The sequence below is a fragment of the Stenotrophomonas sp. 1L-E-5-B-C3 genome, from assembly GCF_057292075.1.
Window position 1 is genome coordinate 219678 of the sequence record NZ_JBXAWS010000002.1, and the last position, 111316, is coordinate 330993.

The window sequence follows — 111316 nt, forward strand, 5'->3', positions numbered from 1 at the left end:
AGTGCCGACCTGGGGTCGGCACCCGCCATCAATCAGTTACGCAGCGGCTTGCCGGTCTTCAGCATGTGCGCGATGCGGGCCTGGGTCTTTTCCTGCTGGGCCAGTTCGACGAAGTGCTTGCGCTCCAGGGTCAGCAGCCACTCTTCGTCCACCAGGGTGCCGCGGTCGACCTTGCCGCCGCACAGCACGGTGGCGATGCGCTCGGCGATCTCGTAGTCGTACGGGCTGATGAAGCGGCCTTCCAGCATGTTGACCAGCATCATCTTGAAGGTGGCGATACCCACGTCACCGGCGACCTGGATGCGGCGTGCCGGCAGCGGCGGACGGTAGCCCGCTTCGGCCAGGGCGCGCGCTTCGGCCTTGGCGATGTACAGCGCCTCGTAGCTGTTGAACACCACCTTGTCGGTGCTGCGCAGCAGGCCCAGCTCCTTGGCGTTGACCGCCGAGTTGGAGACCTTGGCCATTGCCACGGTCTCGAAGGTCTTCTTCAGTTCGGCGAACACGTCACCACCCGGGCCGGCCGCCTGCGAGGCGCGCACGGCCAGTTCCTTCAGGCCGCCACCGGCCGGCAGCAGGCCGACGCCGGCTTCGACCAGGCCGATGTAGCTTTCCAGGAAGGCTACGGTCTTGGCGCTGTGCATCTGGAACTCGCAGCCACCACCCAGTGCCAGGCCACGCACGGCAGCCACCACCGGCACCAGCGAGTACTTGATGCGCTGGCTGGTGCGCTGGAAGTTGTGCACCATTTCTTCGAACTGGTCGACCTTGCCGGCCTGCAACAGGCCGAGCGCACCGGCCAGGTCGGCGCCGGCGGAGAAGGGTTCCTTCTGCTGCCAGATCACCAGGCCCTGGAAGTTCTTTTCGGCAAGCGACACGCATTCCTGCAGGCCGTCGAGCACGTGGTCGGAGACGGTGTTCATCTTGGTCTTGAAGCTGACCACGGCAATGCCGTCGCCGTCGTGCCACATGCGCACGCCGTCGTTCTCGAACACGGTTTCGCCCGGGGCGAACTTCTCGCCCAGCAGCGGATCCGGGAAGCGCTGGCGCTGGTACACCGGCAGCGACGAGCGCGGCAGCTTGGCGTTGCGCGACGGGCTGTAGCTGCCCTCGGCGGCGTGCACGCCATCGCGGCCATCGAACACCCAATCCGGCAGCGGGGCGTTGCTCATGCTCTTGCCGGCCACGATGTCATCGGCGATCCACTGCGCAACCTGCTTCCAGCCGGCGGCCTGCCAGGTTTCGAACGGGCCCAGCGACCAGCCGTAGCCCCAGCGGATGGCCAGGTCGACGTCGCGCGCGGTTTCGGCGATGTCGGCCAGGTGGTAGGCGCTGTAGTGGAACAGGTCGCGGAAGGTCGCCCACAGGAACTGCGCCTGCGGGTGCTGGCTCTCGCGCAGCTTGGCGAACTTCTCGGCCGGGTTCTTGATCTTCAGGATCTCGACCACTTCCGGTGCGGCGGTGCGATCAGCGGCGCGGTAGTCCTGCTTTTCCAGGTCCAGCACCACGATGTCCTTGCCGACCTTGCGGAAGATGCCGGCGCCGGTCTTCTGGCCCAGCGCGCCCTTGGCAATCAGCGCGTCCAGCCACTTCGGCGACTTGAAGAACTCATGCCACGGGTCGTTCGGCAGGGTGTCGCCCATGGTCTTGATGACGTGGGCCATCGTGTCCAGGCCGACCACGTCGGAGGTGCGGTAGGTGGCCGACTTCGGGCGACCGACCAGCGGGCCGGTCAGGCCGTCCACTTCATCGAAGCCCAGGCCGAACTGCTGGGTGTGGTGGATGGTGGACAGGATCGAGAACACGCCGATGCGGTTGCCGATGAAATTCGGGGTGTCCTTGGCGTACACCACGCCCTTGCCCAGGGTCGTGACCAGGAATTCTTCCAGGCCTTCCAGCACGGCGGCGTCGGTGGTGGTGGCCGGGATCAGCTCGGCCAGGTGCATGTAGCGCGGCGGGTTGAAGAAGTGCACGCCGCAGAAGCGGTGGCGCAGCTGTTCGGGCAGCACGTCGGCCAGCTTGTTGATGCCCAGGCCCGAGGTGTTGGAGGCCAGCACCGCGTGGTCGGCCACGAACGGGGCGATCTTCTTGTACAGGTCCTGCTTCCAGTCCATACGCTCGGCGATGGCCTCGATGATCAGGTCGCAGTCCTTCAGCTGCTCCAGGCCGGACTCGTAGTTGGCCGGGGTGATGGCTTCGGCCAGCGACTTGCTGGCCAGCGGCGCCGGGCTCAGCTTGCCCAGGTTGGCGATCGCCTTCAGCACGATGCCGTCGGCCGGACCTTCCTTGGCGGGCAGGTCGAACAGCACGGTGTCGACGCCAGCGTTGGTGAGGTGGGCGGCGATCTGGGCACCCATGACGCCGGCACCCAGCACGGCGGCGCGGCGGACTAGCAGGGAATTGGACATGGTGTAGGGCCTTTGTTGGTCAGCAGTTACTGGGTGGAATCAATGGAGGCGGGCAGGGCGCTGCCGCTGCGTGCGGCGGCGCGGAACCCGGCCTCGGCGAAATGGATCAGTTCATGGGCGGCATGGGCACGATGCGCCGCTTCGGTGACACCGGCGGGACGCTTGATCAGCCCGAAGTCGGCCATGGCATAGGTGAGCGAGCCGGCCAGGAAATCCAGGCGCCAGTACAGCTCTTCCTTGCTCAGGCCGGGCACGCATTCGGCGATGGCCTTGCCGAACGCGCGCAGCACATGGCCGTAATGGTCGGACAGGAACTTGCGCAGGTTGTCGTTCTTCTCGGCGTAGGCGCGGGCGATCACGCGCACGAAGGCGCCGCCGCTCTGGCGGTCCTGGGCCATCGCCAGCGCAGGCTCGACGAAGGCGGCCAGCACCGGGCGCAGCTGGCCGGGGTGCTCGGTGCGGGCGCGCTCGAGCTGCGACAGGCGGGCGCCGGTCATCTCGTCCATGCGGCGGCGGAACACCTCGTTGACCAGGTTTTCCTTGGAACCGAAGTGGTAGTTCACCGCAGCGATGTTGACGTCGGCCTGGCTGGTGACCTGGCGCAGCGAGGTGCCGGCGAAGCCGTGCTGGGCGAACAGCTCCTCGGCGGCGCCGAGGATCCGGTCCTTGGTCGAGAAGTGGGCGGGCTTGGCCATCGGGCAGGCGGACCTTAATCAAACGATTGTTTGATACTAGAACCAGACGGTAGCGTATGGCATTTTGCAGTGCAGCAAAAATGGACCGGGTGGTCAGAATCCGCTCAGGTGGGTGAATGGGGTGGGGCGGGGTCGGATCCCCGAACGGGGCTCCGACCCCGACCTTGGGCCAGGAACGGGGTCAGAGCCCCTGCGGGGATCCGACCCTGGCCCCTCACGGGGTTGCCGGCCAGCGGCCGGCACTACCACCACGCCGCGATATCTTTTACAATCCGCGCACGTTTATCAGGCTAAGCCCGCGTTTCGACGCGGCTTTTTTTTTGTTACCCTTCGGGCCATCAGCGGCCCGATTCCATTGGAGACATCCCATGGCGCTGGAGCGCACCCTTTCGATCATCAAGCCGGACGCCGTTGCCAAGAACGTCATCGGCGAAATCTACGCCCGCTTTGAAAAGGCTGGCCTGAAGGTCGTGGCCGCCAAGTACAAGCAGCTGTCGCGCCGTGAAGCCGAAGGCTTCTACGCCGTGCACCGCGAGCGTCCGTTCTTCAACGCGCTGGTCGAGTTCATGATCTCCGGCCCGGTGATGATCCAGGCCCTGGAAGGCGAGAACGCCGTCCTGGCCCACCGCGACCTGCTGGGCGCCACCAACCCGAAGGAAGCCGCGCCGGGCACCATCCGCGCCGACTTCGCCGAATCCATCGATGCCAACGCCGCCCACGGCTCGGACTCGGTCGAGAATGCAGCGATTGAAATCGCCTACTTCTTCGCCGCCACCGAAGTCGTTTCGCGCTGAGAGTAATGCCGTGAACGAGGTCGTACAGACACCCGCCATCCAGCCGCTGCCGAAGTCGGCACCCACGGCTGGCAAGCAGAACCTGCTCGACCTCGATCGCGCGGGCCTGGAGAAGTTTTTCGTCGAGGTTCTTGGCGAGAAGAAGTTCCGTGCCCATCAGGTGATGAAGTGGATCCACCATCGCTACGTCACCGAGTTCGATGAGATGACCGACCTCGGCAAGGTCCTGCGCGCCAAGCTGCAGGAGCATGCCGAGGTCCTCGTCCCGAACATCGTGTTCGACAAGCCCTCCGCCGACGGCACCCACAAGTGGCTGCTGGCGATGGGCGTGGATGGCAAGAACGCCATCGAGACCGTGTACATCCCCGACAAGACCCGTGGCACGCTGTGCGTGTCCTCGCAGGTCGGTTGCGGCCTGAACTGCACGTTCTGTTCCACTGCCACCCAGGGCTTCAACCGCAACCTGACCACCGCCGAGATCATCGGCCAGGTGTGGATTGCCGCACGCCACCTGGGCAACGTGCCGCACCAGATGCGCCGTCTTACCAACGTGGTGATGATGGGCATGGGCGAGCCGTTGATGAATTTCGACAACGTCGTGCGCGCCATGAGCGTGATGCGCGACGACCTGGGCTACGGCCTGGCCAACAAGCGCGTGACCCTGTCGACCTCCGGCCTGGTGCCGCAGATCGACCGCCTGTCCACCGAAAGCGACGTGTCGCTGGCGGTGTCGCTGCATGCGCCCAACGATGCGCTGCGCGAGACGCTGGTGCCGCTCAACAAGAAGTACCCGATTGCCGAGCTGATGGCTTCGTGCGCACGCTACCTGCGCGCCAACAAGCGCCGCGAATCGGTGACCTTCGAGTACACCCTGATGAAGGGCATCAACGACAAGCCCGAGCATGCCCGCGAGTTGGCGCGCCTGATGCGCCAGTTCGACAACGCGGTGCAGGCCAAGGACTCGGGCAAGGTCAACCTGATCCCGTTCAACCCGTTCCCGGGCACCCGCTACGAGCGTTCGGAAGAAGCGCATATCCGCGCCTTCCAGAAGATCCTGCTCGACAGCAACGTGCTGACCATGGTCCGCCGCACCCGTGGCGACGACATCGACGCCGCCTGTGGCCAGCTCAAGGGCCAGGTGATGGACCGCACACGCCGCCAGGCCGAGTTCAACAAGACGCTTCAGGCGGGGAAGGGGAGCGATGCCGCGGCCTGACCGCCTCTGGCTGGTCCTGATCGCAGGCGTGCTGGCCATTTCGGTCGGCGGCTGCAAATCCCACTCCAAGGCCAAGCTGGGCCCCAGCATGGCGCCGGTGTACTCCGTGCGTGACCCGGACAACGTCCGGCGCCAGGTGCGCTGGCAGGATCTGCTGTCCCTGGCGGCCCGCGACCTGCAGGTCGGCAACCTTGATGCTGCCGAGCGCAAGGTCCGCGAGGCGCAGAAGCTGGCCCCGGATGCGCCGGACGGTCTGGTGCTGCTGGCCGGCATCGACGAGCGCCGCGGCCGTACCCAGCAGGCTGGCGAGAACTTCCGCCGGGCTGCTGAGTTGGCGCCGCAGCGCGGCGACGTACTCAACAATTACGGTGCCTGGCTGTGCCAGCAGGGGCGGCCGGCCGAGTCGCTGGTCTGGTTCGATCGCGCATTGCAGGCCCCCGGCTATGCTGCAGCGGCCGAAGCACAGGCCAATGCGGGCGGTTGTGCGCTGGATGCCGGCCAGCTCGAGCGTGCCGAGCGCGACCTGCGCGCGGCACTCGCAGTGCTGCCCGGCAACCCGGTTGCGCTGGAGGCGATGGCTCAGTTGAGCTTCCGCCAGGGCCGCTTCATGGAGGCCCGGGCCTTCGCCGAACGTAGGATTGCAGCTGCACCCGCAACGCGTTCCGTGTTACAACTTGCGTCTCAAATCGAAGCGCGGCTGGGTGATCGGGCGGCATCTGATCGCTATCTTCAGCGGATTCGACAGGAATTTCCGCAGGAAGCGGGCTCCTAACTCCAGGGTTGATGCATTGTGATTGATGACCAGACTGTGAGCGCTCTCGAGACTGCGGCCGGCTGCGGCACCCGCCTGCGCCAGGCCCGTGAGGCGGCCGGACTGACCCTCGAAGATGTCGGCTCGCGCCTGCGCATGCCGATCCAGGTGGTCAGGTCGCTGGAAGAAGAACAATGGCAGAAGCTCGGCGCGCCGGTGTTCGTGCGCGGCCAGCTGCGCAGCTATGCGCGCCTGCTCGACGTGGACGTGGGCCAGCTGCTGGAGCAGGCCCAGGTCGGGCCGGTGGTCCCGCCCACCCTGGTCAGCCATACCCATACCCCGCGTGCGCGCCGTATCGCCGAGAACCTCGGTCGGCGCGTGCTCTATGTCGGTATCACCGCGGTGCTGGCCGTGCCGGTGTGGTTCGCCACCCGTGGCCACTTCGATGGCAGTGCCCCCCCGGCGCCGAATACCGCGTCGCTGGATGCGCTGCCGGCCGCCGTGCCGGTGACCCCGTCGGCGGCAGGCATCGAGCCGTCCGCGCCGGTCGAAGTGGCGGCTGCTCCGGCCAGCAAGCCGGCGGCAACCCCGTACGTGGCCTCGCTGGCTCCGGTGCCGCGTTCGGCCCCGGCCGCCGCTGCGGCCAATACGCTGGACATGCAGTTCAACGGCGACAGCTGGGTCGATATCGGTGGCCCGGACGGCACCAGCGTCGAGAAGGCGCTGATCAAGTCCGGCGAGAGCCGCAGCTTCACCCCGGGCCAGGTTGCCCGGGTCACGCTGGGCAATGCCTCGGCGGTCCAGGTTCAGCAGAATGGCGCTATCGTCGATCTGACCCCCTACCAGCGAGCCAACGTGGCACGCTTTCAGGTATCCTCTGAAGGCTCCGTAGTCCCGGTTTCGCACTGAGGCGCGGTTTCACCACCTTCGATTAATCCCAATGGTCCCTCCCGACGGGCGGGGCGAGAGTACGCATGGCGATCGACGACCTGCTCGACGAGCACGAACAAAGTGAACGCGTCCGCAGCTGGCTGCGGAAGAATGGCGCCAGCATCCTCGGTGGCGTAGTCATCGCCATCGGTGCCATTGCCGGCTGGCAGTGGTACCAGAAGGATCAGGGCGGCAAGCTGGCCTCGGCCAATGTCGAGTACCAGAAGGCCCTGGTCGGCCTTCAGCAGAACAAGCTTGACGACGCCTCCAAGGCGGTCAAGGCGCTCGAAGCTGGTCCGTCCAGCATCTACGGCGACCTCGCGGCGCTGCAGCTGGCCAAGGCCCAGGTCGACGCCGGCAAGAACGAAGAAGCGCTGGCCACCCTGCGCGCAGTGAAGGTCGAAGGCGACCTGCAGCGCGTGGTCGACCAGCGCGTGGCCCGCCTGCTGGTGGCTACCGGCAAGAGCGACGAGGCCATCAAGCTGCTCGGCAGCGCCACTGACAGCAGCAGCCTGGAGATCCATGGCGACGCGCTGATGGCGCAGGGCAAGCGCGATGACGCCCGTGCACAGTACGAGAAGGCGCTGAAGACGCTGGACGTGGCAGCGCCGCAGCGGCGCCTGCTGGAAACCAAGGTTATGGATGCTGGCGGCACGGTCGCCGCCCCTGCGGAGTCGGTTTGATGAGTCAGAAGGTCATGATCACCCGCGTCGCCACCGTGCTCCTGATGGGCATGGCGTTGACTGGCTGCAGCACCGTGAAGGGCTGGTTCGCCGGCAAGGACGCGGCAGCGAAGAAGGCCCAGGAGCCGGCTGAACTGGTCAAGTTCGAGCCCTCCGTGAAGGTCAACAAGGCCTGGTCGGTCAACCTCGGCAAGGGCGAGCGCCGCATCGGCGTGCGCCAGGGCCCGGCAGTGGCCAATGGTCACGTGTTCGCTGCGGCGATCACCGGTGGCGTCCACGCCATCGACCTGCAGACCGGCAAGAAGGTCTGGACCTGGGAGCCGAAGAAGGAAAAGAAGAAGGCCAAGCTGCGCCTGTCCGGTGGCCCGGGCGTCGGTGAGAACCTGGTCGTGATCGGCACGCTCGATGGCCAGGTCATCGCCCTGGACATCAACGATGGCAGCGAGAAGTGGCGCGCCCGTGTTCCGGGTGAAGTCATCGCCGCACCGGCTGTTGCACAGGGCATGGTCTTCGTGCGCAGCAATGATGGCCGTGTGACTGCTTTCGATGTCGGCAACGGCACCCAGAAGTGGTTCAACCCGAGCGAGCTGCCGGCGCTGACCGTGCGTGGCAACGCGCCGGTGGTAACCGGTCCGGGCGTGCTGTTCATCGGCAAGGACGAAGGTGCGGTTGCCGCACTCGGCATGCAGGATGGCCGCACCCTGTGGGAACAGAACCTCGGCAACGGCGAAGGCCGTACCGAGCTGGAGCGCATGGCCGACGTCGATGGCGCCCCGGTGCTGGAGGGCAACACCCTCTATGTGAGCAGCTTCAAGAACCAGACCATGGCCATCGAAGGCCCGACCGGTCGCCCGCTGTGGGCGCGCGACCATGGCGGCGCGGGTGGCGTGGCGGTTTCGTCTGGCAATGTTTTCGTTACCGACAACAAGGGCGGCGTGTTCGGCCTGGACAAGGCGACCGGCGCAGCAATGTGGTCGCAGACCGAGCTGGCGCGTCGTTCGCTGACCGGCCCGGCGCTGCACGGCGACTACGTGGTGGTCGGTGACTACAAGGGATACGTGCACTGGTTGAAGACCGCCGATGGGGCGATGGCTGCACGGGCAAAGAGCGGCGGTGACGCCCTGCTTGCCCAGCCAATCGTCGTAGACGGGGTGCTGCTGGTGCAGAACGTGGATGGCAAGCTGACCGCCTTCCGGTTGGCAAATTAAAAATGGAGTAATCGCGATGCTGCCTTTGGTCGCCCTGGTTGGACGGCCGAATGTCGGCAAGTCGACTATTTTCAATGCGCTTACGCGCACCCGTGACGCCCTGGTCCACGACCAGCCCGGCGTCACCCGCGACCGCAACTACGGCGTCTGCCGTCTCGACGAGGACAATCATTTCCTCGTCGTCGACACCGGCGGCATCGCGGAAGAGGAAGAAGGCCTGGCTGGCGCTACCACGCGCCAGGCCCGTGCCGCCGCTGCGGAAGCCGATCTGATCCTGTTCGTGGTCGATGCCCGTGACGGCAGCTCGGCCATGGACGATGAGATCCTGGCCTGGCTGCGCAAGCTGTCGCGCCCGACGCTGCTGCTGATCAACAAGATCGACGGCACCGACGAGGACAGCGTGCGTTCGGAGTTCGCCCGCTACGGCTTCAGCGAAATGCTGACCGTCTCGGCCGCGCATCGCCAGGGCCTGGATGACCTGCTCGAAGAAGTGGTGCAGCGCCTGCCGGAAGAAGGCAGCGGCGAAGAGCTGGACAACGATCCGAACCGCATCCGCATTGCCTTTGTCGGCCGCCCGAACGTGGGCAAGTCGACCCTGGTCAACCGCATCCTCGGCGAGGAGCGCATGATCGCCTCCGACGTGCCGGGTACCACCCGCGACTCGATCGCCGTGGACCTGGAGCGTGATGGCCGTGAGTACCGCCTGATCGACACCGCCGGCCTGCGCCGCCGCTCGCGCGTGGACGAAGTTGTCGAGAAGTTCTCGGTGGTCAAGACCATGCAGTCGATCGAGCAGTGCCAGGTGGCGGTGCTGATGCTGGACGCCACCGAAGGTGTGACCGACCAGGACGCCACCGTACTCGGTGCCGTGCTCGATGCCGGCCGCGCGCTGGTGATCGCCATCAACAAGTGGGATGGCCTGACCGAGTACCAGCGCGAGCAGGCCGAAACCATGCTGTCGCTTCGCCTGGGCTTCGTGCCGTGGGCTGAGTCGGTGCGCATCTCGGCCAAGCATGGTTCGGGCCTGCGTGAGCTGTTCCGTGCGGTGCACCGCGCGCACGAATCGGCGAACAAGACCTTCACCACCAGCGAAGTGAACAAGGCGCTGGAAGTGGCTTACGAGACCAACCCGCCGCCGACCATCCGCGGCCATGTCTCCAAGCTGCGTTACGTGCACCCGGCCGGCGCCAACCCGCCGACCTTCATCGTGCACGGCACCCGCCTGAAGGAGCTGCAGGAGTCGTACAAGCGCTACCTGGAGAACTTCTTCCGCAAGCGCTTCAAGCTGATCGGCACGCCGGTGAGCTTCATCTTCCGCGAGGGTACCAACCCGTACGAGGGCAAGAAGAACGTCCTCACCGAGCGGCAGGTCAAGGCCAAGCGGCGCTTGATGAAACACGTCAAGGGCAAGTGATGCAGAAGAGGGCGGCCGCAGGGCCGCCTTTTTCGTTGCAGATGCCGGTAGCGCCGGGCCATGCCCGGCGGCATCGGGCGCCCGCTCTCAGGCGCTGCCCCACGGCAACAGCACGCCACGGAACCTCATCCTTCCTGACGACAGGCGGTCATACGCCTCGGTCGCCCGGTCCAGATCAAAGGTCTCGACCATCGGCTTCACCTTGCCGGCGGCGGCAAGCTGCAGCACTTCACTGAGGTAGTGCTGGCCACCATGGGTGGCACCGATCACGCGCTGGCGCATCATGTGGAACGGCACGCCTTCGGACGAGATCGAGAAGGGCTGGCTGAAGTCCAGGCCGCACAGCACAACGCGCCCGTCGACACGCAGACCGGTCATTGCCTCCTCGGCCGAGCTGAATTCATTGGTGGTCACCAGCAGCACGTCGGCGCCACCGATGGCCTTCAACTCCTTGCCGTTGGCAACGACCTGGTCGGCGCCCAGCTGCAGGGCGAGCGCGTGCTTGTCTGCAGAATGGGTGATGGCGATGGTCTCGAAGCCACAGGCCTTGGACAGCTGCAGGGCGACGTGGCCCAGCCCGCCGATGCCAAGTACCGCGATCTTCTCCCGTGGCTGGGGCGCCGCATCGCGCAGCCCGCTCCAGGTGGTGTAGCCGGCACACATCATCGGCGCTGCGTCCACGTAGGAGAGGCTGTCAGGCAGCAGTACCGTGCCTTCGGCAGAGATGGCGATGTACTGTGCGTGTCCGCCCTGCGCGGCGAAGCCGGTGGTGCGGGGTGCATCGCAGTTCATAGCGGTCTGCCCGGACAAAGGGCGACTCTCGCGGCAGTAGGGGCATCGCCCGCACGCGGATTGGACCCATGAGGTGCCCACGCGATCGCCCACCCGGCGCGTATGCACACCCGCGCCTACTTCCACGACCTCGCCGACCACTTCATGCCCCGGCGTCTGCGGGTAAATGTCGCCGCCATAGCCCTGGGTTGCCCACACGTCCGTGTAGCACATGCCCGATGCGTGGACCTTGACCAGTACCTGACCCGGTTCGATCACGGGCATCGGCACGTCCTGCACTTGCCACGGCGCATTCGGCCCGGTCATCACAACCGCTTTCATCGTTTTCATCGTCTTGATCCTGTCCCGGTGGGTGAGCGCCGAGGGCGTGTGCCCGCGGACAACCCGGAGCGTAGAATCGGTTGACTATCAAGACAATCGCTCCAATATTTCACGATATGGTGAATCGTATTCAACAATCAAGCGGAGGTGATCTGGCCGCCTTCACGGCGTTCCTGGCGGTTGCAGCGCATAGGAGCTTCCGCAGCGCGGCGGCCGAGTTGAACATCACGCCGTCGGCGATCAGTCATGCGATCAAGGCGCTCGAGCAGCGGCTGGGTGCGCGCCTGTTCAATCGCACCACGCGCAGCGTCTCGCTGACCGACGCCGGGGAGCGACTGGCGGAAAAACTGCGTCCGGCCATGGCCTCGATCGAAGAGGCCCTGCAGTCGGTGGATACTGAGGCCGGCACGCCGCGTGGCACGGTCCGCATCAACGCCAGTGAAGGCGCCATACGGCTCGTGCTGAAGCCGGTGCTCGCAAGGTTCCTGCGCCAATACCCGCAGGTCCATCTGGATATCGTCAGTGACGGCAGGTTGGGCGATATCGTTTCGGATGGGTTCGATGCAGGTATCCGCCTTACCGAAGCGGTGCCTCAGGACATGGTCGCGATAGCGGTGACCGCGCCCATGCGCTTCGCGGCGGTTGCTTCGCCCGCGTACCTGCGGGCGCGTGGCCGACCGCTGCGGCCGCTGGATCTCCATCAGCATGACTGCATTCGTTTCCGCTTCGAAAGTGGGGCGATCTACCGCTGGGAGTTCGAGCATCAAGGCACCACCGAGCGGGTGAACGTCTCCGGGCCGATCACGCTGACGGACCAGCCGTTGATGGTCGACGCCGCCGTTGACGGCATCGGTATTGCGTTCGTTCCCGAGCACCTGGCACTGGAGCCATTGGCCGATGGCCGCCTGCTGCGGTTGCTTGAGGACTGGTGTCCCGAGTTTCCTGGCCTTTCGCTGTACTACCCGGGCCATCGGCATGTGCCGCCCGGGTTGAAAGCGCTGATCGGTCTTCTTCAGGAACAGCACGGCGGGCGCGGGTAGGCCGGGTAGCGCCTGGCTACGCTCGCGGTGGACCTGTAGAGCCGAGCCCATGCTCGGCTGCTTTTCGCACATTGCCGCGCGCGCTGCGCGCGCCAGCCGAGCATGGGCTCGGCTCTACAGATTCTGGTCAAGGCGGGCCGGCGCCACGTGCGCGATAATGCGGGCATGAGCATCCAAGAGCTTTCCCCCGCGCAGGCGCGTGAGCGCCTGGCCCATGGCGCCGTGCTGATCGATGTGCGCGAGGCACACGAACGGGCCGGGGGCATGGCCGAGGGCGCGCGCGGCGTGGCGAAGGGCGAGCTGCAGGCCGACCCGGCGGCGCACCTGCCAAAGCAGGGCCAGGAAATTCTGCTGATCTGCCAGAGCGGCAAGCGCTCGGCCGATGCCGCGCAGTTCCTGCTGAAGGCCGGCTACACCCACGTCGCGTCCGTGACCGGCGGCACCGTGGCCTGGCGAGAGCAGTCGCTGCCGTTGGTGCAGCCGCTGACCAGTGCGGCCGACCGCGATTTCTACGACCGCTATTCGCGCCATCTGCTGCTGCCGCAGGTGGGCGAGGCCGGCCAGCGCCGGCTGCAGCAGTCGCGCGTGCTGGTACTGGGCGCGGGCGGGCTGGGCTCGCCGGCCGGCTTCTATCTGGCTGCGGCCGGGGTAGGGCACCTGCGCTTCGCCGACCACGACCGCGTGGAGCGCAGCAACCTGCATCGGCAGATCGTGCATACCGAAGCCAGCGTCGGCCAGCTCAAGGTCGATTCGGCGCGCGAGCGATTGCTGGCGCTGAACCCGTCGATCGAAGTCGAGGCGGTGCCCGAGCGGGTCACGTCCGAGAACGTGGATCGGCTGCTGGAGGGCGTGGATGTGGTGCTGGACGGCTCGGACAACTTCCCGCTGCGCTACCTGCTCAACGACGCCTGCATCAAGCACGCCAAGCCGCTGGTGTATGCCGCCATCGAGCGCTTCGACGGCCAGGTGAGCGTGTTTGACGCCGGCCGCCAGCGCGGTGTGGCGCCGTGCTACCGCTGCCTGTTCCCGGAGCCGCCGCCGCCGGAGTTCGCGCCGAACTGCTCCGAGGCCGGTGTGCTGGGTGTGCTGCCCGGCCTGGCTGGGGTGCTGCAGGCCACCGAGGTGCTGAAGCTGCTGCTGGGCATCGGCGAACCGCTGGTTGGCCGCCTGCTGCGCTTCGATGCGCTGGGCATGCGCTTCCGCGAGACCGGCATCCGGCCGGACCCGCATTGCCCGGTGTGTGCGCCGGGCGTGCCGTTCCCGGGGTATATCGATTACGCCGCGTTCTGTCGGGGTGGGTGAACCCGGCCGGGGAGTGGATTGGTAGATGCCGACCTTGGTCGGCGCTCTTGTGCCAACCAAGGTTGGCACCTACCGAAGCGGGTGCATGGTTGGCGCCCGCCGATGCGCATGCATGGTTTCGGAATCCGGCATCCGGCCGGACCCGCATTGCCCGGTGTGCGCGCTGGGCGTGCCGTTCCCGGGGTATATCGATTACGCGGCGTTTTGCCGGGGTGGGTGAACCCGGTAGCGCCGGGCCATGCCCGGCGAGCGCAGCGGCGCGCGCAGGTACATCCGCCGGGCATGGCCCGGCGCTACCGTTTATGGTTTCGGGATGATGCTGGGGGTCGCTCCCGGCATCGTTCCACCTCCAAGACAATCCGGCGCAACATGCGTGCTATTGCCGTCATCGGCATTGCTCTATTGTTGAACCCGATTCTGGATCTTGGGGAAAACACCGCATGGCGGTAGAAGCAGCGACCAGCGAGCTGGTCAAGGTCGTGGCCCTGTTGGGCGCGGCGGTGGTGATGGTGCCTTTGTTCCGCCGGGCCGGCCTGGGCTCGGTACTGGGCTACTTCGCCGCCGGCCTGGCGATCGGACCGTTCGGGCTGGGCTGGTTCTCCGACCCGCAGTCGATCCTGCATACCGCCGAGCTCGGCGTGGTGATGTTCCTGTTCGTGATCGGCCTGGAAATGCGGCCGTCGCACCTGTGGAGCCTGCGCAAGGAGATCTTCGGGCTGGGCACGCTGCAGATCGTCACCTGTGCGCTGGTGCTGACCAGCATCGCCAAGCTGTTCGGCCTGCCATGGCAGGTCGCCTTCATCGGCGCCACCGGCTTCGTGCTGACCTCCACTGCGGTGGTGATGCAGCTGCTGGCCGAGCGCGGTGATATCGCACTGCCGTCGGGGCAGAAGATCGTTTCCATCCTGCTGTTCGAAGACCTGCTGATCGTGCCGTTGCTGGCGCTGGTGGCCTGGATGGGCCCGAGCGCAGGCAGTGCCGACGGCGAGGGTTCGCGCTGGTTGTCGGTGGCGATCGGCGTCGGTGCCATCGTCGGCCTGGTGCTGGTCGGCCGCTTCCTGCTCAACCCGCTGTTCCGCGTGCTGGCCGAATCGAAGGCGCGCGAGGTGATGACCGCCGCCGCGCTGCTGGTGGTGCTGGGCGCGGCGCTGCTGATGCAGCTGTCCGGACTGTCGATGGCGATGGGCGCGTTCCTCGCCGGCGTGCTGCTGAGTGAGTCGACCTTCCGTCACCAGATCGAGGCGGACATCGAGCCGTTCCGCGGCATCCTGCTGGGCCTGTTCTTCCTCAGCGTCGGCATGGCGCTGGACCTGAGCGTGGTGGCCGCGCACTGGCAGCTGATCCTCGGTCTGGTGCTGGCGTTGATGGCGGCCAAGGCGCTGTGCATCTACGTGGTCGCGCGCATCATGGGCAGCGACCATGCGCAGGCGCTGGACCGCGGCGTGCTGATGGCGCAGGGCGGCGAGTTCGCCTTCGTGCTGTTCTCCGCCGCTGCATCGGCCGGCGTGATCGACCTGGAGATCAATGCCAACTTCACCGCCGTGGTGGTGCTGTCGATGGCACTGACCCCGCTGGTGGTGCTGGTCTACAAGCGCATCGCGCCGAAGCCGACGGTGAACATGGACGGCGTGGACGAGGCCGATGGCCTGTCCGGCAGCGTGCTGCTGATCGGCTTCGGCCGCTTCGGCCAGGTCGCCAGCCAGTCGCTGCTGGCGCGCGACGTGGACGTGACCATCATCGACAACGATGTGGAGATGATCCAGAGCGCGGCGCGCTTCGGTTTCAAGATCTACTACGGCGACGGCACGCGTCTGGATGTGCTGCATGCTTCGGGCGCCGCCAATGCACGTGCGATTGCGGTGTGCGTGGACAAGGCCGAGGCGGCCGACCGCATCGTTGAACTGGTGGCGCATGAGTTCCCGCAGGCCAAGCTGATGGTGCGCTCGTTCGACCGCGAGCATTCGCTGCGGCTGATCCATGCCGGTGTCGATTTCCAGATTCGCGAGACGTTTGAATCGGCGGTGCTGTTCGGCCAGGCCGCGCTGGTGGAACTGGGGGCGGACGAGGACGACGCGATCGAAATTGCCGAGCAGATCCGCCGCCGCGATGCCGAGCGTTTCGAGCTGGAAATTGCCGGCGGTGGTCTGAATGCCGGCGCGCGGATGATCTACGGCAACAGCCCGCAGGGCGTACCGACGCCGACGCCGTTCACCGCGCCGAAGCGGGAGAGCAAGACGCTGAACCCGCAGGATGTGCCGGAAGAGGAAGAATGAGGTGCCGCGCATCGCGCTCGCCGGGCGTGGCCCGGCGCTACCGTGGTGCGCACCGGTGGGGTAGCGCCGGGCCATGCCCGGCGAGCGCAGCGGCCGCCCGGATTGGCGGTGGGCGAGGGGGCCTGAATCGGGGACAATAGCGTCCCCGCCGCCCCACGCCTGCTCCCGATGACCGATTCCGCCTCCCAGCTTCCTGCCCGCATCCTTGATGGCCGCCGCATCGCCGAGGACCTGCTCGACAGCCTGAAGGTGCGCGTCGACGCCCGCGTGGCTGCCGGTGGCAGCCGTCCGGGCCTGGCCGTGGTGCTGGTGGGCGGCGACCCGGCCTCGACCGTGTACGTGCGCAACAAGCGCCGTGCCGCCGAGAAGGTCGGCATCGAAGCACATGACTACGACCTGCCGGCCGGTACCACCGAAGCCGAGCTGCTCGACCTGATCGACCAGCTCAACGCCGATCCGAAGATCAACGGCATCCTGATCCAGCTGCCGCTGCCGGGCATCCCCGACGCACGCCGGCTGATCCAGCGCATCGACCCGCGCAAGGACGTGGACGGTTTCCACCCGGAAAACGTCGGCCACCTGGCCCTGCGCGAGTTCGGCCTGCGCCCGTGCACCCCGCGCGGTATCACCACGCTGCTGGGCCACACCGACCAGCCGGTGCGCGGCCGCAACGCCACCATCGTGGGCGTGAGCAACCACGTCGGCCGGCCGATGGGCCTGGAGCTGCTGATTGCCGGCTGCACGGTGACCAGCTGCCACAAGTTCACCCCCAAGGACGTGCTGGAACAGGCCGTGCGCAACGCCGACATCCTGGTGGTGGCGGTGGGTCGTCCGGACATCGTGCCGGGCGAGTGGGTGAAGCCGGGCGCGGTGGTGATCGATGTGGGTATCAACCGGTTGGATGACGGCCGGTTGGTGGGTGATGTCGGGTTTGAAGCGGCTGCGCAGCGGGCGAGCTGGATCACCCCGGTGCCGGGTGGCGTGGGCCCGATGACCGTGGCCACGTTGATGCAGAACACCCTGGAAGCGGCGGAAGCGCTGAGCTGACGACCGGCTCCTGGCGGGTGCCGACCGTTGGTCGGCACAATGCCGGGGCAGGCCGATGACCCGCTCCTGGTAGGTGCCAACCTTGGTTGGCACGATCCGTCCGGCGCCTGTGCCCCAGATGGGGTGAAGGCAGCTCCCTGATTGTGCCAACCAAGGTTGGCACCTACCAAAGGCGGTTCCGTGGCGATTCCATGTCCATGGCGGTTCCATGGGTGCCAACCTTGGTTGGCACGATCCGTCCGGCGCCTGTGCCCCAGATGGGGTGATGGCCTCTCCCTGTTTGTGCCAACCAAGGTTGGCACCTACCAAAGGCGGTTCCGTTGCGGTTCCATGTCCATGGCGGTTCCGTGGGTGCCAGCCAAGGTTGGCACCCACCCAAGCCCCCCTGAACCAATCGCCGCCCGCGCGACACTGCGTCGCATCTACCCCCTGCCACACGGCGCGAAAACAGGGTAAAATGTCGCGCTTCCCCACATCTCGGGTATGCCGATGCTGCGCATCCAGGCTGAAGCACTCACTTACGACGACGTCTCGCTCGTCCCCGCCCACTCGACCATCCTGCCCAAGGACGTCAACCTCGAAACGCGGTTGACTCGCGACCTGAAGCTCAAGCTTCCGATCCTGTCCGCAGCCATGGATACCGTCACCGAAGCCCGCCTGGCCATCGCCATGGCACAGCTCGGCGGCATGGGCATCATCCACAAGAATCTCAGCCTGGAACAGCAGGCCGCGGAAGTGGCCAAGGTCAAGAAGTTCGAGGCCGGTGTCATCCGCGACCCGATCACCGTCGGCCCGGAAACCACCATCCGCGACGTGCTGGCCCTGACCCAGGCGCACAACATCTCCGGCGTGCCGGTGGTGGGCAGCGACGGCCTGCTGGCCGGCATCGTGACCCATCGCGACATGCGCTTCGAGACCGAGCTGGACGATCCGGTCCGCCACATCATGACCAAGAAGGATCGCCTGATCACGGTCAAGGAAGGCGCCGCCTCTGACGAAGTGCTGCAGCTGCTGCACCGCAACCGCATCGAAAAGGTGCTGGTGGTCAACGATTCGTTCGAACTGCGTGGCCTGATCACCGTCAAGGACATCCAGAAGAACACCGACTTCCCGAACGCTGCCAAGGATCTGTCGACCCGCCTGCTGGTCGGCGCTGCCGTCGGCGTCGGTGGCGATACCGATCGCCGCGTGGAAGCGCTGGTCGCCGCCGGCGTGGACGTGATCGTGGTTGATACCGCGCACGGCCACTCGCAGGGCGTGCTGGACCGCGTCAGCTGGGTCAAGAAGAACTTCCCGCAGGTGCAGGTCATCGGTGGCAACATCTGCACCGGCGAAGCCGCACTGGCGCTGCTGGACAGCGGCGCGGACGCAGTGAAGGTGGGCATCGGCCCGGGCTCGATCTGCACCACCCGCGTCGTCGCCGGTGTCGGCGTGCCGCAGGTCACCGCCATTGACCTGGTGGCCGAAGCGCTGCAGGACCGCATCCCGCTGATCGCCGACGGTGGCGTCCGCTACTCGGGCGACATCGGCAAGGCGCTGGCCGCCGGTGCCTCGACCATCATGGTCGGTGGCCTGCTGGCCGGTACCGAAGAATCGCCGGGCGAGACCGAGCTGTACCAGGGTCGTTCGTACAAGAGCTACCGCGGCATGGGTTCGCTGGCTGCCATGGAGAAGGGGTCGAAGGACCGCTACTTCCAGGACGCCGCCACCGCCGACAAGCTGGTGCCGGAAGGCATCGAAGGCCGCGTGCCCTACCGCGGCCCGGTGGGCGGCATCATCCACCAGCTGATGGGCGGCCTGCGCGCCACCATGGGCTACGTGGGCTGCGCCACCATCGAAGACATGCGCAGCAAGCCCAAGTTCGTGAAGATCAGCGGCGCCGGCCAGCGTGAGAGCCACGTCCACGACGTGACGATCACCAAAGAGCCGCCGAACTACCGCGCCTGATGCGCTTGCGAACTGCTCTTGCGATTACGGGCAGCCTGCTGATGGCAGGCTGTTCGTTGTCCGAACCGCCGCCGCGCTCCGGGTCTCCGGGCGCGGCGGTTTCGCAATTGCAGGACGTGCAGGCGTGCCAGAACGCGTTTTCGCTGCCAAAGGGTTGGCAGGTGCAGGCCGCTGGCGAGCAGCGCTGGCTGCTGAAAGGCACCGGCGAGCGCCCGCTGCAGGTCACGCTGCAATGCATTACCGAGCTGCTGCACGGGCCGGATGATCCGGTGCTGACGCCGGTACTGGGCGCGCTGGAGCCCGCACGGATGAGCGTGCGCTGGGCGTCCTGGGGCGCTGCGGATTCGGGCGTCTCGATGGCGGCGCTGCAACGGCGCATCGTGCCCGGCACCGACGTGCAGGAAATCGCCGAGCTGCCGCGCGCTGACCGCTCCAACCCCAACGCACCGCACGGCCTGCTGATGCTGCGCTGGGACGAGGAAGACCCCTCACATATTCAACAACGCGAGGCGTTCATCGCCACGCTGACGCAGAGCCTTGAAGCGCCGGGCGCTGCGAAAAACACCACTGGAACGGCACCATGACCAACATCCATAACGACAAGATCCTCATCCTCGATTTCGGCGCGCAGTACACGCAGCTGATCGCCCGCCGCATCCGCGAGCTCGGCGTCTACTGCGAAATCTGGGCGTGGGACCACAACCCGGCCGAGATTGCCGGCTTCGGCGCCAAGGGCATCATCCTGTCCGGTGGTCCGGAATCGACCACGCTGCCGGGCGCCCCGGCTGCACCGCAGGAAGTGTTCGACAGCGGCCTGCCGATCTTCGGCATCTGCTACGGCATGCAGACCCTGGCCGCACAGCTGGGTGGTGCCACCGAAGCCGCTGACCAGCGCGAATTCGGCCATGCCGAAGTGAACGTGATCAACCCGGATGCACTGTTCAAGGGCCTGAGCGACCACGGCGGCGAGCCGAAGCTGAATGTCTGGATGAGCCACGGCGACCACGTCTCCGTTGCACCGCCGGGCTTTACCATCACCGCCACCACCGACCGCATTCCGGTGGCTGCCATGGCCAACGAAGAGAAGCGCTGGTACGGCGTGCAGTTCCACCCGGAAGTGACCCACACCCTGCAGGGCCAGGCGCTGCTGCGCCGCTTCGTGGTGGATGTGTGCGGCTGCCAGACCCTGTGGACCGCCGCCAACATCATCGACGACCAGATCGCCCGCGTGCGCGAACAGGTGGGCGATGACGAAGTGATCCTGGGCCTGTCGGGCGGCGTCGATTCGTCCGTGGTGGCTGCGCTGCTGCACAAGGCCATCGGCGAGAAGCTGACCTGCGTGTTCGTGGATACCGGCCTGCTGCGCTGGCAGGAAGGCGACCAGGTGATGGCGATGTTCGCCGAGCACATGGGCGTGAAGGTCGTTCGCGTGAATGCCGCTGACCGTTACTTCGCCGCGCTGGAAGGCGTGAGCGACCCGGAAGCCAAGCGCAAGATCATCGGCAACCTGTTCGTTGAGATCTTCGACGAAGAGTCGAACAAGCTGAAGAACGCCAAGTGGCTGGCGCAGGGCACCATCTACCCGGACGTGATCGAGTCGGCCGGCAGCAAGACCGGCAAGGCGCATGTGATCAAGAGCCACCACAACGTGGGCGGCCTGCCGGAGCACATGAAGCTGGGCCTGGTGGAGCCGCTGCGCGAGCTGTTCAAGGACGAAGTGCGCCGCCTGGGCGTGGAGCTGGGCCTGCCGCGCACCATGGTCTACCGCCATCCGTTCCCGGGCCCGGGCCTGGGCGTGCGTATTCTGGGCGAAGTGAAGCGCGAATACGCCGAGCTGCTGGCCAAGGCCGATGCCATCTTCATTGATGAGCTGCGCAAGGCGGATCTGTACGACAAGACCAGCCAGGCGTTTGCCGTGTTCCTGCCGGTGAAGTCGGTGGGCGTGGTGGGCGACGCGCGTGCTTATGAGTGGGTGATTGCGCTGCGGGCCGTGGAGACGATCGACTTCATGACGGCGCATTGGGCGCATCTGCCGTATGAGTTCCTGGGGACGGTGAGCAACCGGATCATCAATGAGTTGCGGGGGGTGTCGCGGGTGGTTTATGACATCTCGGGGAAGCCGCCGGCTACTATTGAGTGGGAGTGAGTTGAAAGAACGAGGGCGCCGAGAGGCGCCCTTTTTTGTTTTGTTGTCGATGTATGTCGCACTTTACAGCCCGGCTGAAGTATGTTCGTTGTTCGAACATGATGGTTCAAAATTTTTGAGGCGTGGCTGGAGTTGATTGGAACTTAGTGCGAGTTGGCAAGATGCCAAAGGTCATTCGCCTGAGGCGTTACTTTTCCAGACTTGGCTGATGTTTAATCACGAAGAATGGAAGTAAGTTATTGAGTGGCTGGCTTTGACGCAGCCTCATTGGAAAGGAGTCTGCAGAATGCAGTTTATTAGCGATGGCCCCGATATCCCCGACGCCCTGCTGCGGGCTCATGAGGAGGGGCGTGTGGTGTTCTTCTGTGGTGCCGGGGTTTCCTATCCTGCGGGCCTTCCTGGCTTCAAGGGCCTTGTAGAAAAGGTCTACAAAAACACTGGTGCAGAGTTCAGCGATATTGAGCGAGATGCGTTCAATAGGGGGCAATACGACGCAACTTTGGATCTGCTTGAGCGCCGCTTGCCTGGACAGCGCGTTACAGTTCGTCGCGCTATGGTGAAAGCGCTAAGGCCAAAGTTGAAGGTCAAAGGAGCCTTGGACACCCACGCTGCGCTTCTGCGTCTATCACGTAGCCGTCAAGGTGCACTTCGACTTGTTACCACGAATTTCGATCGAGTCTTTCATGTCGCCGCAAAACGGACGGGGCAGGTTTTTGATGCATATTCTGCGCCAATGCTTCCGATTCCGAAGAATAGTCGGTGGAACGGACTCGTCTACCTTCATGGCCTGCTTTCTGGAGCGTCCGAAGACACCTCTCTGCATCGACTGGTAGTAACTAGCGGGGATTTTGGATTGGCCTATTTGACCGAAAGGTGGGCCGCCAGGTTTGTCAGTGAGATGTTTCGTAACTACGTAATTTGTTTCGTTGGCTATAGTATTAATGATCCTGTTCTTCGCTACATGATGGATGCATTGGCGGCAGATAGAATGCAGGGTGAAGTTACACAGCAGGCGTGGGCTTTAGGTGACTGTGAAGTTGGTCAGGAGCGCCAAAAGACAGTTGAGTGGGAGGCAAAGGGAGTAACGCCGATTCTCTATTCGGTGCCGCCCGGTGGTGCCGACCATTCCGCACTTCATAAGACGTTACATGTTTGGGCGGAAACCTATAGGGATGGAGTCCAGGGTAAAGAGGCTATAGTTGTAAAGCACGCACTAACTCGCCCTCAAAGCAGTACGGTTCAGGACAACTTCGTTGGTCGGGTACTGTGGGCGCTTTCGGATAAATCGGGGCTTCCCGCGAAGAGGTTTGCCGAATTTAACCCGGCGCCATCGCTTGATTGGTTGCTTGAGTCATTCTCAGTTGATAGCTTCGGGTATGGTGACCTTCGTCGGTTTAATGTGCCTCCGCATGAAGCGGTGGACGAGGGGCTTGAGTTTAGCTTGGTGCGGCGGCCAGCTCCTTACGATTTTTCGCCTTTAATGACGCTCGTATCTGGTGGTGTCGCTGACGGGCGATGGGACGAGGTCATGCTTCATTTGGCGAAATGGCTGGTACGCCATCTGGATGATCCTAGGTTGGTTCTTTGGGTTGCCGAGAGAGGCGGGAAACTGCATGCAACTTGGCACAGGCTAGTTGAACAGGAGCTCCAGCGATTTTCTTCGCTGGAGATTGCAGGCAGGGTGGACGAGCTGGATGAAATTCGGGAGAAGGCGCCACGTGCTATCCCTCGCCCGCAGATGTTGACGCTGTGGCAAATACTGCTTGCAGGGAGAGTAAAGATTAATTGGAATGCGCTAGATTTCTTTAGATGGCGTTCCAGGTTGAAGATGCATGGTTTGACGCCGATCGCGCGGTTGGAGTTTCGTGAATTGCTGGCGCCAAAGATTTCAATAAGAAAGCCTTTTGCTCTGGATGATGATTATCCGGAAGGCGCGAGGGTTGTGACTAAGGTCAAGCACCTAGTCGATTTCGATTTGGAGCTTGCTGCCAATCACGTTCGCTCAGCGTTGCAAGATTCTCAGGACGACACGCTAAAAAATATCCTTCCCAAGCTAATCGATGATGTCCAGCTGTTGTTGCGAGATGCATTGGATCTCCTTCGGGCTCTTGGAGAGGCTGACGAATTCAGGGATCGCTCGAACTGGGACATTCCTTCTGTCGAGCCGCACTGGCAGAATCGGGGTTTTCACGACTGGGTAGTACTTATCGAACTCTTGAGAGACGCATGGTTGGAAGTCCTTGCCGAGAGTGGTGTTCGAGCTGCTCATATCGCACAGCAATGGTTTGATGTCCCGTATCCCACGTTCAAACGCCTATCCCTGTTCGCTGCATCCCGGTGCGAAAATATTCTTCCCTCTGTGTGGGTGGATTGGTTGCTCTCTGATGGCAGTTGGTGGTTGTGGAGCCCGGAGATGGGCCGCGAGGTCTTCCGGCTAATAGTGCTGCGGGGCAAGGCGTTAGATCAAAATGAATCCAGTAGATTGGAGTCAGCAATTCTGGCTGGTCCGCAGCGCTCAATGCATCGCTTGGATATGGAGGCTGAGGCTTGGCAGAAGATGGTCTCGCGCTCGACGTGGCTACGGCTTGCGAAGTTGGAACAGTCGGGTGTTGCGCTAGGCGCAGCTGCCTCCAAACTCCTCGGGGAGCTCTCAATTGCGAACAGTCACTGGGTGTTGGCCGATAACAATCGGGAGGAGTTTTCACATTGGATGAGTGGCACCGGAGACCCGGACTTCGAAGATGAGCGGCATGTAGATATTGCGCCACGCACAAGAGTTGAGCTTGTGGGCTGGCTGGAGCAGCCAGTCCCCGACAGCGATCCATTCTACGAGGATACGTGGAGGGATGTGTGTCGAACGCGGTTCTACCACTCGTTCGCGGCACTGTGTGATCTGAGTAGGAATGGGGTATGGCCCGTCAGTCGATGGAGAGATGCTCTGAATGTATGGGCCGACGATGCTTTGGTGGCCCGCTCTTGGCGTTACTCTGCGCATCTAGTCAAAGAAATGCCTTCGCAATTCGTTGCTGAACTCTCTCATTCATTTGCCCGATGGCTTGAGGCAGCTTCCAAATCCATAGTAAATCATCCAGATGTGATGCTTGAGCTGGCATATCATGTTCTAGAGGCGCCTCATCCACTGGGCTCAGAATCTTCGACGTTTGATGACGAGGTTGAAATAAATAGGCCGGTTAGCTCGGCAATTAATCATCCATTTGGTATGGTTGCACAGGCGTTGTTGAATTTATGGTTTGCACGGGCGCCTAGTGACAACGACGGACTTCCATCTGAGCTTAGGCGAGTTTTTACGGATTTAAGCGATGGTCGAGCGACTGGTTTTAAACATGCGCGAGTTATTCTAGGGTCGCAGTTGATCGCATTTTTCCGTGTTGATCGGGCCTGGACTGAGCAACATTTGTTGCCATTGTTCGACTGGAACGGTTCCGACGAGGCCAAGAGGGTTTGGCAGGGCTTCCTTTGGTCGCCGCGCATCTATCCACCGTTGATGATTTCCTTGAAGTCTCAGTTCCTGAATTGCGCCAAGCACTATGACGAGCTTGGCGAATTTCAGCAGCAGTATTCAGTTCTGCTAACTTATGCCGCGCTCGGTCCGGCTGAAGGCTACGAGGTTGCTGAGTTCCGACATGCTTTGGCTGCGCTTCCTCGGAAGGGACTGGAAGAGGCTGCTCAGGCGCTATCTCAAGCTGTTGAAGGAGCTGCGTCGAAGAGCGAAGATTATTGGCGAAATCGAGCTCAGCCTTTTCTGCAGCAGGTGTGGCCGAAATCACGCGATCTTGCAAGCGTGCGTATATCGGATTCTTTTGCAAAAATGACAATTGCTGTTGGTAGGGATTTTCCAAAGGCACTCGCTACGGTCGTAAACTGGCTATTGCCGATTGAGCATCCTGGATCAGTTGTCCGTAGCCTGAGTAAATCCGGATTGTGCAATCGCTATCCGTCGGAAGCACTTGAGCTTCTTGATGCCGTCATCGATAAGCCATTTTGGGTGCCGGATGAGTTGGTCAGTTGCATGCAGGACATTGCTGCCGCCGCACCTTACCTGGTTCAAGATGCTCGCTTTCAGCGGATAGACGAGTTAGTGAGAAGATCTGCGGGCTGAGACGGCATTCTCTATATTTGGTGGGGCGTGGGGTTTTATTTGGTCGCGCTGGAAGATGCGGGAGCACTTGGTGCCTTTAGCTATTCGGGCCGAACCTGCTGACAGGCCCACTCAGCCAACCCCCGGCAGGCAAGGAACAACCCATCAACAGTCCCTTCATCCAGATGCCGCTCCGGGTCTGCTGCCACCCGGCAGCGATCCGCTGCATGCAGCAGCTCCAGTACCGTCAGCGCCCCGACCATTGCGCGCTCGCTCCGCGCCAGGCTCACGCGGCGGCCGGGTGACACATCGGTTTCTGGCCAAGGATGCCCATCTGCGCCCTCGCAGCCGCGCATGCGCTTGAGGATGCCGAGCAGGGAGTTCAGGTCCGGCAGGGGAGTGTCGTCGTTGATGGGTTCAACAACGGTGTACGAGGAGAAGGTGTCGGATTCGTTCATGGGGTCGGCTTCCGTGGCTGTGCTTAACAGCGCCACCGCGAAGAGGTGGCGGACGATGCATGGCTGCAAACCGGGATGAAGTAGCGTCATAGAACCGGTGGATCCGAAGATCCCCACGCACCGCCCGCCAGAAAGGCCGACGGATTGCCCGCCGGCACCGGTTAAGGACGGTGCCGACGGGCAAGCGCAAACTACAGACGCGTACATCAATGCGGGTTTGCAGACCCGGCCACCCCTTGTCGGTGGCGCGCCATGGTGTTTACGCCGCCGCTCCGAATGCCAATAGAAATTCGCGAAGGAATCGCGAAATCCGAGAGCGAAGAACTATTGTTGCACGCACCATTCGTGCAGCACGCGACGCCAGCAGACGCATTCGCGCAGCTGTTCTGCTGATGGCGAATCAAAGCGGCGCAATCGCCCATGCCACAAGCGAATAGCGCGACAGCCTTTTTTGCAACAGTTCTTAGTCCACCTCGCCAAGCAACGGCGAGCGATCAGCCGCACGCCCCGAAAATCGGTTCAAACCCGACATCCCCAGCGAACTTCGCGGCCTCAACCGACGCCATCCTCAGCCACATTCCCCACCAACAACTCAATCATCGCCCGCGCCGCCGCCGACTGCCGCCGATGCGGCGCATAGATCACCGAGAACGGCCGCGATCTCCCGCGCAGCTGCGGCAGCACCTCCACCAGCTGCCCGCGCTGCAATCGCTCCCGCACGATGAACGCATAGCTCTGGCAGATGCCGATGCCCTGTTCGGCCAGCGACACCACGCCCAGCACATCGTCGGAAGTCTCGATGGACGAACGCGGCAGCCAGTCCACGTCGCGCCCGCCGTCGCGGAAGATCCATGGCGCGAGCCGCCCGGTGCGCGGCATCACGAACGGCAGGCACAGGTGCTGCTGCAGCTCGTCCAGCGTCTGCGGCGTACCCCGGCGCTGCAGGTAGTCCGGTGCGGCCACCAGCAGCAGCGGGGCGTCTTCCAGTTTGCGCGCCACCAGCCCGCTGTCCGGCAGCTGGCCCAGGCGGATGGCCAGATCGAAGCCTTCGGCCACCAGGTCCACGTTGCGGTTGGTGATGTTCAGTTCCACCTGCACCTGTGGGTACTGCTGCGCAAAGCGCGCCAGCACGGGCGGCAGCCGGTAGTGGCCATAGGTGGTGGGCACGCTCAGGCGCACGCGGCCGGCCAGCGCACCGTCCTGGGCCAGTACGTCGCGCTCGGCGTCGTCCAGCAGGCCAAAGGCGGTGCGTACCTGTTCCAGGTAGAGCCGCCCGGCGTCGGTCAGGCCCACGCGGCGGGTGGTCCGCTGCAGCAGCTGCCGGCCCAGCCGCGCTTCCAGGCGGGTGACCGCGCGGCTCAGCACCGAGGGCGTGGTGGACAGCGCCACCGCGCCGGCGGTGAACGGGCCGTGCTCGACCACCGCCAGGAACACTTCCACATCGCCCAGGTAGTCGAATTTGCGGCTCATTTGGCTCTCCGGGGAACAGATGTTTTGCGATGGGGCCAATTTATCGCCGCTGGGGCGATGAATAAAGTGGCGGCCATTCCCCGATAGGAGCTCCCCATGAACCTGATGACCCGGCTGGCCGCAGCGCTGGCCCTGACCCTGGCCGCAAACGGCGCGCAGGCCGCCAACGTGCTGGTGGTGCTGTCCGACGAAAGCCACCTGGACCTGAAGGACGGCAAGGTGCTGTCCACCGGCTTCTATCTCAACGAGCTGATGCAGCCGGTCAAGCTGCTGCTGGACGCGGGCCACGAGGTGACCTTCGCCACGCCGCAGGGGCGGGCGCCGACGGTGGATGCGTCCTCGGTGACGCCGGCCTACTTCGGCAACGATGCCGAACAACTGACGCTGCACAAGGACCTGCTGGAGAAACTGGCGCTGACCTCACCGACCGCCTCGCCGGTGGTCAGCCTGGCGCGCGTCGAGCAGCAGGGCTATGCGCGTTTCGATGCGGTCTACATTCCCGGTGGCCACGCGCCGATGCAGGACCTGCTGAAGAGCCCGGCGCTGGGCCGGTTGCTGGCCGACTTCCATCAGCGCAACAAGAATACCGGGCTGGTCTGCCACGGGCCGATCGCGCTGCTGTCCACGCTGCCGGATGCCGCTGGGTTCGTGGCGAAGCTGGAGGCGGGTGCGATGCCGGCCACGCCGGAGTGGATCTACAGCGGCTACCAGATGACGGTGATCAGCAACCAGGAAGAAGAGCAGGCCAAGCCGCTGCTGGGCGGCGGTGAGATGAAGTTCTACCCGCAGACCGCGCTGCAGCAGGCGGGGGCGAAGTTCAGCAGCAACGCCACGCCGTGGACGGGGCATGTGGTGGTGGATCGTGAGCTGATTACCGGGCAGAACCCGGCTTCGGCGCTGGAGGTGGGGCAGCGGTTGGTGGAGCGGTTGAAGTAGGGCGGGTTCTGCATCGCATGCGGTGCCGTGGCACCATGGTGGGCTGGCCTCGTCCTTCCGGGCGGGGCCGTTTTCCCAGGGAAGCCCTCGAACACGACATGCGAACGTCTTTTTTCATTCTCTTCGCCCTGTGCCTTGGCCTGCTGTCTGGCTGTGCCAGTGGCCCGGAGGAGCACGCCTCTAGCCGCGAGATCACCAGTGCGTTCGTGGCCGACGACGGCCAGCTGTACCTGCTACCGCGCTATGACGAGCCGATGCGTTTCAATGCCGCGCCGTTCCGCGAGTACCGCGCGCTGATGGACAGCCCGCTGCGCGAGGCGGTGGCCTGCGCGCAGATGTACTTCCATGAGGACTGGCGCGACCCGGCCAACAAGGCCAAGGTGCACGGCAGCTATGCGCTGCTGCTGCGACCGGAACAGGTGACGCCGGAACAGGCCGCGCAGTTCAAGCTGGAGCGGATTGAGGTGCTCCCGCGCGAGGCGAAGTATGTGGATGAGCGTGCGCGCTACTACCTGCCGCAGGATCGGAGCCGTTACGCGCTGGCGTTTGATCGGGCCTGTAATCTTTCAAAGAAGGGCGGCAGCTATTACAGCGCGCTGTTCGAGGGCGACGGCGAGCGGGTGAAGTTGCCGGATGCTACGGCGCTGGCGGAGAAGGGGAAGCTGGCACAGCCGATCAGTGCGCGGGCGCAGCGGATCCTGCCGGAGAGGGAGGACAAGCCGGGTGTGGGTTCGGCGGCTGGCAAGGTGCTCGGCGCGGCGTTGATCCCTGTGGCGGTGCCGGTGTTTGTGTTGAGCCTGCCGTTCCTGGGGCCGGATCATTGGAAGTGATGGGGCGTTGAAGCCAGAGCATCCACGCGTGGCGTGGATCTAGTCGGGCCTTGCAAGTGCCTGCACGTTCATCCTGGAGATCTGTGTGCCCAGCACGCTGGAAACTGCTTTGAAGACCGTAGGTTTCATTGTCCTTGCGGCGCTTCCGTTGGTGATCCTCTGGTTTACCCTTCGGCGAATGTCGGCAACTGCTCGCTCGTCCGTGAAATCGGGGCTGCGTTTGGATCCTCCTCGCCGGATCTCCGGAACATCCATGACCTTGGTGATGGTGGATGGCAAAGAGGATCGCGAGCACTATTTCTTTGATGCGGCGTCCTTTTACCTGCGGCGTGGGCCGGTGCCCACGGCGGTTCCGCTTTCGCAGATCACCTCAGTCACACGAACGTCCGACAAGATCTACGGGCGCTATGTCTGGCAGGTGTGCTTCAGCAAAGCATCGGGCAGAAAGTGCGTGACGTTTACCAACAACCTGACGCTGTTCAACCGCGACTTCCTGCTGTTCCTGGAGGCGGTGCGGAAGGCTAATCCGCTCGCGACCGTTGATCGAGCGAGCGTCCTCTTCTAGAGCGTTTTTGAAGTTCGGTATGAACAGTGTCACTGCAATGGCATCACAGCGCGCAGCTCCTGTTCGGCCAATGTGATCGATGAGAAATGGGCGTTTGTTGCGCGCTATCTGATACTGAAGCATTCTCATGCGTGGCAGTGCAAGTATGATCTGCGATGAACACGCAAAGCCCGCAACATAGAACGAGGCCCGCTCGTTTCTGCGCGCGATGCGAAGCGTGGGCCTTGTCACCTGTGACGAAGACGCATTTGAGGCAATTGTCGAGACGATTTACGTTTAAGGCATGCGGTCAATCTCTGCGGAGTAGTTCCTGATGATGTGCCGATCGACGCTGGACGTATCCCTGATTCACGCCTACGCGCTTCCTCTCGGCATAGATGCTTCAAGGATCACGCTGCCTCACCGGCAACTTGGAACGAGCACCGGTGGCGTTGAGCTTGGCAAGTTCCGCATGCACAGCGGTCGCAACGTCTTCGTGCTGCGCAGGGACCGTAGCTCTGTTCTCGTCACAGCCAGAGGGGATACTGACTTGATTCTGGACCGACGTCTTCACGAACAGCTCAAAGCATGCTTGGATCAGGTACGTGAGACCGGCGGCCATCGAGGAAGATTGCAATGATCAGCAGGAAGTACTGGTTTACCAGGAAAAAGTACGGATGGGGTTGGGGGATGCCGTGCGCGTGGCAGGGCTGGCTTGTGTACGCAGTCGCATTCGGCCTGCTGCTGGCAGGTCCGTTTCTGTTCTCTCCATTTCGCGAGCCCATCGCGTTTCAGCTCTACACGTGGGCCGTAGTGTTGGTCCTTGTCCTTATCTGCTGGATGAAAGGCGCTCCGCCCGGTTGGAGGTGGGGGGAGTAGAACGGCCGCAGAAGCTATTTTCGGACGTGTTCGATCCGCCGGGCAAAGCATGGATGCATTGCCCTTGTGGGAGTCGGACAGTATCGCCAGCAAGCCACGGCTGCGCCCCCTCTGAGGTGTACCGTCCGTTTTGAATGAACGCTGGACACTTCCCTCGGCGGGTACCGAACGCGTTCTAACCGTTGATTGACCAAGGTAGCGTCGCTTAAAGGGGGCGCCGGTGAAGCTACACTGACCACCTACGCCCGATGGAAGCTCGCCCATGTTCTCTGGAAAGGTTGCGGTGGTCACCGGCTCCACCGGCGGTATCGGTCTTGGCATCGCCACCGCGTTGGCGCGGCAAGGTGCCGATATCGTGCTGAACGGCTTTGGCGATGCGGCGGAGATCGAACGCATCCGTACCGAACTGGAAACCGAGTTCGGCGTACGGGTGGTGCACGATGGGGCCGATCTTTCCCGTGGCGAGGCAGTGCGCGGCATGATCGATCGCGCCGTTGCGACGATGGGACGCATCGACATCCTGGTGAACAACGCGGGCATCCAGCACACCGCGTCGATCGAGGAATTCCCCGTCGAGAAGTGGGATGCGATCCTCGCGCTGAATCTCTCGGCCGTATTCCATGCCACGGCGGCGGCCTTGCCGCACATGAAGCAGCAGGGTGCCGGCCGCATCATCAACATCGCCTCGGTGCATGGGCTGGTGGGTTCGGTGAACAAGTCGGCCTATGTGGCGGCCAAGCATGGCGTGGTCGGGTTCACCAAGGTGACCGCGCTGGAGAATGCGGGCACCGGCATCACCGCCAATGCCATCTGCCCGGGCTGGGTGCGAACGGCGCTGGTCGAGCAGCAGATCACCGCGTTGGCCGAGCGCGAGGGCACAGATCAGGAGACCGCCGCCCGCGCGCTGCTGACCGAGAAGCAGCCTTCGTTGCAGTTCGTGACGCCCGAGCAGCTGGGGGAGATGGTGGTGTTCCTGGCTTCGGACGCTGCGGCGCAGATCACTGGCACGGCGCTGCCGGTGGATGGGGGCTGGACGGCGCGCTAGCGGGCTGAGATTTCAACTGCGGCAACTGCGTGTTTCCTGAGTGAGTGTCCACCAAACTCTGACGTGCCCAGGTGACGTGCCGGTGCGCTTGCCCCGTGCTTGCAGGCATGAGGTCAGTGCGGGTCTGCTACAAGCTAGTAGCTTTTTCCCCATGTCGTATGCCATATCAATAATCCCTCTTGGTAATCATGTGTCTGCAAAAAAGAACAAGGACAACGATAGGTGCGTGGATCATCTTCGCGCCAAATGGCGGGAGATCCTGACCAGAAGGTTTGACTACTTCTTCCAGAAGTCCCCGGAAAGTGGTCAACGTATGGAGTTGGTCATTGACTGCATGATTCAAGGTCTGGAATCCCTCTTCTTGAGCTTTTCGGGGTTGAAGGATACTCAGTTCAATTCGCAAGTAATGAGCGATGATGTGGGGAAATACTCCCAGAGGATGGCCGAAATGCTGTTCTACTATCAGCTTCTCGGAATGGGTTTCGAGGAGATCAGGAGCAAGGATGCAGGGCCTGACTTTATTGCAAGGAAGAATGGAGAGACGTTCTGTTTCGAAGTGGTCACCCCAACGCCACAGTCCGACACCAGAAATCTCATTGAGCAGAGAAGCTTGGGGCCGGAAGATCGTGATGCGGTTTTCCGTGAGCGATTGCTGTCGGTCACATCGGCTATCAGCGGCAAGCTGGACCAATTTGAGCGTCACAAGGTAGACGGGCACGTGCCAGACGGTGCGCATTACATAATCGTCATCAATGATTCGCTGCTGCTGCCCTTTTGCCAGCCCTGGTATGGTGCGTTGGGTGAACTCTGTTTTGGCGACAGTACTTTGCCCATTTCAGTAGACGCAACACTGGGCTCCTGGGAGCTCGACTTTTCTGATCTCCTCGGCGAAGCATCCTCTGGGGACGGTGGCATCCAGTACCAAAGTATCTCCATGAGGAGTAGTTACGGGGTTTCCATCAATGGCGGCGAGATGATTACTCCAGAGGACTCCTTGATGCGTGTGAGAATGAGGAAAAAAATCCCCACTAGAAGAAATACCGATACCGTTGATGTTGATATAATTGAATCCGTGGGTGTGGATGCCATTTATCAGATAACCTTGCGGGAGGATCTGATGTTCTTTCATTCCTTCAAGAGTCATCATCAAGTAAAGCCCGCTTCCGCTCTGATTAGCTCAGTGAAGACCAGAGATGTGGTGAGGAAGTCTCTGTGTGCTGCTTCGATGTATGCCAAGGAAGAGGCGCTGGTGCAGCCGCATATATCATCTGCACGTCTGTTTGGCTTTGAGCCGGACGAATACAACAACCTGGCCGTTTACAAAGATTTTTTCAGGCCCTATTTGAAGGGTGGGAAGTTCTATCAAGCGCCACAGGGTGAAGGCTAGATGGCTTGCTCGCATCGAGGTTGAACTCTGCCAAAGACAGATCCATCTTCGCGACTCTGTCGAGTGTGCTTGGCCAACAGCTGAGCAGACGCAAGCGCTTCAGCAGCAGCGATCTGCTGTTGAAGCTGTTCTCCGCCACGCCCTGTATTGCGTCGGTCGCAGCGCCGCTGATGCCGGTAGACATGGTCTTCTGCGGGATGGAATGTCGAAATGGGCAAGGCGGAGAGGGGGGCGGCGGTGGCAGCGTGGCGCTCTAGGCGCGTGGGTGGCCACGCGCCAGCACCGTGTTAGCTCGGCTTCGCAAACACATCCAATCCCTTGCCGGTCTCCAACAACGACTTCAGGCTCGACAGCACGATCGGCCAGCCCTGACGGATGCCGGTATCCATGCCGCTGCCCGGTTCCAGTTCGTCGTGGGTGACGGTCAGCCGCACCATGTCCTGGTAGGGCACGATATCGAAGGTGACGCGGCTGTAGGCGTCCGGGTTCTCTGCCTGCGAGGCGGCGGCCCAGGTGATGACCAGTCGCGAGGGCGGGGTGCTTTCCACCACTTCGCCGACCAGCTCGACCGAGCGCGTTTCGTTGGCGCGCACATGCTGCCAGCGCGAGCCGGGTTTCCAGTCCGAAACGTTTTCGTGGCCCCAGTAGCGACTGGCGATCTCGGGGCGGGTGATGGCCTCGAACACCTTCTGCGGCGTGGAGGCGATGTAGATCACGTGGATGAAGCGGGTGGACTCTGCGGACATCGTCATTCTCCTTCCAGTTCTCGTTTCAGGTCATGCAGCAGGCTCAGGCGCTGCTGCTCGAACTTGCGTACCCAGCGCTCGTAGACTTCGTGCAGGGGCACCGGGTTGATGAAGTGCAGCTTCTCGCGGCCACGGCGCACGGTGCTGATCAGGTTGGCGTCTTCCAGCAGGCCCAGGTGCTGGGTGACCGATTGCCGGGCCATGTCCAAGTGCTCGCACAGCTGGCCGAGCGTCTGCCCGTTGTCTTCGCAGAGCAGATCCAGCAGCGTTCTGCGCGTAGGGTCGGCCAGTGCCTTGAACACCTTGTCTGCATTCATGCGGGGCGTCTTCAATTCCAGTTGTCGATCCTGATGTCGTGTGGGTTGGGCTGGCCCTTGCCGGATTCCACCAGCGCTTTGAGGCTGAGCAGGAAAACCGCCCACTTGGTACTGCAGTGGGAGGTGAACTCGACGCGCTCCTTCCAGCCTTCATGGGTGAACAGGACGATGCAGTAGTCACCTTCCTGTTTCAGCACGAAGCGCGCGTGGGTGCCGATCCATTCAGCAGGGCCGGCGAGGAACCGCCAAAGCACGAGCTCGCCTGGAACAAGCTGCTCAAGTTTCATTTCCATGGCGCCGATTTCCTGGCCGTTGTTCGTGAAGCGAACCTTGACCGAGCCGCCGGCCACGCGGTCGCCATGGGTGTCTTCGGCCCACCAGGCGGCGACGCCTTCGGGGGTGGCCAGAGCCTGGTACACCTGACTTGCAGGGGCCTTGATGCCGACCCTGTGTGCGATATCGACCATTGCAGGTTCCTCGCGTGGGCGGACAGGCGCCGTCCTTGGATGGACTATAGGCAGGCAAATACCTGCATGTCAAATCCGAGCCATGGACCTCCGGCCCTGGTAGTGCGGGCCGCTGGCCGGCATCCTCGTGGCAATTGATTGAAGCGTTGAAAGGAGTGCGCACATGACTGAAGTTGGAAAGGACACCTTGAACATCCGCCGCGCCAGCGAGGCCGATGCCCCTGCGGTGCTGGCGCTCTTCGACGAAGTCATCGAATGGTTCGTATCGATCGGCAATGTGCAGCAATGGGGCAGTGAGCCGTGGTCCACGGTGGCGCGCCGGATCACCCTGGTGACCGATGCGTGCGCGCTGCCCGGTGCGTGGGTGGCGCAGAACGAGCATGGTCAAGTACGCGCGTTCCTGGCGCTGGGCGAGTCGATGCCCTATGTACCTGCGCCAACCGGCCCGGAACTGTATGTGCGGGTACTGGTGGCATCGCGTGATGCGCGCGTGCGTGGCATCGGCCGCCGCCTGATGGCCTTTGCCGATGAGCAGGCGCGCGCTGCCGGGCTCGACCATCTGCGCGTGGACTGCTACAGCGGTGGCAGCCGTGATCTGGTGCGCTTCTATGAATCCTGCGGCTACACGCGCATCGCGCCGTTCAATGTGGATGGCTGGCCGGGGATGTTGCTGGGGCGAGAGCTCTGACGTGGCTGCGTCATTCGGTCGCAGCGTGCGTGCAGGAATTGGTACATCGGTTCGACGTTAGAGTAGGGGCATGACCTGCATGGAATGGCTGTGTCATTCCACTGCGGGTTCCTGATGACCCCCTCCAGGAAGGAGCAACGCATGTACTACAGCAGTGGCAACTACGAAGCCTTTGCGCGCCCGCGCAAGCCCGCCGGCGTCGACGACAAGCGCGCATGGTTCGTCGGTTCGGGCCTGGCCTCGCTGGCCGGCGCCGCGTTCTTGGTGCGCGACGGCCGCATGGCCGGTGAGCGCATCACCATTCTCGAGCAGCAGCAGATTGCCGGTGGCGCGCTGGATGGCCTGAAGGTGCCTGAAAAGGGTTTCGTGATCCGCGGCGGCCGCGAGATGGAAGACCATTTCGAGTGCCTGTGGGACCTGTTCCGCTCGATTCCGTCGCTGGAGATCGAGGATGCCAGTGTGCTGGACGAGTTCTACTGGTTGAACAAGGATGATCCGAACTATTCGCTGCAGCGTGCCACGATCAATCGCGGCGAAGATGCACACACCGACGGCCTGTTCACCCTGACCGAACAGGCACAGAAGGACATCATCGCGCTGTTCCTGGCCACCCGGCAGGAGATGGAGAACAAGCGCATCGACGAGGTGCTGGGCCGTGATTTCCTGGACAGCAACTTCTGGCTGTACTGGCGCACCATGTTCGCGTTCGAGGAGTGGCATTCGGCGCTGGAGATGAAGCTGTACCTGCACCGCTTCATCCACCATATCGGCGGCCTGCCGGATTTCTCGGCGCTGAAGTTCACCAAGTACAACCAGTACGAATCGCTGGTGCTGCCGCTGGTGAAGTGGCTGCAGGACCACGGCGTGGTGTTCCAGTACGGGACCGAGGTGACCGATGTTGACTTTGATCTGGCGGCCGGCCGCAAGCAGGCCACGCGCATCCACTGGACGCGCGAGGGCGTGGCGGGTGGCGTGGATCTGAGCGCAGATGATCTTGTTTTCATGACAATCGGTTCGTTGACCGAGAATTCGGACAACGGTGATCACCAGACCGCTGCGCGTTTGAACGAGGGGCCGGCACCGGCCTGGGATCTGTGGCGACGCATTGCCGCCAGGGATCCCGCGTTCGGCCGCCCGGACGTGTTCGGCGCGCACATTCCGCAGACCAAGTGGGAATCGGCGACGGTGACCACGCTGGATGCGCGCATTCCGGCCTACATCCAGAAGATCGCCAAGCGTGACCCGTTCAGTGGCAAGGTGGTGACCGGCGGTATCGTCAGCGTGCGCGATTCGCGCTGGTTGATGAGCTGGACGGTGAACCGCCAGCCGCATTTCAAGAACCAGCCCAAGGATCAGATCGTGGTCTGGGTGTATTCGCTGTTCGTGGATACGCCCGGCGACTACGTGAAGAAGCCGATGCAGGACTGCACCGGCGAGGAGATCACCCGCGAATGGCTGTACCACCTGGGCGTGCCGGTGGAAGAAATCGACGAACTGGCCGCCACCGGCGCAAAGACGGTGCCGGTGATGATGCCGTACATCACGGCGTTCTTCATGCCTCGCCAGGCCGGTGATCGCCCGGACGTGGTGCCGGACGGTGCGGTGAACTTCGCCTTCATCGGCCAGTTTGCCGAATCGAAGCAGCGCGACTGCATCTTTACCACCGAGTATTCGGTGCGCACACCGATGGAGGCGGTGTACACGCTGCTGGGGATCGAGCGCGGCGTGCCCGAGGTGTTCAATTCCACCTATGACGTGCGCTCGTTGCTGGCGGCGACCGGTCGCCTGCGCGATGGCAAGGAACTGGATATTCCCGGCCCGGCGTTCCTGCGCAATCTGCTGATGAGCAAGCTGGACAAGACCCAGATTGGTGGCCTGCTGCGCGAGTTCAAGCTGGTGCAGGAAGACTGAGCGGGGCGGCGGTAACGCCGGGCATGGCCCGGCGCTACCGCAACGTTGCGCTGTCGGTCGAGCGGCTCAGCTGTTCCCACGCGTCGATGCTGTCGCCCATTGATTCCAGCTTCGCCCGCACCAGTTGCAGTGCATCGCTGCCCAGCAGCAGATGGCTGGGTGGTGCGTCGCTGTCGATGACCTGCAGCATGGCCTGCGCAGCCTTCAGCGGATCACCCAGCTGGTGGCCACTCTTTGCCTCACGCGCGCTGCGGATGGGATCGAACAATGCGTCGTAGTCGTCAATGCTGCGCGGCGCCCGCGCCATCGAGCGGCCTGCCCAGTCGGTGCGGAAGGAACCCGGCGCGACGGCCGTGACGTGGATACCAAACGGCGCGACTTCCTTTCCAAGCACTTCACTGATGCCCTCCAGCGCGAACTTGCTGCCGCAGTACCAGGCGATTCCGGGCATCGTGATGAAGCCGCCCATGGAGGTGATGTTGAGGATGTGGCCACGGCGGCGCGCGCGCATGTGCGGCAGCACGGCTTTCATCAGCGCGGCCGGAGCGAACACGTTCACCTCGAACTGCTGCCGCAGCTCGGCGAGCGTGGATTCCTCGAGGATGCCTTCGTGACCGTAGCCGGCGTTGTTGACCAGCACGTCGATGGCGCCGACGTTTGTTTCGATATCGGCGACGAGCGCATCGATGGTGGCGGTATCGGTTACGTCCAGCAGACGGCCAAACGCGCGGCCGGGCGCCAGCGTTTCGAACGCCTGGCGGGCGGGTTCGTTGCGCACGGTGCCGACCACGCGATGGCCGGCCAGCAGCGCCTGCTGGGCAAGGGCACGGCCAAAGCCGCTGCTGACGCCGGTGATGAGGAGAAGGCGGGAAGGGGGCATGGGGAGGCGCTCGTGGTGGACGGGGCTTGCACGTTAGTGATTGCACCCTTCCCGCCCCAGGTCTAGGATTCGCTCATTCTTGCCTATTCCTCTGGAGCGTCCGTGCCGGTGGTCGATTCCCTGCAAGAGCAGGTGCAGGCACGCATGGTCGGCCTGCTGCAGACCTTGGCGCTGGAGGAGGGCTATACGCTCACGCCGCTGCCCGGGGTGCGGCTGCTGCGCTCTGACCGGCCTTTGGCACGCACGCCGGTGCTGTATGACCCCGGCATCGTGATCGTCTGCCAGGGCGTGAAGCGCGGCTACCTGGGCGGGCAGGTCTACCAGTACGACGCGCAGCACTACCTAGCGGTGTCGGTGCCGGTGCCGTTCACGATGGAAACCGAGGCCTCTGCAGAGGCGCCGCTGCTGGCGATCTACCTGCATCTGGATCTGCAGTTGGCGGCAGACCTGCTGATCGAACTGGGCGAACAGGTGGGCACATCGGAGGCCCTGGCACAGAGCATGATGTCCAGCCCGATGCAGGCGCCGATGCAGGCCACGGTACTGCGGTTGCTAGAGGCGCTGGCCGACCCGCTCGAAGCGGTCGTGCTGGGCCCGGCACTGGTGCGCGAACTTTACTTCCGCGTGTTGACCGGCGCGCAGGGCGGCGCAATGCGCGAGGCGCTGGCCATGCGCGGCCGCTTCGGCAGCATCGGCCGGGTGCTGCGCACGATCCATGCCGGATATGCCACCGCCCTGGACGTGGCGCAGCTGGCGGCCGAGGCGGGCATGAGCGTGGCGACCTTCCACGACCACTTCCGCGCGATTACTGGTACGTCGCCGATGCAGTACGTGAAGTCGACCCGCCTGCACCAGGCACGGCTGCTGATGCTGCGGCAGGGGATGACTGCCGAAGCGGCATCGCTGGCGGTGGGATATGCCAGCCCGTCGCAGTTCAACCGCGAATTCAAGCGCCTGTTCGCTTTGCCGCCGGCAGCCGAGGTCGCGCGGATGCGGCGCAGTTTCGCGCTGCCACCGCCGCCAGCCGATGCGCTGTACGTGTCTTCGCATTGAGGAGCTCGCCGTAGCACTCGCCCGGCATGGCCCGGCGCTACCTGAAACGGGCCCGGTAGCGCCGGGCCATGCCCGGCGAGCGCAGCGGAGGGATTGACAGTGAATCTACCTACTAGTAGGTTAAAGGCCATGAAAGAGTCGCTCTCCCCCAAGGCGCAGGAAATCCTGGCCCACGCCCGTTCGCTGCTGGAAGCCGGTGGCTACAACGGTTTCAGCTACGCGGATGTGTCGGCGCGGGTGAACATCAGCAAGGCCAGCATCCATCACCATTTCCCCAGCAAGGCGGATCTGGTGCGCACGGTGGTTGAGCTGTATCGGGCTGAGGCACGCGAGGGCCTGGCACTGCTGGACCGGCAGCTGGATGACCCGCTGCAGGAGCTCAACGCCTATGTGGACTATTGGTCCAGCTGCATTGCGGGTGGCACGTCGTCGTTCTGCATCTGCGCGATGCTGGCGGCAGAGGCGCCGATGATCCCTGCGGAGATTGCCGATGAAGTACGCGGGCATTTCGAGGATCTGAGCGGGTGGCTGACCGTCACACTGGAAAAGGGTGCCGCTCAGGGCCAGTTGCGACTGCAGGGTCCGGCTGCGGACGAGGCAAGGGCGTTCATGTCGTCGGTGCATGGCGCGATGCTGGCAGCCCGTGGTTTTGGTGATGCGGCGACGTTCGCGACGCTCGCGCGGTTGGCAATCGCGCGGGTGAGTGCGGCCACCTGACGTGATGTGTAGTGGCCTGCGGCAGCGCGGGCCTTCTTTTTGTCCCGACAGTCTACCTACTAGTAGGTTTATTTAATCAATGGAGAATCTCATGGCCCATCCCCTTTCCCTTCTCGGAGCGATCCATACCGCCATCAGCCTGGTGCCGATCCTGGCCGGCCTGTACGGCTTCATCCGCCACCGGGCAATCGACCCCGGCACGCGCTCGGGCAAGGTTTATCTGATTGGCCTGGTGCTGTCGGTGGCGACCTCGTTCACCGTCTCCAGCACAGGCGGGCTCAATCCAGGCCATGCCTTCGGCGTGATCGTGCTGCTGGTGGCGTTCGGCGGTGTTCTGGCGGCACGCCTGAGCTGGCTGGGACGCTCGGGGCGTTACCTGTCGACGTTCGCGCTGTCCTTCAGTTTCCTGCTGTCATTGGTGCCGGGTGTAAATGAAACGCTGACGCGCTTGCCGGTTGCGCATCCGCTGGCAGCCGCGCCGATGGCGCCGGTGGTGTTGCAGACCTTGCTCGGGTGCCTGGTGATCTTTGTGATCGGGTTCGTGGCGCAATGCTGGTGGATCCATCGACGCGCCATGCGGTCGTGAACCCTGCCGGCCAGCGGCCGGCACTGCCTGGAATCAGCAACCCACCAACCGGTCTGCACCGATGCCGCTGCGATGATGGCTGCGGTACTCGGTGGGGCTGGCATCCACCTGCAAACGGAAGTGGCGGCGGAACGATTCCTGCGAACCAAAACCGGCCTGCTCGGCGATCCATTGCAATGGCCGGTCGGTGGTTTCAAGCAGCTCCCGGGCGAAGGCCACGCGCTCGCGGATCAACCAGTCGATGGGCGACAGGCCGGTGGCTTCCAGGAACTGGCGTTGCAGGGTGCGCTGGCTGAGTGAGGCCTGCTCGGCGAGGCTGCCGAGTGAGTGTGGCTCGCGCAGGTTGCGGCGCATCCATTCCATCAGCTTTGCCAACCGCGTAGGCTCGCCATTGGGAATGGCGCGGCTGACGCGCTGGCTGCGCCCGGCGTCACGCCATGGCGCCAGCACCAATCGCTCGGCTACCAGGTTGGCCACGCGGGCACCGTAATCCTTGCGCACCATGTGCAGCATCATGTCCATGCCGGTGGCCGAACCGGCCGAAGTGATGATGCTGCCGGTGTCCACGTACAGCACATCCTCGCGCACATCGATGCGCGGAAACTCACGTGCCAGCGCTTCGGTGAGGCGCCAATGGGTGGTGGCCTGGCGGCCATCGAGCAGCCCGGCCCAGGCCAGCACGAACGCGCCGGAGCAGATCGAAGCGATGCGCGCGCCGCGTGCGTGAGCGCGGATCAGTGCATCGAGCAGTGCCTGCGGCGGACGCTCGCTGGGTTCGCGCCAACCGGGGATGACGATGATGTCGGCGTCATCGACGCTGCCGAGATCGTAAGGCAGTTGCACCTGGGTGCTGCCGAGCATGCGCAGCGCGCCGGGTTCGCCCGCGCACAGCTGGGTGCGATACCAGGCCACGCCCAGCTCTGGCCGTATCGGTGCGAACAGGCCGACCGCACAGCCGAACTCGAACAGCCCCTGGCCGTGGCAGGCGACGATGGCGACGAGTGGTGCGGTGGGATCGGCGGGCAGGCTGGGCATGGCTTGATGCTACGGGTGGAGGTGCGCGGCGCTGCGTGGCGCGCGGGCATGAGGTGATGCCGGGCGGGCATATGGAGGCCGGGGTCGGATCCCTTCCGCAGGAAGGGCTCTGACCCCGTGGAGGGATGCGTGCCTGGGGTCAGAGCCCTTTCCTTTGGAAAGGGATCCGACCCCGTGTGCGCAGGCCTGCCTAACGTCATTACCAGCGGTCATGTGGGTGGCCGGATATGACGGTTGGGTGACGCGATCCCGCCTGTCGCCGTGGGTGAACAGGCCCTTGAATGGAAGCGTGTTTCCGGCCCACCCCCACGAGCCCCCATGCCTGCCGCCTACGCCCCAGCCTTGAACACTCTTGCCGTCCCGATCGCGGCCGTCCTCGCTGCATCGCCCAGCCACGCAGCGGAAGCCGATGCAGACCCTGCCACCACTGCAGCCACCGCCAATGTGGCGGCCTCCACGCTGGATGCGGTGGTGGTCACCGGTTCACGCACCAGCACGCGCACGGTGAAGAACAGCTCCACACCGATCGATGTGATTTCCGCCGAGGACCTCGCCGCCACCGGTCAGGGCAATCTGCTCGAAGCCCTGCAGCGCAGCCTGCCGTCGCTGAGCCAGATCGGCGGTTACCAGAGCGATCAGGAGAGCCTGATCCGCGGCTATCAGCTGCGCAATCTGTCGCCGGGTTACACGCTGGTGCTGGTCAACGGCAAGCGACGCAACGCCAGCGCCTATGTGAGTGGGGCGAACGGCGGTGGCTATCCGGGCCATGCCTGGGCCGATCTGGCGCTGATTCCGGTCTCGGCCATCGACCACGTGGAAGTGCTGCGTGACGGCGCGTCGGCCATCTACGGTTCGGACGCGATCACCGGCGTGGTCAACGTGATCCTGAAGTCGCAGGCGCACGGCGGTGAGGTGTCAGTGGAAAGCGGGCAGAGCATCGATGGCGATGGTTCGCGTACCAGCGTGCGCGCCAACGTCGGCCTGCCGTGGGGCGAAGATGGCTTCGTCAACCTGTCCGGCGAGACCACCCGCCAGCATCATGCGATTCGTACCCGCCGTTACATCGACGGCTACCTGAGTTATCCGGCAGTGGATGGCAGCGGCAATCTGGTGGCGCTGCGGCCGAACAATCGTTTGCCAGCAGGTGCCACGCCGAACCCGGCGGAAGCCAACCGCGATGCCGAGGCCAACACCATCCTCAGCTCGCCGTCGTATGCGCTGAAGGCCTTCGCGGTGAACGTGGGTCATGGCCTGGGCGAGAGCGCGCAGTTCTACGCCAACGCCACGGCCAGTGACCGCACCGCGCAGGCAATCCAGAACTTCCGCCTGCCGGCGACCATCTTCACTACCTACAAGGCACCCGGCGTGCTGAGCGTGTTTCCGGATGGTTTCCTGCCGGTGCTGGAAACCAAGGAGAAGCAGTACACCGGTACCGCAGGTGTAAAAGGCCAGCTTGCGGGCTGGGACTACGACGCCAGCCTCACCGGCAACCGCAGCACCGTGCGCACCTATACGCGCAACTCGGTGAACTACTCGCTGCCGTATCCCGGTTCGCCCACCGACTTCTATGACGGCAAGCTGGACTACCAGCAGGGCATCGCCAACCTGGACCTGCGTCGCGGCTTCGAAGTGGCGGCATTCGCTTCGCCGCTGGAGGTCAGCGCCGGCGCCGAGTACCAGCATGAACAGTACGAGCGCGGGGCAGGGCAGTGGGAGTCGTATACCGGCTTCGGTGCGGCGGCCTTCGTCGGCTATTCCACTGCGGACGCGGTGAAGGCGACCCGCAACAGCAAAGCGGTGTACGTGGGTGCGGCCACCAACATCACCTCACGCTGGTACCTGGATGCGGCCGCGCGCTGGGAGGACCATTCTGATTTCGGCAGTGTCTCCACCGGGCGCCTGACCACCCGCTTCGATTTCACCGACGCGCTGGGCGTGCGCGCCACGGTCAGCAATGGCTTCCATGCGCCCAGCCTGGGCGCGCAGTACTACCAGGCCACCGGCAGCTGCCCGTGCGGCACCACGCTGGTGGCGCAGGTGTCTTCGCCGGCGGCGATCGCGTTGGGCGCAACACCGCTGAAGCCGGAGAAGGCCACCAACTACAGCCTGGGCGTGACCTGGGACCCGAGCCCGGCGTTCCATCTGGCGGTGGATGCCTATCAGATCGACATCCGCGGCCAGCTCGGTCAGTCCAGCCAGATCGGCTACAACGCGCAGGATCCGGCGCGCATTACCGACAACAGCGGGACGGTGCTGAGTGCGGCGCAGAAGAACACCATCGATGCGCTGCTGGGTTCGGCCGGCATCAGCATCCTGCCGGGTGATGCGTTCTACGCCAGCTACTTCACCAATGTGGGCAACACCCGCACGCGCGGTGTGGAGCTGACCCTGGAAGCGAACCAGGAGACGGCGTGGGGCAAGCTGCGCTGGAGCTACGCGGCCAACGTCGGCCGCACCACCATCCAGAAGGTCAGCGACATTCCGGCTGCGCTGCAGGGGCTGCCGAACATCAACCTGCTGACCAAATCCAGCGAGTACGCGCTGCGCTTCCGCACGCCCAGCTATACGCAGGTGGCAGGGCTTGGCTGGCAGAACGGGCGCTGGCGCTCGAACGTGGACTTCACCTACTACGGCCCCATCAAGCGCCTGAACAACGGCGTGGAGTACAAGCAGCCGCCGGTGCTGGTGACCAATCTTTCCGGTGCTGTGGAGCTGGGCGCGGGCTGGAGTGCAGCGCTGGGCATCAACAACGTGTTCGACAAGCGTACCCGCAAGGTGCCGGAGTACGCGCGCAGTGCCACCGATGTGGCCAGCATCCAGACCACCTGGGACAGCGGTGATGTGCTGGGCAATGTGGGTGCGTATTGGTTTGGCCGGGTCAGTTATCGGTTTTGAGGTTCAGGCGAAGCGTCGCCGGGCATGGCCCGGCGCTACCGAGGAGAGGGTCATGTCTTCTGCATTGAAGGTGGTTGCATTGGTGGGATCGCCGACAAGTTCGGCGACGTCGCGCACGTTGCTGCTGGCGCGGCATCTGCTGGACTCGCTGCAGCAGCGGGTGCACGCCAGCGTTGAACTGGTGGAGCTGGCGCCGATCGCGCGTTCGCTGGGCCAGTCGCTGTCGCGTGGCGAGGCGGAGCCGACGGTGGAACGGGCACTGCAGACCATCGAAGCGGCGGAGCTGCTGGTGGTGGCCGCGCCGGTGTATCGCGGCTCCTATCCCGGGTTGTTCAAGCACCTGGTCGACTTCATCGAGCTGGAGGCGCTGGTGGATACGCCGGTGCTGCTGGCAGCCACCGGCGGTAGCGAGCGACATGCGCTGGTGATCGACCACCAGCTGCGGCCGTTGTTCAGTTTCCTGCAGGCGCACACGCTGCCGATCGGGGTGTATGCCACACCGGCCGACTTCGAGGGCGAGCACATCAGCAGTGCGGCCTTGCAGGCACGCATCGAACTGGCGACCGAGCGTGCAGCGGGGCATCTGGCCACGCAGGCACTGGCGGTAGCGGCGCCGCTGCGACGTATTGCCTGACGCCATAACCGGCGGCGCTTTGCTTATGGCTACACCGCATCTGCGTGGCCGGATCTGACCGCCGATTGTCGCCAGCCGTCGCTGCTGCGGCTGCCGGCATCTCTAGCATCGATATCGAAGCGGCATCGCATTGCCGGCCCTGATGAGGACACTCCCGTGGCGTTGGACGAAGCAAGCAAACCCATCCTGTTCCTGCTCGACCGTGAGTTCGAGGACGGCCAGATTCCTGGCCAACGCTTTTTCTGCCGGCACAGCCTGTTGCTGGAGGGCGCGCTGTCGAGCATCGACGGCCTGGACGCGCAGCTGGACGTGCGTCGCATCGGCTTCGCGCGGCCGCGCCGCGAGGTGATTGCCGAGATCGGCGAGCAGGACCAGTCGCTGCCGAAGCTGGTGCTGCCGCAGGGCGTGCGCAGCGAGCTTGCCAGTGGCGCGCACCAGGACCGCCAGTACATCTCCGGTGCCGAGCCGATCCTGGCTGCGCTGAACGGGTTGCTCGGCATTCCCGTGGTCCACCCCTGAGCGAGGACACGACCATGAGCTATCAGATCAGCGTCCTGGACAAGAGCCCGGTGGCCGAAGGGGCGTCGCCGGAGCAGGCGCTGCGCAACAGCTTGCAGCTGGCGCAGCGCGCCGAACAGCTGGGCTATCACCGCTACTGGTTTGCCGAACACCACGCCGCGCCGACCCTGGCCAGCCCCGCACCGGAAGTGCTGGCTGCGTGGGTGCTGGCGCAGACCCGGCGCATCCGCATCGGCAGTGGTGGGGTGATGCTGCGCCACTACGCGCCGTACAAGGTGGCGGAGAACTTCAACCTGCTGTCGGCGCTGGCACCCGGGCGTGTGGATCTGGGTGTGGGCAAGGCCCCCGGTGGCCTGCCGGCTTCGACCGCCGCGCTGGCGGCCGGCCGGCCGCCGTTTACCGACTTCGACCAGCAGCTGCGCGACCTGGAAGGTTTCCTGTCCGGCACGCTGAGTGAAGATCACGCGCATGCCAACGCACAGGCCCGACCGGTGCCGCAGCAGGCGCCGGAGCGCTTCCTGCTCGGGGCCAGCCCGCAGAGCGCGCAGCAGGCGGCCGAACTGGGCTGGCGCTTTGTCTATGCCGCGCACTTCGATGGCGACCCGAAGCACATCGAAGCTGCGTTCGACGCCTACCGCAGCGTCTCCTCGCAGCCACCGTTGCTGGCCACGGTGGCCTTCGCCGCCCCGACCGCCGAAGCCGCAGCCCGCCATATCGGTGCACTGCGCGTCTACAAGCTCCACCTCGGTCCCGGGCAGACGGTGAATCTGCCCAGCCCCGAAGCAGCTGCCGAGTACGCGCGCCAGGTGGGCGTTGCCGACTTCCGCATCGAAGAAACGCGCCCCAGCGTGCTGTCCGGTGATGCGCAGCACGTGCGTGACGAGCTCGATGCGCTGCACCGGCGCTTCGGCGTGGGCGAATTCATCCTCGATGCACCGGTGGCCGACCTCGACGCACGCCTGACTTCCCTTGAACTGCTGTCGCCCGCGCCGCGCGCGGCGGTGGCCTGACCTGCAGGAGCGATTCCCATGAGCACGACCCCGCGCCACATTCCGTTCGGCATCATGCTGCAGGGCCCCGGCAGCCACATGCATGCCTGGAAGCATCCGTCCAATCCTGCCGATGCCAGCGTCAACCTGCAGTTCTACATCGACATCGCGCGTACCGCCGAGGACAACGGCATCGCCTTCGGCTTCGTGGCCGACGGCCTGTACATCAACGAGAAGTCGATTCCGCATTTCCTCAACCGCTTCGAGCCGATCTCGCTGCTGTCGGCGTTGGCCACGGCAACGAAGAAGATCGGCTTGGCCGGCACGCTGTCGACCTCCTACAGCGACCCGTTCACCGTGGCCCGCCAGTTCGCTTCGCTGGATCTGCTCAGCGGCGGCCGCGCCGGCTGGAATGTGGTGACCTCGCCACTGGAGGGCTCAGGCCGCAACTACGGCCGGCCGCATCCGGAGCACGCGCTGCGCTACCAGATCGCCGACGAGTACCTGGACGTGGTGCAAGGGCTGTGGGATTCCTGGGATGACGATGCCTTCGTGCGCGAGCGCGATAGCGGCACGTTCTTCGCGCCGGAAAAGTTCCGCCGCCTCGACCACAACGGACGCTTCTTCCAGGTGGAAGGGCCGCTCAACATCCAGCGTTCGCCGCAGGGCCAGCCGGTGATCTTCCAGGCGGGTTCGTCCGACGATGGCATCGCGCTGGCCGGCAAGTATGCCGATGCGGTGTTTACCCATTCGCCGTCGCTGGAAGAAACCCGCGCGTTCACCCAGAAGGTGAAGAATTCTGCGATCGCGCACGGCCGCAGCGGCAATGACGTGAAGATCTTCCCGGGCATCGGCCCCATCGTTGGCCGCACCGCCGAGGAGGCTGAGGCCAAGTACCAGGCAATCGCCACGCTGGCCACGTTGGAGGACGCGCTGGCCTATCTCGGCCGCTTCTTCGACCACCACGATTTCAGCCAGTACGATCCGGACGCGCCGTTCCCGGAGCTGGGTGACATCGGCAGCAACTCGTTCCGCTCCACCACCGACCGCATCAAGCAGGACGCGCGCGCGAAGGGCCTGAGCCTCCGCCAGGTAGCACTGGAAGCGGTCAGCCCCCGGCCGAATTTCATCGGCACGCCGGAGCATGTGGCCGATGAGCTGATCCGCTGGTTCGATGCCGGCGCCAGCGATGGCTTCATCCTTGGTTTCGCGGCACAGCGCGAAGGCCTGGACGATTTCGTGACCCAGGTGCTGCCGATCCTGCAGGCGCGCGGCTACCACCAGCGCGAGCTGGAAGGACAGACCCTGCGCGAGCATCTGGGCCTGCCGTACAAGGCCAGCCGCCATGCAAGCGACGCCGAGCCGGCGCGGAAGGCAGGGTAAGGCGATGAGCGGAGACACATCGGTAGCGCCGGGCCACGCCCGGCGGAACTCGCCGGCAGCAGGCGTATTGCCCGAGATCGCCGCACGCGCCGAGGCGGCCATCGCGATTCGCCATGACCTGCACCGCCACCCGGAGCTGGCCTTCGAGGAACACCGCACCAGCGCTCGCGTGGCCGAGCTGTTGCAGCAGTGGGGCTATGAGGTGACCACCGGCCTCGGCGGCACCGGCGTGGTCGGTACGCTGCAGCGCGGGCAGGGCAGCCGTCGCCTTGGGCTGCGTGCCGACATCGATGCACTGCCGATCCACGAGGAGTCCGGGTTGGCCTACGCCAGCCAGACCGAGGGGCTGATGCACGCCTGCGGCCACGACGGGCATACCGCCATCCTGCTGTCTGCCGCGCACTACCTGGCCCACCACGGCCGTATCGACGGCACCCTGCAGCTGGTGTTCCAGCCGGCCGAGGAAACCGGTTCGGGCGCTTCGAAGATGATCGCCGATGGCCTGTTCGAACGCTTCCCGGTGGATGCGATCTATGGCCTGCACAACTGGCCGGGCGTGCCGGTGGGGCACTTCGGCTTTGTCGATGGCCCGGCAATGGCGTCGGTGGACTGGGCGCGGTTGAAGGTGATCGGCAAGGGCGGCCACGGCGCCGAGCCACAGGGAAGCGTCGACCCGATTCTGGTGGCAGCGCACATCGTCACCGCGCTGCAGAGCGTGGTGTCGCGCAATGTCGATCCGCGGCAGATGGGCGTGGTCACCGTCGGTTCGATTCACGGCGGGCAGGCCGCCAATGTGATTCCAGACGTGGTCGAGCTGAAGCTGACCGTGCGCGCCTATCTGCCGGATGTGCGCGACACGCTGCGGCGTCGGGTCACCGAGATTGCCGAACAGACCGCCGCCGCGTTCGGCGCGCGAGCCGAGATCGAGTTCCCGCGCGGCTTCCCCAGTGTGATCAACCACCCTCAGCAGACCGCCTACATCCGTGAGGTGGCCGTGCAGGGCTTCGGCAGCGAACACGTGGTGCCCGAATTCGCGCCGCGCACTGCCAGTGAGGATTTCGCGTTCCTGCTGCAGGCGCGGCCCGGCAGCTTCGTGTTCGTCGGCAACGGCGACAGCGCACCGCTGCACAGCCCGCGCTATGTATTCAACGACGCCGCCATCGCACCCGCCGCCAGCCTGTGGGCGCGGCTGGCCGAAGACTATCTGGTGAAGGACGTGGCATGAGCAGCAACGAACGCTTCCTCTACACCTCGGTGGACGATCCACTGGCCCGTCCACTGTTCGATGGACTGGAACAGGAGTACGACAGCCGCTACGCCGATGTGCGCCGACGCATCGGCGGCAGCGCCCGCGAGGAGCTGCAGCGCTACCCGGCGCAGGCCTTTGCGGCGCCGGTTGGGGCGTTCGTGCTGCTGCTGCGCGACGGTGTAGCGATCTCCGGCGGTGCCTTCATGCCGCACCGCGATCCGGACACCGCCGAGTTCAAGCGTATCTGGACGCTGCCGGGGCTGCGTCGCCAGGGCATCGCGCGGCGCGTGCTGCAGGAGCTGGAAGACCAGGCGGCGCGCCAAGGCTACCGGCGGGTGTTCCTGACCACCGGCTTCCGCCAGCCTGAAGCCGTCGGCCTGTACCTCAGCCACGGCTACACCGCGCTGTTCGACCTGCAGGCCGATCCGGAAACCATCGCGCATCTGCCGTTCGAGAAGCACCTGAGCGTATCGACGCCGGTTGTTGTGCCATCACAGACCGTGCTGCACGGAGCCCACGCATGAGCACGCCTTCGACCGCGCTGGATGGCATTGCCGCACGCCCGGCGCCAGCGCCGGCGTTGAAGATCGTGCCGGCGCGGCATCCGCTGCAGGTGATCGGTACGGTGCTGGCCCTGGCCTTGATCCTGATCGGGCTGCAGTCAGTGCTGGGCAATCCGCGCTGGGGCTGGGGCACCTTCGCCGAATGGTTCTTCGCGCGTCCGGTGCTGGAAGGCCTGGGCCGCACGCTGCTGCTGACCGCGCTCGGCACCGGCCTCGGCTTCGCGCTGGGCACGCTGCTTGCGCTGGCCCGCGTCTCTGGTTCACCGCTGCTGTCGGCAGTGTCGTGGGGCTATGTGTGGTTGTTCCGCTCGATCCCGCTGCTGGTGCTGTTGCTGCTGTTGAACAACCTGGGCTACCTGTACAGCACCATCGAGCTGGGCGTGCCGTTCACCGGCATCAACCTGTTCTCGTACCCGACCACGCAGCTGATCGGTGTGTTCACCGCCGCGGTGCTGGGCCTGACCCTGAACCAGGCGGCGTTCTCGGCCGAGGTGATCCGTGGCGGCATTCTGTCGGTCGACCACGGCCAGTACGAGGCCGCGGCCGCGCTGGGCCTGCCACGTGGCCGCCAGGTGCGCCGTATCATCCTGCCGCAGGCGATGCGCTCGATCCTGCCGGCAGCGTTCAACGATGTGATCGGCCTGGCCAAGAGCACCTCGGTGGTCTACGTGCTGGCGCTGCCGGAGCTGTTTTACACGGTACAGGTGATCTACCGACGCAACCTGGAAGTGGTGCCGTTGCTGATGGTGGCCACGGTCTGGTACCTGGTGATCCTGACCGTGCTGTCGCTGCTGCAGCGGCGGGTGGAGCAGCGGTTCGCGCGCGGCCAGCTGCAGCGCGAGCGCAGCGTTTCGCGGGTATCGTCGCCGACGCGCACAGCCAGCGATGCCGCACCGCGCGTGGCCAATCGTCCGCGCATCGCCACCCAGGTGGAAGCGGGCGAGGGTGCGGCGGTGTCGCTGCATGGCGTAGGCAAGGTGTTCGGCGACCAGCCGGTGCTGGAAGACGTGAACCTGGACCTGCGCGCTGGCAGCGTGACGGTGCTGATCGGCCCGTCCGGCGCTGGCAAGTCCACGTTGCTGCGGCTGATCAACCACCTGGAACGTGCCGACAGCGGTTACGTGACCGTCGGCGGGCAGCTGATCGGTTACCGCCGCGACGGCGACACCCTGTACGAGCTGCCCGAGCGTGAGATCCGCCGCCGTCGTGCGGAGGTGGGCATGGTGTTCCAGGGGTTCAACCTGTTCCCGCACCTGACCGCGCTGGAGAACATCATCGAAGCACCAATCGCGGTGCGTGGCGTGTCACGCGCGCAGGCCGAGCAGCAGGCGCGCACGCTGCTGGAACGGGTTGGTCTGGCCGACAAGGCCGATGCCTTCCCGCGTCAGCTGTCCGGTGGCCAGCAGCAGCGCATTGCGATTGCCCGCGCACTGGCGCTGCAGCCGAAGGTGCTGCTGTTCGACGAACCGACTTCGGCACTTGATCCGGAACTGGTGGCCGAGGTGCTCAGCGTGATCGAGGAGCTGGCAAGCTCCGGCACCACGCTGGTGATTGTCACCCACGAACTGAGCTTCGCCCGCCGCGTGGCCGACCACGTGGTGATGATGGACCAGGGGCGGGTGATCGAGCAGGGCACGCCCGAAGCCCTGTTCGAGCGTCCGCGCCAGCAACGTACGGCCGATTTCCTCGCCAAAACACTGTAACCCCGAAAGGAACGCCATGAGCCCTGCCGCACCGCGTCGCCCCTCGCGCAGCACCCTGTTGATCGTGGGCGTGCTGGTCATTGGCATTGCCGGCATCGTCTACTCGCGCGTGCGCCAGGCACCGGACGCGAGCGTCGTGGCCGCGACCAGCCTTGCCGGTGCGAATACGGCGCTGCTGAAAGGAACGCTCGATCCCAAGGCGCAGGCATTGATCCCGGCCGGCTACCGCTTCGTCACGCCCGGTGCGTTCACCATCGCCACCCATCCTGGTCAGCTGCCCTTGGCCGACTATGGCGCCGACAGCAAGGACGTGGTGGGCGTCGAGCCGGATATCGCTCGTCTGATCGCCGATGGGCTGGGGTTGAAACTGGTGGTGGTGCCGGTGGCCTGGGCCGACTGGCCGCTGGGGCTGGAGTCGGGCAAGTACGATGCGGTGCTGTCCAATGTGACCGTCACTGAAGAGCGAAAGAAGAAGTTCGACTTCTCCAGCTATCGCTACGACCTGCTCGGCATCTATACGCGCACTGATGGCCCGATCCAGAAGATCGAAAAGCCGGCCGACGTGGCCGGGCTGAAGGTGGTGGTCGGTGCTAGTACCAACCAGGACCAGATTCTGCGGCAATGGGACCAGCAGAACATCGCCGCTGGATTGAAGCCGGTGGAATACCAGTATTTCGATGACGCGGTGGTCGGCCGGTTGGCGGTGATCACCGGCCGTGCCGATGTCTCGTTCGAGCCCAATGCCACTGGCGCCTATTCCGCACGCGATGGCAAGGTGCGGCGTGTGGGCCTGTTCCCCGGTGGCTGGCCGAACGCCGCGGCGATCTCGGTGACCACGCGCAAGGGCAGCGGCCTGGCCGATGCGGTGACCCAGGCGTTGAACACCCAGATCAGCAGCGGCACCTATGCCAAGGCGCTGGCGCGCTGGAACGTAGCCGAGGAGGCCGTGCCGCAGTCGCAGACCAATCCGCCGGGGTTGCCGGCGTTGTAGATGACGCCGGGCATGGCCCGGCGCTACCGCTGCTTTTGTAGAGCCGAGCCATGCTCGGCTGCTCTACCAACGCGCCTCCAGCGTTTTGAACGGCTTTGCCAGCCGCATACCTTCAGCATCGAAGTCGGAAACGCTACGTCCATCCACGCGCACAGACTTCGGCGCGGTCCGGCTCGGCCACCACATGCGCACGGCGGTGTCCTTGCGCAGCCCTTCGCCAAGCGCCACCGTCAGTACCCCGTCGCGCTGCCGCGCCTGCATCTGCAACGTGCCATACGCGGTCGGCAGGCGCTCCACCGCCAAGCCATCCCCCGCCACCCACGAGGGCGGTGTGCCCGGCAGCAGCGACAGCGCGTCATCGTCCTCGCGCATCAGCATGCCGAACAGCGTGCGGCCGTACTCGGCACCGATCCAGGTGTGCGGCATGTCGCCCAGGTAGCGCGGGAAGCGCAGCCGTGAATGCACTACTTCGGCCAGCACCTGCCATTCAAGCGGGCGTCGATCATGCAGCAGGCCCTGCAGCAGTTCATCGGCGGCTTCGGGCTGACCCAGGTGCACATAGCTCAGCACGTTGCGGATTTCGTAGGGCGTATAGGCGTACAGCGCGCCTGGCTGGTTGCGCTTCCGCACATCGTCCAGATAGCGGGCGAAGGTGGTTCGCAGCGCCTCGGCCGGCAGCACGCTCTGCGCGCCGGTGGGATCCAGCGCGATCGATACGCCGGTGGGATCACCATCCCCAAGATCCGCGGAGGAAGGAATGAAGTCGATGCCTTTCCACGCCATCGTTGCGCGGATCGACGCATGCAGGGCGTCGTACAGCGCCTTGTACTGCTCACGCGCCCAGCGTGCGGTCTCGTGGTCGCCCAGTGATTCGGCCAGCCATGCACCGTCGTGCCAGCCCTTCAGGCCCCAGTAGTCATCCCAGTAGCTGTGGGTAGGCGACGGATAGCCTTCATGGCTGATCGACGGCGCGAGGATGCCGGCGAAGCGCTGCGGTGACGGCTGATCGGCCTTGTAACCGGGCACCAGTGTGCGCTCGCGCAGTTCCTGCAGGAAGCGCAGTGCGGCCTTCACTTTCGGCAGGTACGCGCGCACCGACTCCGGACCACCATCGAGGCGGGCGACGTCAGCGACCAGCGCCACATACTGGCCCTGGCTGTCGTACTCGATATCCGAACCGAAGCCGGTGTTGACGCTGCCATCGTTGTTGAGGATGGGCGAGACCAGGCCGTTGCCGTGCACGCCATGTTCGCTGTACCAGGCAAGGTAGTCGCGTGCGACCTTGGCCTCGCCCATGCGCAGCAGCACGGCCGAGGTGGCCATGCCATCGCGGATGAAGGAGCGGTTGTAGTTGCGCGGGCCGGGCTGCATGGCCGGGCCGGTCTGGTTGATCAGCATGTAGGCGGCCTGCGCGCGCAGCATGTCCACCAGCGATGGATCCGGCAGGCGCAGCCCGACCTGGCCCAGGCGTGCCTGCCAATCGGCCGAGGCCTGGTTGGCCAGGGTGTCGAAGGCATCGTTGCCGTCGCGAGGCAGCGAGGAAAGGTCGAGCGCGGGGGCCTCCGGCAGCCCGCCGTTGGCATCGGCAGCGGCGGTACCGAGTGGGAACGCCACCACCACCGCATCGCTGGCACCGGGGGCGAGGCGGATCCGGTAGCTCAATGCGGCCGCGGCCAGTCCTTGCTCATCGCGTGCCTGCTGGGTGGCAGGCAGACGCCCGGCTGCGATGCCGGCGGTGATTTCCGTTGCACCTTCGTTGCCGAACGGCGCGGCGCCGGCAGCATCCACCGGCGTGAGCGAGCGCAGCAGCGTGCGGCCGTTGACGCGCACCGTGTTGGCTTCGACGGCGACCTCGCGGATCGGAGACAGCCCGCCGTTCTGCCACGGCGGGTTCATCTGCATCGGTCGTACCGCCAGGGTCAGCGTGCCGTCGATCGCGGTGGTGCCGGTGTTGTGCAGGCGGTGGCGGACCAGGGTGACCGGCTGCCCGTCGCGTTCGATGGCGAAGGCCTCGCTGCGTAGTTCCAGTCCCGGCTGCGGTGCCCACGTCGCAGACGGCATCGGCTTCCAGCCGTCGCGCAGCGCGTGCTGCACCTTCTGCCCGGCGGCCCCGGCTGTGCTGCCATCGGCATTGCGCCAGATCGGCTGCACCAGCGGTGCGCCCTTGAAGGCCTCGATGTTGCCGTACTCGTCGAATATCGACTTCTGCCGGCCCGCGTGCACGCCGACCGCGGTCCAGTAGGTCTGCTGCATCTGCAGCGAGGCGGGGAACAACGCGCGCTGTGCACCGCTGGCGGCGATCTGGTAACGCTTCATCGGCGTCATCACCGCCTTCGGGCCCAGCAGGCGGATGCGGGCGATCTGCGCAGCGCCGCCGTGTACCGTCAGCTGCAGCGCCTGGATGTCGAGCGGCGCGCTGGCGGCGAGCCAGCTCTGCTGCCGGGTCGCGGCCTGCGCATCCATCGCCAGCGGATGCCAGCGGCCTTTTGCATCCTGGGCCTGCAGGTCTGCGGCACCATGCACGTTGGCCCAGTCCACCGCCAGCCCTGTGCTCGGTTGCGAGCGTGGCAGCGTGATCTGCAGCGTCTGGACGCCGCCCTTGCCCGCAGGAATCGACACTGCACTGCCGCCTTGCCACAGCGCCGCGGACTGCGTGGCATCAAGTCCCAGCACGCGCGCACCGAGCGACGTATCGAGCGGTTCCATTTCGAAGATTGATACGCCCCAGTCGGAGGTGCGCTGTGGGCTGGCCAGGCGCAGGTAGCGGGCCTGGCGCGGTGCGAAGTACAGCGTTTCGATGCCGCCGAGCGAATCAGCCATGGTGTAGGCGGTCTGCCACTGCGTGCCGTTCAGCGAGGTCTGCAGCGAATAGCCTTCCGGGTTGGAGACGTCCCAGGTGAGGCGTGCGCCGGCCAGCATTGCTGGCGCGCCGAGGTCGATCTGGAACCAGTGGCCCGGACTGAAGGCACCGCCGGTCACCGTTTTCGGATCGTTGTCGATCAGGTGGCTGATGGCCATCGCCGGAACCTGTTGCGACGACGCACTGGCCTGCCACTGGCCGCGGGCTGGCAGGTTCTGGGCATGCGAGGACATGGCCAGCGCGACAAACAGCAGGACCGCGGGGGGGCGGAAAGAGGAGGGCAGCTTGAGGACCGTGGAGCGTTCAACGCGAAATGCCATTACAGACAGCCTCGCAGGTTCGGCCGGGATCGGGCGAGCGCCACGCTAGCAAGAGATGTAACCGTTTACATGACGCGCTGCGGTAAGGGATGCAGCGGGCGTTGACGGATGTGGCTCTGGACGCATGGCCAGGATCGCCTAGGGTCATTGCCCAAGGTCGAATTGCCAGGGTTGTCATTTGACAACCCGGGTATGTCATGTGCAGACTAGGGAGAACAAGGAATGTCTCGTGCTCGTCATCCCGACAAGGACATCGAATGGGTACTGCGGTTCGCGGAAGCTCGAGGTTGGACCCTCCGTGTAGGTGGGAGCCATGCGTGGGGCCGCATGTATTGCCCTTACAACGACACCTACTGCCGATGTGGAGAGTTCTGCGTCGTGAGCATCTGGAGCACGCCGCGCAGTCCTGGCAATCACGCGCGCGCCTTGCGCCGTGTGGTCGAGAACTGCAGTCGTGAGCAATGAAATCAGGCGTTGATGGAAGTGAGGTGGCAGATGATGGAATTCAATTTCACCCTGAAGTACCGCTTGCCGGACATCTGCGATGACGTGGGTGTGCTCGAGCGGCGGCTGGTAGAGGCGGGGTGTGACGATGCCCTTCTGGGCAGCGGCCTGCCCGGAAGGATGGCGCTGGCCTTCTGCCGTGACGCCGACAGCGCGGTGGCTGCGTTGTGCTCGGCCGTCGATGACGTGCAACGGGCCGTGCCGAGTGCCGAACTGGTGGAAGTGAGCCCCGATCTGGTGGGGCTCACGGACGTGGCCGATCTGCTCGGGGTGTCACGCCAGAACATGCGCAAGCTCATGCTGGCCAACCCGCAGTCGTTTCCATCCCCGGTGCACGACGGCTCAACCTCCATCTGGCATCTCGCCGACATTCTGGGGTGGATGCGCGCGCGCGGCAGCGAGAAAGTCACCACGGAAATGTCCGATCTCGCCGCCGCCGCACTGCAGCTGAATCTGGCACGCGAAGGGCGCAGGCTGCAGCCTAAGGTGTAGTGCAGGGCGACCGCATCAGCGCCGTCATCACCGCTGGCGTCCTGCAGGGCGCTCGAAGGCGCCTTGCAGGTGCGCTGCCACTCCCGCTTCAGCCTCGTGGCGAGAGCAGGTCTGCGAGACCGATGGCGGTGTACATCTCGCGTCGCATGCGATCGGCAACGGCATTGACCACTTCGGCGCCGTCCTGTGAGGGGTCTACATGTACCCGGAACGGCCGATGTCCGTGTGGCAGGCCCACGACCCGCACGATCTGCCGCGCGACCTCCTCCGGATCGGCATCCGCAGGCTCCAGCCCAGCCAGGCCCTTCATCACCTGGTCGGCGACACCGGCGTAGGGGCCGTTCTCATAGTCGGCCGTGATGGCGGTATCGACCGGCGTACCCGAATGGAGGAAGTGGTTGGTGCCTTTGGTGAATGCACCCGGCACCATGATCGTGGTCTCGATGCCCCACCGCGACAGCTCGGTTGAATAGGACACGGCCACTGCATCCATGGCCGCCTTGGCGGCGAAGTAGGGCGCAAGGAACGGTGGAGTGCCACCGCGTGTGGAGGATGAGCCGATCCAGACGAGCAGGCCGCTGCCGCGGTGGCGCATGTGCGGAAGCGCGGCGCGGTTCACGCGCTGTGTGCCCAGTACGTTGACGTCGTACTGCTGCATCAGCTGTTCCGGGGTGAACGCTTCGGCCGGGCCGAACACCATGTGCCCCGCGTTGTGCACGATGACGTCGAGCGCGCCTGCTTCGGCCAGCACGTGTTCGACCGCGGCCTGGCTGGAAGCATCCGACTGTACGTCGAGTTCGACGGTACGAAGGTCGGCGCGATGTGCGTCTGCCCACTGCGCGATGTCGGCCACGCGCGTTGCATTGCGCCCGCGTGTTTCGCGCATGGAGGCGTAGACGACATGGCCGGCGAGAGCCAGTGCTTTTGCGGTCATCAGGCCGAAGCCGGAGGATGCGCCGGTGATCAGGACGGTGTGTGACATGGGAACTCCAGAAGAAGAGCGGGTCATGGCCGGGCGCGGGCCAATAGGCGCTGCGGCACGGTGTGTGCGGTCCAGGCGGCCAGTGAACCGAGGGCGCTGGCCGCGGCCAGCTCGGAGAGATGGGCCAGCGAGGGCTCAAGATGGGCCGCGAACCAGCTGACCAGTCCGAGGAAGTACCCCAGCAGGTTGTTCAACACCGGCAGGCCACGCAGGGCAACCACACACAGCGCTACGACCAGTACAACGACGGGCACGGCCAACGAGGGACCCAATGAGGGAGAGAGCAGGCCCACTGAGAGTGTTGCCAATGCGCCGATGCCCAGCCCGAACCAGACGCAGGCCAGGTTTTCGATCGTGGAGCGCGTGCCCTGCAGCCGGGTGAAAAAGGCAATCCAACCGATGAACATCGTCCACACTGGCCAGCCGGCATGCAGCGCTCCGGCTGCGGCGAAGGCAGCGGTGACCGCTGCGGTCACGGTGACGAGGGCGTAAGCGCTGCGGGAAACGGGGATCGGATTCATGGCGTCTCTCCGTGGTTCAGACCGCGCCGCCGTTGGCACGCAGAACCTGACCGTTGATCCACCCGCCGTCGGTACCGGCCAGGAAGGCCACAGCAGCGGCGATGTCATCCGGCGTACCCAGGCGTTCAAGCGGGCTCATCTTTGCCAACCGGTCGATCAGTTCGGTTGATTTGCCCTCCAGGAACAGACTCGTGGCGGTCGGGCCCGGTGCCACGGCATTGACGGTGATGCCGCGCCCGCGCAGTTCCTTGCTGAGGATGGCGCTCATGGTTTCCACCGCCGCCTTGCTTGCCGCATAGACGCCATAACGCTCGAGCTTGAATCCGACCACGCTGGTGGACAGGGTGACGATGCGGCCGCCATCACGAACCCGTCGTGCGCTCTCGCGCAGCACATTGAACGCACCCTTCAGGTTGATGGCGATGAGGCGGTCGAACAGCGCGTCTTCGCTTTCGGCCAGTGCAGCGAGTTCCAGTACCCCGGCACTGTTCACGACCACATCGATACCGCCGAAGTGGGCCTCAATGGCATTGAACAGGGATTGCACCGCCTGAGGATTGGCAACATCGGCTTGAAGTGCGATGGCCTGGCCGCCCTTGGCCATCAGTTCGGCGGTCAGTGCTTCTGCTTCTTCGTGACGGCCGGCATAGTTGATGGCAACCGAGAAGCCATCGGCGGCGAGGCGGCGGGAGATGGCGGCACCGATACCGCGCGAGCCGCCGGTGACAAGGGCAACGGGGGCTGAGGAAGCGATGTTCATGTTCAGATCCAGGAAGGTGCACCCACATGGCGCACGATCATCCTGAGCGTAATTTCCTGACGGATAATCCCCCTTGATCCGCCAATATTATCCGGATGGTCGAACAATCAGGCGGCCGACCCGCTGCAGGTCCCCGTCCGGGCCCCCAGAGGCGGCTGCGCCTGCTGCAACACCCGCGCGAGGCGGGTGCGGCAGAGGGTTCCAGGCAAGGGCGGTTGCTGGTTACAGCTGCACCTGCTCCCACCAGCGCGTGCCGGCGCTAGGCGCCTGCATGTCCAGCGCTTCGCCCATCATCGGCGTGGCCACCGGAACACTCTTTGCGGCGGCCAAGGCGGTGATGCGTTCGAAGGGCTGCTGCCATGCGTGCAGGGCCAGGTCGAAGGTGCCGTTGTGGATCGGCAGCAGCCACTTGCCGCGCAGGTCCAGGTGCGCCTGCTGGGTCTGTTCGGGCTGCATGTGCACGAACGCCCAGCGCGGGTCGTAGGCGCCGGTTTCGATCATGGTCAGGTCGAACGGGCCGTACTTCTCACCGATGGCCTTGAAGCCGTCGAAGTAGCCGGTGTCGCCGCTGAAGAAGATGCGGAAGTCGCCGTCCTGGATTACCCATGACGCCCACAGGCTGCGATCGCTGTCGCCCAGACCGCGGCCGGAGAAATGCTGGCCCGGGGTGGCGGTCAGGCGCAGGCCGCTGGCTTCGGTCGACTGCCACCAGTCCAGCTGTTCCACCTTGCTGGCGTCCACGCCCCACGCAATCAACTGGTCGCCCACGCCAAGCGGGGCGATGAAGCGCGCGGTCTTGCCGGCCAGCTGCATCACCGCGGCATGGTCGAGGTGGTCGTAGTGGTTGTGCGAGAGGATCACGCCGGCGATCGGCGGCAGTTGGTCGATGCTGATCGGCGGCGCGTGGAAGCGGGCCGGGCCCATCCATTGCACCGGCGAAGCGCGCTCGGAGAACACCGGATCGGTCAGCCAGTACTGGCCGCGCAGCTTCAGCAGGATCGTGGAATGCCCAAGCCGGAACAGGCTGCGATCAGGCGCGGCGTCCAGGGTGGCGCGGTCCAGCGGCAGCACCGGAATGGGGTGGGCGGGCACGGTGCCCTTGGGCTTGTTGAACAGGAACGTCCACCAGATCTCCGCGCCATCGCGCAGGCCCATCGCCGGACGCGGCAGGGCATTACGGAACTTGCCGTCGCGGTACTGCGGCGATTCGGGGAAGTCGGGGAGGGACCAGGACTTGCAGAAGGTGTAGGCGGTCACGGCGAGGATTCCAAGCAAAAGGACAAGGAGCAGGCGCTTCATGGGCGACGTCCGCTGGGTACACTGCACAGTGTAGTTTCGTGTTTTTCAAAAGTACACTGAGCGGTGTAAAATGTGCGCATCCGTTCAGTTATCTGGTTTCCGCCATGCCCCGTGCCCCACAACGCCTGACCGACCGCAAACGCGACGCCATCGTGCGCGCAGCGGTGGAGGAGTTCCGTGCGGCGGGGTACGAGGCGACCAGCATGGACCGCATCGCCGAAGTGGCCGGGGTCTCCAAGCGCACCGTCTACAACCACTTCCCGAGCAAGGAAGCGTTGTTCTCGATGATCCTGGAGGAGCTGTGGGAGCGCAGCGTCGCCAGTGATGCGCTGCCGTATCGCGCCGATCAGCCGCTGCAGGTGCAGCTGCTGCAGTTGCTGGGGCAGAAGCTGGAACTGCTCAGCGATGCCAATTTCATCGACCTGGCACGGGTGGCGATGGCCGAGATCATCCATTCGCCGGAACGTGCGCAGGCCATCGTCTGCCGCATGGGCGAGAAGGAAAGTGGCGAGAGTGCCTGGATCCGCGCGGCGATCGCCGACGGGCGGCTGCGCAAGGTTGATCCGGAGTTCGCCGGTCACCAGCTGCACGGCCTGGTGAAGAGCTTTGCGTTCTGGCCGCAGGTGACGATGGGTCAGGCCCCGTTGAACGAACAGGAGCGTACACGCGTGGCCGAATCGGCGGTGGCGATGTTCCTGGGTTTCTACGCGATCTAGCTGGTAGCGAAGCGGCGGAACTCATCCGCCGGTAGCGCTGCCGAGTACAGATAACCCTGGCCGACATCCACGCCCAGGGCGCGCAGCTGCTGCTCCTGGGCCAGGGTTTCAGTGCCTTCGGCGACCACGATCGCACCGCAGCGGTGCGCGACTTCGACGATGAAGCGAACGATCGACTGTGACTTCGCATCGGACAGCGTGGCGATCAGCGCCTGCTCGATCTTGACCTCGGCAATGGCCAGCTGCGAGAGCAGGATCAGGGTTGAGTAGCCCGCGCCGAAATCGTCCAGTGACAGTGTTACTTCGGCCGCCAGCAGCTGTGCGATGTTGGCATCGACCACGTCGCGCTCGACGATCTCGGTCCACTCGACGATTTCCAGGCGCAGCATCAACCCCGGCACGTCGTGCAGCTGCAGCAGCTCCTGCAGGCGCAGGCCGAAGTCGGGCAGGCGCAGGGACTCGGCGGAAACATTGACCGCGATCGTCAGCTTGCTGCCTTCCTGATGGCAGCGCTGCAGGAACTGGATGGCTGACTGCAGCGTGGCCCATTCCAGATCGGCCAGCCGGCCGTGCCGGCGCAGCAACGAGATCACCCGCATCGGCGCGATCAAGCGGTTCTCGCCGTCACGCATGCGCAGCAATGCTTCGGCGCCGACCAGCTGGCGGTCCTGCAGGCGATGCTTGGGCTGGTAGCACAGCGGCGCGTCGCCATGCTGCAGCCAGTGCTCGAGTGCGCGCTCGATCAATGCGTCGATCTCGCTGTCGCGCTGGACCGGATCATCGAAAAACACCACGCCCGACTCGATCGCGCTCAGCGCCAGGGTGATCGCGCGGAACGGGAGATGGCCATCGTCGGCCGTGGCCGGTGGCTTCAGCTCGACTACCGCACAGCGGAACAGTGGCCGGAAACCCGGCCAGTCGCGGCCGACCAGATCAGCCAGGTTGCGGGCCAGATCGGTGATCTGCGACTGCGTGCGCAGCTCGGGCAGCGAGGTGTCACGTACCAGGATCGCCAGCGCAGCGTCGCCGAACTGGTAGATCTCCAGTTGGTGCGCCGGTAGCGAGGGCAGCAGCTGATGCACTTCGTCGGTGCTGTCGTGCCGCCACAGGCCGTTGTCCTGCAGCGGCCCATAGCGCAGGCGGAGGTCGCGCAGGTTGCCCATCTCGGCCACCACCAGGCAGGCCTTGCCGACGCCATCATTGTCACGCCAGTAGTGCTTCAGCCGCTCGCCGAGCGCGCGCATGTTGGGCAGGCCACTGATCGGGTCGATTCGCAGCCAGGCCTGCTCACGCTGTCGCTGCGTATCGATCTGTGCATCGTTGTAGACCAGCGCGAACACTGCGCCGAGCACCAGCAGCGACACCGGCAGCGCCAGTACGCGCTGGATCGCCAGCTCGGCAACCGGCAGCTGCTCGGCACCGATGATCGCCACGCCCAGCGCCAGCCCCAGCGCTGTCACTGCGATGCGCACGCCCCATGCCTGCAGGATCATGCGCGCTGACAGCTCGCTGAGCATGCGGGGGTGCAGGCGCGTGCGCAGCCAGATGCCGGCCATCACCTGCAACGTGGCTTCGATGCTGGCGGGAAGGAAGTACTGGGTGCCTGAGAACTGGTAACGGGCCAGCAGGCTGGCGGCCAGGCAGGCCAGACCGCCGCGCCAGCCACCGAGCAGGCCACTGATCAGCAGGACGTCGAAGCCGAGATTGAGCTTGACCACGCCCTGGGTGTAGCCGGCGACGAACCAGGCGTTGAACAGGTAGATCAGGCCGAGTGCCACGCCTACATACAGGCGGCGGCCTTCAATGGCGTGGCCGGAGCGGCGGGTGGCGATCAGCAGTACGCCGATCATGCCGATCACCGCCGTGGCCTGCAGCAGGTACAACGGCAGGCTGGGCAGGGCGCTGTCCAGGACCTGGGCCGAAACCCGTGAAAGCGCATCCATAGCAGGTTCCCGCCTGTGACCGACGGCCAATGACGAGCAGGGTAGTCGCAGCAGCGCGCAGGTTCAATTGTGACCGCTGCCCTCAGGGAGAAGGTGGCCGGCCATGAAATCGACGAACACACGCACGCGCGGTTGCAGATGACGATGGCTTGGCCAGAGTGCCCAGAAGGTGCTTTGTTCGGTGGTCCATTCGTCCAGGATGCTGACCAGCGTGCCGTTGCCAAGCGCGTCCCGTGTGGCGAAGTCGGGCAGGCACGCGATGCCATGGCCATCAATGGCCATGTGCAGGATTGTCTCAAGATGATTGGCGGTCATTGCAGGCATCAGCCGCACGTCCTGGCCTGCAGCGTTTGCCTGAAGCGGCCATCGCTCGATCAGGCCGGTGCCGGGAAAACGATGGAGAAGGCATGCGTGGCCGCCCAGCTCGTCCGGGTGCCGTGGCGTGCCTCGGTCCGCGAAGTACGCAGGGGCACCCACGCAGAGCAGCCGGGTGCTGCCCAGGTTGCGGCCGTGCAGCCGGGAGTCGGCGGGACTGCCTGTCCGAACGACGACGTCGAAGCCTTCCTCGATGACATCGACAAGACGATCACTGAAGTGCAGGTCCAGTTCTATGGCCGGAAAGCGGTGCGCGAATGCGGAAAGCAGCGGCAGCATCAGGCCGCTTACAAGAGGAAGACTTGCTTTCAGGCGACCGCTGGGCGCGGCGTGGGCATCGGTCAGCTCACGCTCGGCGGCAGCGACTTCGACCATGATGCGGCGGCAGCGTTCAAGGAACTGCTCGCCTTCGGCAGTCAGGCTGACACTGCGGGTATTGCGATTCAGCAGGCGGGCTCCCAGGCGCTCCTCCAGGCGGGCAATGGTCTTGCTTGCCGCCGAAGGGGTGATGCCACGCTGGCGAGCTGCGGCGGCGAAGCTGCGCGCCTCGGCGACCAGAACGAAGAGACTGAGACCGGCAAGGCTGTCCATGATCGGTGATTGATGACGTTGGTGTCATGAAAGTATGGACCTGATGTGGGATTTTTCCAGAATCATGTCGTCGATAGCATCAATCCCATGGCGCTTGGCCATGCTGAAGCTTCATCCACATGTCTGTTCCCTATTCGCGGGCTGCCGAATCGTCCGCTCGGGGGCTGGTCCTTGCCGGCTGCCTGACCGCCCTCATCATTCCACTGAGCATCGCCAGCCCCGCGGTGGCCATGCCTGCGATACGTGCTGCATTGGGCGGGTCTCCCGCAGAGCTGTCCTGGATGATCAACGCCTATCTGCTGACCTACGGCAGTACGACGCTGGTGGCCGGTGGATTGGCCGATCTGTACGGCAGGCGCAGGATCTGGATCCTGGGTGCCCTGTTGTTCGCGATCGTCACCGGCCTGATTCCCTTGATGCCCGATGTGGCCTGGATGAATACCATGAGGCTGCTGCAGGGAATGGCCGCAGCGGCAGCGTTTGCCGGCGCGATGGCGTCGTTGGCACAGGTATTCGACGGCCAGGCGCGGGCCAGGGTGTTCAGCCTGATCGGGACCACCTTCGGAGCAGGGGCTGCAGGCGGACCCTTGCTGGCCGGCGGACTGATCGATGGCCTGGGCTGGGAGTGGGTGTTCTTTCTGCCCGCGCTGCTGGCCGCGCTGACCGTACCGTTGATCGCCGTTACTTCCGTCGAATCGAAGAGCCCAGGGTCGCCCCGGTTGGATTGGCTGGGGGCGGCCACCTTCACCCTTGCGCTGGGTTCACTCACCTACGCGATGATCGTGCTTCCAGAGTTCGGTGGACTGCATCCGCAGACGCTGGTTCCGCTGCTGCTCTCGGTCGTTCTGCTTGCAGCATTCATCGCGGTGGAGCGTTCCCATCGCACACCGTTGCTGGACCTCGAGCTGCTCCGCAACCGGCGCTTTGTCGGCGTGCAGATTCTGGCCGTGGCACCCGCGTTCTGCTACGTGGTGCTGCTGGTCATGCTGCCGGCGGGCTTCATTGGTGTGGAAGGCCTGCGGCCAACCGAAGCCGGGCTGGCGATGGCGGCATTGTCGGGTCCATTGCTTGTCGTTCCGCTGGCGTCCGGTTATCTGCTGCGATGGATTCCCGCGCGGGCGTTGTGCTGTGCCGGTCTGTTGATCGCTGCGGCTGGTCTCGCGTGGCTGGCACAGGTGTTCGAGTCCCCGCCGCAACGGTGGATGCCGATGTTGGTCATCGGTATCGGTATCGGACTTCCGTGGGGAATCATGGATGGTCTTGCGGTCAGCGTGGTCGGCAAGGAGCAGGCTGGCATGGCGGCTGGCATCTTCAACGCGATGCGATTGGCCGGTGATGCAATCGCGCTCGCCGTGGTCGGCATCATGCTCTCGGCCGGTATCAGTCGGAGCATGATGCTGGAGGTCGGTCACGTGGCCCGTGCCACATCGCACAAGCTGTCCATGGGCGACCTTGCCGGTGTTGCGCAGGAGCTGCCCGGCGTATCGAGAACGGTTCTGGCCCAGGCGTACCTGGGCGCGGTCCACAGCCAGCTGTTGATCCTGGCCGCTGCCACGGTGATTTCCGCCCTCGTGCTGTGGTACCTGCTGCGCGACGAGGTTGAGCCCACGCCGGGCCGATGCAGTCAGTAGCGCGGGTCGGCGATGGCCGGCAGTACCAGTTCGCGCACGAAGCCGGACGGTGACAGCTGCAGCAGCGCCCGCACCATCGTCACCACGTCATGCACCGGCACCAGCTCGCCTTCACCGCGTGCGGCGGCTTCGGATACCGGCACCGAAAGCGCATCGTCGGTATTGAGATACCCCAGCTGCAAGCTGGTCACCGCCAGCCGACGGTCGCGGAAGCCCTCGCGCAGCGCATCGGCAATACCGTTGAGAGCGAACTTGGAGGCGCCGAACGCCACTTCCGGGCGGCCACTGCGCGGCAGCGCCGAGGTCGAGCCGGTCAGCACCAGCTGCGGGCGCGGCGAGGTCAGCACGCGGGGCAACAGGCGTTGCAGCAGCACCAGGGTCGCACTGATGTTGACGTCGACCAGCTGCGTGAGCGCGGCATCGCTTTCATCGAGGAAGTCGTACGCGTCGCTGAAGGCCTTGTCTTCCCAGATGCCCAGATTGTGGATCAGCACATCGATATCGGCCGGCGCCTGCGCTGCGATGTGGTCGGCAGCCACGGTCGGCTGGGACAGGTCTGCTTCGATCCATTGCAGGGTGACGCCTTCGGGGCAGGCGATGTCGCGTGGGCGGGTACGCGAGACACCGATGACGGTGTCACCTGGGCCGCACAGGCCTTCCACGAACGCGCGCCCCAGGCCCCGGCTGGCGCCGATGATCATCAACTTCATGTTGCTTCCTTGTTGTGCTGCGGCGGCCTCACGCGGCCGCCAGAATGATGTCCCAGTCACCGAACGCGCGCAGGCCGGCGCGTTCGGCGGTGATGAGCGATGCCATGTTGTCGAGCTGGCAGCGGTACTGCGGCTGCAGCCCGGACACCTGCGCGGACAGGGCCATGGCCTGCACCAGATGGCGTGCATGACCGCAGCCACGGGCCTCCGGCAGGGTCAGCACGCCCATGTCGGCAAGCGTCGGATCCAGGCTCCACGGATACACGCTGCCGGCAGCGGCCAGCCGCTCGCCGTCGAAGGCGCCGAATACCTGCCAGTGTTCGAGTTCGACCCAGGCGGCATCGAGATCCTCCTCACTGGCGCTGGCCTGGAACACGTCGAACGCAGCAGCGTCGGCTGGGCCGAGACGGCGGATGTGGGGCGGGGCAGGGTGTTCGGCCAGTGCCGCCAGGGATGCGGCAGGGAAATAGAAAATGCGGTCTGCGCCATGCGTGCGCTGGCCGATGTCGATCAGGCGCTGTTGCAGATGTTCCAGGGTCCAGTGCGCGCGTGCCTGCAGTTGCAGGCGTTCAGCCAGGACAGGGCGCAGCAGTGCGCGCGCGGGGCCGGAAACCGGCTGCAGCAGCATGCCGTTCTCGCCCTCATCGAGGTCGTCGCTGCAGGCAATGTGCAGCGTCGGGTCATCCTGCAGGACGCGTTCGCCCGCGAACAGGCGCCGCCAGCAGTTGTCGATCAACGGGGAGAACACATCATCCATGACACGCAACTCACTCAGTGCTGGGGCAGATCGACCTGCAGGCCCGCGGCTTTCCATTCGGGGTAGCCGGCGGCGAGCCGCTGCGCGGTCAGTCCGGCCTCGCGCAGCATCGCCACCGCATCGTTGGAAAGCACGCAGTAGGGCCCGCGGCAATAGGCCACAATGTGGACGGCACGCGGCAGTTCGTCCATCCGTGCGCGCAACTCCGTAACGGGAATGTTCAGCGCGCCGGGCAGATGTCCGAGCGCGAACTCTTCCTGCGGCCGCACATCCAGCAACACCACATTGTCTCGTTGCTGCAGCAGCTGTTCCACCGTCAGCCCATCCAATGCATCGCGGCGCAGCACGCTGTCGGCAATCACATCGTGCATTTCGCTGCGCTGGTGGTCGGCGTAGTCGCGCAGCGCGGCCATCAGGTTGCCCAGCGGGCCATCACCACTGCGGTAGAGGATGCGCTTGCCGTCGCGACGGGTCTGCACCAGGCCAGCGCGGCGCAGCTGCTGCAGATGCTGGGAGGTATTGGCCACCGACAGCCCTGTCAGTTCGGCCAGCCGTTCCACCGCACGCTCGCCCTGGGCGATGTGCTCCAGCAGGGCCAGGCGGTGGGCATGGCCGAGGGTGCGGGCGATCTCGGCCAGTGCTTCCAGTGGCGAGGGTGGCGGCTCGGTTGCGGCGTTCATGCGGCGCACGCTAGCATCGCTCTATCATTCAAGCAAATAATTGAAGGTATGCGATATGAGCGGGCTGGCGACATGGGTAGTGGATGCGGTGCTGATCGGTGTGGGCGCGACCGCGGTGATGGATCTGTGGGCGCTGCTGCAACGGCGCTTGCTTGGCATTCCTTCGTTGGATTTCGCGATGGTGGGTCGCTGGCTGGGCCACCTGCCGCGCGGGCGCTTCCGCCACGATGGCATCGGCCGCTCGGCGGTGGTCGGCGGCGAACGCGCGCTGGGCTGGACCGCGCATTACCTGATCGGGGTGATCTTCGCCGGGCTGCTGCTGGCGGTGGCCGGCGTTGACTGGGTGCGTGCACCGACCCTGCTGCCGGCGCTGGCCTTCGGCATTCTCAGTGTGGCCGCGCCCTTTTTCATCCTGCAGCCTGGCATGGGCGCGGGCATTGCGGCATCGAAAACGCCAGCGCCGGGCAAGGCGCGCATGCGCAGCCTGGTCGCGCACAGTGTGTTCGGTCTCGGCCTGTATCTTGCGGCCGCGCTGTTGGCGGCGGTTGGCGCGGAATGAGCGAGAATCCATGGGGTCACCGGCAACTGGAGCACCCCGGCATGCAGGCAACACCCGCAAGCAGCGACGGCATGCCGTTGCCATCGGCGTGGCGCGAAGCGTTGGCAGGCGCGCGTATCGAGCGGCAGTCGATCGGGGTTTCGCGTGCGGACGTCGCCCGCGTGCATCGACCGGGGCAGGCCGATGCCTTCCTGAAATCGGAAGTGATCGATGCCTTCAGTGAGCTGGGTCATGAGATCGCCCGCCTGCGTTGGCTGCAGGCGCAGGGCCAGCCGGCGCCGACGGTGATCGCCACCGCCGAGGACGCTGGCCGGCGCTGGTTGCTGATGAGCGCGCTGCCCGGCCGTGACCTGGCGTCCTCGCCGGAACTCGTCCCGCAGCGGCTGGTGGAGGTGCTGGCCGATGCGTTGCGCGGGCTGCATGCGTTGCCGGTGGCAGCATGTCCGTTCGATCAGCGCCTGGCCTCGCGCGTGCAGGCCGCGGTGGCGCGCGCCGAAGCAGGCCTGGTCGATGCCGATGATTTCGATGATGAGCGCCTGGGGCAGAGCGCGCAGCAGGTGCTTGCCGAGCTGCTCGCCAGCCAGCCCGCACATGAAGATCTGGTGGTCAGCCACGGTGATGCCTGCCTGCCCAACCTGATGGTTGCCGAGGGCCGCTTCAGTGGTTTCATCGATTGTGGCCGGCTGGGTGTGGCCGACCGCTATCAGGACCTTGCGCTGGCCGCGCGCAGCCTGGTCCACAACTTCGGCGACACGCGTTGGGTCGCGCCGTTGTTCCAACGCTACGGCGCGGTGGCCGACGAGCGCCGGCTGGCGTTCTACCGGTTGCTCGACGAGTTCTTCTGAGCCCGCGCATGGCTGGCGATGGCCGCGCAGATCAGGCCACCGACCACGCTCAGGTGTTCCAGCGCGAAGAACAGGGCCAGCTGCTGTTCGGCGCCGTGCTTGTTCCAGAAGGTATGCACGATGACGATGGTCAGCAGCATGAACACCGCCAGCGCGCCGCTGCCCAGCCAGAGCAGGCGATCGAACAGCAGGCAAAGCGCGCCGCTTAGCAGCACCACCGCACTGGCAATGTTGAACAGCGCAGGGGGTTGCAGCCCCGCTGCCTGCATCTCGGCCACGCTGTTGTTCCATGCCAGCAGCTTGGCCAGCCCCGAGGACAGGAACACCACGGCCAACAGCAGTCGGGCGAGGAACCACAGCACGCGGCTGTCGAGCAGGGTGGTGATCATCCGTGGCATGCAGGAACTCCGGGTTGAGCGTGGGACAGGCCGCGCAGCATCGGGCCTCAACCGCAGTTGAGGTCAAGGCTGGCTGAACGGAGCCCGACCTCGGCCGGATCGTCAGCTTCTAATTGGACGAACGTTCGTTCATTATTTTCGCCATGAACCGAGCCGACCGCAACGAGCAACGCATCGCGCAGATCCTGCAGGCCGCCCTGCAGTGCTTCCTCGTGAAGGGATTCCACCAGACCAGCATGCGTGACATCGCGCAAGGGGCCGGCGTCAGCCTGGGCAATCTCTACAACCACTTCCCGGGCAAGGAGGCGATCATCCTTGCGGTTGCGGTGGCCGAGAGCGAAGAACTGGCACCGTTGCTGCAGCGACTGGCCGCGTCCGATGGCGAACGCACACAGGTGATGGCCTTCCTGCAGGACTTCCATGCGCTGTGCCGGCAGCCGGAATGGGCAACGCTTGCGGTCGAAGTGCTGGCCGAGAGTGCGCGCAACCCTGCCGTGGCCAAGGCCTTTGCGGCCAACCGCAGGCAGCTGCAGCAGGTGCTGGGCGATGCCCTGCAGCGTGTTGCACAGCGCGAGCGGCGGCGACCCGCGCTGGCCCCGGCGCTGCAGGCGCAGGTGCTGTTGGATGCGATCGAAAGCGATGCGCTGCGTCGAGGGCTGGGCGAAGCCGATGGCACCGACGATGCATCGCTGGATCTTGGCCTGCTCGTGCTGCTGCTTGGCGCACGCGCATGAATGCTGCTGACCGGCGGTTGCACGGGCTGGACCTGGCGCGTTACCTCGCACTGGCCGGCATGGTGCTGGTCAACTTCCGTCTGGCGATGGCCGTGCCTGCAGAGGGTACGAGCTGGTTGGCAGGCTTCTTCCATCTGCTGGAAGGCAAGGCCTCGGCGACGTTCGTCACCCTGGCCGGGCTGGGCCTGGTGCTGGCAACGCAGCGGCAGCCCTGGTGGCAGGCCAGCGTGCAGACCTGGCGGCGCGCCGTGTTCCTGCTGGTGCTGGGCCTGCTCAACCTGACCCTGTTCCCGGCCGATATCCTGCACTACTACGCGGTGTACTTCGCGCTGGCGGTGCTGTGGCTGCGAGCATCGCCGCGCATCCTGCTGGCCAGCATCGTGGCGTTGGCATTGGTTTCGTTCTGGGCGCTGCTGCACTGGAACTACAGCGAAGGCTGGAACTGGCAGACGCTGGAGTACGCCGGCCTGTGGCAGTGGCCGGGTGCGGCGCGAAACCTGTTGTTCAACGGTTTCCACCCGTTGATGCCATGGCTGTGCTTCTTCCTGCTGGGCATGCTGCTGGCGCGCATGCCACTGGCGCAGCCGCGGGTGCAACGCGGGTTGCTGGTGCTGGGCCTGCTGCTGATCGGCGCCGGCCATGGTGTGCAGCATCTGGCGCAGGGAACGCCGTGGCAGGCATGGCTGGGAACGCAGCCGATGCCGCCAGGTCCTGCCTATGTACTGACCGGGGCGGGCGCGGCCTGCAGTGTGATTGCCGCCTGCCTGTGGCTCACGCGGGTACACCCGGGTGACTGGCTGGAACCCTTCACGGCGGCGGGACGCATGACCTTGACCCTGTATGTCGGCCACATCCTGCTGGGCATGGGCACGCTGGAAAGCCTGGACCTCCTGGACGGCAGCGCGTCATTGGCCTCGGTACTGCTATGGGCACTGCTGTTCCTGATGCTCGCGACCGCTGCGGCGTGGCTGTGGTCATGGCAGTTTGCGCGCGGTCCGCTGGAGGCAGTGATGCGGCGCATCGCAGGCTAGTTCTTTGGTTGCACCGCACGATGTTGTGACGGACATGTCTGTGTCGCAGCGAAGTCATCTGCGATAGTGGCGGCAGGTAATACTTTCCGTTTGCATCCATGTCATTCGCTTCGGCGCAGCATCTCGGCGAAGTCCTTCAGCAATCCTATGGCATCACCGCCACTGCGGTGGTGCCGCGCCCGGTGGGCGCCGACGCCAATGCCAGCGTGTATCGCATTGATGCACGGCACGGGCAATGGTGGCTGAAATGCCGGAACTACCAGGTTGATCCCTCGGTATGGGACAGCCTGCATTGGCTGCGCGGCACCCTCGGCATAGACGAAATCGTCGCGCCATGGCCGGCGCTGACCGGGGGCGCGTCGGTGCAGCGCTGGGGCCTGCAGTTCACCCTGTTTCCCTATATCGAAGGCCAGTCCGGCTTCGAGGCGGCGCTGAGCCGCACGCAGTGGCGGCGGCTGGGGGAGGTGTTGCGACGCCTGCACGGCGCGCGGCTGCCTCCGGAGTTGCAGCAGGCATTGCCGATCGTACGGCTGGAAACCGCGGCGCTGGAGACGGTGGGGCAATGGTTGGCCGGTGAAGGACTGGCGGTGGCGCAGGACGGGCTGGGGCGCGCATTCGCTTCGGTCTGGGATCAACAGCATGCGCGCATCGCGGCGCTGCATGCGCATGCGCTGGAGCTGCACGCTGCATTGATGGAGGCGCCGGTCGGCCTGCATCTGTGCCACACCGATCTGCATGCCGGCAATCTGCTGATGGGCAACGACGGCGGCCTGCATCTGATCGACTGGGATGGCCTGTCACTGGCGCCGCGTGAACGCGACCTGATGTTCATCGGTGGCGCCGTGGGCGGTCGCTGGGGGCGCGAGAATCCGCTCGATTTCGCGGAGGGCTATGGCGGCGACCTCGGGGATCCGCGCTGGATCGCGTGGTACCGGCACTGGCGCATCCTGCAGGACCTGATCGAGTTCCAGCAGGTGCTGCTGGGCAGCGACGGTGAGGAGCGTTCGCCGCAACTTCGCCGGCAGTCGCTGCATTACCTGGGAGAGCAGTTCGCGCCGGGCAATGTGTTCGATGCGGCGGAGCGGGTGTATCGGGCGCTGGATTAGATTCTGGGCCGTTGCCAGGATCGCGCCGGGTAGAGTCGACTGTTAGTCGACTGCTCTTCGATTGGAACGGGCAAAGCCCGCGCTGCGCGCGATAGTCGACTAACAGTCGACTCTACCAAGGGCTTGTCCATCGAGGCGTTTTTCATTCGGCGGGCTTGGCTGCTGATGAGGCCGCAGCGCTCGCTGCGCGGCGCGACAGCACCGCTTCGCGGTGGGCGATATAGGCGTTGGCGGCGAGGATGATGCCGGCACCGATGATCGTCCAGCGGTCCACGGTTTCATTGAACAGCAGCCAGCCGCACAGCGTCACCAGTGGCAGCTGCAGGAAGCTGATCGGGGTCAGCGCCGAGACTTCGCCCAGGCGCAGCGCACGTGTCCACAGCAGCTGGCCGATGGTGCCGAGCACGCCGGTGGCCAGCAGCCACAGCCAGGCCACGCCGGTCGGCCAGACCCAGACGAACACTGCCGGGATCAGCGACAGCGGCACCCAGAACACGTAGGTATAGAGCACCACGGTGTCGGCGCTGTCGATGCGGGTCAGCTGCTTGATCTGGATCGCCACCAGCGAACTGAGCACGGCCGCACCCACCGCCACCAGGCTGCCCGCAGTGAAGCCCGCGGTACCGGGGCGGACGATCACCAGCACGCCGATGAAACCGACCACCACCGCGGCCCAGCGGCGCACGCGCACGACCTCGCCCAGCCACAGCACGGCGGCGATGGTGACGAACAGCGGCGTGGAGTAGGAGAGCGAGACCGCCTGTGCCAACGGCAGATGGCCCAGCGCCCAGAATGCGCACAGCATCGAACCCAAGCCGATCGCGCTGCGCACGAAATAGCGCGGCAGCTGCTGGGTCTTCAGCGGCGCGTGGCCGGGACGCAGCAGCATCGGCAGCAGCGCCAGCAGGCCAAAGGCATTGCGGAAGAACGCCACTTCCTGGGTGGGCACGTAACGGGTGGCATAGCGGATCGCCACGGCCATCAGGCCGAACGCCAGGGTGCTGCCGAGCATCAGCAGCGCCGCCCGCATCGGGGTGGCGCTGGGGGAGAGGGCGGGGGTGTTCACCACTGTGCGCCGAGCAGGCGAGGCTCCGGTTCGATCGGCACGCCGAATTTTTCCAGCACCGAGGCCGAGATGCGGCGGGCCAATGCCAGCAGTTCAGCGCCGGTGGCGTTGCCGTGGTTGACCAGCACCAGTGCGTGGCTCGGCGCCACGCCGGCATCGCCTTCGCGGAAGCCCTTCCAGCCGCAGGACTCGATCATCCATGCCGCCGAGACCTTGCGCTTGCCGTCCTGGTCGGACGGGAACACCGGCAGCTCGGGGAAGTGCTGCAGCAGCACGTCGACCTGCTCCAGCGGCAGCACCGGGTTCTTGAAGAAGCTGCCGGCATTGCCGAGCACATCCGGGTCGGGCAGCTTGCGGCGGCGGATCGCGATCACCGCATTGGCCACGTCCACCGCGCTCGGCAATTCCACGCCCTGCGCCTGCAGTTCCTCGCGGATGCCGGCGTAGTCCATGCGCAGGTCATGCAGCAGCGGCAGCTTCAATTCGATGGCGGTGATCAGGTAGCGATCGGGCTGTTGCTTGAACACGCTGTCGCGGTAGGCGAAACCACATTGTTCGTTGTCCAGCCGTATCCAGGCCTGTTCCTGGCAGTCCCAGGCTTCGACGGCCTGGATGAACTCGCCGACCTGCGCGCCATAGGCGCCGATGTTCTGGATCGGCGTGGCACCTGCCGTACCGGGAATCAGGGCCAGGTTCTCCAGCCCGGACAGGCCTTCCTGCAGCGACCACATCACCAGGCCGTGCCAGGGCACGCCGGCGCCAGCGCGGATCACCGCATGGTCGGCGCGGTGCTCAAGGAAACTGATGTCACGGTTGCCGAACACCAGCACGGTGCCGGGGAGGTCTTCGGCGATCAGCACGTTGCTGCCTGCACCCAACACCAGCAGCGGGCCGCTGGCCACGTCGGGCAGGGCGAGTACTTCCGGCAGCAGCGCCGCATCGTGCAGTTCCAGCAGCTGAGCCGCGCTGGCCTGCACGTGGAAGGTGTTCAGTGCCTGCAGCGGCGCGTTGCGGGTGAGCGTCCAGCGCAGCGGGGCATTGCCGTCGACGGTATCCATGGGCGCGCTCACAGCGGGGCCACCGCGCCGCGGCTCGGCGCTTCGCGGCGGCGACGGATCGCCTCCACGCACTCCGATACCAGCGACGGGCCGCGGAAGATCAGGCCGCTGTAGCACTGCACCAGCGCCGCACCGGCAGCCATCTTGGCCACCGCGTCGGCACCGGACAGGATGCCGCCAACGCCGATCAGCGGCACCGATTCGGGCAGGCGCGCGCGCAGGCGGCGCAGCACCAGCGTGGACTGTTCCAGCACCGGCGCACCGGACAGGCCACCGGCTTCGTTGGCCAGCGGGTCGCCGGCCACCTTGCTGTGGTCGACGGTGGTGTTGGTGGCGATCACGCCGTCCACCTGCAGCTCGCCCAGCACGCGCGCGGCGGCGTCGATGTCGCGCTCGCTGAGGTCCGGTGCAACCTTAACCAGCATCGGCACGCGGCGGCCATGCCGGGCGGCCAGGCTTTCCTGGCGCTCACGCAGCTGGCTGACCAGCTGGCGCAGCGAGGTTTCTTCCTGCAGTTCGCGCAGGCCGGCGGTGTTCGGCGAGGAAATATTGACGGTGATGTAGTCGGCCAGCGGGTACACCTTGTCCAGGCAGGCGATGTAGTCATCTGCGGCCTGTTCGTTGGGGGTGTCCTTGTTCTTGCCGATGTTGATGCCGAGCATGCCGCGACGGTTGCGCGCGCGCTCGACGTTGCGCACCAGCGCGTCCACGCCCGCATTGTTGAAGCCCATGCGGTTGATGATCGCGTTGTGTGCGGGCAGGCGGAACAGCCGCGGCTGCGGGTTACCTGCCTGCGGGCGCGGGGTGATGGTGCCGATCTCGACGAAGCCGAAGCCGAGCGCGAACAGTGCGTCGATGTGCTCGCCGTTCTTGTCCAGGCCGGCGGCCAGGCCGACCGGATTGGGGAAGGTCAGCCCGAACACCGTGCTGGGCATCGGCGCGATGCGTGCGGCGAGCAGCGGCGTGGTGCCGGTGCGATAGGCCAGGTCCAATGCGGACAGGCCAAGGCCGTGGGCGCGCTCGGCGTCGAGCGAGAACAGGAAGGGGCGGGCAAGCGAATACATGCGTCGGTTCAGTCCAGCGTGCCGAGGAAGGCTCGGGTTCGATATTCAAAATCAACCTGGCCGTCGACCGCATGGGCGGCGAACAGGTCCTGCAAAGCGTCGATCATCGGCGCGTGGCGCGGATGACCGGATTGGGGGGCATAGGAGGAGGACAGCAGGCGCCCGCGCAGGGCATCAAAGTCCAGATGCTGCACGTTCGGCAGCTCCACCGCGCCGCGCAGACCGTTGCCGAACCAGGCCTGCATGGTGGCGTCATCCTGGTAGCGCTCGGCCACGGCGGAGTAGTCGGTGCCGTAGTCCAGCAGCAGCTGTTCGTAGCCGACCAGGAACGGGCTGGCATCGAGCAGGCGCGAATTCCAGTAGATCAGCGCTTGGCCGCCGGGGCGCAGGATGCGCTGCCATTCGGCGCGCACCGCCACGGTATCGAACCAGTGGAAGGCCTGCGCGACGCTGACCAGATCAATGCTGGCATCGGCCAGTCCGGTGGCCTCGGCGCGGCCGTCGACCGCGCGGAACTGCGGGTACTGCGGTGCCAGCCATTGCTCAGCCGCGCCCCGCATGGCCGCATTGGGCTCAACCGCAACAACGGGATGACCGCTGGCCAGGAACTGGCGGCTGGAAATGCCGGTGCCGGCGCCGATATCGGCGACCAGCGCCTCGCGGTTGACACCCATCGGGCCGTGCAGCCAGTCCAGCAGGGCCGGCGGGTAATCGGGCCGGTAGCGGACGTAATCGGCGACGCGGCTGCTGAAGCGTTCAGTGCTGTCGGAGGCGGTCATGGCGCTCAGTTCGACATCGCAGCGAGCCAGGCCAGGCCGCCGAAGAACAGGATGAAGACCAGGATGGCGGCGATCACCGCGCCGACCATCACCCAGCCCAGTACCAGGCCGGTGACGGCGAGGCCATCGCCTTCCAGCTCATGCGGGCGGCGGCGGATCTCGGCGCGGGCCATGTGCCCGGTGATGATGGCCACGATGCTGGCCACGAAGGGCAGGACGGTCCAGCTGGCGATGCCCATGACCAGGCTGACCACGGCCAGGGCGCTTGTCTGTCGGGGTGCCACGCTCATCGGGGTCCTCCTTGGCAGTGTGCACATGATAGTGCCTCTGCCCTGGCAATCCCATGCCCGGAGGATACGATGGTAGGCGTCGACCTTGGTCGAAGAAAGGCATGCCAACCAAGGTTGGCAGCTACCGGTATGCCGGTGTCAGCCCATCAACACCTGGCCGCCATCCACGTTGAGCACGCTGCCGGTGACCCAGCGCGCCAGCGGCGAGCACAGGAACAGGGCGGCGTCGGCGATCTCGCGCGGGTGGCCGAAGCGGCCGAACGGAATCTTCGCCAGCGTACCGTGGTACAGGGCGGGATCTTCGGTGCGGCGGCGGTCCCAGAGGCCGTCGTCGAACTCGATCGAGCCCGGTGCGATGGCATTGACCCGGATCCGGTCCTTGGCCAGCGCCAGCGCCTGCGAGGTGGTGTAGTGCGACAGCGCGGCCTTGGCGGCGGCGTAGGGCGCACCACCGGGACGCGGCTGCTGCGCGGCAATCGAAGAGAGATTGAGAATGCAGGCGTCACTGGACGCACGCAGCCAGGGCAGGGCCAGGCGCGAGGCCCTAACGGCGGCCATCAGATCGATCTGCAGGCTGGCCGCCCAGCCATCCTCGTCGTCGGCCATGCCATAGCCGGTGGCGTTGTTGACCAGCACGTCGATGCCGCCGAGTGTGTCGGCGGCTGTTTGCAGCCAAGCCTGGATCTGGCCAGCGTCGGCCAGATCGGCGGAGAACGTATGCAGTTCGAAGTTCTGCGCCCGCGCATCGGCGCGCAGTGCATCCAGACCGGCCTGGCCTCGGGCGCAGACCGAAACCTGCGCGCCGGCGCCGGCAAACGCCAGCACCATTTCACGACCGATGCCCTTGCTGCCGCCGGCGATCAACACACGGCGGCCGGTGAAATCGAGGATCGGAGCCCCTGCGGGGATCCGACCCTTCTCTTGGGTCAGATCCCCGGAGGGGCTCTGACCCACGGACGTGGCCGGATCCGTTGCCATCACAGATCGAACTTGATGCCCTGGGCCAGCGGCAGCGAATCGGAGTAGTTGATGGTGTTGGTCTGGCGGCGCATGTAGACCTTCCACGCATCCGAGCCGGACTCGCGGCCACCGCCGGTGTCCTTCTCGCCACCGAACGCGCCGCCGATTTCCGCACCGGACGTGCCGATGTTGATGTTGGCGATGCCGCAGTCGCTGCCGGCCGCCGACAGGAACTTCTCGGCGGTCTTCAGGTTGGCGGTGAAGATGGAGGACGACAGGCCCTGCGGCACGCCGTTCTGCATGTCGATGGCTTCGTCGATGGTGTCGTACGGCATCACGTACAGGATCGGCGCGAAGGTCTCATGCTGGACCACGGCGTCGCTGTTCTTCAGGCCGGAGACAATCGCCGGCAGCACGAAGTTGCCTGCGCGGTCGATGCGGGTGCCGCCGGTTTCGATGGTGCCGCCGGCGGCCTTGGCCTGGGCGATGGCATCGAGGAACTGCTGCACGGCGCCATCGCTGTTCAGCGGGCCCATCAGGTTGGCGGCGTCGGTCGGGTCGCCGATCTTGCCTTCCACCTGCTTGTAGGCCTTGACCAGGGTGGCCAGCACGTCGGCGTAGATCGAGCGGTGCACGATCAGGCGGCGGGTGGTGGTGCAGCGCTGGCCGGCGGTACCGACCGCGCCGAACACGATGCCCGGCACGGCCAGCTTCAGGTCGGCGGTTTCGTCCAGGATGATGGCGTTGTTGCCACCCAGCTCCAGCAGGCAGCGGCCCAGACGGCGTGCGACCTTCTCGTTGACGGTGCGGCCAACCTGGGTCGAGCCGGTGAAGCTGATCAGCGGCACGCGACGGTCATCGACCATCTTTTCCGACAGCGCCGTGCCTGCGTCGTTGACCAGGAAGAAGATGTCCGGGAAACCGGCTTCGCGCAGAGCGTCGTTGCAGATCTTCATCGAAGCGATGGCGGTCAGCGGCGTCTTGTTGGACGGCTTCCAGATGCACACGTCGCCACAGATGGCCGCCAGGAACGCATTCCAGCTCCACACCGCAACCGGGAAATTGAAGGCCGAAATAATGCCGACCAGGCCCAGCGGGTGGTACTGCTCGTACATGCGGTGGCCGGGGCGCTCGGAATGCATGGTGTAGCCGTACAGCATGCGGCTCTGGCCCACGGCGAAATCGGCGATGTCGATCATCTCCTGCACTTCGCCATCGCCTTCCGGCTTGCTCTTGCCCATTTCCAGGGCGACCAGCGAGCCCAGGGCGTCCTTATGCTTGCGCAGCGCTTCACCGCACAGGCGCACGGCTTCACCGCGGCGCGGCGCCGGCGTGGTGCGCCAGACCTTGAAGGCTTCCTGGGCGCGGGCGACGACGGTCTCGTACTCGGCCTCGGTGGTCGCGCGGACCTGCGCGATCGGCTCACCGGTGGTCGGGTTGACCGGGGTGATCAGCTCACCGCTGGTCGCGTTCGACCACTCCCCGTTGCCCAGGTACGTGCCAGCGTTGATCGCGTCCAGGCCAAGGGACTTGAGCAGCTCGGAAGACATGCAGACTCCTGTGTTTCGTTACGTTGTTTGGTGCCATCGCGGGCAGGTGGGGGACGCGATGAACTGAGCCGCCGATGGTAGCAGAGCAACCCGCACAGCCATGGTGCAACGCGCCAGTAAAATGCGATGGAACATGAACGCTTGGAGGGCAGGGGCGCTTACCTGTAAACTTCCCGGCTGCATGGCCCCGTAGCTCAGCTGGATAGAGCGTCCCCCTCCTAAGGGGAAGGTCGCCCGTTCGAATCGGGCCGGGGTCACCATCCGCTGCAGCCTCCTGACAGGTGCTCGCCGGGGTTTCACCGTAACCCGAGCCCGCCCAGCACCGTCGCGACCTCTTCCCGCTCGCCATCACGCAGCCCCTGCAACGGCAGTGGCAGGCAGTCCTCGCCGCACAGCCCCAGCAGCGCCGCCGAGCAGGCCATGACGCGAATCCCGCCGAACCGGTCGTACAGTGACCAAAGCGGTGCCAGCCGCGCAGACAGGGCAATAGCGCCCTCCGCATCGCCGCTACCCACGGCCCGCGTGATCTGCAGCGCAACCTCGGGGAACAGCCCGGCGGTCACCGAATACCAGCCATCGCACCCCGCCAGCAGTCCACGTACGGCCGACGCGTCGCCACTGACGCCCAGCGTCACATGCGCAGGAACGCACGCGCGGAGTGCGGTAACGCGCGCGGCCGCATCGGCCGGATCATCAGCAAGGCGCGGAATCTTGATCGAAGCGATGTTGGGCAGCGCGGCAATCCGGCCATGCAGTGCATCGGTGAAGCGGAAGTGCGTGGTGCCTGGGTTGTCATAGATGCAGATCGGCGTGCGCACCGCCGCACAGATGGTTTCAAACAGCGCTTGCACCTCATGATCCTTCAGGGGCTGGTAGGACACGGGCGCGAGCAGCAGGCCTGCGGCACCCGCATCTTCGGCATCCAGGGCCAGCTCCAGCACATCCCGGGTGCGTAGTGCGCCGATGCCAGCGATGACCGGTACGCCTCCTGCGTGGGCCAGGGCCTCGCGCAGCACGCGCTTGCGTTCACGCTTCTCCAGATAGGCATAGCTGCCGGTGGAGCCAAGCACGCCCATCGAGTCAACTCCGGAATCGGCCAGGCGCTCGACCAATCCCGCAAATGCCCGAAAGTCGATGTTGGATTCAGAGAGGGGCGTAAGTGGAAACGCGCTGAGGCCTTTGAACATGGGGTCTCCCGAATCCGGGGTGGGCTGGGTGCTACCGCGCTTGGGGCGTGGCGGCTGGACGCCTGGAATTGTTTATTGTCCTATGACAAAACTCAAGCGCCACCGTGCAGCGTGTCTGCCCGGTGCAAATGGCGCACCATGAGCGTCATGAAGCCGAGCCTTTGCCCTGTCCAGCCTCCGCACTACGCCACCATCGCCGATTGGCTTGATTCCGCCGAGACCACCCAGCGCTGGGCAGGCCCCGGTGTGCCGTTTCCCTTACCGTCGGAACGGTTCGCGCAGGTGCTCGAACTCGGGTTGCGGCCGGGCTGGGCGCTGCTGGACGAGCAGGGCCAGTGCCTTGGCTTTGGCCAGTACTGGATGACCGACGCCTGCACCGCACACCTGGGCCGCATCATTGTTTCGCCATTGGCGCGCGGGCGCGGCCTTGGCCGGCTGCTCATGCAGTCCCTGGGGGAACAGGCGCTGCGCGAAGACGGTATGCAACGCCTCACCCTGCGCGTCTATCGTGACAACGCAGCCGCCGTTGCCCTGTATCGCGACCTCGGTTTCCAGCAGGTCGACGCGTCCTCGACGCCAGAACTTCTATTCATGCAGCACATGGCGGGCTGAGACCGCTCAGGCCGGTGTGGCGGCCTGCAGGGCAAACCACTGCTCGCGGGTGATGCGGCTGATGTGCTCGGTGCGGTAGTCGCCGAGAAAGCTGTTGAACTTGTCCACTTCGGTATGGTGATGCTGAAAACCGCATTTGCTCTGTGCGCTGAGCGATTGCAGGTTGTCAGCGAAGTAGCCGCACCACAGTGCGTCCAGTTCCAGCTGCATGAAGGCGTGTCGCATCACTTCGCGCACCGCTTCGGGGACCAGCCCGCGGCCCCAGTACGGGACGCCGATCCAGTAGGCGATCTCACCCTCTCGATTGCTGATCTCGAAATTGCTGTCAGCGCCGATCAGGATGCCGACACAGCCGATCGCGTGGCCGTCCTCGCGGCTCTGCAGGGCGTAAACCTCCGGCCGGTTGAAGACGGTGCGGATGATTTCGGTACTTTCCTCGACGCTGGCGTGCACCGGCCAGCCGGCGATCGGCCCGACGCGCGGGTCGCGGGCGTACTCGTACAGATCGGCGGCATCGGTGTCGCGCCAAGGGCGCAGGATCAGGCGTTCAGTGTGCAGCTGCATGGCAGTTCCAGGTACAGAAAGAGAGTGCACAGGCTAAGTTCCGGCGCATCGCGGGCACAGGGCGGGGACCTTGATGATTCCGGTACTTTTGACAACTCAATGCCGAGGGCCGCTATGCTGTGCCCCGGAATCCAGCCGGAAGGGCCCATGGACCGCATACCCCAGCTTCTGGATCAGGACGAATCCATGCGCCTGGAGGTCAGCACGCTGGCCGAGGGGCAGGGCGTCCCGTTGTCGTTCGGCCACGCCTATCTGGCGGTACTGGTATGCGTATCGGGGCGCGCACGCTTTGCACTGAACTTCCGCGAGGTGGCGATGCAACGGCACGATGTGCTGGTGCTGGCCGAGGACACGCTGGCGCTGCTGCGGCAGCGCTCACGCGGCTTTCTGGCTGTGGTCTGCCTGATGCCCAAGGCGCTGGCGTCGGAGGTGGCTTATGTACTGCCCAATGCGCTGTTCCAGTTCCTGCACGAACAGCCGCACTGTCGGCCGTCAGCGCTGGATCTGCCGCTGCTGCAGGGCTGGCTGCAGCTGATGATGGACGCGCAGCACAACGGCGGACGGCACCGCCATGTGATGCTGCGCAATCTGCTGCAGAGCTTCTTCCTGAAGATGGCCACGCTGCTGCCGAAGCAGAAGCGGGTGCCGGCACAGGTCAGCCGGCGCGAGCGCCTGGCCTGGAACTTCTGGGAGCTGGTGGGCCAGCGCAGCACGCGCCAGCGTGACGTGCAGTCCTATGCGGAGGCGCTGTGCATCACCCCGTTCTATCTCTCGCAGCTCACCCGCGAATGCTTCGATGAAACGCCGAAGGCGTTGATCGACCGCCAGGTGGTGCTGGAGATCAAGGCGCTGCTCACGTACAGCGAGTTGCCGATCGGACGCATTGCCGATCGCCTGCAGTTCGAGGATGCGTCGTACCTGTGCCGGTATTTCCGGCGGCATACCGGTCAATCGCTGACCGGCTACCGCCGAGCGGGGCAGGGCGGGACTAGTGCGATACGAACAGCGGCGCCGGCACTTCGGCCAGCAGATCCTCGGTGACCCCGCCAAGCACGCGCTCCACCACCCGGCTGCGGCTGTAGGGGCCCAGAACCAGCAGATCGGCTTCGGCGTCCAGCACGTGCTGGCGGATGGTTGCGGCGATGCCGCCCTGGCTCGAGTTGATCGCCTGTACTTCCACTTCAACGCCGTGCCGCGCCAGATGCTGGGCCATCTCGGTACCGGGTGCGCCTTCGGTCTTGGGCGTGTCGACCATCAGCAGGTGCACGGCCTGCGCACGGGCGAGCAGCGGCAGCGCATCGGCCACCGCGCGGCGTGCCTGCTTGCTGGCATTCCAGGCCACCACAATGCGGCGGCCGACCTGTTCGCCGCGCCAGTGTGGAGGCACCAGCAGCATTGGCACGCCGGTCTGGCGCAGCGTGCCCAGGGGCCGCCAGCCGCTGGGGGCGCCGGGTGTGTGCGGATAGCCGGCGATGATCAGGTCGCAGTACAGCGATTGCAGGGCCAGGTCGGCACCGCCCAGATAATCCGAAACGATGCGTAGCTCGGTGCTGATCTGCAGTGGTTCGGACACGGCACGCAGGTTCTGCATCAACTGCGCGGTACAGGCCGCGTCGGCGCGCGCTTCATGATCGAGCGCTGCGGCAATGCCGGCGCCACGCGCGAAGCCGTTGGCGATGTCGGTGGGGTGCTGGGCAGTGGACACTGCGACCAGATGCGCCTGCTGTGCCTGCGCCAGGTGGGAGGCGATGTTCAGTACGCGTTGTCCGGTGTCGCTGGCATCGAACAGCACAGCGATATCGCGTAGGGGATGCAGCATGGCCTTTCTCCTTCGATGCCTGTGACGCGTTCCCTGCCATGCACCGACCCGGGTGCACCGGACGCAGCTCCGTTGTAGCGCATCTGCGATTCGGATGAATCACTTTTGATTCAGTTTATTAATTGATGATTCATGCTAGCGTGGCCGTATCCCCGGTTTCCGACCCTTTCATGCGACCCGCCACCGCCCGCCCACGCCGCGACCTGCACCACGCCCTGGCGGCCACCCTGGTCAGTCATCCGCGCTGCACGCTCAGCGAGCTGGCGAGAGGGGCCGGCATCAGTCGCGCCACCCTGTACCGGTTCGCGCCGACCCGCGAGGCGATCGACGAGGCGTTGTTCGCCGCGGGCTTCGAGCGCCTGGAGGCAGCGGCCAGCTGGTTCGACCAGGGCGCTGATGCGCAGCACGTGCTGGAGCAGGTCACCACCACGCTGCTCGCCGATTGGGAGCTGGTGACCCTGGTGTTCGCGAGGATGATGGAAGAGCAGCAGCGGCAGGGTGACCTGCATCTGCTGCCAGAGCGCTGGGCACCGATCGGCGATCGCTTCGAGGCGTTTTTCCTGGATGGCCAGAAGGCCGGTGTGTTCAACGTCGAGTTCAGCGCGGTGTGGCTGGCGGACTTTTACTGGACCTGCTTCTACGGCATCACCTGGTCGCTTGCGCGCGGTCGCATGGCACCGGCATCTGCAGCGTCCACGCTGCTGGCCTCGTTCCGTCATGGTGCGATGAAAGGGTGACCGTCGTGCTGCCCACGCAGCTGGGCAGGCCTCACGCCTGTTTCAACAGCTCCACCAGCTGGCGCAGGCGATAGGGCTTGGGCAGGAACTCAACCTGCTCGGGTAGCGGCGGCAGCTGCGAGCGGGCGTAGCCGGATGACAGGATCATCCGCGCCTGCGGTTGATCGCGCGCCACGTGTTCGCTGAGTTCGATGCCGGACATGCCGTTGGGCATGCTGATGTCGCTGAACACCACGTCGAAGCGTGCTTCACCCTTCAACAGGGCGGCCGCTTCGTGTGCATCGGCGGTCGTGGCCACGTCGATGCCGAAATCGCGCAGGGCCAGGCCGATCATTTCGCGGAGATCGGTCTGGTCCTCCACCATCAATACGCGGATCGGGTCATCGGTCATGGGCAGGTTCCTCCATTGCGGGAAGCAGCAGGCTGACCGTGGTGCCGACACCGGGCGTGGTGGACACGTCGACGAAGCCGCCGCTCTGGGTAGTGAATCCGAACACCTGGCTCAGGCCCAGGCCGCTGCCTTTGCCGATGTCCTTGGTGGTGAAGAACGGTTCGGTTGCCCGTTCGGCGATATCAGCGGCCATGCCATGGCCCTCGTCGCAGACGCTGAGGGTGACATAGCCACGTTGCAGCGTGGAGTCCGCATCCGGGTCGAGGCGATGCTCGAGTGCAGTGCCGATCAGGATGCGGCCGCCTTCAAGGGTAGCATCTGCGGCATTGGCGACCAGATTGGCCAGCGCCGTCTGCAGCTGCAGCGCATCGGTGTTGATCGCAGGCAGGCCGGGCGCAAGTTGCGCATCCAGCACCACCGTGGGCGGGCAGGCGCGTTGCAGGTCCGGCAGCCACTGCCGTATCAGCGCATTGATATCCAGTGGTTCGCGGATCAGGGTCTGGCCGGTGCTGAAGGCGAGCAGCTGGCGGGTCAGTAGGGCGCCGCGGTCGGTGGCGGTCTGTGCAGCATCCAGCAGTTCGGCTGCACGTGTGTCGTCGGCGCCCACACGCAATGACAGCAGGTCCAGCGCGTTGCCGATGGTGGTCAGCAGATTATTGAACTCGTGCGACAGCCCGCGGCTGAGGCGGCCGACCGTCTCGAACTGCTGGGTATGGCGCAGCGCTCTCTGCGCATCGCGCAGCAGCCGCTGTGCCTGCCATTGCTCGGTGATGTCACGGGTGATCTTGACGAAGCCGAGCAGTTCGCCGGCTTCGGAGACTGGCTCGATCACGATGCTGGCGCGGAAGGAGGAACCGTCACGGCGGACCCGCCAGCCTTCGCTTGCATGATGGCCGTGCTGCGCTGCAAGACGCAGCAGGCGCTGCGGTTCACCCGCCTCGCGATCGGCGGGCAGGTAGAAGCGACCAAAATGGGTGCCGATGACCTCGTCGGCTGAATAGCCCTTGATGCGCTCGGCACCCGGGTTCCAGCTGCATACCCTGCCATCAGGATCGAGCAGATACAGCGCATGGTCGCGCACGCTGTCGATCAGCAATCGCAGTTGTCGGGAAGGGTCCGTCAGCACGGACGCCGTAGAAGCTGCTGCGTCCACGTTGAAATGAGCATTACCCCTGTGAGGGACGAAAAGCTAGGCATTGAAGTGTGAAGGATGCGTGCAGATGCGGCGCGTGCCAATGGTCCTGTGCGGCTGAATGCGACACGGAGTACCATCACCCACCTTTTTGCCTCCTGGAACCGACCTGCATGCGTCCTGGTGCGACCACGCGTGACCGCTGGATCTGGATGACCTCTGCTGTGCTGCTGGGCGCGACCATTGCACTGGAGCTGGTGGTGCCGCTGGGCTACGCGGTATGGCTGGCTTACTTCCTTGCCGTGGGCGTGACGGTGTTCCAGCGCAGTGCGCGGGCTCCATTCATCGTGGCGGTGCTCGCCTGCATTCTGTTGATTGTCGGCTATAACGTTGCACCGGCCAGCTCGAACTCGGCATTCTCGTTTGTCAATCGCAGCATCGGCGGCGGCGCATTCCTGATGATCGCGCTGATTGTTTCCCGAGCGATCCAGGCCCGGCGCCAGGCGATGCGGGCGTTGTGGCTGCAGGAAGCCGAGAATGCAGTGGCGATGAGCCTGCGCGGCGACCTGGGCCCGGAGCAGATCGCCGACGCGGCGGTGACCCGCCTGGCGGAGCAGCTGCGCGCCGACGTAGGGGCGGTCTATCGGCTGGAGGGCGGACGGCTGCAGCTCACCGGTGGCATGGCGCTGCCATCCGGCACACCCGCCTCGTTGTCGTTGCAGGAAGGGCTGGCCGGGCAGGTCGCGCGTGATGAGCGCATCCGTCACCTGCACGGCGACGAGGCAGCTGTGCTCGAACTGCAGACCAGCCTGGGCCGGTTGCCGGTGCGCGAACGCATCCTGGCGCCGATCAACAGCGATGGCAGCGTGGTGGGTGTCATCGAGCTGGGCCGGGCGCGCATCGGTGACCAGCAGGGCCTGGACGACGAACTGCTGGCGCGCTGCGCGGAGACCATCGGCATGGCCCTGCGCGCGTCATTGCTGAGGGCGCAGCTGGTGGTCCTGCTGGAAGAATCGCAGCGTCAGGGCGAAGAACTGCAGGCCCAGCAGGAAGAGCTGCGCGTGGCCAACGAGGAGCTGGAAGAGCAGAGCCGCAGCCTGTTGCAGTCGCAGAGCCATCTGGAAGAGCAGCAAGCCGAGCTGGAGCAGAGCAATGTCCAGCTGGAAGAGCGTACCCATGAACTGGAGGCGCAGAAGCAGGCGCTACTGGTTGCGCAGGGGCAGTTGGTCCGCAACAGCAATGAGCTGGCTGCCACCTCGCGTTACAAGTCCGAGTTCCTCGCCAACATGTCGCACGAGCTGCGCACGCCACTGAACAGCTCGCTGATCCTGGCCAAGCTGCTGGCTGACAACAAGGACGGCACGCTGACCGAGGAGCAGGTGAAGTATGCCCGCGCGATCCTGTCGTCCAATAATGACCTGCTGGCGCTGATCAACGACATCCTCGATCTGTCGCGCATCGAGGCCGGTCATGTCGAGCTGGCCGATGAAGTGGTCGTGGTCGACAGTGTGCTGCAACGCCTGCGCGAGACCTTCGAGCCGATGGCACGACAGAAGGGCCTGGCGCTGGAGATCGAGGCCGATGCGCTGGCACCGACCCAACTGGTGGCCGACAACCAGCGCCTGCAGCAGATCCTGAAGAACTTGCTGGCCAATGCCCTGAAGTTCACCGAGCACGGCAAGGTCAGCCTGCACGTGCGCGCTGGCGGCAATGGGCGCGTGCGTTTCGATGTCTGCGATACCGGCATCGGCATTGCCCGCGAGCAGCTGCCGGTCATCTTCGAGGCGTTCCGCCAGGCCGATGGCAGCACGCGTCGCCGCTACGGCGGCACCGGCCTGGGCTTGTCGATCTCGCGCGACCTGGCCGAGCGCATGGGCGGCAGCATCCAGGTTGACAGCGAGCCGGGACGCGGCAGCTGCTTCATCCTTGAGCTGCCGCTGCAGGGTGCGCCGGCGTCCGAAGCTCTCCCGGCGATGGCGACGGAAGCTGTTCCGTTGCCAGTGGCAGCACCGGCGCCCGCTCGTGTTGTGGCTGCGCCTGCGGCTGTGCCCCCCGCTGCTGTGTCGATGGCAGTTGCGAGCGTGGCGGATGACCGGGGCCGGCGCCAGCGCGCCGGTCGGCTGATCCTCGCAGTGGAGGATGACACCACCTTCGCCGAGGCGCTTGTGTCACTGGCCCATGAGCTGGACTTCGACTGCGTGGTAGCCAGTACGGCCGAAGAGGCCCTGGCGCTGGCCGCCGAGCTGCGTCCGAACGGCATCCTGCTCGATATCGGCCTGCCCGACGTTTCCGGTCTGAGCGTGCTGGAGCGGCTGAAGCGCAATCCGGACACGCGCCACATCCCGGTGCATGTGGTTTCGGCGATGGATCGCAGCCAGGTCGCGCGCGAGTTGGGCGCGATCGGCTTCGCGATCAAGCCGACCACACGTGAGCGACTGGCAGCGGCCATCGAGCAGCTGGAACAGACCAGCCGGCGCGATGTGCGGCGCCTGCTGATCGTCGAGGACGACAGCGAGCTGCGCCGTAACCTGGAGCTGCTGCTGGGCCGCGAGCAACTACAGATTGTCGCCGTCGGTACCCTGGCCGGCGCGCTGGAACAGCTCAGCACGGTTACCTTCGATTGCATGGTGATGGACCTGTCGTTGCCGGATGGCAGCGGTTACGACCTGCTCGAGCATATGGCCAGCAACGATGACGTAGGCTTCCCGCCGGTGATCGTCTACACCGGCCGTGCGCTCAGCCGCGAGGAAGAGCAGCGTCTGCGACGCTACTCGAAGAGCATCATCATCAAGGGCGCGCGCTCCCCGGAGCGATTGCTGGACGAGGTGACCCTGTTCCTGCACAGCGTCGAGGCCAGCCTGCCCAGCGACCAGCAGCGCCTGCTGCGCGAAGCGCGCCGCCGCGACACCGTGCTCGACGGCCGTACCGTGCTGCTGGCCGAGGACGACGTGCGCAACATCTTCGCGCTGTCCAGCGTGCTCGAGCCGCTGGGCGTGACGTTGGAGATCGCGCGCAACGGCCAGGAAGCGGTTGATCGCCTGGCCGAGCGTGAGGTCGACCTGGTGCTGATGGACATCATGATGCCGGAGAAGGACGGCCTGGCGGCGATGCGCGAGATCCGCGCGCAACGTCACCTGCAGGACCTGCCGATCATCGCGCTGACCGCCAAGGCCATGCCGGACGACCGCGAACGTTGCCTGCAGGCCGGTGCCAATGACTACATCGCCAAGCCGATCGATGTCGACAAGCTGGTCTCGCTGTGCCGGGTCTGGTGCTCGCGGCAATGAACGAGCAGGCGCTGTTCGATCTGGAACTGAAGGTGTTGCTGGAGGCGTTGTACCAGCGCTACCACTACGACTTCCGCAGCTATGCGGTGTCGTCGCTGCGCCGGCGCATCCGCCAGGCCATGCAGCGTTACGAGTGCGAGCGACTGGCGGACCTGCAGCATCGCCTGCTGCATGAGCCGGAGCTGTTCGCCCAGGCCATGCAGTTTTTCACCGTGCAGGTCTCGGAGATGTTCCGTGACCCCGCCTATTTCCGTGAGCTGCGCGAACAGGTGGTGCCGGTGCTGCGCACCTATCCGTCGGTGAAACTGTGGGTGGCCGGTTGCAGCACCGGCGAGGAAGTGTGGTCACTGGCGATCCTGCTGCATGAGGAAGGCCTGCTTGATCGCAGCATCGTCTATGCCACCGACATCAATCCGGCCGCGTTGGCCACCGCCGAGGCGGGTGCCTATGGCATCGACCGGATGGCCCAGTTCAGCCGCAACTACCTGGCCGCCGGTGGCGCCGCGTCGCTGTCCGACTACTACGCCACGGCCTACGATGGCGCGGTGTTCGACCGTCAGCTGCGCCGCAACGTGGTGTTCGCCGACCACAGCCTGGCCACCGATACCGTGTTCTCCGAAGTGCACCTGGTGTCGTGCCGCAACGTATTGATCTATTTCAACCGTGATCTCCAGGACCGGGCCGTGGGCCTGTTCCGGGAGGCGCTGGTGCACCGCGGATTCCTCGGCCTGGGTAGCAAGGAGTCGCTGCAGTTCGGGCGCCACCACGATGCCTTCGCGGTCTGTTCGCGCGAGCATCGCCTGTACCGGAAGGTTGCCTGATGGCGGTGCAGGCTCGCCCTGCGGTGCTGGTGGTCGGCGCCTCCGCGGGAGGTGTTGCCGCGCTGCAGGCGGTACTCGGCGCACTTCCGGCCCGGTTGCCGGCGCCGGTGCTGGCCGTGCTGCACCTGCCGCGAGACCGTACCAGCCGCATTGCCGAAGTGCTGGCGCCCTACTGCGCGCTGCCGGTGCGCGAGGCGGAAGACAAGCAGCCGCTGCAGCCCGGCACGGTGACGTTCGCCCCGCCGGACTACCACCTGCTGGTGGAGGACGCCGGCGCGGTGGCGTTGTCGGTGGATGCGCCAGTGCTGTTCTCGCGCCCGGCCATCGACCCGCTGTTTGAATCGGCCGCTGCGGTGTTTGGTCCGCAGGTGCTGGCGCTGCTGCTGACCGGTGCGAGCAGTGACGGCAGCGAAGGCGTAGCCGCTGTACGCGCCGCTGGCGGCCGTGCCTGGCTGCAATGTCCCGAAGAAGCCGAGGCGTCGATGATGCCGGCCTCCGCCCTGCAGCACGCTGGCGCCGATGCCGTGCTGCCCCTTGAACTGATGTGTCGTCGCCTGAAGGAGTTGTTTGCATGAACCTGCTGCCACCGGACCCTGCGCAGTCGCAGTCCCCGGTCAACCTGCTGATCGTCGATGACGTGCCGCAGAACCTGGTGGCCATGCAGGCGCTGCTGCAACGCGAGGGCGTGAATCTGCTGCTGGCCGGTTCCGGCGCGCAGGCGCTGGAGCTGCTGCTGGAGAATGAGGTCGCGCTGGCCCTGCTGGACGTGCACATGCCGGAGATCGATGGCTTCACCCTGGCCGAGCTGATGCGCGGTTCGCATCGCAGCCGCAAGGTACCGATCATATTCCTGACCGCCTCGCCGGATGATCCGGTGCGCGCGTTCAAGGGCTACGAAACCGGCGCGGTGGATTTCCTGCACAAGCCGGTGGCGCCGCAGGTGATCCTGAGCAAGGTCAACGTCTTCATCGAGCTGTACCAGCAACGCCAGTTGCTGAAGGCGCGCAACGAGGCGCTGGAGCGCGCGCTCAAGCTCAACGAGACGATGGCTGCGGTACTGACCCACGACCTGCGTACGCCGTTGTCGGCAATCCTGCTGTGCGCCGACAAGCTGGCGCTGGACCTTCCGCAAGGCAACGCGGGTGCGCAGCAGACGCTGCAGTATCTGGAGGCCAGCACCCTGCGCATGGCGCGGATGGTGGAGCAGCTGCTGGACTTCTCGCGGATCCGCAGCGGCGGCCTGCGCCTGCAGGCCAGTACCTGCGATCTGGCCGAGGTCACCCGCGCGGTGGTGGCGGAGGTGGGCAGTGCGCATGGTGCAGGCCGGATCCGACTGGATACACACGGCGACACGCAGCTTCAGGGCGACCTGGATCGACTGGGACAGGTTGCAGCAAACCTGATCGGCAATGCACTGACGCATGGCAACGAGGCACAGGTCGAGGTGGATGGCCGTGACCCGCGCAACGTGCTGCTGCGGGTGCGCAATGCCGGTGAGATAGATGCGGCGCTGCTGCCGCGCCTGTTCGAACCGTTCAAGGCCAGCTTCCACCAGAGCAATGGACTTGGTCTCGGCCTGTACATCGTCGATCAGTTCGTGCGGGCGCATGGCGGCCGTATCGGTGCCCGCAACGAAGCAGGGCAGGTGGTGTTCGAGGCGTTGTTGCCAAGGCGCAGTGACGGGGCGGTGGCGACCGCAAGCTGAATTCTTCAGCAAACGTTTCCGGATACTGAGACGGGCTCGTCCGCAACTGCTACCGTGGCGACTCACGTTGCCAAGGAAGCTCCATGCCATTGCGTGCCATCGCCTACGTCAGCAAGGTGCTGCCGGATCTTTCCGCCGAACGCCTGCATGTATTGGTCGAGGATGCGGCACGCTTCAACAAGCTGGCCGGGGTGACCGGCGTGCTGCTGCATGACGGTGACCGTTTCCTGCAGTACATCGAGGGACCACCGGACGGCATCGATTCGGTGTATGAGCGCATCCTGCAGGCTGGCAGCCATATCGACATCGTCGAGCTGGCGCGCGGCCGGCTGGGCCAGCGCCAGTTCCCGTACTGGTCGATGCGCGCGCTGCCGGTGGATGCGGCGCTGTTGCGTCAGCTGTCTGCCAGTGACTGGTCCGGCTTTACCCGCGCACTGCAGGGCGATCGTTCCGCGCCGACGCCGGTGGACCTGCTCGACAGGGTGGTGCAGCCGGTCCTTCACGTCGGCTGACCCCGAACCACAGGCTCAGCGTGGATCGCCACCACAGTAGGCGGCATGCAACGCCTTCAGTACACCCAGCGCCGGGCCATCGACCACGCGGTAGTGGATGGCCTGCGCCTGGCGGCGGGTCGCCACGATATCCAGTTCGCGCAGCACCGCCAGATGCTGCGACAGCGCCGATGCACTGAGCCCGGTCAGCGCCTGTAGTTCCGGCACCGGCGCTTCGCCTTCCACCAGTCGGCACAGCACGCGCAGCCGCGCAGGATGGGCCAGGCTCTTAAGCAGCGTTGCAGCCTCGGCGGCGTGTTCGGCCATGGCGGCGCTGTCGAGCGGGGTGCGGGCCATGGTTGACCTTTTTGTTTAGAAGTGTCTAATTTAGATAAATCTAAATCAAAGGGCAATCCCATGAGCGGCGTGAAAGAGGGCAGGGCATGAACCTGCCATGGACCGCGGTGGCTGGCGGAGCGCTGATCGGCGCCGCCGCGGTGTTGCTGCTCGCCACTGTCGGGCGCGTGGCGGGTATCAGTGGGATCGCCGCGGGCAGCCTGCGCGCAGCAGAAGGCGAGCGCGGCTGGCGCTGGGCATTCCTGCTGGGCCTGCTCACAGCAGCGGGGCTGGTGCTGTGGTGGCAGGCGTTGCCCGAGGCCTCGCCACGCGTGCTGTTGCGCGATGCCTTGCCGGCCTGGCAGTTGATCTGCGCCGGCCTGCTGGTGGGCTTCGGCACGCGCCTGGGCAGTGGTTGTACCAGTGGTCATGGCGTCTGTGGCATGGCCCGCGGCTCGAAGCGCTCACTGCTGGCAGTACTGGTGTTCATGGCCTGCGCGATGCTGACCACGTTCCTGATCCGGCACGGCGGAGGCCTGGCATGAGTCGCGCGGTATGGGCCGCCGCTGTGTCGGGTGCGCTGTTTGGCGCTGGGCTGGCGCTTTCCGGGATGACTGACGCGCGTCGCGTGCTCGGCTTCCTCGATGTCGCCGGTGATTTTGATCCGACGTTGATGTGGGTGCTGGCCTCGGCGCTGCTGGTCAGTGCGGTCGGGCAGCGCTGGGTGCTGCGACGCGCGCGTCCCGGGTATGCGGCCCGCTTCCAGCTGCCCACCGCAGGTGATGTCGATGCGCGCCTGCTGCTGGGCGCCGCGCTGTTCGGTATCGGCTGGGGATGGGCTGGTTACTGCCCCGGGCCGGCCATCGCCGGGCTGGCCGTCGCATCGCGTGAAGCGCTGTGGTTCGTGCCTGCCATGGTGGCGGGCTTCTGGCTGCACGATCGCTTCGTGCGCTGAGGCTTCACCCCTGTGTCACCATGGATCGGGTCAGATCCATGGACCACGGGGAAAGGAGTGTAGTGATATGGCAGGGATGAAGTGGAAGGGAAAGGCAATGCTGGCCATGGCGCTGGCATCCGCGATCACACCGGCACTGGCCTGCACGCGTGCGGTGTACCTGGGCGACAACGGTGATGTGATCACCGCGCGTTCGATGGACTGGAAGGTCGATGTCGCGACCAATCTCTACGTCCTGCCGCGTGGCATTGCGCGCACCGGCCAGGCCGGCCCGAAGTCGCTGGCGTGGACCGCGCGCTACGGCAGCGTGGTGGCCACCGGCTACGACGTGTCGACCACCGATGGCATGAATGAGAAGGGCCTGGTCGCCAACCTGCTGTGGCTGGTGGAGTCGGAATACCCGCAACAGCGCGGCAACAAGCCCGGCTTGTCCATCTCGCTGTGGGCGCAGTACGTACTCGATAATTTCGCAACGGTGGAAGAGGCGGTGGCGGCGCTGAAGCGCGAGCCGTACTCGATCGTCACCGACAAGGTTCCCGGCGAAGACCGCCAGGCGACGTTGCACCTGTCACTGTCCGACGCGAGTGGCGACAGCGCCATCGTCGAGTACATCGGTGGCCGCCAGGTGATCCATCACGATCGTCGCTACCAGGTGATGACCAACTCGCCGATCTTCGAGCAGCAGCTGGCACTCAACAGCTACTGGCAGCAGATCGGTGGCACGGTGATGCTGCCGGGCACCAACCGCTCGTCCGACCGCTTTGCGCGGGCTTCGTTCTACATCAATGCCATTCCCAAGGCCGAAGACCCGGTGGAGGCGCTGGCCAGTGTGTTCAGCGTGATCCGCAACGCGTCGGTGCCGTATGGCATCACCACCCCGGGTGAGCCGAACATCTCGTCCACGCGCTGGCGCACCGTGGCCGACCACAAGCGCCGGCTGTACTTCTTCGAATCGGCGTTGACCCCGAACACGTTCTGGGTGGATCTGAACAAGGTCGATTTCGGCGGCCAGGTGCTCAAGCTCGACCTTGGCAAGGACCAGCGCAATACCTTTGCCGGCGATGCACTGGGCCAGTTCGTGCCCAGCGCACCGTTCACCTTCCTTGGCGTCGACGGTTAGTTCGACGCCTGGCTGGAGGCCGGATAGACCGCCTGGATCGTGCAGCTGCCGCGGGTGTACTGCGGCAGCGGCGCCAGGGCATCGTTGCGCAGGTCGCCGTTCTCGAAATCGGCGGTGAGGATGCGATCGCCGGGATTGCCGCAGATCAGCCCGTTCTGCATGCCGGAGCGGAAGCTGAGCTGCGGCGCGCGGTCGAGCTGACGGCAGTGGCCGCCGAGTTCGACGCGGTAGTAGCGATGGCCGCCATTGCGAAGCGGATTGGTCTCCACCAGCATGCCCTGCGGGTCGGACGACCAGGCACGGACATTGCGGGTGGCGAAGCAGTAGGACGGTGACCCGCCGAAGCTGCGGCGGACGTCCTTGCGTTCGCTGATGGTCAGGGTGGGCAGCGTGGCTGTGCGCAGGCGGTCACTGTTGCGGGCGACGCTGGCGTAGTCGCGATCCTGCACCGGGGTAACCGCGCTGACAGCGCAGCTGCGGCCATCGACCACGACGCGTTCGCTGGGACGACCGCAGGCCCAGCCAGCCGGCGCTTCCAGTTTCAGCGTGGTGGCACCGCGGACACCGGGGCAGTCTTCGCTGAAATCGATGCGATAGGCCTGGCCGGAGGCGGCGCGCAATGCGATCGAACGCGGCGATGCCTGCTCCACTTCCTGCACGCCGACCGCATCCATGCAGTGCGGAGCGGGCGGGGTGCGTTCCTGTGCCGATGCAGAGCTGGCGACTGCCAGGCCGAGACTTGCGGCCAGCACCACGAAAACGCGCCGATGGGTCATGGCCTGCACTCCCTGCGTTGGATGACGGATTGACTATAGCAGCGGTTTGCACGGCCGTTGTTACACGCGCACACTGCCCGGATGGGCGCGATCTTCCATCTGCGGCACTACGGACAGGCCACCGGCCTGGACCGTCATGACTATGCGCAATGGGTGCTGCCACTGCAGGGTGAACTGCAGTTCGAGATGGAAGGCCGCGGCGGTCGCCTGGACCTGCTGCAGGGCGCTTTCGTGGCTGCTGGTGAAGCGCATGATCAGATGGCCGATGGCCCGAACGGTTTCGTGATCGTCGATTGCCCCCCGGGCGTGCTCGACGACGGCACGCAGGAGCATCTGTGCCGGCAGCGCTGGCTGCACCTGCCGCTTGCGCTGCGACAACGCCTGGCGGGTGTGCAGGACGGGCAGCCGATGCCGGCCCTGTTGCCGCAGCTGCTGCAGGTGTTCGCACCTGCGGGCAGTGGTGCGCGCATGCAGGGGCTGTGCGCGGCGGTGCAGGCCGATCCGGGCCAAGCATGGCCGGTGGCGCGCATGGCCGCGTCCGTCGGGGTCAGCGAGAGCCGGTTGCACGCGCTGTTCCAGCGTGAGTTCGGGCTCAGCCCGCAGGCTTGGCTCAGTGCAGGCCGGTTGCGCTGGGCCAAGCACCAGCTGCGCACCAGTACGGCGCCGATCAGTGACATCGCGCTGGCCGCAGGCTATTCCGAGCAGAGCGCACTGACCCGCGCGCTGCGGCGTGAGTGTGGGCAGACCCCGGCCGCCTGGCGCAGGAGCGCCATCTGACCTGTAGAGCCGAGCCCATGCTCGGCTGCTTTTGCACCGACCACCTCGCGAACGGCAGTCGAGCATGGCTCGACTCTACATGGGCGGGAGGGCAGTAGCCTCGGTCAAGAGCCCGCGCTGGCCACCGCTTACACTGCGCAGCCTGTTCTCCCCCCAAGAACCCGAAATGCGCAACAACCCGATGGCCCTGGGCATCGCCAATGGCGTTGCCGCCGGCGCGCTGTGGGGCGTGGTCTTCCTCGCGCCCGCCGTGCTGCAGTCGTTCAACGCCCTGCAGCTGTCAGCCGGCCGCTACCTGGTCTACGGCTTGATCGCCGTGGTACTGCTGCTGCCGCGCTGGAAGCGATTGGCCCCGCGGTTGGGTCGTGCCGAGTGGATCGGTCTGCTGTGGCTGAGCCTGGCCGGCAACCTGGTGTACTTCCTGCTGCTGGCCACGGCCGTGCAGTGGGCCGGAGGTGCGGCGGCGTCGTTGATTGTCGGCCTGATTCCGGTGGTTGTGACGCTGGTTGGCGTGCGCGAGCAGGGCGCGGTGCCGTTGAAGCAGCTGTTGCCGGCACTGGGGCTGTGCGTGCTCGGCGTGGCGCTGGTTGGCTGGGAAGCACTGATGTCCGAGCATCTGGCAACGCCCTGGCGGCAGCGCCTGATCGGCCTGCTGTGCGCGTTTGGTGCGCTGTTCTCCTGGGCGCTGTACTCGATCGGCAACAGCCGCTGGCTGGCGCGCCGTTCCGATCTGTCCAGCCACGACTGGTCACTGCTGACCGGCGTCACCACTGGCGGCCTGGCCCTGCTGCTGGTGCCGATGGCGTTCATCGGCCACACCGGCAGCCACACGTCAGCGCAATGGGGTGGTTTCTGGGCGATCAGTGCCGGCGTGGCGGTGGTGGCCTCGATCCTTGGCAATGCATTCTGGAACCGCGCCAGCCGCCTGCTGCCGTTGACCCTGACCGGTCAGATGATCGTGTTCGAAACCCTGTTCGCGCTGCTCTACGCATTCGCCTGGCAGCAGCGCTGGCCGAGCCTTCTTGAAGCGCTGGCGATCGTGTTCCTGGTGGCAGGCGTGATGCTGTGTGCGCACGCCCACCGCACACCACGGGCGATCGCCGAACATGCCGGCTGAATGCCGTCGTCAAGCGCGCTGATGCCGGTTTTGTCACAGATGCAACCAAATGGCGGCACGATGGCCGATGATCGCTGCAGCGGTTTTTTGCATCGCAGCACTTGACAGCACCCCGGCGGCCGGTGTTTTCTGTGCGTCATGGTTCTTGATGCCGCCCACGCCAGCCTGATCGCCCCTGCCACCGCGGGCCGTTCAACTGCGCCGGTCGCCACCACCACCATTACCACCACCACCGTCACCACTGCCCTGGTGCGGCCCGTCGTCTTCGTGTAACTCCCGAAAACCACGGCCCCGCACCATACAGGTGACGGGGAAACTCGACACCTGCATGCGACGGGGCCTCCTACCGAGGTCTGCATGTCTTCCCACGCCCCCGCCCATCTCGCTGCTCCGTCCGATCTGGCTGCGCCGTCCACTGTCGTGCACAAGTTCGGTGGCACCTCGGTGGCCGACGCCGAGCGCTACCGCCATGTTGCTGGCCTGCTGCTCGCCCGCCCCGAATCGCTGCAGGTCGCCGTTGTCTCGGCGATGAAGGGCGTCACCGACGCGCTGATCGAACTGGCCCAGATGGCGGCAAAGGGTGACGAAGGCTGGCGCGAGGCCTGGCATGCCCTGCGCGCCCGCCATCGTGGCGCGGCGGTGGCCCTGCTCGGCGAGCAGGTGGGCGAGACCGTGGAATGGATTGACGTGCGTTTCGATCAGCTGGCCGACGTGCTGGCGGCACTGGCGGTGATCGGCGAACTGCCGCGCGAGGTACTCGATCGCGTGCAGGGCCTGGGCGAAGTGTTCTCCGCGCAGCTGCTCGGTACCCACCTGCGCGCGCTGGGTGAAGACTGCGCGGTGCTTGATGCGCGCGACGTGCTGGTGGTCGCGCACGGCGAGCTGGGTGTCGACGTCGACTGGGAAGCCAGTGCCGATCGCCTGGCCAGATGGCGCCTGCAGCATCCGCAGTCGCGCCTGGTCGCCACCGGTTTCGTTGCCCGTGACCGCCACGATCGCATCACCACGCTCGGCCGCAATGGCAGCGACTACTCCGGCGCGATCTTCGCGGCACTGTTCAACGCCGACCAACTGCACATCTGGACCGACGTCGACGGCGTGCTGTCGGCGGACCCGCGGCTGGTGCCCGAAGCGGTACAGCTGGAATCGCTGAGCTACGACGAAGCCTGCGAACTGGCCTATTTCGGCGCCAAGGTGGTGCACCCGCAGACGATGTCGCCGGCGATCCGACTCGGCCTGCCGATTTTCATCCGCAACACCTTCCAGCCGGCGCATCCGGGTACGCGCATCAGTGCCGAGCGCTCGCCGCGCGGGCCCGTGAAAGGCCTGACCCTGAGTCCCGGACTGGCCCTGCTCAACCTGGAGGGTACCGGCCTGATCGGCGTCCCCGGCACCGCCGAACGCGTTTTTGCGGCACTGCGCCAGGCGCAGGTCTCAGTGGTGATGATCTCGCAGGGGTCGTCCGAACATTCGATCTGCTGCGTGGTGCGTGCGGCCGAAGCCGCTCGCGGTCGTGAGGCGCTGCTGCAGGCATTCGCGCATGAACTCTCGGTCGGCCACGTGCAGCGTGTGCAGGTCAGCGACGGTGTCAGCGTGCTGGCGGCGGTGGGCGACGGCATGGCGGGCCAGCCCGGCGTCGCCGCGCGCCTGTTCGAGGCCCTCGGCCGGGCGCAGGTGAACATCCTGGCGATCGCGCAGGGCTCGTCGGAACGCAACATCTCGGTGGCGGTGGACAGTGCCGATGCCACCCGTGCGCTGCGCGCCGCACATGCCGGCTTCTGGCTGTCGCCGCAGACGTTTGCGGTGGGTGTGATCGGGCCGGGCAACGTCGGTGCCGCACTGCTGGACCAGTTGCTGGCGGCGCGCCCGCAGCTGCTGGCCAAGGCCAATGTCGATCTGCGCCTGCGCGCGCTGGCCTCGCGTTCGCGCATGCGCCTGGAGGCTGATGGCCTGCATGCCGATTGGCGGCAGGCGCTGCAGCAGGCGGGAGAGGCCAGTGACCTGGACCGCTTCACCGAGCACCTGCTGGCCGCCCACCTGCCGCACGCGGTGGTGATCGATTGCAGTGGCAGTGCCGAGGTGGCCGAGCGCTACGAGGGCTGGCTGGCCGCCGGCATCCACGTGGTCACCCCGAACAAACAGGCCGGTGCCGGTCCGCTGGCGCGCTATCAGCGCATCCGCGCTGCCGCCGCTGCCAGCGGTGCGCGTTTCCGCTACGAAGCCACGGTCGGTGCCGGGCTGCCGGTGATCACCACACTGCGCGACCTGGTGGATACCGGCGACGAGGTGCTGGCCATCGAAGGCATCTTCTCCGGCACGCTGGCCTGGCTGTTCAACCGTTACGACGGCAGCCAGCCATTCTCGGCACTGGTCGCGCAGGCGCGTTCGATGGGCTACACCGAGCCGGATCCGCGTGACGATCTGTCTGGCATCGATGTCGCGCGCAAGCTGGTGATCCTGGCCCGCGAAGCCGGTCATCCGCTCAGCCTGGAACAGGTCGAGGTGGAAAGCCTGGTGCCAGCGTTGCTGCGCGACGGCGGTGTGGACGATTTCATGGCGCGCCTGGGCGAGTCCGATGCCAGCCTGTTGCAGCGCCTGCAGGACGCACGGCAGCGCGGTGCGGTGTTGCGCTACGTGGCGCGGCTGGGTGCCGACGGTGCCTCGGTCGGCCTGCAGGAACTGCCCATCGAGCATGCGTTCGCCAATCTGCGGCTGACCGACAACGTGGTGCAGTTCCGTACCCGCCGTTACTGCGACAACCCGCTGGTGGTGCAGGGGCCGGGTGCCGGCCCGGAAGTCACGGCCGCAGGCGTGTTCGCCGACCTGCTGCGGGTGGCCGCCGGCGAAGGAGCGCGGCTGTGATCGCACGTGCGTTCGCACCGGCCTCGGTGGCCAATGTGGCGGTGGGCTTCGATATTCTCGGCCATGCCATTGCCGGTGTCGGCGATACCGTGAGCGTGCGTCGCATCGATGAACCGGTGGTGCGGATCGAGGCAATCCGTGGCAGTGCGGTCGAGCTGCCGCTGGACGCTGCCGGCAATACCGCAGGGGCCGCACTCATGTCGTTGCGTGAAGGGCTGGGTCTGGACTTCGGCTTCGCGGTCGAGATCGACAAGGGCATTCCGTTCGGCTCCGGCATGGGTGGTTCGGCGGCGTCAAGCGTTGCGGCGTTGGTTGCCGCCAATGCACTGCTGGACGCACCGCTGGCGCGCGAGGCGTTGTACCCGTTTGCGCTGGATGGCGAGGCGGTGGCCAGCGGTGGTCGCCACGGTGACAACGTGGGGCCGCTGCTGCTGGGGGGTCTTGCGCTGTGCACGGCCGATCGGCTGCTGCCGATTCCAGTGCCGGCTACCTGGCACAGCCTGCTGGTGCATCCGCACGCGGTGCTGGAAACGCGCCGCGCACGCCAGGCGCTGCAGGGCAGCTATGCGCTGGGCGAGTTCGTGGTGCAGAGCGCGAACCTCGCACTGGTGCTCAGTGGTTGCCATCGCAGCGATGCCGCACTGGTGCGCGCGGGACTGCGTGACGTGCTGGTGGAGCCGCGCCGGGCCGGATTGATTGCCGGCTTCGAAGCTGCCCGTGATGCGGCGCTGTCGGCCCATGCAATGGGCGCAGGCATCTCCGGTGCCGGCCCCAGCGTGTTCGCCTGGTTCGAGGATGCCGACCAGGCCCATGCCGCAGCGGCACCGGTGCGCGCCGCGTTTGCAGCGGCCGGCTTCGACAGCGATGCCTGGGTGTCGCCGCTGGACGCGCCGGGAGCCCGCTTGTGCTGAATCCTTCCCCTTTACTGGATACCGAACCCATGCAATTTGTTTCGACCCGCGGCCAGTCTCCGGCCGTTGGCCTCAGCGCGGCGATCGCCGCCGGATTGGCGCCCGATGGCGGGCTGTATGTGCCTGAGGTTCTGCCTGCACCTCGTGAATTGCAGGCCGGTGCAACCCTGGCCGATACCGCCGCTGATCTGCTGGCACCGTTCTTTGCCGGCGATGCGCTGGAAGGCGCGCTGCCGTTGATCTGCCGCGAGGCCTTCGACTTCCCGGTTCCGCTGCGCCCGCTGGGCGATGGTGACCACGTTCTGGAGCTGTTCCATGGGCCGACGGCGGCGTTCAAGGACATCGGCGCGCGCTTCCTGGCCGGTACGCTGTCGCGGCTGCAGGCGGGCCGCGACCGTGACCTGACGATTGTTGTTGCCACCTCCGGCGATACCGGTGCCGCCGTTGCAGCGGCCTTCCACCGCCAGCCGGGCGTGCGCGTGGTGGTGCTGTATCCCGACGGCCGCGTGTCGCCGCGACAGGCGCACCAGCTCGGTTGCTTCGGTGACAACATCCGGGCGCTGCGCGTGGCCGGTTCGTTCGACGACTGCCAGGCCTTGGTCAAGCAGGCGCTGGCTGACCGCGAACTGCAGGCGCAGGTGCCGTTGAGCTCGGCCAACAGCATCAGCCTGGGCCGACTGCTGCCGCAGATGAGCTACTACGCGCATGCGGCGCTGACCCATCATGCCGCACATCGACGCCGGCTCAACCTGGTGGTGCCCACCGGCAACCTCGGCAACGCAATGGCGGCAGTGCTGGCGCGCGCGCTGGGCGTGCCGGTCGGGCAGATCGTGCTGGCCACCAATGCCAATGCCGTACTGCCGGCCTACTTCAATGGCGACGACTATCAGCCGCAGGCCAGTGTTGCCACCGTTGCCAACGCGATGGACGTGGGGGCGCCCAGCAACTTCGAGCGTCTGCGCTGGCTTTACCACGGAGATGATGCCGAGCTGCGCGCTGCGTTCCGTGCGTTTGCGGTAGATGACGTGACCATCCGCGCGACGATTGCGGCTGAGCATGCCAGCCATGGCGAGCTGTTCTGCCCGCACACGGCCACCGCAGTGAAGGTGCTGCAGGATCTGCGCAGTGGCGGTGCCAAGGGGGACTGGGCGGTAGTGGCCACCGCGCATCCGGCCAAGTTCGAAGCCGTGGTCGAGCCGTTGATCGGCGAGGCGGTGGCGGTGCCGCCTGCGCTGGATGCGTTGCTGCAGCGACCGGCGCACGCCGAGCCATTGGCGGCCGATTATGCGGCGTTGCGTGAGGTGCTGCTGCGCTGATCCAGGGCCGCCGGGCATGGCCCGGCGCTACCGGAGGAGCGCGGGCAGGTAGCGCCGGGCCATGCCCGGCGGCTCTCATGTAGAGCCGAGCCATGCTCGGCTGCTTTTCTCAGATCAACCCTTCACCGCCCAGCGTGCGCAGCCCATCCTCGTCGAGGATCTCCACCACGTTCAGGTGGGGCAGGGCGATCAGCTCCTGCTGGCGCAGCTTGGTGAAGGTGCGGCTGACCGTTTCCATGGTCAGGCCCAGATGGTCGGCGATGTCGCCTCGGCCCATCGGCAGCGACACGCGCAGGCCATCGCCACCGAGCTTGGCTTCGCGTGCGGCCAGGCGCAGCAGGAAATCGGCCAGCTTCTCGGCCGGCTGCAGCCGTGCCAGTGCCAGCGCGGCATCCTGCGCGGCGTCCAGTTCCTGGCAGGCGCGCTGCAGCAGCTTCCGCTCCAGGTGCGGGTAGCGGCTGCGCAGCGCCTTCATCTGCGGCAGCGCGACGCGGCACACGCGGCTGTCGGCGATGGCTTCGATATCGTAGCGGTGGTGGTCGCTGCCGCTCAGGCCCAGGTAATCGCCGGGCAGCACGAAACCGTTGATCTGGCGGCGACCATCGGCCAGTGTGCGCACCAGGCGCAGCGCACCGCCGGTCAATGTATAGACATGCTGGCGTTCTTCACCGGTGCGGGCCAAGGTGCTACCCATCGTCACCTGCTGCGAAACGGTGACCTGTTCCAGCGCCTGTACTTCATCGGGCGACAGCGCCGAGCACACCGCCAGGTGGCGAACCGAGCAGTGCAGGCAGTCCTGCGTGACGCAGGACGGCGAGGCGGAGTCATTGGTGGCGGGCGGAGCGCCGGAAGGCCGTGACATGTTGCGGGGGGCGTATCGCGGTCGGGGAGGGCCTTATGATACTTCAAGCGGCCGTTCGACCCTGCCCGAGGCGGGGGCGCTAGAATGTCGCCCCCTCCCACGTCCCGTTCCAGCAGGAGTTCCGCCCGTGATCAAGCCCCGTACCCCGCCCGGCACCCTTGAACTGCTGCCGCGCGAGCAGATCGCATTCCAGCGCATGCTGGACGTGATCCGCCGCAATTACGAGCGCTTCGGGTTTCTGCCGGTGGAGACGCCGGTGTTCGAGCTGTCCGATGTGCTGCTGACCAAGTCTGGCGGCGAGACCGAGCGCCAGGTGTATTTCGTGCAGTCCACCGGCGCGCTGGCCAATGCGGCCGAATCGGGCGACCGTTCGCTGCCGGAAATGGCGCTGCGCTTCGACCTCACCGTGCCGCTGGCGCGCTACGTGGCCGAGCACGAACACGAACTGACCTTCCCGTTCCGCCGCTACCAGATGCAGCGCGTCTACCGCGGCGAGCGTGCGCAGCGCGGTCGTTTCCGCGAGTTCTACCAGTGCGACATCGATGTGATCGGCAAGGACAGCCTGAGCGTGCGTTACGACGCCGAAGTGCTGGCGGTCATCCATGCGGTGTTCTCGGAGCTGCGTATCGGTGATTTCAGCATCCAGCTGAACAACCGCAATCTACTGCGTGGTTACTTCGAGAGCCTGGGCGTGGCCGAAGGCGAGCGTCAGCTGGCGGTACTGCGCGAAGTGGACAAGCTGGACAAGCGCGGCGCCGACTATGTGCGCGAGACGCTGGTGGGCGAAGGCTTCGGGATTTCGGCCGAACAGGTCGAAAAGATCCTGGCCTTCGTCGCCGTGCGTTCGAAGGGCCACGACGATGCGCTGGCGCAGCTGGCCGCGCTGGAATCGGCGGCGGAATCGTCGGAAACCCTGCGTGCCGGCGTGGCCGAACTGCGCGAAGTGCTGCAGCTGGTGCAGGCGCTGGGCGTGCCGGAAACCGCGTACTGCCTGAATTTCTCCATCGCGCGCGGCCTGGATTACTACACCGGTACCGTGTACGAGACCACGCTGACCGACCACCCGCAGATCGGCTCGATCTGCTCGGGCGGCCGCTACGAAGACCTGGCCAGCCACTACAGCAAGTCGAAGCTGCCGGGCGTCGGTATCTCCATCGGCCTGTCGCGCCTGTTCTGGCAGCTGCGTGAGGCCGGCCTGATCGACGGCATCGAAGCCAGCAGCGTACAGGCGCTGGTGGCGCTGATGGACGAGCAGGGCATGCCGCAGTCGCTGGACATTGCCCGCCGCCTGCGAGCCGGTGGCATCAACACCGAAGTGCAGATGGAGCCGAAGAAGATCGGCAAGCAGTTCCAGTACGCGGCCAAGGCCGGCATCCGATTCGTGGTGTTGGCGGGTGAGGATGAACTGGCGCGCGGCGTGGTGGCGGTGAAGGACCTGCTGCGCGAGCAGCAGTTCGAAGTCTCCCGCGACGAGCTGGCCAGCACCCTGCAGGTGGAGCTGGAGCAGTCCAGGGCGATGGCGTGATGCGGGCCGCCGCAGGGGCGCTGAGCGTGCTCCTGCTGGCGGGCTGCCAGAGCGATCCGTCGCTGCAGAGCACGCGGATCGGGCCGGCGCAGTACCTGCTGGTGGTTGATCGCTGCCATGCGATCAACCGCGCACAGCTGGAGGACGATCTGCAGGCCCTGGCCTCGCGGACGTGCCGGGCGGGAGCGGGGGCGTTGGAGAATGTCCAGTCCCTGCCGAGCCGGCAGGGCGGCCTGTTCGGCGAATGCCTGCGGCGCGGAGCGCTGCAGGCGGAGGTGCACTGCCGGCCCTGAGCTTCGGCAGGATGTTGATTTCAAGGTAGAACGCCCACCCCTGGTGGGCGTTTTGCGTTTCCGGGTGAAGCGCAGTCGAGCATGGCTCGACTCTACAAAGGCCGGCTCCCCGCCATCCGGCGGAATGCAGGCCTTTGACGTTGCCGGCCAGCGGCCGGCACTACCGGGTGCAGGGCTGCAGCCCTGCCGCCCCCTCAACCCACGATTTGACGCACTGCGCAATAATGCGCTAATGTACTAACACGCTATTACATTGATGCAAGAGCCCTGCCTGTGAAAGCCCGTCCCGATATCACCGCCAAAGACCCGAAGGCCGACCTGGAAGCCCTGGCCGAGGCCTTTGCCGCACTGCGCGAGCCGGAACAGGTCGAGGCCTTCCTGCGCGACCTGTGCACCCCGGCCGAGCTGGAAGCCATGGCCGACCGCTGGAAAGTGGTGCCGCTGCTGCAGCAGGGCGTGCCGTATCGCGAGATCCACGAGCGCACCGGCGTCAGCGTGACCACCACCGGACGGGTGGCGCGCACGCTCGAGCATGGCCATCGAGGCTATGCCGCCGCCATCGACCGCCTTGCTTCGCGCTGATCCGCGCCCCGTTCCGAACTTCGAGACCTCCCCCATGAGTGCAACCCAGGCAGCGCCGGCGCGAGACCGGCTGCGTATCGCCATCCAGAAGAGTGGCCGGCTGGCCGAGCCCGCCCGCAACCTGCTCAGTGCCTGTGGCCTGAGCTGGCGAGAGAGCCGCGACAAGCTGTTCTGCTATGGCGAATCGCTGCCGGTGGACCTGCTGCTGGTGCGCGACGACGACATTCCCGGCCTGATTGCCGATGGCGTCTGCGACCTCGGCATCGTCGGCCGCAATGAGCTGGACGAACAGGCCGCCGCGCGCCGCCAGATCGGCCTGCCGGACGCCTACCACGCGCTGCGCGGGCTGGGCTTCGGCCAGTGCCGCCTGATGCTGGCGGTGCCCGAGGAATGGCAGTGGCAGGGTCCGGCGCAGTTGGCCGGCACCCGCATCGCGACCAGTTACCCGGCTATCCTCAAGCAGTGGCTGGTGGAGCAGGGCGTGGACGCGCAGGTAGTCGAACTGTCTGGCTCGGTCGAAATCGCACCGCGTCTGGGCACTGCGGATCTGATCTGCGACCTGGTCTCCAGCGGTGCCACGCTGCGTGCGAACCAGTTGGCACCGGTGCACAACCTGCTGGACAGCGAAGCAGTACTGGCCGGCGCGGTGCGTGCGCCGGACGATGCCCGTGGCGCGCTGCGCAGCATGCTGCTGCGCCGTCTTGATGGCGTGGTGCAGCGCCAGGACCGCAAGCTGCTGATGTTCCGTGCCAGCGAAGATCGCGTCGACGTGCTGGCGCAACTGCTGGCCGATGCCGAGCCGCTGGTACGGTTGCCCGCCGATGGCGGCGCGCTGCGTCTGCAGACCATGTGTCCTGGCCCGTTGAGCTGGCAGCGCATGGAAGAACTCGAGCGCGCGGGTGCACAGGGCCTGATGGTACTGAGCGTGGAGCGATCGCTGGCATGAACCGTCTGATATGGTCCCGACTTGATGAGGCCGCGCGCAGCGCGGCTCTGACCCGCCCGGTGCAGACCGTCGCGCAGCAGACCCGTGACGCCGTGGCTGCGCTGATTGCACAGGTGCGTGCACAGGGCGACGATGCGCTACGTGCAATCACCGCGCGCTTCGATGGTGTCGAGCTGGCCTCGTTCGAAGTTTCCGAAGCCGAATTCGCCGCTGCCGACGCAGCGGTGCCGGCCGAATTGCGGCAGGCGATGGTCGAAGCCGCAGAACGCATCGCGCGCTTCCACGCCGCCGGTATGGGCAAAGGCTATGCGGTGGAAACCGCACCGGGCGTGGTCTGCGAACGCATGCTGCGCCCGATCGGCCGGGTGGGTCTGTACGTACCGGCCGGCAGTGCGCCGCTGCCGTCCACCGCGTTGATGCTGGGCGTACCGGCACAGCTGGCCGGCTGCCCGCAGGTGGTGCTGTGCACGCCGCCGCGCGCCGACGGCAGTGCCGATCCTGCAGTGCTGGTGGCCGCGCGCCTGACCGGCGTGCAGCGCGTGTTCAAGCTGGGTGGTGCGCAGGCAATCGCGGCGATGGCCTACGGCACCGCCAGCATTCCGGCCTGTGACAAGCTGTTCGGGCCGGGCAACAGTTTCGTCACCGAGGCCAAGCAGCAGGTGGCGCAGGATGGCGCCGCCGCCATCGACATGCCGGCCGGTCCGTCGGAGGTGCTGGTGATTGCCGACGCCGGTGCCAATCCCGCTTTCGTGGCGGCTGACCTGCTGTCGCAGGCCGAGCATGGCCCGGACTCGCAGGTACTGCTGTTGACCGACGATGCCGCGATGCTGGCGGCGGTTGAAGCTGAAGTGGAGCGCCAGGTTGCCTTGCTGCCGCGCCAGCAGATCGCGCGACAGGCGTTGTCGGCGTCGCGGCTGATCCAGGTCGATTCGCTGGACGAGGCCTTCGCGATCAGCAACCGCTATGCGCCCGAGCACTTGATCCTGGCGTTGCGCGAACCGCGCGATTGGCTGAGCCAGGTGCATGCGGCCGGCTCGGTGTTTCTGGGCGATTACACCCCCGAAGCACTGGGTGACTACTGCAGCGGTACCAACCACGTGCTGCCGACGGCCGGTGCCGCGCGCGCCTACAGCGGCGTCAGCGTGGCCAGCTTCCAGAATCTGATCAGCGTGCAGAGCGCCAGCGCTGCTGGACTGGCCGCAATCGGCGGCTGCGCGCGCATCATCGCCAGCGCCGAAGGCCTGGATGCGCATGAGCGTGCCGTGGCACTGCGCATGGAGGTGGCGGCATGAACGCGGCTATCGATCAGGTGCTGGCACTGGTGCGCCCGGACCTGCAGGCCTTCGCCGGCTACAGTTCGGCGCGCAGTGCGGCGGTACAGGGCGAGGTCTGGTTGAATGCCAACGAATCGGCCTGGGCCAATCCAGCGGATAGGGCGGGCAGCAGCCGGCGCTATCCGGAGCCACAGCCGCTGGCGTTGCGCGAAGGCCTGGCTGCGCTGTATGGCGTAGCGCCGCAACAATTGCTGGTCGGCCGTGGCAGCGACGAAGCCATCGATCTGCTGGTGCGTGCCTTGTGCGTGCCGGGCCGCGATGGCGTGCTGGTCACCTCGCCAGTGTTCGGCATGTACGCAGTCTGTGCACGCCTGCAGGGTGCGCCGCTGATCGACGTGCCGCTGGTCGATGGCGAAGACGGCCTGTGTGCCGACCTCGACGCGGTCATCGACACGGCACAGACGGAGGGCGCCAAGCTGGTGTTCCTGTGTGCACCGTCCAACCCGGCCGGCAGCGATATTACCCTTGACGAGGTCGAGCGCGTGGCGGTTGCCTTGCGCGGGCAGGCGCTGGTGGTGGTGGACGAGGCCTATGTCGAGTATGCGCAGCGCCCGTCGGCGGCCACGCTGCTGGCCGCGCATGCGAACCTGGCGGTGCTGCGCACGCTGTCGAAGGCACACGCACTCGCCGCCGCTCGCATTGGTACCCTGATCGCGGCCCCGGAACTGATTGCCGTGCTGCGCCGCTGCCAGGCGCCGTACCCGGTGCCGACGCCGTGCGCGGAACTGGCCGTGCAGGCACTGCAGCCGGCCGCGCTGACACGCACCGCTGAGCGCGTGGCCACGGTCATCGCCGAGCGCGAGCGCCTGGCCGCAGCGCTGCCGGGCCTGCCCGGCGTTCGTCGCGTGTACCGCTCGGCCGGCAACTACCTGCTGGTCCGCTTCGCCGATGCCCAGGCGGCGTTCGATACGCTGTTGGAAGCCGGCGTGGTGGTGCGCGACCAGCGCGCCGCGCCGCAGCTGGGTGATGCGCTGCGCATCAGTATCGGCAGCCCCGAAGAGAATGACCGCGTGCTTGCGGCCCTGTCGGCGCGGAGGGCCGCAGCATGACCCCGATCCTGTTCATCGACCGCGACGGCACCCTCATCGAGGAGCCGTCCGATTTCCAGATCGACGCCTACGAAAAGCTGCGCTTCGTGCCACAGGTCATTCCAGCGCTGCTGAAGCTGCGCGATGCCGGCTACCAGTTCGTGATCGTCACCAACCAGGACGGGCTGGGCAGCGACAGCTACCCGCGCGCCAGTTTCGACGGCCCCAACGACCTGATGCTGCAGATCTTCGAAAGCCAGGGCATCACCTTCCGTGACGTGCTGATCGACTGCAGCTGGCCGCAGGACAATGCGCCCACCCGCAAGCCGGGCATCGGCCTGATGACCGCTTACCTGCAGGACCGCAGCATCGACTGGGCGCGCTCGGGCATGGTCGGCGACCGTATCACGGACCTGCAGTTCGCCGACAACCTCAACATCCGTGGCTTCCAGCTGCGCACCGAGCAGTTCGGTGGCGAGTGGGACTGGCCGGGCATCGCCCACTCGCTGGCCGATGCGCCGCGCACCGCCGTGGTCCAGCGCAATACCAAGGAAACGAAGATCCGTGTCGAACTGGACCTGGATCGTGCCGGCGACGCGCACATTTCCACCGGGCTGCCGTTCTTCGACCACATGCTGGAACAGATCGGCAAGCACGGCGGGTTCGCGCTGGACATCCAGGCCGAGGGCGACCTGCACATCGACGAGCACCACACCATCGAGGACACCGGGCTGGCGCTGGGTCAGGCCCTGCGCGAGGCGCTGGGCGACAAGCGCGGCATCGGCCGCTACGGCTTCACCCTGCCGATGGACGAGACCCTGGCCAGTGCCGCGCTGGACTTCAGTGGCCGCCCCTATTTCGTGTTCGAGGGCGAGTTCAAGCGCGAGCGCGTGGGCGACATGCCGACCGAGCTGGTACCGCACTTCTTCCGTTCGCTGTGCGACGCCAGCGGCCTGAACCTCAACCTGCAGGTGCGCGGCGACAACGACCACCACAAGGTCGAGGCCTGCTTCAAGGCACTGGCGCGGGCATTGCGCCCGGCGTTGGCCCGCCAGGGCACGGCGCTTCCCACCACCAAGGGGGCACTGTGAGCGACGTCGCGCTGATCGATGCCGGTGGTGCCAACCTGGGCTCGGTGCGCTATGCATTGGAGCGCCTGGGTGCAACGGTGCGGCTGGTGCGCGACGCCGACAGTCTGGTTGGCGCGCAGCGGGTGATCCTGCCCGGCGTCGGCGCTGCCGGTCCCGGCATGCAGCGCCTGCATGCGCAGGGTCTGGTGGAACCATTGCAGCGGCTGGAAGTGCCGTTGATGGGCATCTGCCTGGGCATGCAGCTGCTGTTCGAGCGCTCCGAAGAGGCCGGCGTAGAAGCGCTGGGACTGATTCCCGGCGTGGTGCGCAAGCTGGTGCCGGCCTGCGGCATCCGCGTACCGCACATGGGCTGGAACCGGTTGCTGCCATTGCGCGAATCGCTGTTGCTGCAAGGCGTGCCGGAGCGCGCCAGCGCCTACTTCGTGCACAGCTATGCGGCGCCGCTCAACGCCCACACGGTAGCCGCCTGCGATCACGGCGGCCTGTTCACCGCGGTGGTGGAGCAGGGGCGCTACTTCGGTGCGCAGTTCCATCCCGAGCGCTCCGGCGATACCGGTTCGTTGATGTTGCGCAATTTCCTCGAGGGCACTGCTGCATGAGTTTCATCGTCTACCCCGCGCTGGATATCCGGGATGGCCGCGTGGTGCGGCTACGCCAGGGCGACTACGCGCAGGAAACCTCCTATGGTGACGATCCGCTGCCGCGCGCACAGGCCTTCGCCGCGCAGGGCGCGCAGTGGATGCATCTGGTCGACCTGGACGCCGCACGCGCCGGTGGCTACACGTTGGCACCGCTGCTGTCGTCGATCCGCGCGCAGACCAGGTTGCAGGTGCAGACCGGTGGTGGCGTGCGTGGCCGTGACGATGTGGCGCGCATCCTCGATGCCGGCGCTGGCCGCGTGGTGGTCGGCTCACTGGCGGTGCGTCGTCCGGATGAAGTGGTCGGTTGGCTGGAGGAGTTCGGCGCCGAGCGCGTCACCATCGCGCTGGATGCCCGTCAGGACGCGCAGGGCCAATGGCAATTGCCGGTGCACGGCTGGACCGAGAACGCCGGTGTGACCCTGGATGATCTGGCCCGGCGCTATGCGCGTGCGGGTATGCGACACCTGTTGTGCACCGACATTGCCCGCGACGGCATGCTGGCTGGGCCCAACATCAGCCTCTACCAGCACCTGTCGGCGCTGCTGCCGGGCGTGGCGGTGCAGGCCTCCGGTGGCATCCGTGACGTGGCCGATGTGGCCGAGGCGCGTGCTGCCGGCTGCGGTGGCGCGATCCTCGGCAAGGCTCTGCTGGAGCAGCGCATGGACCTGGCGGAGGCGCTGGCATGTTGAGCCGTCGCATCATTCCCTGCCTGGACGTGCGCGACGGCCGCGTGGTCAAGGGTGTGCGCTTCCGCGACCACGTCGACATGGGTGATATCGCCGAGTTGGCGCAGCGCTATCGCGACCAGGGGGCGGACGAGCTGGTGTTCTATGACATCGGCGCCAGCCCCGAGGCACGGTCAGTCGACGTCGCCTGGATCGAGCGCATCGCACGCCTGATCGATATTCCGTTCTGCGTCGCCGGTGGCATCGACAGCGTGGAAACCGCGCGCCGCGTGCTGTTCGCCGGTGCCGACAAGGTGTCGATCAATTCGCCGGCGCTGGGCCGCCCGGAACTGATCACCGAGCTGGCAGACGAGTTCGGCGTGCAGTGCGTGGTGGTCGGTGTCGATTCGGTGCGCGAGACTGATGGCCAGTGGCGGGTACGCCGTTTCAGTGGTGACCCTGACAAGACCCAGGCGGTGCCGCTGCGCACGCTGGACTGGATCGTCGAAGCACAACGGCGTGGCGCAGGCGAGATCGTGCTGAACTGCATGGACAGCGATGGCGTACGCCGTGGCTACGATGTCGTGCAGCTGCAGCAGGCGCGGGCCCTGTGCCAGGTGCCGCTGATCGCCTCCGGCGGTGCCGGTGCGATGGAGCACTTCGCCGAAGCCTTCGACCAGGCCGACGTCGACGGTGCGCTGGCGGCCAGTGTGTTCCACAGCGGCGCCATCGCCATTCCGGAATTGAAGCGCTACCTGCGCGGGCAGCAGATCGAGGTGCGGGATGTCTATTGAAGTGAAGCCATCACTGGATGCACTGCAGGCGCTGGACTGGGGCAAGGGCGAAGGCCTGTTGCCGGCGGTGGTGCAGGATGCCGACACCCTGCAGGTGTTGATGCTGGGCTATGTCAGTGC

The 111316-nt window shown here is 65.6% G+C and carries 105 protein-coding genes and 1 tRNA gene (1 of these 106 running past the window's edge); 70 read left to right on the top strand and 36 right to left on the bottom strand.

Annotated elements, in window-relative coordinates; genetic code table 11:
- Window positions 1-32: 32 nt before the first annotated feature.
- Both AC0Z6F_RS03770 and AC0Z6F_RS03775 read right to left on the bottom strand, forming a co-directional pair.
- Window positions 33-2405, bottom strand: coding sequence for a 3-hydroxyacyl-CoA dehydrogenase/enoyl-CoA hydratase family protein (locus AC0Z6F_RS03770; RefSeq protein WP_485616685.1), 2373 nt, complete (start codon window positions 2403-2405; stop codon window positions 33-35).
- Window positions 2406-2431: 26 nt separating this feature from the next.
- Complete coding sequence (locus tag AC0Z6F_RS03775; protein ID WP_012510796.1) at window positions 2432-3100, bottom strand: TetR/AcrR family transcriptional regulator; 669 nt, start codon at window positions 3098-3100, stop codon at window positions 2432-2434.
- Between the two features lie 368 nt (window positions 3101-3468).
- Between AC0Z6F_RS03775 and ndk the strand changes: the two genes are divergently transcribed.
- The 7 genes from ndk (at window position 3469) to der (ending at window position 10096) form a co-directional block, all read left to right on the top strand.
- Window positions 3469-3894 (top strand): nucleoside-diphosphate kinase, encoded by a 426-nt coding sequence (ndk, locus tag AC0Z6F_RS03780; RefSeq protein ID WP_005409295.1) that lies wholly within the window; start codon window positions 3469-3471, stop codon window positions 3892-3894.
- Between the two features lie 10 nt (window positions 3895-3904).
- The gene (gene rlmN / locus AC0Z6F_RS03785) at window positions 3905-5110 is read left to right on the top strand and encodes a dual-specificity RNA methyltransferase RlmN (protein WP_012510797.1); all 1206 of its coding nucleotides are present in this window, start codon (window positions 3905-3907) and stop codon (window positions 5108-5110) included.
- Window positions 5097-5882, top strand: a complete 786-nt coding sequence (locus AC0Z6F_RS03790; protein WP_006361657.1) for a tetratricopeptide repeat protein — start codon at window positions 5097-5099, stop codon at window positions 5880-5882. The genes rlmN and AC0Z6F_RS03790 overlap by 14 nt, the downstream gene beginning before the upstream one ends.
- A gap of 18 nt (window positions 5883-5900) precedes the next feature.
- Window positions 5901-6770 carry a RodZ domain-containing protein gene (locus AC0Z6F_RS03795; RefSeq protein WP_012510798.1) on the top strand — a complete coding sequence of 290 codons (870 nt, stop codon included), beginning with the start codon at window positions 5901-5903 and terminating at the stop codon, window positions 6768-6770.
- A gap of 65 nt (window positions 6771-6835) precedes the next feature.
- On the top strand, window positions 6836-7474 hold the full coding sequence (locus AC0Z6F_RS03800; protein WP_046986536.1) for a YfgM family protein: 639 nt from the start codon (window positions 6836-6838) through the stop codon (window positions 7472-7474).
- A complete protein-coding gene (gene bamB, locus AC0Z6F_RS03805) occupies window positions 7474-8682 on the top strand; it encodes an outer membrane protein assembly factor BamB (protein ID WP_006361681.1) in 1209 nt (402 codons plus the stop codon). Before AC0Z6F_RS03800 ends, bamB begins: the two co-directional genes overlap by 1 nt.
- Before the next feature lie 16 nt (window positions 8683-8698).
- A complete protein-coding gene (gene der, locus AC0Z6F_RS03810; RefSeq protein WP_006361683.1) occupies window positions 8699-10096 on the top strand; it encodes a ribosome biogenesis GTPase Der in 1398 nt (465 codons plus the stop codon).
- A gap of 87 nt (window positions 10097-10183) precedes the next feature.
- Here the strand turns inward: der and AC0Z6F_RS03815 are convergent, their stop codons facing one another.
- A complete protein-coding gene (locus AC0Z6F_RS03815) occupies window positions 10184-11218 on the bottom strand; it encodes an alcohol dehydrogenase catalytic domain-containing protein (protein ID WP_081307580.1) in 1035 nt (344 codons plus the stop codon).
- Between the two features lie 119 nt (window positions 11219-11337).
- Here AC0Z6F_RS03815 and AC0Z6F_RS03820 point away from each other — a divergent pair, with 119 nt between their 5' ends.
- The 8 genes from AC0Z6F_RS03820 to dsr1 all read left to right on the top strand — a co-directional run bounded on the left by AC0Z6F_RS03820 (window position 11338) and on the right by dsr1 (window position 25084).
- A complete protein-coding gene (locus tag AC0Z6F_RS03820; RefSeq protein WP_428993154.1) occupies window positions 11338-12249 on the top strand; it encodes a LysR family transcriptional regulator in 912 nt (303 codons plus the stop codon).
- A gap of 165 nt (window positions 12250-12414) precedes the next feature.
- Window positions 12415-13551 (top strand): molybdopterin-synthase adenylyltransferase MoeB, encoded by a 1137-nt coding sequence (gene moeB / locus AC0Z6F_RS03825; protein ID WP_065723021.1) that lies wholly within the window; start codon window positions 12415-12417, stop codon window positions 13549-13551.
- 440 nt (window positions 13552-13991) lie between these two features.
- Window positions 13992-15824, top strand: coding sequence for a monovalent cation:proton antiporter-2 (CPA2) family protein (locus AC0Z6F_RS03830; protein ID WP_153675357.1), 1833 nt, complete (start codon window positions 13992-13994; stop codon window positions 15822-15824).
- Between the two features lie 168 nt (window positions 15825-15992).
- Entirely contained in the window at window positions 15993-16871 is an 879-nt protein-coding gene (gene folD, locus AC0Z6F_RS03835; RefSeq protein WP_485616684.1) for a bifunctional methylenetetrahydrofolate dehydrogenase/methenyltetrahydrofolate cyclohydrolase FolD, read from the top strand.
- Window positions 16872-17360: 489 nt separating this feature from the next.
- Window positions 17361-18818: an IMP dehydrogenase gene (guaB, locus tag AC0Z6F_RS03840; protein WP_065723099.1), complete on the top strand. Its 1458-nt coding sequence runs from the start codon at window positions 17361-17363 to the stop codon at window positions 18816-18818.
- Between the two features lie 107 nt (window positions 18819-18925).
- Complete coding sequence (locus tag AC0Z6F_RS03845; RefSeq protein WP_478433515.1) at window positions 18926-19402, top strand: hypothetical protein; 477 nt, start codon at window positions 18926-18928, stop codon at window positions 19400-19402.
- Complete coding sequence (gene guaA / locus AC0Z6F_RS03850) at window positions 19399-20964, top strand: glutamine-hydrolyzing GMP synthase (protein ID WP_012479957.1); 1566 nt, start codon at window positions 19399-19401, stop codon at window positions 20962-20964. The genes AC0Z6F_RS03845 and guaA overlap by 4 nt, the downstream gene beginning before the upstream one ends.
- A gap of 286 nt (window positions 20965-21250) precedes the next feature.
- Window positions 21251-25084 (top strand): anti-phage defense-associated sirtuin Dsr1, encoded by a 3834-nt coding sequence (dsr1, locus tag AC0Z6F_RS03855; protein ID WP_485616683.1) that lies wholly within the window; start codon window positions 21251-21253, stop codon window positions 25082-25084.
- 80 nt (window positions 25085-25164) lie between these two features.
- Here the strand turns inward: dsr1 and AC0Z6F_RS03860 are convergent, their stop codons facing one another.
- Window positions 25165-25521 carry a hypothetical protein gene (locus AC0Z6F_RS03860; RefSeq protein WP_485616682.1) on the bottom strand — a complete coding sequence of 119 codons (357 nt, stop codon included), beginning with the start codon at window positions 25519-25521 and terminating at the stop codon, window positions 25165-25167.
- Between the two features lie 552 nt (window positions 25522-26073).
- Entirely contained in the window at window positions 26074-26991 is a 918-nt protein-coding gene (locus tag AC0Z6F_RS03865; protein WP_485616681.1) for a LysR family transcriptional regulator, read from the bottom strand.
- A 96-nt stretch (window positions 26992-27087) separates the two neighbouring features.
- Between AC0Z6F_RS03865 and AC0Z6F_RS03870 the strand changes: the two genes are divergently transcribed.
- The 5 genes from AC0Z6F_RS03870 to AC0Z6F_RS03890 all read left to right on the top strand — a co-directional run bounded on the left by AC0Z6F_RS03870 (window position 27088) and on the right by AC0Z6F_RS03890 (window position 32612).
- Complete coding sequence (locus AC0Z6F_RS03870) at window positions 27088-27927, top strand: type 1 glutamine amidotransferase domain-containing protein (protein WP_485616680.1); 840 nt, start codon at window positions 27088-27090, stop codon at window positions 27925-27927.
- A gap of 98 nt (window positions 27928-28025) precedes the next feature.
- Window positions 28026-28757 carry a hypothetical protein gene (locus tag AC0Z6F_RS03875; protein WP_485616679.1) on the top strand — a complete coding sequence of 244 codons (732 nt, stop codon included), beginning with the start codon at window positions 28026-28028 and terminating at the stop codon, window positions 28755-28757.
- Window positions 28758-28842: 85 nt separating this feature from the next.
- Window positions 28843-29322 carry a hypothetical protein gene (locus tag AC0Z6F_RS03880; protein ID WP_288418026.1) on the top strand — a complete coding sequence of 160 codons (480 nt, stop codon included), beginning with the start codon at window positions 28843-28845 and terminating at the stop codon, window positions 29320-29322.
- 1120 nt (window positions 29323-30442) lie between these two features.
- On the top strand, window positions 30443-31225 hold the full coding sequence (locus AC0Z6F_RS03885) for a 3-hydroxybutyrate dehydrogenase (protein ID WP_180844119.1): 783 nt from the start codon (window positions 30443-30445) through the stop codon (window positions 31223-31225).
- Window positions 31226-31451: 226 nt separating this feature from the next.
- The gene (locus tag AC0Z6F_RS03890) at window positions 31452-32612 is read left to right on the top strand and encodes a hypothetical protein (protein WP_485616678.1); all 1161 of its coding nucleotides are present in this window, start codon (window positions 31452-31454) and stop codon (window positions 32610-32612) included.
- Window positions 32613-32899: 287 nt separating this feature from the next.
- On the opposite strand, the gene AC0Z6F_RS03895 is transcribed toward AC0Z6F_RS03890, so the two are convergent.
- From AC0Z6F_RS03895 to AC0Z6F_RS03905, 3 genes are read right to left on the bottom strand one after another with little or no spacing between them, the layout of a single operon-like run.
- Window positions 32900-33358, bottom strand: coding sequence for an SRPBCC family protein (locus AC0Z6F_RS03895; protein ID WP_329914330.1), 459 nt, complete (start codon window positions 33356-33358; stop codon window positions 32900-32902).
- Between the two features lie 2 nt (window positions 33359-33360).
- The gene (locus AC0Z6F_RS03900) at window positions 33361-33675 is read right to left on the bottom strand and encodes an ArsR/SmtB family transcription factor (protein WP_005416268.1); all 315 of its coding nucleotides are present in this window, start codon (window positions 33673-33675) and stop codon (window positions 33361-33363) included.
- 11 nt (window positions 33676-33686) lie between these two features.
- Window positions 33687-34142, bottom strand: a complete 456-nt coding sequence (locus AC0Z6F_RS03905; RefSeq protein WP_485616676.1) for an SRPBCC family protein — start codon at window positions 34140-34142, stop codon at window positions 33687-33689.
- Between the two features lie 163 nt (window positions 34143-34305).
- Between AC0Z6F_RS03905 and AC0Z6F_RS03910 the strand changes: the two genes are divergently transcribed.
- Both AC0Z6F_RS03910 and AC0Z6F_RS03915 read left to right on the top strand, forming a co-directional pair.
- Window positions 34306-34830 (top strand): GNAT family N-acetyltransferase, encoded by a 525-nt coding sequence (locus AC0Z6F_RS03910; protein WP_485616675.1) that lies wholly within the window; start codon window positions 34306-34308, stop codon window positions 34828-34830.
- Between the two features lie 141 nt (window positions 34831-34971).
- Complete coding sequence (locus AC0Z6F_RS03915; protein ID WP_485616674.1) at window positions 34972-36741, top strand: oleate hydratase; 1770 nt, start codon at window positions 34972-34974, stop codon at window positions 36739-36741.
- Between the two features lie 34 nt (window positions 36742-36775).
- On the opposite strand, the gene AC0Z6F_RS03920 is transcribed toward AC0Z6F_RS03915, so the two are convergent.
- Window positions 36776-37621, bottom strand: coding sequence for an oxidoreductase (locus AC0Z6F_RS03920; protein WP_485616673.1), 846 nt, complete (start codon window positions 37619-37621; stop codon window positions 36776-36778).
- A gap of 108 nt (window positions 37622-37729) precedes the next feature.
- Here AC0Z6F_RS03920 and AC0Z6F_RS03925 point away from each other — a divergent pair, with 108 nt between their 5' ends.
- The 3 genes from AC0Z6F_RS03925 (at window position 37730) to AC0Z6F_RS03935 (ending at window position 39977) form a co-directional block, all read left to right on the top strand.
- Window positions 37730-38674, top strand: a complete 945-nt coding sequence (locus AC0Z6F_RS03925; RefSeq protein ID WP_485616672.1) for an AraC family transcriptional regulator — start codon at window positions 37730-37732, stop codon at window positions 38672-38674.
- Window positions 38675-38803: 129 nt separating this feature from the next.
- Complete coding sequence (locus AC0Z6F_RS03930; protein ID WP_485616671.1) at window positions 38804-39391, top strand: TetR/AcrR family transcriptional regulator; 588 nt, start codon at window positions 38804-38806, stop codon at window positions 39389-39391.
- Window positions 39392-39482: 91 nt separating this feature from the next.
- The gene (locus tag AC0Z6F_RS03935; RefSeq protein ID WP_197584526.1) at window positions 39483-39977 is read left to right on the top strand and encodes a hypothetical protein; all 495 of its coding nucleotides are present in this window, start codon (window positions 39483-39485) and stop codon (window positions 39975-39977) included.
- Window positions 39978-40010: 33 nt separating this feature from the next.
- On the opposite strand, the gene AC0Z6F_RS03940 is transcribed toward AC0Z6F_RS03935, so the two are convergent.
- Window positions 40011-41012 (bottom strand): helix-turn-helix domain-containing protein, encoded by a 1002-nt coding sequence (locus AC0Z6F_RS03940; RefSeq protein WP_485616670.1) that lies wholly within the window; start codon window positions 41010-41012, stop codon window positions 40011-40013.
- 318 nt (window positions 41013-41330) lie between these two features.
- On the opposite strand from AC0Z6F_RS03940, the gene AC0Z6F_RS03945 reads away from it, so the two are divergent.
- The 9 genes from AC0Z6F_RS03945 to AC0Z6F_RS03985 all read left to right on the top strand — a co-directional run bounded on the left by AC0Z6F_RS03945 (window position 41331) and on the right by AC0Z6F_RS03985 (window position 51938).
- Window positions 41331-43907 (top strand): TonB-dependent receptor plug domain-containing protein, encoded by a 2577-nt coding sequence (locus AC0Z6F_RS03945; RefSeq protein WP_485616669.1) that lies wholly within the window; start codon window positions 41331-41333, stop codon window positions 43905-43907.
- Between the two features lie 52 nt (window positions 43908-43959).
- Window positions 43960-44541 carry an FMN reductase gene (gene msuE, locus AC0Z6F_RS03950; protein WP_485616668.1) on the top strand — a complete coding sequence of 194 codons (582 nt, stop codon included), beginning with the start codon at window positions 43960-43962 and terminating at the stop codon, window positions 44539-44541.
- 156 nt (window positions 44542-44697) lie between these two features.
- Window positions 44698-45060, top strand: a complete 363-nt coding sequence (locus tag AC0Z6F_RS03955; protein ID WP_153675413.1) for a DUF3088 family protein — start codon at window positions 44698-44700, stop codon at window positions 45058-45060.
- A 14-nt stretch (window positions 45061-45074) separates the two neighbouring features.
- On the top strand, window positions 45075-46070 hold the full coding sequence (locus tag AC0Z6F_RS03960) for an MsnO8 family LLM class oxidoreductase (RefSeq protein ID WP_485616667.1): 996 nt from the start codon (window positions 45075-45077) through the stop codon (window positions 46068-46070).
- Between the two features lie 18 nt (window positions 46071-46088).
- Window positions 46089-47432, top strand: coding sequence for an LLM class flavin-dependent oxidoreductase (locus AC0Z6F_RS03965; RefSeq protein ID WP_485616665.1), 1344 nt, complete (start codon window positions 46089-46091; stop codon window positions 47430-47432).
- Window positions 47433-47436: 4 nt separating this feature from the next.
- Entirely contained in the window at window positions 47437-48657 is a 1221-nt protein-coding gene (locus AC0Z6F_RS03970; RefSeq protein ID WP_485616664.1) for a M20 aminoacylase family protein, read from the top strand.
- Window positions 48654-49205 carry a GNAT family N-acetyltransferase gene (locus AC0Z6F_RS03975; protein WP_485616663.1) on the top strand — a complete coding sequence of 184 codons (552 nt, stop codon included), beginning with the start codon at window positions 48654-48656 and terminating at the stop codon, window positions 49203-49205. Before AC0Z6F_RS03970 ends, AC0Z6F_RS03975 begins: the two co-directional genes overlap by 4 nt.
- Complete coding sequence (locus AC0Z6F_RS03980; RefSeq protein WP_485616661.1) at window positions 49202-50947, top strand: amino acid ABC transporter permease/ATP-binding protein; 1746 nt, start codon at window positions 49202-49204, stop codon at window positions 50945-50947. The genes AC0Z6F_RS03975 and AC0Z6F_RS03980 overlap by 4 nt, the downstream gene beginning before the upstream one ends.
- Before the next feature lie 16 nt (window positions 50948-50963).
- Window positions 50964-51938: an ABC transporter substrate-binding protein gene (locus tag AC0Z6F_RS03985; RefSeq protein ID WP_485616660.1), complete on the top strand. Its 975-nt coding sequence runs from the start codon at window positions 50964-50966 to the stop codon at window positions 51936-51938.
- A 63-nt stretch (window positions 51939-52001) separates the two neighbouring features.
- Here the strand turns inward: AC0Z6F_RS03985 and AC0Z6F_RS03990 are convergent, their stop codons facing one another.
- On the bottom strand, window positions 52002-55118 hold the full coding sequence (locus AC0Z6F_RS03990) for a discoidin domain-containing protein (protein WP_485616659.1): 3117 nt from the start codon (window positions 55116-55118) through the stop codon (window positions 52002-52004).
- A gap of 498 nt (window positions 55119-55616) precedes the next feature.
- Between AC0Z6F_RS03990 and AC0Z6F_RS03995 the strand changes: the two genes are divergently transcribed.
- Window positions 55617-56114 (top strand): helix-turn-helix transcriptional regulator, encoded by a 498-nt coding sequence (locus tag AC0Z6F_RS03995; protein ID WP_065723103.1) that lies wholly within the window; start codon window positions 55617-55619, stop codon window positions 56112-56114.
- A gap of 88 nt (window positions 56115-56202) precedes the next feature.
- On the opposite strand, the gene AC0Z6F_RS04000 is transcribed toward AC0Z6F_RS03995, so the two are convergent.
- The 4 genes from AC0Z6F_RS04000 to AC0Z6F_RS04015 all read right to left on the bottom strand — a co-directional run bounded on the left by AC0Z6F_RS04000 (window position 56203) and on the right by AC0Z6F_RS04015 (window position 59676).
- On the bottom strand, window positions 56203-57096 hold the full coding sequence (locus AC0Z6F_RS04000) for an SDR family oxidoreductase (protein WP_065723046.1): 894 nt from the start codon (window positions 57094-57096) through the stop codon (window positions 56203-56205).
- Between the two features lie 23 nt (window positions 57097-57119).
- Window positions 57120-57617, bottom strand: a complete 498-nt coding sequence (locus tag AC0Z6F_RS04005; RefSeq protein ID WP_065723047.1) for a DUF1097 domain-containing protein — start codon at window positions 57615-57617, stop codon at window positions 57120-57122.
- A gap of 16 nt (window positions 57618-57633) precedes the next feature.
- On the bottom strand, window positions 57634-58377 hold the full coding sequence (locus tag AC0Z6F_RS04010) for an SDR family oxidoreductase (protein ID WP_153675427.1): 744 nt from the start codon (window positions 58375-58377) through the stop codon (window positions 57634-57636).
- A gap of 222 nt (window positions 58378-58599) precedes the next feature.
- Window positions 58600-59676, bottom strand: a complete 1077-nt coding sequence (locus AC0Z6F_RS04015; protein ID WP_485616657.1) for an MBL fold metallo-hydrolase — start codon at window positions 59674-59676, stop codon at window positions 58600-58602.
- A gap of 104 nt (window positions 59677-59780) precedes the next feature.
- Here AC0Z6F_RS04015 and AC0Z6F_RS04020 point away from each other — a divergent pair, with 104 nt between their 5' ends.
- Window positions 59781-60392 carry a TetR/AcrR family transcriptional regulator gene (locus AC0Z6F_RS04020; RefSeq protein WP_448122861.1) on the top strand — a complete coding sequence of 204 codons (612 nt, stop codon included), beginning with the start codon at window positions 59781-59783 and terminating at the stop codon, window positions 60390-60392.
- Here the strand turns inward: AC0Z6F_RS04020 and AC0Z6F_RS04025 are convergent.
- Together AC0Z6F_RS04025 and AC0Z6F_RS04030 are read right to left on the bottom strand one after the other, a co-directional pair.
- On the bottom strand, window positions 60389-62335 hold the full coding sequence (locus tag AC0Z6F_RS04025) for an EAL domain-containing protein (RefSeq protein WP_485616656.1): 1947 nt from the start codon (window positions 62333-62335) through the stop codon (window positions 60389-60391). The genes AC0Z6F_RS04020 and AC0Z6F_RS04025 overlap by 4 nt on opposite strands.
- A gap of 63 nt (window positions 62336-62398) precedes the next feature.
- Window positions 62399-63301 (bottom strand): LysR substrate-binding domain-containing protein, encoded by a 903-nt coding sequence (locus tag AC0Z6F_RS04030; protein ID WP_485616655.1) that lies wholly within the window; start codon window positions 63299-63301, stop codon window positions 62399-62401.
- Window positions 63302-63420: 119 nt separating this feature from the next.
- Here AC0Z6F_RS04030 and AC0Z6F_RS04035 point away from each other — a divergent pair, with 119 nt between their 5' ends.
- On the top strand, window positions 63421-64932 hold the full coding sequence (locus tag AC0Z6F_RS04035; protein WP_485616654.1) for an MFS transporter: 1512 nt from the start codon (window positions 63421-63423) through the stop codon (window positions 64930-64932).
- On the opposite strand, the gene AC0Z6F_RS04040 is transcribed toward AC0Z6F_RS04035, so the two are convergent.
- From AC0Z6F_RS04040 to AC0Z6F_RS04050, 3 genes are read right to left on the bottom strand one after another with little or no spacing between them, the layout of a single operon-like run.
- Window positions 64926-65642, bottom strand: a complete 717-nt coding sequence (locus AC0Z6F_RS04040; protein ID WP_485616653.1) for an SDR family NAD(P)-dependent oxidoreductase — start codon at window positions 65640-65642, stop codon at window positions 64926-64928. The genes AC0Z6F_RS04035 and AC0Z6F_RS04040 overlap by 7 nt on opposite strands.
- Window positions 65643-65670: 28 nt before the next feature.
- The gene (locus AC0Z6F_RS04045) at window positions 65671-66399 is read right to left on the bottom strand and encodes a GNAT family N-acetyltransferase (RefSeq protein ID WP_485616652.1); all 729 of its coding nucleotides are present in this window, start codon (window positions 66397-66399) and stop codon (window positions 65671-65673) included.
- 14 nt (window positions 66400-66413) lie between these two features.
- A complete protein-coding gene (locus AC0Z6F_RS04050) occupies window positions 66414-67079 on the bottom strand; it encodes an ArsR/SmtB family transcription factor (protein ID WP_012510847.1) in 666 nt (221 codons plus the stop codon).
- Between the two features lie 55 nt (window positions 67080-67134).
- Here AC0Z6F_RS04050 and AC0Z6F_RS04055 point away from each other — a divergent pair, with 55 nt between their 5' ends.
- Together AC0Z6F_RS04055 and AC0Z6F_RS04060 are read left to right on the top strand one after the other, a co-directional pair.
- Entirely contained in the window at window positions 67135-67638 is a 504-nt protein-coding gene (locus AC0Z6F_RS04055; protein ID WP_485616651.1) for a DUF2938 domain-containing protein, read from the top strand.
- A 41-nt stretch (window positions 67639-67679) separates the two neighbouring features.
- Window positions 67680-68483, top strand: coding sequence for an APH(3')-II family aminoglycoside O-phosphotransferase (locus AC0Z6F_RS04060; protein ID WP_006362677.1), 804 nt, complete (start codon window positions 67680-67682; stop codon window positions 68481-68483).
- Here the strand turns inward: AC0Z6F_RS04060 and AC0Z6F_RS04065 are convergent.
- Complete coding sequence (locus tag AC0Z6F_RS04065; protein WP_485616650.1) at window positions 68456-68881, bottom strand: DoxX family protein; 426 nt, start codon at window positions 68879-68881, stop codon at window positions 68456-68458. The two genes, AC0Z6F_RS04060 and AC0Z6F_RS04065, sit on opposite strands and share 28 nt — an antisense overlap.
- Window positions 68882-69024: 143 nt before the next feature.
- On the opposite strand from AC0Z6F_RS04065, the gene AC0Z6F_RS04070 reads away from it, so the two are divergent.
- The 3 genes from AC0Z6F_RS04070 (at window position 69025) to AC0Z6F_RS04080 (ending at window position 71752) form a co-directional block, all read left to right on the top strand.
- Window positions 69025-69615: a TetR/AcrR family transcriptional regulator gene (locus AC0Z6F_RS04070; protein WP_485616648.1), complete on the top strand. Its 591-nt coding sequence runs from the start codon at window positions 69025-69027 to the stop codon at window positions 69613-69615.
- Entirely contained in the window at window positions 69612-70646 is a 1035-nt protein-coding gene (locus AC0Z6F_RS04075) for a DUF418 domain-containing protein (RefSeq protein WP_485616646.1), read from the top strand. Before AC0Z6F_RS04070 ends, AC0Z6F_RS04075 begins: the two co-directional genes overlap by 4 nt.
- Window positions 70647-70744: 98 nt before the next feature.
- A complete protein-coding gene (locus tag AC0Z6F_RS04080) occupies window positions 70745-71752 on the top strand; it encodes an aminoglycoside phosphotransferase family protein (protein WP_006362761.1) in 1008 nt (335 codons plus the stop codon).
- Between the two features lie 142 nt (window positions 71753-71894).
- Here the strand turns inward: AC0Z6F_RS04080 and AC0Z6F_RS04085 are convergent, their stop codons facing one another.
- The 7 genes from AC0Z6F_RS04085 to amaB form a co-directional block, all read right to left on the bottom strand.
- Complete coding sequence (locus tag AC0Z6F_RS04085) at window positions 71895-72782, bottom strand: DMT family transporter (protein WP_065723063.1); 888 nt, start codon at window positions 72780-72782, stop codon at window positions 71895-71897.
- A gap of 32 nt (window positions 72783-72814) precedes the next feature.
- Window positions 72815-73876: a UDP-N-acetylmuramate dehydrogenase gene (gene murB, locus AC0Z6F_RS04090; protein ID WP_485616644.1), complete on the bottom strand. Its 1062-nt coding sequence runs from the start codon at window positions 73874-73876 to the stop codon at window positions 72815-72817.
- An 8-nt stretch (window positions 73877-73884) separates the two neighbouring features.
- A complete protein-coding gene (locus AC0Z6F_RS04095; RefSeq protein ID WP_065723065.1) occupies window positions 73885-74940 on the bottom strand; it encodes a quinone-dependent dihydroorotate dehydrogenase in 1056 nt (351 codons plus the stop codon).
- 8 nt (window positions 74941-74948) lie between these two features.
- Window positions 74949-75719 carry a class I SAM-dependent methyltransferase gene (locus tag AC0Z6F_RS04100; protein WP_153675451.1) on the bottom strand — a complete coding sequence of 257 codons (771 nt, stop codon included), beginning with the start codon at window positions 75717-75719 and terminating at the stop codon, window positions 74949-74951.
- A gap of 5 nt (window positions 75720-75724) precedes the next feature.
- Window positions 75725-76009, bottom strand: coding sequence for a DUF4190 domain-containing protein (locus AC0Z6F_RS04105; protein ID WP_010484694.1), 285 nt, complete (start codon window positions 76007-76009; stop codon window positions 75725-75727).
- A 138-nt stretch (window positions 76010-76147) separates the two neighbouring features.
- Window positions 76148-76987 carry an SDR family NAD(P)-dependent oxidoreductase gene (locus AC0Z6F_RS04110; protein ID WP_485616643.1) on the bottom strand — a complete coding sequence of 280 codons (840 nt, stop codon included), beginning with the start codon at window positions 76985-76987 and terminating at the stop codon, window positions 76148-76150.
- Entirely contained in the window at window positions 76987-78519 is a 1533-nt protein-coding gene (gene amaB / locus AC0Z6F_RS04115; RefSeq protein ID WP_485616642.1) for an L-piperidine-6-carboxylate dehydrogenase, read from the bottom strand. Before amaB ends, AC0Z6F_RS04110 begins: the two co-directional genes overlap by 1 nt.
- Before the next feature lie 183 nt (window positions 78520-78702).
- Between amaB and AC0Z6F_RS04120 the strand changes: the two genes are divergently transcribed.
- A tRNA-Arg gene (locus AC0Z6F_RS04120) sits at window positions 78703-78779 on the top strand.
- A gap of 36 nt (window positions 78780-78815) precedes the next feature.
- Here the strand turns inward: AC0Z6F_RS04120 and AC0Z6F_RS04125 are convergent.
- A complete protein-coding gene (locus AC0Z6F_RS04125) occupies window positions 78816-79706 on the bottom strand; it encodes a dihydrodipicolinate synthase family protein (protein ID WP_100468299.1) in 891 nt (296 codons plus the stop codon).
- A 138-nt stretch (window positions 79707-79844) separates the two neighbouring features.
- On the opposite strand from AC0Z6F_RS04125, the gene AC0Z6F_RS04130 reads away from it, so the two are divergent.
- Window positions 79845-80318 (top strand): GNAT family N-acetyltransferase, encoded by a 474-nt coding sequence (locus AC0Z6F_RS04130; protein WP_485616641.1) that lies wholly within the window; start codon window positions 79845-79847, stop codon window positions 80316-80318.
- A gap of 6 nt (window positions 80319-80324) precedes the next feature.
- Here AC0Z6F_RS04130 and AC0Z6F_RS04135 read toward each other — a convergent pair whose 3' ends face one another.
- A complete protein-coding gene (locus AC0Z6F_RS04135; RefSeq protein ID WP_100468300.1) occupies window positions 80325-80882 on the bottom strand; it encodes a GNAT family N-acetyltransferase in 558 nt (185 codons plus the stop codon).
- A gap of 147 nt (window positions 80883-81029) precedes the next feature.
- Here AC0Z6F_RS04135 and AC0Z6F_RS04140 point away from each other — a divergent pair, with 147 nt between their 5' ends.
- The gene (locus tag AC0Z6F_RS04140; RefSeq protein ID WP_041864508.1) at window positions 81030-81923 is read left to right on the top strand and encodes a helix-turn-helix domain-containing protein; all 894 of its coding nucleotides are present in this window, start codon (window positions 81030-81032) and stop codon (window positions 81921-81923) included.
- On the opposite strand, the gene AC0Z6F_RS04145 is transcribed toward AC0Z6F_RS04140, so the two are convergent.
- Window positions 81871-82701: a universal stress protein gene (locus AC0Z6F_RS04145; protein WP_012510865.1), complete on the bottom strand. Its 831-nt coding sequence runs from the start codon at window positions 82699-82701 to the stop codon at window positions 81871-81873. The genes AC0Z6F_RS04140 and AC0Z6F_RS04145 overlap by 53 nt on opposite strands.
- Window positions 82702-82871: 170 nt before the next feature.
- On the opposite strand from AC0Z6F_RS04145, the gene AC0Z6F_RS04150 reads away from it, so the two are divergent.
- Window positions 82872-83438, top strand: a complete 567-nt coding sequence (locus AC0Z6F_RS04150; protein ID WP_032969913.1) for a TetR/AcrR family transcriptional regulator — start codon at window positions 82872-82874, stop codon at window positions 83436-83438.
- A gap of 31 nt (window positions 83439-83469) precedes the next feature.
- Here AC0Z6F_RS04150 and AC0Z6F_RS04155 read toward each other — a convergent pair whose 3' ends face one another.
- Together AC0Z6F_RS04155 and AC0Z6F_RS04160 are read right to left on the bottom strand one after the other, a co-directional pair.
- A complete protein-coding gene (locus AC0Z6F_RS04155; RefSeq protein ID WP_006362973.1) occupies window positions 83470-83829 on the bottom strand; it encodes a response regulator in 360 nt (119 codons plus the stop codon).
- The gene (locus tag AC0Z6F_RS04160; RefSeq protein ID WP_485616640.1) at window positions 83819-84982 is read right to left on the bottom strand and encodes a two-component system sensor histidine kinase NtrB; all 1164 of its coding nucleotides are present in this window, start codon (window positions 84980-84982) and stop codon (window positions 83819-83821) included. The genes AC0Z6F_RS04155 and AC0Z6F_RS04160 overlap by 11 nt, the downstream gene beginning before the upstream one ends.
- Window positions 84983-85134: 152 nt before the next feature.
- On the opposite strand from AC0Z6F_RS04160, the gene AC0Z6F_RS04165 reads away from it, so the two are divergent.
- The 5 genes from AC0Z6F_RS04165 to AC0Z6F_RS04185 all read left to right on the top strand — a co-directional run bounded on the left by AC0Z6F_RS04165 (window position 85135) and on the right by AC0Z6F_RS04185 (window position 91286).
- The gene (locus tag AC0Z6F_RS04165; protein WP_485616638.1) at window positions 85135-88248 is read left to right on the top strand and encodes a response regulator; all 3114 of its coding nucleotides are present in this window, start codon (window positions 85135-85137) and stop codon (window positions 88246-88248) included.
- On the top strand, window positions 88245-89069 hold the full coding sequence (locus AC0Z6F_RS04170; protein ID WP_065723074.1) for a CheR family methyltransferase: 825 nt from the start codon (window positions 88245-88247) through the stop codon (window positions 89067-89069). Before AC0Z6F_RS04165 ends, AC0Z6F_RS04170 begins: the two co-directional genes overlap by 4 nt.
- Complete coding sequence (locus tag AC0Z6F_RS04175; RefSeq protein WP_100468305.1) at window positions 89069-89644, top strand: chemotaxis protein CheB; 576 nt, start codon at window positions 89069-89071, stop codon at window positions 89642-89644. Before AC0Z6F_RS04170 ends, AC0Z6F_RS04175 begins: the two co-directional genes overlap by 1 nt.
- Window positions 89641-90774, top strand: a complete 1134-nt coding sequence (locus AC0Z6F_RS04180; RefSeq protein WP_485616637.1) for a hybrid sensor histidine kinase/response regulator — start codon at window positions 89641-89643, stop codon at window positions 90772-90774. The genes AC0Z6F_RS04175 and AC0Z6F_RS04180 overlap by 4 nt, the downstream gene beginning before the upstream one ends.
- An 83-nt stretch (window positions 90775-90857) precedes the next feature.
- Window positions 90858-91286 (top strand): BLUF domain-containing protein, encoded by a 429-nt coding sequence (locus AC0Z6F_RS04185; RefSeq protein WP_012510871.1) that lies wholly within the window; start codon window positions 90858-90860, stop codon window positions 91284-91286.
- Between the two features lie 15 nt (window positions 91287-91301).
- Here the strand turns inward: AC0Z6F_RS04185 and AC0Z6F_RS04190 are convergent, their stop codons facing one another.
- Window positions 91302-91622, bottom strand: a complete 321-nt coding sequence (locus AC0Z6F_RS04190; protein WP_012510872.1) for an ArsR/SmtB family transcription factor — start codon at window positions 91620-91622, stop codon at window positions 91302-91304.
- Between the two features lie 86 nt (window positions 91623-91708).
- Between AC0Z6F_RS04190 and AC0Z6F_RS04195 the strand changes: the two genes are divergently transcribed.
- From AC0Z6F_RS04195 to AC0Z6F_RS04205, 3 genes are all read left to right on the top strand, one after another.
- Window positions 91709-92146 carry a YeeE/YedE family protein gene (locus AC0Z6F_RS04195; protein WP_012510873.1) on the top strand — a complete coding sequence of 146 codons (438 nt, stop codon included), beginning with the start codon at window positions 91709-91711 and terminating at the stop codon, window positions 92144-92146.
- On the top strand, window positions 92143-92556 hold the full coding sequence (locus tag AC0Z6F_RS04200) for a DUF6691 family protein (RefSeq protein ID WP_485616635.1): 414 nt from the start codon (window positions 92143-92145) through the stop codon (window positions 92554-92556). The genes AC0Z6F_RS04195 and AC0Z6F_RS04200 overlap by 4 nt, the downstream gene beginning before the upstream one ends.
- Before the next feature lie 67 nt (window positions 92557-92623).
- A complete protein-coding gene (locus AC0Z6F_RS04205) occupies window positions 92624-93676 on the top strand; it encodes a linear amide C-N hydrolase (protein ID WP_153675474.1) in 1053 nt (350 codons plus the stop codon).
- Here AC0Z6F_RS04205 and AC0Z6F_RS04210 read toward each other — a convergent pair.
- Window positions 93673-94452 carry a DUF6491 family protein gene (locus AC0Z6F_RS04210; protein ID WP_485616633.1) on the bottom strand — a complete coding sequence of 260 codons (780 nt, stop codon included), beginning with the start codon at window positions 94450-94452 and terminating at the stop codon, window positions 93673-93675. The two genes, AC0Z6F_RS04205 and AC0Z6F_RS04210, sit on opposite strands and share 4 nt — an antisense overlap.
- An 81-nt stretch (window positions 94453-94533) precedes the next feature.
- Between AC0Z6F_RS04210 and AC0Z6F_RS04215 the strand changes: the two genes are divergently transcribed.
- From AC0Z6F_RS04215 to thrC, 5 genes are all read left to right on the top strand, one after another.
- Entirely contained in the window at window positions 94534-95229 is a 696-nt protein-coding gene (locus tag AC0Z6F_RS04215) for a helix-turn-helix domain-containing protein (RefSeq protein WP_065723082.1), read from the top strand.
- A 166-nt stretch (window positions 95230-95395) separates the two neighbouring features.
- Window positions 95396-96346 carry a DMT family transporter gene (locus AC0Z6F_RS04220; protein ID WP_153675478.1) on the top strand — a complete coding sequence of 317 codons (951 nt, stop codon included), beginning with the start codon at window positions 95396-95398 and terminating at the stop codon, window positions 96344-96346.
- Between the two features lie 357 nt (window positions 96347-96703).
- Window positions 96704-99208, top strand: a complete 2505-nt coding sequence (gene thrA, locus AC0Z6F_RS04225) for a bifunctional aspartate kinase/homoserine dehydrogenase I (RefSeq protein WP_485616631.1) — start codon at window positions 96704-96706, stop codon at window positions 99206-99208.
- Window positions 99205-100119 carry a homoserine kinase gene (locus AC0Z6F_RS04230; protein ID WP_485616629.1) on the top strand — a complete coding sequence of 305 codons (915 nt, stop codon included), beginning with the start codon at window positions 99205-99207 and terminating at the stop codon, window positions 100117-100119. Before thrA ends, AC0Z6F_RS04230 begins: the two co-directional genes overlap by 4 nt.
- A gap of 29 nt (window positions 100120-100148) precedes the next feature.
- Window positions 100149-101435, top strand: a complete 1287-nt coding sequence (gene thrC, locus AC0Z6F_RS04235; RefSeq protein ID WP_485616628.1) for a threonine synthase — start codon at window positions 100149-100151, stop codon at window positions 101433-101435.
- A 109-nt stretch (window positions 101436-101544) separates the two neighbouring features.
- On the opposite strand, the gene AC0Z6F_RS04240 is transcribed toward thrC, so the two are convergent.
- Window positions 101545-102297, bottom strand: a complete 753-nt coding sequence (locus AC0Z6F_RS04240; RefSeq protein ID WP_485616627.1) for a Crp/Fnr family transcriptional regulator — start codon at window positions 102295-102297, stop codon at window positions 101545-101547.
- A 127-nt stretch (window positions 102298-102424) separates the two neighbouring features.
- Between AC0Z6F_RS04240 and hisS the strand changes: the two genes are divergently transcribed.
- The 11 genes from hisS to hisIE all read left to right on the top strand — a co-directional run.
- A complete protein-coding gene (gene hisS / locus AC0Z6F_RS04245) occupies window positions 102425-103822 on the top strand; it encodes a histidine--tRNA ligase (protein ID WP_485616626.1) in 1398 nt (465 codons plus the stop codon).
- The gene (locus AC0Z6F_RS04250; RefSeq protein ID WP_485616624.1) at window positions 103822-104115 is read left to right on the top strand and encodes a hypothetical protein; all 294 of its coding nucleotides are present in this window, start codon (window positions 103822-103824) and stop codon (window positions 104113-104115) included. Before hisS ends, AC0Z6F_RS04250 begins: the two co-directional genes overlap by 1 nt.
- Before the next feature lie 273 nt (window positions 104116-104388).
- The gene (locus AC0Z6F_RS04255) at window positions 104389-104697 is read left to right on the top strand and encodes a YerC/YecD family TrpR-related protein (protein WP_006363215.1); all 309 of its coding nucleotides are present in this window, start codon (window positions 104389-104391) and stop codon (window positions 104695-104697) included.
- Window positions 104698-104731: 34 nt separating this feature from the next.
- Complete coding sequence (hisG, locus tag AC0Z6F_RS04260; RefSeq protein ID WP_485616623.1) at window positions 104732-105643, top strand: ATP phosphoribosyltransferase; 912 nt, start codon at window positions 104732-104734, stop codon at window positions 105641-105643.
- Window positions 105640-106935 (top strand): histidinol dehydrogenase, encoded by a 1296-nt coding sequence (hisD, locus tag AC0Z6F_RS04265; RefSeq protein ID WP_485616622.1) that lies wholly within the window; start codon window positions 105640-105642, stop codon window positions 106933-106935. The genes hisG and hisD overlap by 4 nt, the downstream gene beginning before the upstream one ends.
- Window positions 106932-108026: a histidinol-phosphate transaminase gene (hisC, locus tag AC0Z6F_RS04270; protein ID WP_485616621.1), complete on the top strand. Its 1095-nt coding sequence runs from the start codon at window positions 106932-106934 to the stop codon at window positions 108024-108026. The genes hisD and hisC overlap by 4 nt, the downstream gene beginning before the upstream one ends.
- Window positions 108023-109096, top strand: coding sequence for a bifunctional histidinol-phosphatase/imidazoleglycerol-phosphate dehydratase HisB (gene hisB, locus AC0Z6F_RS04275; protein ID WP_485616620.1), 1074 nt, complete (start codon window positions 108023-108025; stop codon window positions 109094-109096). The genes hisC and hisB overlap by 4 nt, the downstream gene beginning before the upstream one ends.
- The gene (gene hisH, locus AC0Z6F_RS04280) at window positions 109093-109695 is read left to right on the top strand and encodes an imidazole glycerol phosphate synthase subunit HisH (protein WP_006363224.1); all 603 of its coding nucleotides are present in this window, start codon (window positions 109093-109095) and stop codon (window positions 109693-109695) included. The genes hisB and hisH overlap by 4 nt, the downstream gene beginning before the upstream one ends.
- Window positions 109692-110426: a 1-(5-phosphoribosyl)-5-[(5-phosphoribosylamino)methylideneamino]imidazole-4-carboxamide isomerase gene (gene hisA, locus AC0Z6F_RS04285; RefSeq protein WP_485616619.1), complete on the top strand. Its 735-nt coding sequence runs from the start codon at window positions 109692-109694 to the stop codon at window positions 110424-110426. Before hisH ends, hisA begins: the two co-directional genes overlap by 4 nt.
- Window positions 110420-111196, top strand: a complete 777-nt coding sequence (gene hisF, locus AC0Z6F_RS04290; protein WP_012480036.1) for an imidazole glycerol phosphate synthase subunit HisF — start codon at window positions 110420-110422, stop codon at window positions 111194-111196. Before hisA ends, hisF begins: the two co-directional genes overlap by 7 nt.
- Window positions 111186-111316 carry the 5' portion of a bifunctional phosphoribosyl-AMP cyclohydrolase/phosphoribosyl-ATP diphosphatase HisIE gene (gene hisIE / locus AC0Z6F_RS04295; protein ID WP_485616617.1) on the top strand. The gene runs 490 nt beyond the window's last position, so the window shows 131 of its 621 coding nt (coding positions 1-131); its start codon is at window positions 111186-111188; its stop codon lies off the right edge, out of view. Before hisF ends, hisIE begins: the two co-directional genes overlap by 11 nt.

Excerpts from the sequence above, each read along its gene's own strand:
- hisF (WP_012480036.1), top strand. The coding sequence starts at position 110,420 with ATGTTGAGCCGTCGCATCATTCCCTGCCTGGACGTGCGCGACGGCCGC.
- AC0Z6F_RS04060 (WP_006362677.1), top strand. The coding sequence starts at position 67,680 with ATGCAGGCAACACCCGCAAGCAGCGACGGCATGCCGTTGCCATCGGCG.
- AC0Z6F_RS04185 (WP_012510871.1), top strand. The coding sequence starts at position 90,858 with ATGCCATTGCGTGCCATCGCCTACGTCAGCAAGGTGCTGCCGGATCTT.
- AC0Z6F_RS04030 (WP_485616655.1), bottom strand. The coding sequence starts at position 63,301 with ATGGACAGCCTTGCCGGTCTCAGTCTCTTCGTTCTGGTCGCCGAGGCG.
- AC0Z6F_RS04215 (WP_065723082.1), top strand. The coding sequence starts at position 94,534 with ATGGGCGCGATCTTCCATCTGCGGCACTACGGACAGGCCACCGGCCTG.
- AC0Z6F_RS04250 (WP_485616624.1), top strand. The coding sequence starts at position 103,822 with ATGCGGGCCGCCGCAGGGGCGCTGAGCGTGCTCCTGCTGGCGGGCTGC.
- moeB (WP_065723021.1), top strand. The coding sequence starts at position 12,415 with ATGAGCATCCAAGAGCTTTCCCCCGCGCAGGCGCGTGAGCGCCTGGCC.
- AC0Z6F_RS03815 (WP_081307580.1), bottom strand. The coding sequence starts at position 11,218 with ATGAAAACGATGAAAGCGGTTGTGATGACCGGGCCGAATGCGCCGTGG.
- AC0Z6F_RS03895 (WP_329914330.1), bottom strand. The coding sequence starts at position 33,358 with ATGTCCGCAGAGTCCACCCGCTTCATCCACGTGATCTACATCGCCTCC.
- thrA (WP_485616631.1), top strand. The coding sequence starts at position 96,704 with ATGTCTTCCCACGCCCCCGCCCATCTCGCTGCTCCGTCCGATCTGGCT.
- AC0Z6F_RS03935 (WP_197584526.1), top strand. The coding sequence starts at position 39,483 with ATGGCCCATCCCCTTTCCCTTCTCGGAGCGATCCATACCGCCATCAGC.
- AC0Z6F_RS03865 (WP_485616681.1), bottom strand. The coding sequence starts at position 26,991 with ATGAGCCGCAAATTCGACTACCTGGGCGATGTGGAAGTGTTCCTGGCG.
- folD (WP_485616684.1), top strand. The coding sequence starts at position 15,993 with ATGACCGATTCCGCCTCCCAGCTTCCTGCCCGCATCCTTGATGGCCGC.
- AC0Z6F_RS04125 (WP_100468299.1), bottom strand. The coding sequence starts at position 79,706 with ATGTTCAAAGGCCTCAGCGCGTTTCCACTTACGCCCCTCTCTGAATCC.
- AC0Z6F_RS03960 (WP_485616667.1), top strand. The coding sequence starts at position 45,075 with ATGAGCTATCAGATCAGCGTCCTGGACAAGAGCCCGGTGGCCGAAGGG.
- AC0Z6F_RS04150 (WP_032969913.1), top strand. The coding sequence starts at position 82,872 with ATGCGACCCGCCACCGCCCGCCCACGCCGCGACCTGCACCACGCCCTG.
- ndk (WP_005409295.1), top strand. The coding sequence starts at position 3,469 with ATGGCGCTGGAGCGCACCCTTTCGATCATCAAGCCGGACGCCGTTGCC.
- AC0Z6F_RS03875 (WP_485616679.1), top strand. The coding sequence starts at position 28,026 with ATGCGAACGTCTTTTTTCATTCTCTTCGCCCTGTGCCTTGGCCTGCTG.
- AC0Z6F_RS03905 (WP_485616676.1), bottom strand. The coding sequence starts at position 34,142 with ATGGTCGATATCGCACACAGGGTCGGCATCAAGGCCCCTGCAAGTCAG.
- AC0Z6F_RS03910 (WP_485616675.1), top strand. The coding sequence starts at position 34,306 with ATGACTGAAGTTGGAAAGGACACCTTGAACATCCGCCGCGCCAGCGAG.
- AC0Z6F_RS04050 (WP_012510847.1), bottom strand. The coding sequence starts at position 67,079 with ATGAACGCCGCAACCGAGCCGCCACCCTCGCCACTGGAAGCACTGGCC.
- AC0Z6F_RS04165 (WP_485616638.1), top strand. The coding sequence starts at position 85,135 with ATGCGTCCTGGTGCGACCACGCGTGACCGCTGGATCTGGATGACCTCT.
- AC0Z6F_RS04055 (WP_485616651.1), top strand. The coding sequence starts at position 67,135 with ATGAGCGGGCTGGCGACATGGGTAGTGGATGCGGTGCTGATCGGTGTG.
- thrC (WP_485616628.1), top strand. The coding sequence starts at position 100,149 with ATGCAATTTGTTTCGACCCGCGGCCAGTCTCCGGCCGTTGGCCTCAGC.
- AC0Z6F_RS03885 (WP_180844119.1), top strand. The coding sequence starts at position 30,443 with ATGTTCTCTGGAAAGGTTGCGGTGGTCACCGGCTCCACCGGCGGTATC.
- hisA (WP_485616619.1), top strand. The coding sequence starts at position 109,692 with ATGAGTTTCATCGTCTACCCCGCGCTGGATATCCGGGATGGCCGCGTG.
- AC0Z6F_RS04210 (WP_485616633.1), bottom strand. The coding sequence starts at position 94,452 with ATGACCCATCGGCGCGTTTTCGTGGTGCTGGCCGCAAGTCTCGGCCTG.
- AC0Z6F_RS03920 (WP_485616673.1), bottom strand. The coding sequence starts at position 37,621 with ATGCCCCCTTCCCGCCTTCTCCTCATCACCGGCGTCAGCAGCGGCTTT.
- AC0Z6F_RS03860 (WP_485616682.1), bottom strand. The coding sequence starts at position 25,521 with ATGAACGAATCCGACACCTTCTCCTCGTACACCGTTGTTGAACCCATC.
- AC0Z6F_RS03775 (WP_012510796.1), bottom strand. The coding sequence starts at position 3,100 with ATGGCCAAGCCCGCCCACTTCTCGACCAAGGACCGGATCCTCGGCGCC.
- AC0Z6F_RS03970 (WP_485616664.1), top strand. The coding sequence starts at position 47,437 with ATGAGCGGAGACACATCGGTAGCGCCGGGCCACGCCCGGCGGAACTCG.
- AC0Z6F_RS04065 (WP_485616650.1), bottom strand. The coding sequence starts at position 68,881 with ATGCCACGGATGATCACCACCCTGCTCGACAGCCGCGTGCTGTGGTTC.
- hisC (WP_485616621.1), top strand. The coding sequence starts at position 106,932 with ATGAACGCGGCTATCGATCAGGTGCTGGCACTGGTGCGCCCGGACCTG.
- guaA (WP_012479957.1), top strand. The coding sequence starts at position 19,399 with ATGACCAACATCCATAACGACAAGATCCTCATCCTCGATTTCGGCGCG.
- msuE (WP_485616668.1), top strand. The coding sequence starts at position 43,960 with ATGTCTTCTGCATTGAAGGTGGTTGCATTGGTGGGATCGCCGACAAGT.
- hisD (WP_485616622.1), top strand. The coding sequence starts at position 105,640 with ATGAACCGTCTGATATGGTCCCGACTTGATGAGGCCGCGCGCAGCGCG.
- AC0Z6F_RS04085 (WP_065723063.1), bottom strand. The coding sequence starts at position 72,782 with ATGCGGGCGGCGCTGCTGATGCTCGGCAGCACCCTGGCGTTCGGCCTG.
- AC0Z6F_RS04075 (WP_485616646.1), top strand. The coding sequence starts at position 69,612 with ATGAATGCTGCTGACCGGCGGTTGCACGGGCTGGACCTGGCGCGTTAC.
- amaB (WP_485616642.1), bottom strand. The coding sequence starts at position 78,519 with ATGTCTTCCGAGCTGCTCAAGTCCCTTGGCCTGGACGCGATCAACGCT.
- AC0Z6F_RS04020 (WP_448122861.1), top strand. The coding sequence starts at position 59,781 with ATGCCCCGTGCCCCACAACGCCTGACCGACCGCAAACGCGACGCCATC.
- AC0Z6F_RS04170 (WP_065723074.1), top strand. The coding sequence starts at position 88,245 with ATGAACGAGCAGGCGCTGTTCGATCTGGAACTGAAGGTGTTGCTGGAG.
- guaB (WP_065723099.1), top strand. The coding sequence starts at position 17,361 with ATGCTGCGCATCCAGGCTGAAGCACTCACTTACGACGACGTCTCGCTC.
- AC0Z6F_RS04005 (WP_065723047.1), bottom strand. The coding sequence starts at position 57,617 with ATGAATCCGATCCCCGTTTCCCGCAGCGCTTACGCCCTCGTCACCGTG.
- AC0Z6F_RS04130 (WP_485616641.1), top strand. The coding sequence starts at position 79,845 with ATGAGCGTCATGAAGCCGAGCCTTTGCCCTGTCCAGCCTCCGCACTAC.
- AC0Z6F_RS04145 (WP_012510865.1), bottom strand. The coding sequence starts at position 82,701 with ATGCTGCATCCCCTACGCGATATCGCTGTGCTGTTCGATGCCAGCGAC.
- AC0Z6F_RS04100 (WP_153675451.1), bottom strand. The coding sequence starts at position 75,719 with ATGACCGCCTCCGACAGCACTGAACGCTTCAGCAGCCGCGTCGCCGAT.
- hisG (WP_485616623.1), top strand. The coding sequence starts at position 104,732 with ATGAGTGCAACCCAGGCAGCGCCGGCGCGAGACCGGCTGCGTATCGCC.
- AC0Z6F_RS03985 (WP_485616660.1), top strand. The coding sequence starts at position 50,964 with ATGAGCCCTGCCGCACCGCGTCGCCCCTCGCGCAGCACCCTGTTGATC.
- AC0Z6F_RS04110 (WP_485616643.1), bottom strand. The coding sequence starts at position 76,987 with ATGGCAACGGATCCGGCCACGTCCGTGGGTCAGAGCCCCTCCGGGGAT.
- AC0Z6F_RS04240 (WP_485616627.1), bottom strand. The coding sequence starts at position 102,297 with ATGTCACGGCCTTCCGGCGCTCCGCCCGCCACCAATGACTCCGCCTCG.
- AC0Z6F_RS03990 (WP_485616659.1), bottom strand. The coding sequence starts at position 55,118 with ATGGCATTTCGCGTTGAACGCTCCACGGTCCTCAAGCTGCCCTCCTCT.
- AC0Z6F_RS04175 (WP_100468305.1), top strand. The coding sequence starts at position 89,069 with ATGGCGGTGCAGGCTCGCCCTGCGGTGCTGGTGGTCGGCGCCTCCGCG.
- AC0Z6F_RS04205 (WP_153675474.1), top strand. The coding sequence starts at position 92,624 with ATGGCAGGGATGAAGTGGAAGGGAAAGGCAATGCTGGCCATGGCGCTG.
- AC0Z6F_RS04200 (WP_485616635.1), top strand. The coding sequence starts at position 92,143 with ATGAGTCGCGCGGTATGGGCCGCCGCTGTGTCGGGTGCGCTGTTTGGC.
- AC0Z6F_RS04035 (WP_485616654.1), top strand. The coding sequence starts at position 63,421 with ATGTCTGTTCCCTATTCGCGGGCTGCCGAATCGTCCGCTCGGGGGCTG.
- AC0Z6F_RS03930 (WP_485616671.1), top strand. The coding sequence starts at position 38,804 with ATGAAAGAGTCGCTCTCCCCCAAGGCGCAGGAAATCCTGGCCCACGCC.
- AC0Z6F_RS04080 (WP_006362761.1), top strand. The coding sequence starts at position 70,745 with ATGTCATTCGCTTCGGCGCAGCATCTCGGCGAAGTCCTTCAGCAATCC.
- AC0Z6F_RS04070 (WP_485616648.1), top strand. The coding sequence starts at position 69,025 with ATGAACCGAGCCGACCGCAACGAGCAACGCATCGCGCAGATCCTGCAG.
- AC0Z6F_RS04095 (WP_065723065.1), bottom strand. The coding sequence starts at position 74,940 with ATGTATTCGCTTGCCCGCCCCTTCCTGTTCTCGCTCGACGCCGAGCGC.
- der (WP_006361683.1), top strand. The coding sequence starts at position 8,699 with ATGCTGCCTTTGGTCGCCCTGGTTGGACGGCCGAATGTCGGCAAGTCG.
- AC0Z6F_RS03940 (WP_485616670.1), bottom strand. The coding sequence starts at position 41,012 with ATGCCCAGCCTGCCCGCCGATCCCACCGCACCACTCGTCGCCATCGTC.
- AC0Z6F_RS04025 (WP_485616656.1), bottom strand. The coding sequence starts at position 62,335 with ATGGATGCGCTTTCACGGGTTTCGGCCCAGGTCCTGGACAGCGCCCTG.
- AC0Z6F_RS03870 (WP_485616680.1), top strand. The coding sequence starts at position 27,088 with ATGAACCTGATGACCCGGCTGGCCGCAGCGCTGGCCCTGACCCTGGCC.
- dsr1 (WP_485616683.1), top strand. The coding sequence starts at position 21,251 with ATGCAGTTTATTAGCGATGGCCCCGATATCCCCGACGCCCTGCTGCGG.
- AC0Z6F_RS04140 (WP_041864508.1), top strand. The coding sequence starts at position 81,030 with ATGGACCGCATACCCCAGCTTCTGGATCAGGACGAATCCATGCGCCTG.
- AC0Z6F_RS04180 (WP_485616637.1), top strand. The coding sequence starts at position 89,641 with ATGAACCTGCTGCCACCGGACCCTGCGCAGTCGCAGTCCCCGGTCAAC.
- AC0Z6F_RS04105 (WP_010484694.1), bottom strand. The coding sequence starts at position 76,009 with ATGAGCGTGGCACCCCGACAGACAAGCGCCCTGGCCGTGGTCAGCCTG.
- AC0Z6F_RS04010 (WP_153675427.1), bottom strand. The coding sequence starts at position 58,377 with ATGAACATCGCTTCCTCAGCCCCCGTTGCCCTTGTCACCGGCGGCTCG.
- AC0Z6F_RS03975 (WP_485616663.1), top strand. The coding sequence starts at position 48,654 with ATGAGCAGCAACGAACGCTTCCTCTACACCTCGGTGGACGATCCACTG.
- AC0Z6F_RS03770 (WP_485616685.1), bottom strand. The coding sequence starts at position 2,405 with ATGTCCAATTCCCTGCTAGTCCGCCGCGCCGCCGTGCTGGGTGCCGGC.
- AC0Z6F_RS03945 (WP_485616669.1), top strand. The coding sequence starts at position 41,331 with ATGCCTGCCGCCTACGCCCCAGCCTTGAACACTCTTGCCGTCCCGATC.
- AC0Z6F_RS03830 (WP_153675357.1), top strand. The coding sequence starts at position 13,992 with ATGGCGGTAGAAGCAGCGACCAGCGAGCTGGTCAAGGTCGTGGCCCTG.
- AC0Z6F_RS04045 (WP_485616652.1), bottom strand. The coding sequence starts at position 66,399 with ATGGATGATGTGTTCTCCCCGTTGATCGACAACTGCTGGCGGCGCCTG.
- AC0Z6F_RS03965 (WP_485616665.1), top strand. The coding sequence starts at position 46,089 with ATGAGCACGACCCCGCGCCACATTCCGTTCGGCATCATGCTGCAGGGC.
- bamB (WP_006361681.1), top strand. The coding sequence starts at position 7,474 with ATGAGTCAGAAGGTCATGATCACCCGCGTCGCCACCGTGCTCCTGATG.
- AC0Z6F_RS03980 (WP_485616661.1), top strand. The coding sequence starts at position 49,202 with ATGAGCACGCCTTCGACCGCGCTGGATGGCATTGCCGCACGCCCGGCG.
- murB (WP_485616644.1), bottom strand. The coding sequence starts at position 73,876 with ATGGATACCGTCGACGGCAATGCCCCGCTGCGCTGGACGCTCACCCGC.
- hisB (WP_485616620.1), top strand. The coding sequence starts at position 108,023 with ATGACCCCGATCCTGTTCATCGACCGCGACGGCACCCTCATCGAGGAG.
- AC0Z6F_RS04220 (WP_153675478.1), top strand. The coding sequence starts at position 95,396 with ATGCGCAACAACCCGATGGCCCTGGGCATCGCCAATGGCGTTGCCGCC.
- AC0Z6F_RS04190 (WP_012510872.1), bottom strand. The coding sequence starts at position 91,622 with ATGGCCCGCACCCCGCTCGACAGCGCCGCCATGGCCGAACACGCCGCC.
- AC0Z6F_RS04155 (WP_006362973.1), bottom strand. The coding sequence starts at position 83,829 with ATGACCGATGACCCGATCCGCGTATTGATGGTGGAGGACCAGACCGAT.
- AC0Z6F_RS04135 (WP_100468300.1), bottom strand. The coding sequence starts at position 80,882 with ATGCAGCTGCACACTGAACGCCTGATCCTGCGCCCTTGGCGCGACACC.
- AC0Z6F_RS04195 (WP_012510873.1), top strand. The coding sequence starts at position 91,709 with ATGAACCTGCCATGGACCGCGGTGGCTGGCGGAGCGCTGATCGGCGCC.
- AC0Z6F_RS04000 (WP_065723046.1), bottom strand. The coding sequence starts at position 57,096 with ATGTCACACACCGTCCTGATCACCGGCGCATCCTCCGGCTTCGGCCTG.
- AC0Z6F_RS03790 (WP_006361657.1), top strand. The coding sequence starts at position 5,097 with ATGCCGCGGCCTGACCGCCTCTGGCTGGTCCTGATCGCAGGCGTGCTG.
- AC0Z6F_RS03995 (WP_065723103.1), top strand. The coding sequence starts at position 55,617 with ATGGAATTCAATTTCACCCTGAAGTACCGCTTGCCGGACATCTGCGAT.
- AC0Z6F_RS04015 (WP_485616657.1), bottom strand. The coding sequence starts at position 59,676 with ATGAAGCGCCTGCTCCTTGTCCTTTTGCTTGGAATCCTCGCCGTGACC.
- AC0Z6F_RS03900 (WP_005416268.1), bottom strand. The coding sequence starts at position 33,675 with ATGAATGCAGACAAGGTGTTCAAGGCACTGGCCGACCCTACGCGCAGA.
- AC0Z6F_RS03800 (WP_046986536.1), top strand. The coding sequence starts at position 6,836 with ATGGCGATCGACGACCTGCTCGACGAGCACGAACAAAGTGAACGCGTC.
- AC0Z6F_RS03915 (WP_485616674.1), top strand. The coding sequence starts at position 34,972 with ATGTACTACAGCAGTGGCAACTACGAAGCCTTTGCGCGCCCGCGCAAG.
- AC0Z6F_RS04040 (WP_485616653.1), bottom strand. The coding sequence starts at position 65,642 with ATGAAGTTGATGATCATCGGCGCCAGCCGGGGCCTGGGGCGCGCGTTC.